Origin of the sequence: Halomonas maura, from assembly GCF_030409305.1 — a bacterium.
Taxonomy (GTDB): domain Bacteria; phylum Pseudomonadota; class Gammaproteobacteria; order Pseudomonadales; family Halomonadaceae; genus Halomonas; species Halomonas maura.
Map to the genome: position 1 here is coordinate 1 of NZ_JAUFPQ010000013.1, position 113,023 is coordinate 113,023.

The 113,023-nt window shown below is 67.9% G+C and carries 107 protein-coding genes and 1 pseudogene (1 of these 108 cut by a window edge); 58 read left to right on the top strand and 50 right to left on the bottom strand.

Going from position 1 to position 113,023, the window contains the following annotated elements:
- Positions 1-113 precede the first annotated feature (113 nt).
- The 4 genes from QWY76_RS06875 to QWY76_RS06890 all read right to left on the bottom strand — a co-directional run bounded on the left by QWY76_RS06875 (position 114) and on the right by QWY76_RS06890 (position 4,784).
- Entirely contained in the window at positions 114-1,787 is a 1,674-nt protein-coding gene (locus QWY76_RS06875) for a hypothetical protein (RefSeq protein ID WP_290310372.1), read from the bottom strand.
- A 152-nt stretch (positions 1,788-1,939) separates the two neighbouring features.
- On the bottom strand, positions 1,940-2,596 hold the full coding sequence (locus tag QWY76_RS06880; protein WP_290310373.1) for a LutC/YkgG family protein: 657 nt from the start codon (positions 2,594-2,596) through the stop codon (positions 1,940-1,942).
- The gene (locus tag QWY76_RS06885; RefSeq protein WP_290310374.1) at positions 2,593-4,032 is read right to left on the bottom strand and encodes a LutB/LldF family L-lactate oxidation iron-sulfur protein; all 1,440 of its coding nucleotides are present in this window, start codon (positions 4,030-4,032) and stop codon (positions 2,593-2,595) included. The genes QWY76_RS06880 and QWY76_RS06885 overlap by 4 nt, the downstream gene beginning before the upstream one ends.
- Positions 4,029-4,784, bottom strand: coding sequence for a (Fe-S)-binding protein (locus QWY76_RS06890; RefSeq protein ID WP_290310375.1), 756 nt, complete (start codon positions 4,782-4,784; stop codon positions 4,029-4,031). The genes QWY76_RS06885 and QWY76_RS06890 overlap by 4 nt, the downstream gene beginning before the upstream one ends.
- A gap of 318 nt (positions 4,785-5,102) precedes the next feature.
- Between QWY76_RS06890 and QWY76_RS06895 the strand changes: the two genes are divergently transcribed.
- The 3 genes from QWY76_RS06895 to QWY76_RS06905 are packed head-to-tail and all read left to right on the top strand — an operon-like array spanning position 5,103 to position 9,178.
- Positions 5,103-5,876, top strand: a complete 774-nt coding sequence (locus QWY76_RS06895) for a GntR family transcriptional regulator (RefSeq protein WP_290310376.1) — start codon at positions 5,103-5,105, stop codon at positions 5,874-5,876.
- Positions 5,877-5,880: 4 nt separating this feature from the next.
- Positions 5,881-7,803: a sensor histidine kinase gene (locus QWY76_RS06900; RefSeq protein ID WP_290310377.1), complete on the top strand. Its 1,923-nt coding sequence runs from the start codon at positions 5,881-5,883 to the stop codon at positions 7,801-7,803.
- Complete coding sequence (locus tag QWY76_RS06905; protein WP_290310378.1) at positions 7,796-9,178, top strand: sigma-54-dependent transcriptional regulator; 1,383 nt, start codon at positions 7,796-7,798, stop codon at positions 9,176-9,178. Before QWY76_RS06900 ends, QWY76_RS06905 begins: the two co-directional genes overlap by 8 nt.
- On the opposite strand, the gene QWY76_RS06910 is transcribed toward QWY76_RS06905, so the two are convergent.
- The 3 genes from QWY76_RS06910 to QWY76_RS06920 all read right to left on the bottom strand — a co-directional run bounded on the left by QWY76_RS06910 (position 9,154) and on the right by QWY76_RS06920 (position 11,806).
- Positions 9,154-9,825, bottom strand: coding sequence for a metal-dependent hydrolase (locus QWY76_RS06910; protein WP_290310379.1), 672 nt, complete (start codon positions 9,823-9,825; stop codon positions 9,154-9,156). The two genes, QWY76_RS06905 and QWY76_RS06910, sit on opposite strands and share 25 nt — an antisense overlap.
- A 76-nt stretch (positions 9,826-9,901) precedes the next feature.
- Positions 9,902-10,450 (bottom strand): gamma carbonic anhydrase family protein, encoded by a 549-nt coding sequence (locus QWY76_RS06915; RefSeq protein ID WP_290310380.1) that lies wholly within the window; start codon positions 10,448-10,450, stop codon positions 9,902-9,904.
- A gap of 15 nt (positions 10,451-10,465) precedes the next feature.
- On the bottom strand, positions 10,466-11,806 hold the full coding sequence (locus QWY76_RS06920; protein WP_290310381.1) for a sodium-dependent transporter: 1,341 nt from the start codon (positions 11,804-11,806) through the stop codon (positions 10,466-10,468).
- A 106-nt stretch (positions 11,807-11,912) separates the two neighbouring features.
- Between QWY76_RS06920 and prlC the strand changes: the two genes are divergently transcribed.
- The 5 genes from prlC to QWY76_RS06945 all read left to right on the top strand — a co-directional run bounded on the left by prlC (position 11,913) and on the right by QWY76_RS06945 (position 19,616).
- Positions 11,913-13,961: an oligopeptidase A gene (gene prlC / locus QWY76_RS06925; RefSeq protein ID WP_290310382.1), complete on the top strand. Its 2,049-nt coding sequence runs from the start codon at positions 11,913-11,915 to the stop codon at positions 13,959-13,961.
- 224 nt (positions 13,962-14,185) lie between these two features.
- A complete protein-coding gene (locus tag QWY76_RS06930) occupies positions 14,186-14,428 on the top strand; it encodes a YheV family putative zinc ribbon protein (protein ID WP_290310383.1) in 243 nt (80 codons plus the stop codon).
- Entirely contained in the window at positions 14,425-16,140 is a 1,716-nt protein-coding gene (locus QWY76_RS06935; RefSeq protein ID WP_290310384.1) for a Na/Pi cotransporter family protein, read from the top strand. The genes QWY76_RS06930 and QWY76_RS06935 overlap by 4 nt, the downstream gene beginning before the upstream one ends.
- A 231-nt stretch (positions 16,141-16,371) precedes the next feature.
- Positions 16,372-17,349 (top strand): TAXI family TRAP transporter solute-binding subunit, encoded by a 978-nt coding sequence (locus QWY76_RS06940; RefSeq protein ID WP_290310385.1) that lies wholly within the window; start codon positions 16,372-16,374, stop codon positions 17,347-17,349.
- An 80-nt stretch (positions 17,350-17,429) separates the two neighbouring features.
- Positions 17,430-19,616: a TRAP transporter permease gene (locus QWY76_RS06945; RefSeq protein ID WP_290310386.1), complete on the top strand. Its 2,187-nt coding sequence runs from the start codon at positions 17,430-17,432 to the stop codon at positions 19,614-19,616.
- A gap of 396 nt (positions 19,617-20,012) precedes the next feature.
- Here QWY76_RS06945 and metF read toward each other — a convergent pair whose 3' ends face one another.
- Complete coding sequence (metF, locus tag QWY76_RS06950; RefSeq protein WP_290310387.1) at positions 20,013-20,855, bottom strand: methylenetetrahydrofolate reductase [NAD(P)H]; 843 nt, start codon at positions 20,853-20,855, stop codon at positions 20,013-20,015.
- A gap of 279 nt (positions 20,856-21,134) precedes the next feature.
- On the opposite strand from metF, the gene QWY76_RS06955 reads away from it, so the two are divergent.
- Entirely contained in the window at positions 21,135-22,070 is a 936-nt protein-coding gene (locus tag QWY76_RS06955) for an AEC family transporter (RefSeq protein WP_290310388.1), read from the top strand.
- Positions 22,071-22,074: 4 nt separating this feature from the next.
- Here the strand turns inward: QWY76_RS06955 and QWY76_RS06960 are convergent, their stop codons facing one another.
- Positions 22,075-23,316 carry a cation:proton antiporter gene (locus QWY76_RS06960; protein ID WP_290310389.1) on the bottom strand — a complete coding sequence of 414 codons (1,242 nt, stop codon included), beginning with the start codon at positions 23,314-23,316 and terminating at the stop codon, positions 22,075-22,077.
- Between the two features lie 112 nt (positions 23,317-23,428).
- A complete protein-coding gene (locus QWY76_RS06965) occupies positions 23,429-24,091 on the bottom strand; it encodes a glutathione S-transferase family protein (RefSeq protein ID WP_290310390.1) in 663 nt (220 codons plus the stop codon).
- Between the two features lie 234 nt (positions 24,092-24,325).
- On the opposite strand from QWY76_RS06965, the gene QWY76_RS06970 reads away from it, so the two are divergent.
- Both QWY76_RS06970 and QWY76_RS06975 read left to right on the top strand, forming a co-directional pair.
- Entirely contained in the window at positions 24,326-24,697 is a 372-nt protein-coding gene (locus tag QWY76_RS06970) for a DUF6152 family protein (protein WP_290310391.1), read from the top strand.
- Positions 24,698-24,718: 21 nt separating this feature from the next.
- Positions 24,719-25,183, top strand: coding sequence for a hypothetical protein (locus QWY76_RS06975; protein ID WP_290310392.1), 465 nt, complete (start codon positions 24,719-24,721; stop codon positions 25,181-25,183).
- A gap of 19 nt (positions 25,184-25,202) precedes the next feature.
- On the opposite strand, the gene QWY76_RS06980 is transcribed toward QWY76_RS06975, so the two are convergent.
- The 5 genes from QWY76_RS06980 to metK all read right to left on the bottom strand — a co-directional run bounded on the left by QWY76_RS06980 (position 25,203) and on the right by metK (position 31,823).
- A complete protein-coding gene (locus QWY76_RS06980) occupies positions 25,203-26,030 on the bottom strand; it encodes a UDP-2,3-diacylglucosamine diphosphatase (protein WP_290310393.1) in 828 nt (275 codons plus the stop codon).
- 84 nt (positions 26,031-26,114) lie between these two features.
- On the bottom strand, positions 26,115-27,290 hold the full coding sequence (locus QWY76_RS06985; RefSeq protein ID WP_290310394.1) for a GGDEF domain-containing protein: 1,176 nt from the start codon (positions 27,288-27,290) through the stop codon (positions 26,115-26,117).
- A 48-nt stretch (positions 27,291-27,338) separates the two neighbouring features.
- A complete protein-coding gene (gene ahcY, locus QWY76_RS06990; RefSeq protein WP_290310395.1) occupies positions 27,339-28,748 on the bottom strand; it encodes an adenosylhomocysteinase in 1,410 nt (469 codons plus the stop codon).
- 71 nt (positions 28,749-28,819) lie between these two features.
- Positions 28,820-30,502 (bottom strand): NAD-dependent DNA ligase LigB, encoded by a 1,683-nt coding sequence (gene ligB, locus QWY76_RS06995; protein ID WP_290310396.1) that lies wholly within the window; start codon positions 30,500-30,502, stop codon positions 28,820-28,822.
- A gap of 100 nt (positions 30,503-30,602) precedes the next feature.
- On the bottom strand, positions 30,603-31,823 hold the full coding sequence (metK, locus tag QWY76_RS07000; protein ID WP_290310397.1) for a methionine adenosyltransferase: 1,221 nt from the start codon (positions 31,821-31,823) through the stop codon (positions 30,603-30,605).
- Positions 31,824-32,361: 538 nt separating this feature from the next.
- Between metK and tkt the strand changes: the two genes are divergently transcribed.
- Positions 32,362-34,365: a transketolase gene (gene tkt / locus QWY76_RS07005; RefSeq protein ID WP_290310398.1), complete on the top strand. Its 2,004-nt coding sequence runs from the start codon at positions 32,362-32,364 to the stop codon at positions 34,363-34,365.
- A 295-nt stretch (positions 34,366-34,660) separates the two neighbouring features.
- Here the strand turns inward: tkt and QWY76_RS07010 are convergent, their stop codons facing one another.
- The 3 genes from QWY76_RS07010 to QWY76_RS07020 all read right to left on the bottom strand — a co-directional run bounded on the left by QWY76_RS07010 (position 34,661) and on the right by QWY76_RS07020 (position 36,860).
- Entirely contained in the window at positions 34,661-35,713 is a 1,053-nt protein-coding gene (locus QWY76_RS07010) for a class I fructose-bisphosphate aldolase (protein WP_290310399.1), read from the bottom strand.
- A 255-nt stretch (positions 35,714-35,968) separates the two neighbouring features.
- Positions 35,969-36,361: an Hsp20/alpha crystallin family protein gene (locus QWY76_RS07015; RefSeq protein WP_290310400.1), complete on the bottom strand. Its 393-nt coding sequence runs from the start codon at positions 36,359-36,361 to the stop codon at positions 35,969-35,971.
- A gap of 37 nt (positions 36,362-36,398) precedes the next feature.
- A complete protein-coding gene (locus QWY76_RS07020) occupies positions 36,399-36,860 on the bottom strand; it encodes an Hsp20/alpha crystallin family protein (protein ID WP_290310401.1) in 462 nt (153 codons plus the stop codon).
- A gap of 183 nt (positions 36,861-37,043) precedes the next feature.
- On the opposite strand from QWY76_RS07020, the gene QWY76_RS07025 reads away from it, so the two are divergent.
- The 4 genes from QWY76_RS07025 to QWY76_RS07040 all read left to right on the top strand — a co-directional run bounded on the left by QWY76_RS07025 (position 37,044) and on the right by QWY76_RS07040 (position 40,784).
- Positions 37,044-38,078, top strand: a complete 1,035-nt coding sequence (locus QWY76_RS07025) for a type I glyceraldehyde-3-phosphate dehydrogenase (RefSeq protein WP_290310402.1) — start codon at positions 37,044-37,046, stop codon at positions 38,076-38,078.
- Positions 38,079-38,115: 37 nt separating this feature from the next.
- Complete coding sequence (locus QWY76_RS07030) at positions 38,116-39,279, top strand: phosphoglycerate kinase (RefSeq protein ID WP_290310403.1); 1,164 nt, start codon at positions 38,116-38,118, stop codon at positions 39,277-39,279.
- Between the two features lie 78 nt (positions 39,280-39,357).
- Entirely contained in the window at positions 39,358-40,422 is a 1,065-nt protein-coding gene (gene fba / locus QWY76_RS07035; RefSeq protein WP_290310404.1) for a class II fructose-bisphosphate aldolase, read from the top strand.
- Between the two features lie 53 nt (positions 40,423-40,475).
- Entirely contained in the window at positions 40,476-40,784 is a 309-nt protein-coding gene (locus QWY76_RS07040; RefSeq protein ID WP_290310405.1) for a hypothetical protein, read from the top strand.
- 57 nt (positions 40,785-40,841) lie between these two features.
- Here the strand turns inward: QWY76_RS07040 and QWY76_RS07045 are convergent, their stop codons facing one another.
- Positions 40,842-41,654 carry a helix-turn-helix transcriptional regulator gene (locus tag QWY76_RS07045; RefSeq protein ID WP_290310406.1) on the bottom strand — a complete coding sequence of 271 codons (813 nt, stop codon included), beginning with the start codon at positions 41,652-41,654 and terminating at the stop codon, positions 40,842-40,844.
- Positions 41,655-41,824: 170 nt separating this feature from the next.
- On the opposite strand from QWY76_RS07045, the gene QWY76_RS07050 reads away from it, so the two are divergent.
- The 4 genes from QWY76_RS07050 (at position 41,825) to QWY76_RS07065 (ending at position 45,319) form a co-directional block, all read left to right on the top strand.
- On the top strand, positions 41,825-43,297 hold the full coding sequence (locus QWY76_RS07050) for an alanine/glycine:cation symporter family protein (RefSeq protein ID WP_290310407.1): 1,473 nt from the start codon (positions 41,825-41,827) through the stop codon (positions 43,295-43,297).
- A 105-nt stretch (positions 43,298-43,402) separates the two neighbouring features.
- On the top strand, positions 43,403-43,636 hold the full coding sequence (locus QWY76_RS07055) for a hypothetical protein (RefSeq protein WP_353960395.1): 234 nt from the start codon (positions 43,403-43,405) through the stop codon (positions 43,634-43,636).
- Between the two features lie 2 nt (positions 43,637-43,638).
- A complete protein-coding gene (locus QWY76_RS07060) occupies positions 43,639-44,646 on the top strand; it encodes an asparaginase (RefSeq protein WP_290310408.1) in 1,008 nt (335 codons plus the stop codon).
- A gap of 124 nt (positions 44,647-44,770) precedes the next feature.
- Positions 44,771-45,319, top strand: coding sequence for a COG4315 family predicted lipoprotein (locus QWY76_RS07065; protein WP_290310410.1), 549 nt, complete (start codon positions 44,771-44,773; stop codon positions 45,317-45,319).
- On the opposite strand, the gene QWY76_RS07070 is transcribed toward QWY76_RS07065, so the two are convergent.
- On the bottom strand, positions 45,316-45,603 hold the full coding sequence (locus QWY76_RS07070; protein ID WP_290310412.1) for a DUF4235 domain-containing protein: 288 nt from the start codon (positions 45,601-45,603) through the stop codon (positions 45,316-45,318). The genes QWY76_RS07065 and QWY76_RS07070 overlap by 4 nt on opposite strands.
- 193 nt (positions 45,604-45,796) lie before the next feature.
- Between QWY76_RS07070 and QWY76_RS07075 the strand changes: the two genes are divergently transcribed.
- The 7 genes from QWY76_RS07075 to QWY76_RS07105 all read left to right on the top strand — a co-directional run bounded on the left by QWY76_RS07075 (position 45,797) and on the right by QWY76_RS07105 (position 52,352).
- Complete coding sequence (locus tag QWY76_RS07075; protein ID WP_290310413.1) at positions 45,797-46,828, top strand: sodium:calcium antiporter; 1,032 nt, start codon at positions 45,797-45,799, stop codon at positions 46,826-46,828.
- A 143-nt stretch (positions 46,829-46,971) separates the two neighbouring features.
- Positions 46,972-47,658: an HAD-IA family hydrolase gene (locus QWY76_RS07080; RefSeq protein WP_290310784.1), complete on the top strand. Its 687-nt coding sequence runs from the start codon at positions 46,972-46,974 to the stop codon at positions 47,656-47,658.
- Between the two features lie 198 nt (positions 47,659-47,856).
- Positions 47,857-48,879: a LacI family DNA-binding transcriptional regulator gene (locus QWY76_RS07085; protein ID WP_290310414.1), complete on the top strand. Its 1,023-nt coding sequence runs from the start codon at positions 47,857-47,859 to the stop codon at positions 48,877-48,879.
- Positions 48,880-49,129: 250 nt separating this feature from the next.
- Complete coding sequence (locus QWY76_RS07090) at positions 49,130-50,113, top strand: sugar kinase (RefSeq protein ID WP_290310415.1); 984 nt, start codon at positions 49,130-49,132, stop codon at positions 50,111-50,113.
- A 9-nt stretch (positions 50,114-50,122) separates the two neighbouring features.
- On the top strand, positions 50,123-51,109 hold the full coding sequence (locus QWY76_RS07095) for a 2-hydroxyacid dehydrogenase (protein ID WP_290310416.1): 987 nt from the start codon (positions 50,123-50,125) through the stop codon (positions 51,107-51,109).
- A gap of 81 nt (positions 51,110-51,190) precedes the next feature.
- A complete protein-coding gene (locus QWY76_RS07100; RefSeq protein ID WP_290310417.1) occupies positions 51,191-51,874 on the top strand; it encodes an HAD-IA family hydrolase in 684 nt (227 codons plus the stop codon).
- Between the two features lie 103 nt (positions 51,875-51,977).
- Positions 51,978-52,352 carry a translation initiation factor Sui1 gene (locus QWY76_RS07105; protein ID WP_290310418.1) on the top strand — a complete coding sequence of 125 codons (375 nt, stop codon included), beginning with the start codon at positions 51,978-51,980 and terminating at the stop codon, positions 52,350-52,352.
- A 72-nt stretch (positions 52,353-52,424) separates the two neighbouring features.
- Here the strand turns inward: QWY76_RS07105 and QWY76_RS07110 are convergent, their stop codons facing one another.
- Positions 52,425-53,597, bottom strand: coding sequence for an MFS transporter (locus QWY76_RS07110; RefSeq protein WP_290310419.1), 1,173 nt, complete (start codon positions 53,595-53,597; stop codon positions 52,425-52,427).
- A gap of 120 nt (positions 53,598-53,717) precedes the next feature.
- On the opposite strand from QWY76_RS07110, the gene QWY76_RS07115 reads away from it, so the two are divergent.
- Positions 53,718-54,566, top strand: a complete 849-nt coding sequence (locus QWY76_RS07115; protein WP_290310420.1) for a helix-turn-helix transcriptional regulator — start codon at positions 53,718-53,720, stop codon at positions 54,564-54,566.
- A gap of 18 nt (positions 54,567-54,584) precedes the next feature.
- On the opposite strand, the gene QWY76_RS07120 is transcribed toward QWY76_RS07115, so the two are convergent.
- On the bottom strand, positions 54,585-55,439 hold the full coding sequence (locus QWY76_RS07120) for an NAD-dependent protein deacetylase (protein ID WP_290310421.1): 855 nt from the start codon (positions 55,437-55,439) through the stop codon (positions 54,585-54,587).
- A 174-nt stretch (positions 55,440-55,613) separates the two neighbouring features.
- On the opposite strand from QWY76_RS07120, the gene QWY76_RS07125 reads away from it, so the two are divergent.
- Complete coding sequence (locus tag QWY76_RS07125) at positions 55,614-56,504, top strand: nuclease-related domain-containing protein (RefSeq protein ID WP_290310422.1); 891 nt, start codon at positions 55,614-55,616, stop codon at positions 56,502-56,504.
- A 2-nt stretch (positions 56,505-56,506) separates the two neighbouring features.
- Here QWY76_RS07125 and QWY76_RS07130 read toward each other — a convergent pair whose 3' ends face one another.
- A complete protein-coding gene (locus QWY76_RS07130; protein ID WP_290310423.1) occupies positions 56,507-57,367 on the bottom strand; it encodes a ribonuclease T2 family protein in 861 nt (286 codons plus the stop codon).
- Here QWY76_RS07130 and QWY76_RS07135 point away from each other — a divergent pair.
- Positions 57,357-58,166: an ATP-grasp domain-containing protein gene (locus tag QWY76_RS07135; protein ID WP_290310424.1), complete on the top strand. Its 810-nt coding sequence runs from the start codon at positions 57,357-57,359 to the stop codon at positions 58,164-58,166. The genes QWY76_RS07130 and QWY76_RS07135 overlap by 11 nt on opposite strands.
- Positions 58,167-58,173: 7 nt before the next feature.
- On the opposite strand, the gene QWY76_RS07140 is transcribed toward QWY76_RS07135, so the two are convergent.
- From QWY76_RS07140 to QWY76_RS07165, 6 genes are all read right to left on the bottom strand, one after another.
- The gene (locus QWY76_RS07140; RefSeq protein ID WP_290310425.1) at positions 58,174-59,511 is read right to left on the bottom strand and encodes a deoxyguanosinetriphosphate triphosphohydrolase; all 1,338 of its coding nucleotides are present in this window, start codon (positions 59,509-59,511) and stop codon (positions 58,174-58,176) included.
- A gap of 79 nt (positions 59,512-59,590) precedes the next feature.
- Entirely contained in the window at positions 59,591-61,087 is a 1,497-nt protein-coding gene (locus tag QWY76_RS07145) for a tripartite tricarboxylate transporter permease (RefSeq protein WP_290310426.1), read from the bottom strand.
- Positions 61,088-61,094: 7 nt separating this feature from the next.
- Positions 61,095-61,559 carry a tripartite tricarboxylate transporter TctB family protein gene (locus QWY76_RS07150; protein ID WP_290310427.1) on the bottom strand — a complete coding sequence of 155 codons (465 nt, stop codon included), beginning with the start codon at positions 61,557-61,559 and terminating at the stop codon, positions 61,095-61,097.
- The gene (locus QWY76_RS07155; RefSeq protein ID WP_290310428.1) at positions 61,556-62,551 is read right to left on the bottom strand and encodes a Bug family tripartite tricarboxylate transporter substrate binding protein; all 996 of its coding nucleotides are present in this window, start codon (positions 62,549-62,551) and stop codon (positions 61,556-61,558) included. Before QWY76_RS07155 ends, QWY76_RS07150 begins: the two co-directional genes overlap by 4 nt.
- A gap of 52 nt (positions 62,552-62,603) precedes the next feature.
- On the bottom strand, positions 62,604-63,806 hold the full coding sequence (locus QWY76_RS07160) for a CaiB/BaiF CoA transferase family protein (protein WP_290310429.1): 1,203 nt from the start codon (positions 63,804-63,806) through the stop codon (positions 62,604-62,606).
- 2 nt (positions 63,807-63,808) lie between these two features.
- Positions 63,809-64,768, bottom strand: coding sequence for a hydroxymethylglutaryl-CoA lyase (locus tag QWY76_RS07165; RefSeq protein ID WP_290310430.1), 960 nt, complete (start codon positions 64,766-64,768; stop codon positions 63,809-63,811).
- Positions 64,769-65,065: 297 nt separating this feature from the next.
- Here QWY76_RS07165 and QWY76_RS07170 point away from each other — a divergent pair, with 297 nt between their 5' ends.
- Together QWY76_RS07170 and QWY76_RS07175 are read left to right on the top strand one after the other, a co-directional pair.
- A complete protein-coding gene (locus tag QWY76_RS07170) occupies positions 65,066-65,317 on the top strand; it encodes a hypothetical protein (protein WP_290310431.1) in 252 nt (83 codons plus the stop codon).
- Positions 65,318-65,319: 2 nt separating this feature from the next.
- A complete protein-coding gene (locus QWY76_RS07175) occupies positions 65,320-67,137 on the top strand; it encodes an aminopeptidase P family protein (RefSeq protein WP_290310432.1) in 1,818 nt (605 codons plus the stop codon).
- A 344-nt stretch (positions 67,138-67,481) separates the two neighbouring features.
- Here QWY76_RS07175 and QWY76_RS07180 read toward each other — a convergent pair whose 3' ends face one another.
- The 5 genes and pseudogenes from QWY76_RS07180 to QWY76_RS07200 all read right to left on the bottom strand — a co-directional run bounded on the left by QWY76_RS07180 (position 67,482) and on the right by QWY76_RS07200 (position 71,372).
- Positions 67,482-67,649 (bottom strand): helix-turn-helix domain-containing protein, encoded by a 168-nt coding sequence (locus tag QWY76_RS07180; protein WP_290310434.1) that lies wholly within the window; start codon positions 67,647-67,649, stop codon positions 67,482-67,484.
- Between the two features lie 15 nt (positions 67,650-67,664).
- Positions 67,665-67,829, bottom strand: a pseudogene (locus QWY76_RS07185) (helix-turn-helix domain-containing protein); the annotation flags it as partial.
- Positions 67,830-67,929: 100 nt separating this feature from the next.
- Positions 67,930-69,336 carry a nitrogen regulation protein NR(I) gene (gene ntrC, locus QWY76_RS07190; protein ID WP_290310435.1) on the bottom strand — a complete coding sequence of 469 codons (1,407 nt, stop codon included), beginning with the start codon at positions 69,334-69,336 and terminating at the stop codon, positions 67,930-67,932.
- Entirely contained in the window at positions 69,329-70,375 is a 1,047-nt protein-coding gene (gene glnL / locus QWY76_RS07195; RefSeq protein WP_290310436.1) for a nitrogen regulation protein NR(II), read from the bottom strand. Before glnL ends, ntrC begins: the two co-directional genes overlap by 8 nt.
- Positions 70,376-70,787: 412 nt before the next feature.
- On the bottom strand, positions 70,788-71,372 hold the full coding sequence (locus QWY76_RS07200) for a DUF4124 domain-containing protein (protein ID WP_290310437.1): 585 nt from the start codon (positions 71,370-71,372) through the stop codon (positions 70,788-70,790).
- A gap of 179 nt (positions 71,373-71,551) precedes the next feature.
- Between QWY76_RS07200 and QWY76_RS07205 the strand changes: the two genes are divergently transcribed.
- Positions 71,552-72,265 (top strand): ZIP family metal transporter, encoded by a 714-nt coding sequence (locus tag QWY76_RS07205; protein WP_290310438.1) that lies wholly within the window; start codon positions 71,552-71,554, stop codon positions 72,263-72,265.
- Between the two features lie 70 nt (positions 72,266-72,335).
- Here the strand turns inward: QWY76_RS07205 and glnA are convergent, their stop codons facing one another.
- Complete coding sequence (gene glnA / locus QWY76_RS07210) at positions 72,336-73,742, bottom strand: glutamate--ammonia ligase (protein ID WP_290310439.1); 1,407 nt, start codon at positions 73,740-73,742, stop codon at positions 72,336-72,338.
- 526 nt (positions 73,743-74,268) lie between these two features.
- On the opposite strand from glnA, the gene typA reads away from it, so the two are divergent.
- From typA to QWY76_RS07245, 7 genes are all read left to right on the top strand, one after another.
- Positions 74,269-76,095: a translational GTPase TypA gene (typA, locus tag QWY76_RS07215; protein WP_290310440.1), complete on the top strand. Its 1,827-nt coding sequence runs from the start codon at positions 74,269-74,271 to the stop codon at positions 76,093-76,095.
- 116 nt (positions 76,096-76,211) lie between these two features.
- Positions 76,212-76,532 carry a hypothetical protein gene (locus QWY76_RS07220; protein WP_290310442.1) on the top strand — a complete coding sequence of 107 codons (321 nt, stop codon included), beginning with the start codon at positions 76,212-76,214 and terminating at the stop codon, positions 76,530-76,532.
- A gap of 162 nt (positions 76,533-76,694) precedes the next feature.
- On the top strand, positions 76,695-78,137 hold the full coding sequence (locus tag QWY76_RS07225; RefSeq protein WP_290310443.1) for a sodium-dependent transporter: 1,443 nt from the start codon (positions 76,695-76,697) through the stop codon (positions 78,135-78,137).
- Between the two features lie 48 nt (positions 78,138-78,185).
- Complete coding sequence (locus QWY76_RS07230) at positions 78,186-78,956, top strand: ABC transporter ATP-binding protein (RefSeq protein WP_290310444.1); 771 nt, start codon at positions 78,186-78,188, stop codon at positions 78,954-78,956.
- A gap of 72 nt (positions 78,957-79,028) precedes the next feature.
- Complete coding sequence (locus QWY76_RS07235; protein ID WP_290310445.1) at positions 79,029-79,733, top strand: ABC transporter ATP-binding protein; 705 nt, start codon at positions 79,029-79,031, stop codon at positions 79,731-79,733.
- Positions 79,734-79,765: 32 nt separating this feature from the next.
- A complete protein-coding gene (locus QWY76_RS07240) occupies positions 79,766-80,770 on the top strand; it encodes a branched-chain amino acid ABC transporter permease (RefSeq protein WP_290310446.1) in 1,005 nt (334 codons plus the stop codon).
- Complete coding sequence (locus QWY76_RS07245; protein ID WP_290310447.1) at positions 80,770-82,071, top strand: branched-chain amino acid ABC transporter permease; 1,302 nt, start codon at positions 80,770-80,772, stop codon at positions 82,069-82,071. Before QWY76_RS07240 ends, QWY76_RS07245 begins: the two co-directional genes overlap by 1 nt.
- Positions 82,072-82,223: 152 nt before the next feature.
- Here QWY76_RS07245 and QWY76_RS07250 read toward each other — a convergent pair whose 3' ends face one another.
- Positions 82,224-83,435, bottom strand: coding sequence for an ABC transporter substrate-binding protein (locus QWY76_RS07250; RefSeq protein ID WP_435388967.1), 1,212 nt, complete (start codon positions 83,433-83,435; stop codon positions 82,224-82,226).
- 226 nt (positions 83,436-83,661) lie between these two features.
- Between QWY76_RS07250 and QWY76_RS07255 the strand changes: the two genes are divergently transcribed.
- From QWY76_RS07255 to QWY76_RS07265, 3 genes are all read left to right on the top strand, one after another.
- Positions 83,662-84,402 carry a dienelactone hydrolase family protein gene (locus QWY76_RS07255; protein ID WP_290310448.1) on the top strand — a complete coding sequence of 247 codons (741 nt, stop codon included), beginning with the start codon at positions 83,662-83,664 and terminating at the stop codon, positions 84,400-84,402.
- 133 nt (positions 84,403-84,535) lie between these two features.
- The gene (locus QWY76_RS07260; RefSeq protein WP_290310449.1) at positions 84,536-85,792 is read left to right on the top strand and encodes a dicarboxylate/amino acid:cation symporter; all 1,257 of its coding nucleotides are present in this window, start codon (positions 84,536-84,538) and stop codon (positions 85,790-85,792) included.
- 79 nt (positions 85,793-85,871) lie between these two features.
- Positions 85,872-86,927 (top strand): C45 family autoproteolytic acyltransferase/hydrolase, encoded by a 1,056-nt coding sequence (locus tag QWY76_RS07265; protein WP_290310451.1) that lies wholly within the window; start codon positions 85,872-85,874, stop codon positions 86,925-86,927.
- Between the two features lie 180 nt (positions 86,928-87,107).
- On the opposite strand, the gene QWY76_RS07270 is transcribed toward QWY76_RS07265, so the two are convergent.
- Both QWY76_RS07270 and QWY76_RS07275 read right to left on the bottom strand, forming a co-directional pair.
- Entirely contained in the window at positions 87,108-87,383 is a 276-nt protein-coding gene (locus tag QWY76_RS07270; RefSeq protein ID WP_290310452.1) for a hypothetical protein, read from the bottom strand.
- Between the two features lie 100 nt (positions 87,384-87,483).
- Entirely contained in the window at positions 87,484-88,074 is a 591-nt protein-coding gene (locus QWY76_RS07275; protein ID WP_290310453.1) for a DUF4202 domain-containing protein, read from the bottom strand.
- A 147-nt stretch (positions 88,075-88,221) separates the two neighbouring features.
- Between QWY76_RS07275 and QWY76_RS07280 the strand changes: the two genes are divergently transcribed.
- Complete coding sequence (locus tag QWY76_RS07280) at positions 88,222-89,148, top strand: glycerophosphodiester phosphodiesterase (RefSeq protein ID WP_290310454.1); 927 nt, start codon at positions 88,222-88,224, stop codon at positions 89,146-89,148.
- 674 nt (positions 89,149-89,822) lie between these two features.
- Here QWY76_RS07280 and QWY76_RS07285 read toward each other — a convergent pair.
- The 11 genes from QWY76_RS07285 to QWY76_RS07335 form a co-directional block, all read right to left on the bottom strand.
- Positions 89,823-90,227 (bottom strand): hypothetical protein, encoded by a 405-nt coding sequence (locus tag QWY76_RS07285; protein WP_290310455.1) that lies wholly within the window; start codon positions 90,225-90,227, stop codon positions 89,823-89,825.
- 248 nt (positions 90,228-90,475) lie between these two features.
- Positions 90,476-90,835, bottom strand: coding sequence for a hypothetical protein (locus QWY76_RS07290; RefSeq protein WP_290310456.1), 360 nt, complete (start codon positions 90,833-90,835; stop codon positions 90,476-90,478).
- An 82-nt stretch (positions 90,836-90,917) separates the two neighbouring features.
- Positions 90,918-91,736: a hypothetical protein gene (locus QWY76_RS07295; RefSeq protein ID WP_290310457.1), complete on the bottom strand. Its 819-nt coding sequence runs from the start codon at positions 91,734-91,736 to the stop codon at positions 90,918-90,920.
- Between the two features lie 127 nt (positions 91,737-91,863).
- Complete coding sequence (locus QWY76_RS07300) at positions 91,864-92,598, bottom strand: HNH endonuclease (protein WP_290310458.1); 735 nt, start codon at positions 92,596-92,598, stop codon at positions 91,864-91,866.
- A gap of 84 nt (positions 92,599-92,682) precedes the next feature.
- A complete protein-coding gene (locus QWY76_RS07305) occupies positions 92,683-94,185 on the bottom strand; it encodes a P-loop ATPase, Sll1717 family (RefSeq protein WP_290310459.1) in 1,503 nt (500 codons plus the stop codon).
- 101 nt (positions 94,186-94,286) lie between these two features.
- Entirely contained in the window at positions 94,287-94,880 is a 594-nt protein-coding gene (locus QWY76_RS07310; RefSeq protein WP_290310460.1) for a hypothetical protein, read from the bottom strand.
- A 94-nt stretch (positions 94,881-94,974) separates the two neighbouring features.
- Complete coding sequence (locus QWY76_RS07315; RefSeq protein ID WP_290310461.1) at positions 94,975-96,078, bottom strand: PIN domain-containing protein; 1,104 nt, start codon at positions 96,076-96,078, stop codon at positions 94,975-94,977.
- Positions 96,079-97,616: 1,538 nt separating this feature from the next.
- Positions 97,617-97,841, bottom strand: coding sequence for a type II toxin-antitoxin system Phd/YefM family antitoxin (locus QWY76_RS07320; RefSeq protein ID WP_290310462.1), 225 nt, complete (start codon positions 97,839-97,841; stop codon positions 97,617-97,619).
- Positions 97,842-97,977: 136 nt separating this feature from the next.
- Positions 97,978-98,937 (bottom strand): DUF4349 domain-containing protein, encoded by a 960-nt coding sequence (locus QWY76_RS07325; protein WP_290310463.1) that lies wholly within the window; start codon positions 98,935-98,937, stop codon positions 97,978-97,980.
- A gap of 124 nt (positions 98,938-99,061) precedes the next feature.
- Positions 99,062-99,589 carry a cytochrome b gene (locus tag QWY76_RS07330; protein WP_290310464.1) on the bottom strand — a complete coding sequence of 176 codons (528 nt, stop codon included), beginning with the start codon at positions 99,587-99,589 and terminating at the stop codon, positions 99,062-99,064.
- A 338-nt stretch (positions 99,590-99,927) separates the two neighbouring features.
- Positions 99,928-100,464, bottom strand: coding sequence for an outer membrane beta-barrel protein (locus QWY76_RS07335; protein WP_290310465.1), 537 nt, complete (start codon positions 100,462-100,464; stop codon positions 99,928-99,930).
- A 184-nt stretch (positions 100,465-100,648) separates the two neighbouring features.
- On the opposite strand from QWY76_RS07335, the gene QWY76_RS07340 reads away from it, so the two are divergent.
- The 12 genes from QWY76_RS07340 to QWY76_RS07395 all read left to right on the top strand — a co-directional run bounded on the left by QWY76_RS07340 (position 100,649) and on the right by QWY76_RS07395 (position 111,048).
- A complete protein-coding gene (locus QWY76_RS07340; protein WP_290310466.1) occupies positions 100,649-101,308 on the top strand; it encodes a hypothetical protein in 660 nt (219 codons plus the stop codon).
- An 83-nt stretch (positions 101,309-101,391) separates the two neighbouring features.
- The gene (locus tag QWY76_RS07345) at positions 101,392-101,541 is read left to right on the top strand and encodes a hypothetical protein (protein ID WP_290310467.1); all 150 of its coding nucleotides are present in this window, start codon (positions 101,392-101,394) and stop codon (positions 101,539-101,541) included.
- Positions 101,541-102,275, top strand: coding sequence for a metal ABC transporter ATP-binding protein (locus QWY76_RS07350; RefSeq protein ID WP_290310468.1), 735 nt, complete (start codon positions 101,541-101,543; stop codon positions 102,273-102,275). Before QWY76_RS07345 ends, QWY76_RS07350 begins: the two co-directional genes overlap by 1 nt.
- A complete protein-coding gene (locus tag QWY76_RS07355; RefSeq protein ID WP_290310469.1) occupies positions 102,259-103,149 on the top strand; it encodes a metal ABC transporter permease in 891 nt (296 codons plus the stop codon). Before QWY76_RS07350 ends, QWY76_RS07355 begins: the two co-directional genes overlap by 17 nt.
- An 18-nt stretch (positions 103,150-103,167) precedes the next feature.
- Positions 103,168-104,253, top strand: a complete 1,086-nt coding sequence (locus QWY76_RS07360; RefSeq protein WP_290310470.1) for a metal ABC transporter solute-binding protein, Zn/Mn family — start codon at positions 103,168-103,170, stop codon at positions 104,251-104,253.
- A gap of 106 nt (positions 104,254-104,359) precedes the next feature.
- Positions 104,360-104,668: a nucleotidyltransferase domain-containing protein gene (locus QWY76_RS07365; RefSeq protein WP_290310471.1), complete on the top strand. Its 309-nt coding sequence runs from the start codon at positions 104,360-104,362 to the stop codon at positions 104,666-104,668.
- A complete protein-coding gene (locus QWY76_RS07370) occupies positions 104,665-105,192 on the top strand; it encodes a hypothetical protein (protein WP_290310472.1) in 528 nt (175 codons plus the stop codon). The genes QWY76_RS07365 and QWY76_RS07370 overlap by 4 nt, the downstream gene beginning before the upstream one ends.
- Positions 105,193-105,242: 50 nt before the next feature.
- A complete protein-coding gene (locus tag QWY76_RS07375; RefSeq protein ID WP_290310474.1) occupies positions 105,243-105,908 on the top strand; it encodes an ABC transporter ATP-binding protein in 666 nt (221 codons plus the stop codon).
- Positions 105,905-108,403 carry an FtsX-like permease family protein gene (locus QWY76_RS07380; protein ID WP_290310475.1) on the top strand — a complete coding sequence of 833 codons (2,499 nt, stop codon included), beginning with the start codon at positions 105,905-105,907 and terminating at the stop codon, positions 108,401-108,403. Before QWY76_RS07375 ends, QWY76_RS07380 begins: the two co-directional genes overlap by 4 nt.
- Positions 108,400-109,566, top strand: a complete 1,167-nt coding sequence (locus QWY76_RS07385) for a lipocalin-like domain-containing protein (RefSeq protein WP_290310477.1) — start codon at positions 108,400-108,402, stop codon at positions 109,564-109,566. Before QWY76_RS07380 ends, QWY76_RS07385 begins: the two co-directional genes overlap by 4 nt.
- A gap of 17 nt (positions 109,567-109,583) precedes the next feature.
- Positions 109,584-110,486: a LysR family transcriptional regulator gene (locus QWY76_RS07390; RefSeq protein ID WP_290310478.1), complete on the top strand. Its 903-nt coding sequence runs from the start codon at positions 109,584-109,586 to the stop codon at positions 110,484-110,486.
- A gap of 139 nt (positions 110,487-110,625) precedes the next feature.
- Entirely contained in the window at positions 110,626-111,048 is a 423-nt protein-coding gene (locus QWY76_RS07395; protein WP_290310479.1) for a DoxX family protein, read from the top strand.
- 303 nt (positions 111,049-111,351) lie between these two features.
- On the opposite strand, the gene gloA is transcribed toward QWY76_RS07395, so the two are convergent.
- The gene (gloA, locus tag QWY76_RS07400) at positions 111,352-111,885 is read right to left on the bottom strand and encodes a lactoylglutathione lyase (RefSeq protein WP_290310480.1); all 534 of its coding nucleotides are present in this window, start codon (positions 111,883-111,885) and stop codon (positions 111,352-111,354) included.
- Positions 111,886-112,137: 252 nt separating this feature from the next.
- On the opposite strand from gloA, the gene QWY76_RS07405 reads away from it, so the two are divergent.
- Positions 112,138-112,482 (top strand): hypothetical protein, encoded by a 345-nt coding sequence (locus QWY76_RS07405; protein WP_290310481.1) that lies wholly within the window; start codon positions 112,138-112,140, stop codon positions 112,480-112,482.
- A 63-nt stretch (positions 112,483-112,545) separates the two neighbouring features.
- Positions 112,546-113,023, top strand: the 5' portion of a protein-coding gene (locus QWY76_RS07410) for a C40 family peptidase (RefSeq protein WP_290310482.1). It continues 11 nt past the right edge of the window; only the first 478 of its 489 coding nucleotides appear in the window; its start codon is at positions 112,546-112,548; its stop codon lies off the right edge, out of view.

Consider the following 113,023-nt stretch of genomic DNA (forward strand, 5'->3'; position numbering starts at 1 on the left):
CAACGTTGCCCGTCGCCGGCAGCGGATGCGTACTTTACGGATTATCCCGGACCCACGCAAGCCCTGCGGGGAAAAAGTTTCAGGGGCGCCGCCTGGCGACGCCCCTGCCGACATCAGCCGCCGATCTCGAGGCGCACCATGCCGGTCCCGCTGCTGAAGCTGTCCACCTCGACGCGGTAGGTGCCGGGCTCGAGGCGCTGCGAGATCCGCGAACCGAGCCCCAGGTCGCCGGCATCGTCGTTCTGGGCATCGACGCCAGGGCCCGACAGCCGCAGCATCGTATCCACCGCCGCCGAGGTGGCCTCGACCACCACGGAGCGCGCCTCGCCGATCACCAGCTCATAGGTCAGGCTGTCGCCGCCGAGGTTGCCGTAGACGGTCTCGCCGGGACGCACCTCGCCGCCGTCGCTGGTGCGCCCCTCGAAGGCCTCGCCCTCGGCGCGCAGGCGATAGATGCCGCTGCCGCTGTAGCTCTGTGCCTCGAGGACGTATTGGCCAGGCTGGAGGATGGTGGTGATCAGGGCGTTGCGCTCGCCGCCGCCGTCGTCGTCGCTCAGGTCCAGGCCATTGCCGTGCAGGCGCAGCACCGGATCGAAGTCCCGGGAGTCCAGCGCCAGACGCGCCTCGACCGGCTCGTCGATCGCCAGGCGATAGCGATTCTCGCCGAGGCCGGTCAACTGGCCGCGCAGGCTCTCGCCGAGGGCCAGCGCGCCCTCATTGCGGAACTCGCCGTCGAAGTCCCGACGGGTCAGCTCGAGGGCATAGTCGCCTCCCCCATCGCCATAGCGGTCGACCTCCACCCGATAGTCACCGGCCATCAGCACGGTATCGAGACGCGAGTCGGTACCGTTGCCATCGTCGTCATTGGCGATGTCGGCGCCCTCGCCGATCACCCGCAGCACGGTATCGAAAGCCTGCGAGCGCAGCGACAGACCGATCTCGGAGGGGCGGTCGAGGTGCAGGCTGTAGGCATTCGGTGCCGCCCCCTCGAGTGTGCCGCTGACGCGGTCACCGTCACGCAGCGGCCCACCGTTGCGCCAGCCATCGTCCAGGTCGCGCCGCTCGGCCAGCAGGCGATAGGCCTCGCCGGTGGCGAGGACACGGCCGGGACAGCTCGCCTCTCCCCCGACGGCGGGGGCATGCTCGGGACGCAGGCGCACGCGATAGTCGCCGGCCTCCAGATAGGCCTCGAGGCGCAACTCGCCGGCCGCACAGGCATGGGCCGACTGCGATACGCCGTTGCCCTCCAGCTGCAGGCCGAGATCCTCGACGCCGCTCAGCGAGAGGGTAAGCAACGCCGGCCCGTCGAGGCGGATGGGGTACTCGGCCCCGCCCTCCTCCAGGCGCCCGGTCAGCGCACGCCCCGGCACCAGCTCGTCCCGGATGCCGATCGGCTCGGCGGTGAGCCGATAGGGGCCGAAGGCGCCATGACCATGACCATTGACCACCACCAGCGTACAAGCGTCGTCCGCCGGCGCGGCCAGCAGGGTCAGCGGCCCGGCCTCGGCACCGCCCCGGGCGCTCCCCAGCCACCGGCCCTGGGCGTCGAAGGCGGACAGCTCGGCGGCGAAGGACGCCTCGAGCGCATAGGACTGCCCCTCGCCAGCGGGCGAGCCGGCGCACAGCCAGTGCGCCGAGTAGCGGGTGCCGTTGTTGAGGTTGACGGGGCTCGCCGTGGTGAGCTCGCCCTGGATGTCGCTGCCGAGCGTCGTCTCGGGGGCACTGACGAAGCGCTCCTCGCCGTCGCCGCACCCTGCCAGCAGCGCCAGCCCGACAACGCCGGCCATCACGCGCCCCGGACGAACGGCCCGCCGGCGCGACTTTCCTGACTCCTGGATATGCACGTCATGTCTCCCTACATGTGGTTGCGAGACCCCGGCATTCCTGCGCCGGGGCCAACCGCACTATAGCGAAAACCTTGACGGCTGACCCTTGGCGCCTAGGCGTGGCGCACCAGCACCACCAGCTCGCGAGGGCCATGCACCCCGTAGGCCAGGGTCTGCTCGATGTCGGCGGTCTTGCTGGGACCGGACACCAGCAGGGCGTTGGCGGGCATCCCCGCGACCCAGTCGTGGCCGGCCATCACGTCGTGGAGGGTGTCCTCGAGGGCCTCGGCATCCAGCACGGCGATATGGATTGGCGGCACCAGGCTCAGCAGGCGCGGCTCGTCCGGGGTGGGCCAGAGCCACAGGCTGCCGGTCTCGGCGATGCCCCCTCCGGTCGAGGTCAGGCCGGCATCCACGCTCTCGAACAGCTCGCGCTGCCAGCTCTCGATGTCCCGGTCGACCGCGACCAGCTCGATGTCGCCCCCGGCGAGGGCCTCGCGGGCGGCCGCCGCCACCGGGTGCTCGCGCCCCAGCGCCAGCCGCCGCACACCCTTGTCGCGCAGCACGCCGGCAAGGCTCTCGGTCCAGCCGTCCCGGGACGTGTGGATCACCTCGCCATGCACGGAGGTGATCCAGCGCTCGAAGCGCTCGAGGCGCTCCTGTGCCGTCCAGCCACGGCCGGTCATCACGGTGAAGTCGCTCTCGGGAGCCTCGAGGGGACCATCGGCCCGCTCGCGCAGTCGCTTCAGGATGGCGTCGCGCGCACTCATGCGTCTTGCTCCTCTGCCGCCCGGCGGGCACGGCGCTGCTTGAGCAAGCCGTGCAGGGTGGTCTTCGCCGGCTTCGGCGCGGTGCGATAGTCGGTCCAGGGCCCAAGATGGGTCGGCGTCAGGCCACGCAGCCGGCCGGCCATGGCGGTGCCGCTGCGCCAGAGGCCGGGGTGAGTGGCCAGCCACTGCCAGCCCTTCCAGGCCGCCAGCTCCTTGCGCGAGCGCTTGGCGCCGGCACCGCGCACGTTGCCGCGCCCCTCGCCGACCGCCTCGCGGCGCAACCGCACCAGCAGGTCGGGGATCGGGATCTTCACCGGACAGACCTCGCCACAGGCCCCGCACAGGCTCGAGGCGGTGGGCAGGTCCTTGGTCGACTCCAGGCCCTCGAGGTGGGGCATCAGGATGCTGCCGATGGGCCCCGGATAGGTGGTGCCGTAGCTGTGCCCGCCGACCCGGGTGTACACCGGGCAATGGTTCATGCAGGCCCCGCAGCGGATGCAGCGCAGGGTGTCGAGCAGCTGGTCGTCCTGATAGATGCCGGAGCGACCGTTGTCGACCAGCACCAGGTGCACTTCCTCCGGGCCGTCGTGCTCGCCGGCGCGGCGCGGCCCGCTGATCATGTTGAAGTAGGTGGTCACGTGCTGGCCGGTGGCCGAGCGGGTGAGCAGCGAGTAGAGGGGCGCCACGTCGCGCAGGTGCTCGACGACCTTCTCGATGCCGGTCACGGCGATGTGCACCGGCGGCACCGTGGTGGTCATGCGGCCGTTGCCTTCGTTCTCCACCAGGCACAGGGTGCCGGTCTCGGCCACCGCGAAATTGACGCCGGACACCCCCACGTCGGCGGCCATGAAGCGCTCGCGCAGCTGCAGGCGGGCCGCCGCGGTCATGGTGTCGACGTCCCGGGTACGCGCGATGCCGGTCTTGTCGTGCATGATGCCGGCGATCTCGTCGGTGTTGAGGTGGATGGCCGGCATGATGATGTGCGACGGCGTCTGCTCGTTGAGCTGCACCAGGTACTCGCCGAGATCGGATTCCAGCGCGCTGATGCCGGCCGCCTCCAGGTGGGCGTTGAGATGCATCTCCTCGGAGACCATCGACTTGCCCTTGATCACCGACCTGGCCTCGCGGGCCTCGCACAGCTCGCGGATGAGGCGGCAGGCCTGCTCGCCGTCCTCCGCCCAGTGCACGCGGATGCCGTTGGCCTGGCAGTTGGCCTCGAGCCGCTCCAGCAGGTCGGGCAGCCTGGCCAGGGCGCGCAGGCGGATATTGGCCCCCAGTTCGCGCAGCGTCTCCAGGTCCCAGTCGGCGAAGCTGTCCCGGCGCTTGCTCATCAGCCCGTCCATGGCCTGGCGGAAGTTGGCCCGGATCTGCGGGTTCTCCAGGGCCTCATGGGCCTGGCGATGGAAGGCATCGGGAGTGAAGGTCTGTACGCTCATGAGGTCCTCCGCCACAGGTAGCTGGCGATATGCTCGCCGCGCACGGCACTCTGCCGGTACTCGAGACGCCCGGCGATGTTCATCAGGCAGCCGCAGTCGGAGCTGACGAAGTGCTCGGCGCCGGCCGCCTCGATGGCCCGGCTCTTGTCCTCGACCATGGCCGCCGACACCTCGGGGTGACGGACGGCGAAGGTGCCGCCGAAGCCGCAGCACTCGGCCGCCCGGGCCTGCTCCACCAGCTCCACGCCCTCGAGCCGCCCCAGCAGGGCCGGGCCGGTCTCGGCCAGCCCCATCTCGCGCCGGGCGCTGCAGGAGGTATGCATGGCCACCTTCTCCGGCGCCCCGCCGTCAGCGAGGCGCAGGTGACAGACATGCACCAGGAACTCGGTCAGCTCGAACACCCGGCCGGCGATCTCGCTGGCCTGCGCTTCCCGCTCGGTGCCGGCGAAGAGGTCGGGGTAGTGGACCCGCATCATGCCGCCGCAGGAGCCGGAGGGCACGATGATCGGCCAGGGCTCGGGGAACAGATCCAGCTGAGCCGCGGCGACGGCCCGGGCCTCGTTCTGGTAGCCCGAGGTGTAGGCCGGCTGGCCGCAGCAGGTCTGGTCCTCGGGGAAGATCACCTCGATGCCTTCCCGCTCCAGCAGGCGAATGGCGTCGAGGCCGGCCTCGGGGAAGAAGAGGTCGACCAGGCAGGTGCCATAGAAGTACACCCTGTCGGGCCTGGCGGGGTAGAGCTTGACGGGCGTCATGGTCAGGGTCCTCGGCGCCGACCGCGGGACGGGGCGCTGTCATGATGAGCCTGGATCGCTGCATATTGGTAAAACCAATTTACAGCGCAATGTCACCGCACAGTATGGCCCGGTGCCATGGCTGTCAAATTCCGGGCGCCGATATCCGCGTCGAAACGGCTAGACTTTGGTCTATGACCCTGCTTCCATGGCGGCAAGCTGCTGAAATCGGGGATAATCCCGGGGCGCCTCAGGGTGACGATTGCAGCGAGATATTGGTAATACCAATTCATCGGCGCTATCATGGACATCATGACCCCGCGCCCAGGAAGCATCACCATGTCCGATCAGACCCTCCGCCAGCCGCGCTTGGCCGATGTCATCACCGAGCGCCTCGAGGCCCTGATTCTCGAGGGTAGCCTAAAGCCCGGCCAGCGGCTGCCGCCGGAACGCGAGCTCGCCGAGCGCTTCGGCGTGTCGCGCCCGTCGCTGCGCGAGGCGATCCAGAAGCTCGCCGCCCGCGGCCTGCTGTCCAGCCGCCAGGGGGGCGGCACCTTCATCACCGAGGACCTGCACAGCGGCTACAGCGATCCGCTGCTGGAGATGCTGTCCCGTCACGGCGAGTTCCACCTGGACCTGCTGGAGTTCCGTGACGCCATGGAAGGCCTGTCCGCCTACTATGCCGCCCTGCGCGCCACCCCCACCGACAAGGCGGTGCTGATCGAGCGCTTCGAGGAGCTGGAGGCTCGCTTCAACGAGCAGGACCCGCCCCGGGAAGCCAAGGCCGATGCCGCCTTCCACCTGGCCATCGCCGAGGCCGCCCACAACGTCATGCTGCTGCACACCATCCGCGGCATCTTCCACCTGCTGGAGAAGAGCATCGTCGACAACCTCGAGCACCTGTTCGGCAAGCCCGATGCCCGCAAGAACCTGATGAGCCAGCACCGCGCGCTGCTCGACGCCATCCTCCAGGGCCATGCCGAGGAGGCCCGCAGCCGGGCCCACGAGCACCTGGTCTATGTGGAGGAGGGGCTGCTCGAGGCGGCACGCGCCGAGACGCGCGCCCAGCGCTCCCTGCGTCGCGCCCAGGCGATGCCCACGGCGAGTCACTGACCCCATGCCTCACGCCGGGCCTGCCTCGACGCGTCGTCGCCTGATCCGCCTGCTGCTGTGGGGGCTGGGCCTCGCCGGGCTCGCCCTGTGCATGTGGCAGACCGCCCAGGTGGCCCGGGAACAGGCCCTGCAGAGCCTGCGTCAGGATGCCGAGAACGAGCTGCGCCTGTCGGCAGCCGGGCTGACCGGCCACCTCTCGCGGCATGACTACCTCCCCGAATTGCTGGCCAGCCGGGAGGCGGTCAAGCGCTTCCTGGCATCACCGGACACCCAGAACCCGTTGCCGCTGAACCGCCTGCTCGACCGCTTCCGAGCCACCGCCGATGTCTCGGACATCTACCTGCTCGACCGCCACGCCAATACCCTGGCCGCCAGCAACTGGTACCGTCCCGACACCTTCATCGGCCAGAACTACCGCTACCGGCGCTACTACCAGGAGGCCATCGCCGGCCGCAGCGGTCGCTTCTTCGGCCTGGGGGTGCAGTCCGGGGAGCGCGGCTACTACTTCTCGGCCCCGGTATGGCTGGACGAGACGGCGCCGGACGCCCGCCCCGACGGGGTGATGGTGCTCAAGGTGCTGCTCACTGCCGTGGAGGACAGCTGGGCCGAGCAGGACGCCGAACTGCTGGTCACCGACCGGGACGGCGTGATCTTCCTGGCCAGCCAGCCGGCGCTGCGGCTGACCGCCATGGCGCCGCTCGGCGAGGCGCAGCGCGTGGCCCTGCGGGCCTCGCGGCGCTATGGCGATGAGCCGCTCCCCCCCTCCGGCCTGCGCGAGATCGAGCACCGCGACGAGCGCACCCGCCTGGTCAGCTTCGCCCAAGGGCCCCTGGCGGGACAGCCCTATCTCAGCCTGACCCGCCCCATGCCGGCCTTCGACTGGCACATGCACATCCTCAAGCCCCTCACCCCGGTGATCAACGCCCAGTGGGTCTCGGCGCTGCTGGCCGGCGGCCTCTACGGCCTGGTGGCCCTGGGGGGCGGCATCGGCTGGCAGCGCCTGCGCCTGCGCCGGGAGCGCGAACGCTTCGCCGAGCGCGAACGCCAGACCCTGGCGCGGGCCCGCGACGAGCTGGAGCGCAACGTGGCCAACCGTACCCGCGACCTGGTGGCCACCAACCGTCGCCTGTCCGACGAGATCGAGGAGCGCCGCCGCGCCGAGCAGAGCCTGCGGGAGACCCGCGACGAGCTCGTCCAGGCCGCCAAGCTGGCGGTGCTGGGCCAGCTCGCCGCCGGCATCAACCACGAACTCAACCAGCCCCTGGCGGCGATCCGCGCCTACGCCGAGAACGCCCGCGCCTTCATCGCCCGCAGCCGGGCCGAGGCCGCCGATGCCAACCTCGGCCAGATCGTCGAACTCACCGCGCGCATGGCCGAGATCAGCGCCCAGCTGCGGCAGTTCTCGCGCAAGAGCGGCGACACCCTCACCGCGGTCTCGGTGCAGTCGTGCTTCGACTACGCCCTGCGCCTGTTCCAGGCGCGCCTCCACGAGGGTGAGATCACCATCGAGCGCCGCTGGCCCGAGGCGACGGCCTGGGTGCGCGCCGACCCGGTGCGCCTCGAGCAGGTGCTGGTCAACCTGATCGGCAATGCCCTCCAGGCCCTGGCCGAGGCGCCCTCCCCGCGCCTGACGCTGGCCATCGAGACCACCCCGGAGCGGGTGTGCATCGAGGTGGCGGACAACGGCCCGGGCATCCCCGAGGACCATCTCGCCAGGATCTTCGAACCCTTCTTCACCACCAAGTCCACCGGCAGTGGCCTGGGGCTGGGGCTGTCGATCTCCGGGCGCATCATCGACGACCTCGGCGGTCGCCTCGAGGCCCGCAACGCGGCTGGCGGCGGCGCCCGCTTCACCATTACCCTGCCCCGGGACGGCGGCCCGGACGGCGAGCGGGCACGAACCAAGGAGCAATCACACCATGCATGAGTCCCCGGCCCCTCCGGTGATGATCATCGACGACGAGGCCCACCTGCGCATCACCGCCGGCCAGACCCTGGAGCTTGGCGGCTACGCGCCCCGGGCCTTCGAGAGCGCCGAGGCCGCCCTGGCGGCCCTGACGCCGGACTTTCCCGGCGTGGTGGTCAGCGACATCCGCATGCCCGGCATGGACGGCATGGCGCTGCTGCGCGAGGTGCGCAGCCGCGACCCGGACCTGCCGGTGGTGCTGATCACCGGCCATGGCGACATCTCCACCGCCGTGGAGGCCATGCGCGAGGGCGCCTGGGACTTCCTGGAGAAGCCCTTCGCCGGGGAGCGGCTGGTCGAGGTGGTGCGCCGCGGCACCGAGAAACGCCGGCTGAGCCTCGAGAATCGCACCCTCAAGGCCGAGCTGGAGGCCCAGCAGGCGGCCCCGGGGCCCCGCCTGGTGGGGCGCACCCCGGCGATCCAGAAGCTGGCCTCCATGGTCCAGCGCATCAGCCAGGTCGAGACCGACGTGCTGCTGTTCGGCGAGACCGGTGCCGGCAAGGATCTGGTCGCCCGTGCTATCCACGAACGCAGCTCACGGGGCGGCCGTCCCTTCGTCGCCATCAACTGCGGTGCGGTGCCGGAGAGCACCATCGAGTCGGAGCTCTTCGGCCACGAGAAGGGCGCCTTCACCGGCGCCGTGGAGCGGCGCATCGGCAAGTTCGAGCATGCCGAGGGCGGCACGGTGTTCCTCGACGAGGTCGAGTCGATGCCGCTGGCCCTGCAGGTCAAGCTGCTGCGGGTGCTCCAGGAACGCACCATCGAGCGACTGGGCTCGAACCAGCCGGTGTCGCTGGATATCCGGGTGATCGCCGCCACCAAGGTGGACCTCAAGGCCGCCGCGGAGGCCGGGGACTTCCGCGAGGATCTCTACTACCGGCTCAACGTGGTGACCCTGCCGATCCCGCCGCTGCGCGAGCGCCGCGAGGACATCCCGCTGCTGTTCCAGCACTTCGCGGTGCTGGCCGCCAATCGCAGCGGCCTGGAGGCGCCGCCCCTGGACGCCGCCGGCACCTCGGCGCTGATGGCCCACGACTGGCCGGGCAATGTGCGCGAGCTACGCAACCTGGCGGAGCGCTACGTGCTGCTCGGGGTGACCTGCGACTACCGGCTGGAGACCCTGCTGGCCGGCGTGGAGAGCGACAGCGGCGAGCTGCCGCTGCCCCAACAGGTGGAGCTGTTCGAGAAGGGGCTGATCAGCCAGGCCCTGGCCCGCCACCAGGGACGGGTCAGCGAGGTCTGCGAGGGCCTGGGGCTGCCCCGCAAGACCCTCTACGACAAGCTCAGGAAGCACGGCCTCAAGGCCGAGGACTACCGCCACAGCGCCGAGCCCTGAGCCAGCAGTTCGCCCAGCGAACCCCAGGGGGGCAGCCAGGGCGTGAGGGCGAGGGCCATCAGCAGCATGACGCCGGAGTTCAGCGGCTCACGGTAGGCGAACAGCTTGAAGGCGCTGCCGAAGGAGCGCTTGATCCGCGCCCCGGTAAGATCGACGCTGTACAGCTCGTCGAGCAGCAGGTGGATGCAGCAGCCCAGCACCAGCGCCAGCCCCTGGGCCCAGGCCAGCCCGGCCTCCAGCTCCAGCAGGCGGTAGCTGCCCGCGCTGGTGGCCAGCCCGCACAGGCCCGCGGCCAGCAGCGAGTGCCAGATGCCGCGATGCACGGAGAAGTGCTTGAAGATCGGGCTCAGCACATAGCGCACCCCGATGTAGAGGCCGCCACAGGCCAGCAGCAGCGCACCCAGGTTCAGCCAGGGACTCAGCAGCAGCGCCCCGGCCACCACGACCAGCACGGCCATCACGCTGAAGATCAGCCGCACGGCATGGGAGTGGTCGGAATCGATGTCCGGCAGGACGCCGCCGAAGGCGACCAGCACCGCCACAGGCAGGGCCTGCTCGGGGGTCCACAGCTCGGCCTGCCAGCCGGCCAGGGCCAACAGCACGCCGCCTCCTGCAGCGGCACTGATATGGGTACGGAAATCGGCCATCCCGGGCGCCTCCAAAGGCTGGATAAACGTCCATATTATCGCCCCGGATGACGTGACAGAACAATCGCTTGGCGGCTCAACCCCGGGCCGCGAGGTACTCGTCCTTCAACTTTACATAATTGCCGGCCGTATAGGGGAAGAAGGCGCGCTCCTTGTCCTTGATCGGCCGCAGCGCCTTGGCCGGGTTGCCGGCATAGACGTGCCCGCCGGCCAGCTGCTTGCCCGGCGTCACCACCGCCCCCGCGGCGATGATCACCTCGTCCTCGACCACGGCACCGTCCATGACGATGGCCCCCATGCCCACCAGGATGCGGCTGCCCAGGGTGGCCCCGTGCAGGATCGCCTTGTGGCCGATGGTCACGTCGTCGCCGATGGTCAGCGGGAAACCGTCGGGATTGAAGTCGCTGGCATGGGTGATGTGCAGCACGCTGCCGTCCTGGACGCTGACCCGTGCGCCGATGCGGATGCGGTGCATATCGCCGCGGATCACCGCCATCGGCCACACCGAGCTGTCGTCACCGAGCATCACGTCGCCCAGCACCACGCAGGCGGGATCGATATAGACCCGCTCGCCCAGCTGCGGCGTCACCCCCTTCCAGGGCCGGATGGCCGTCGAATCGCTCATCTTGCACCTCGCTTGTCAGATCAGTCCCGAGGCCAATACTACCAGCGTCAGCGGGATCGACACCCAGCGCACCAGGAACCGCCACAGGCGAAAGCCGTTGGGCCCGGCATCCAGGGCGCGCAGGGCGACAGGCTCGGGCAGCACCCAGGCGGCGAAGATCGCGATCAGCAGCCCCCCCACCGGCAGGAAGATCTCCGGCGGGATGGTGCTGACCAGGCCGAAGACATTCATCCCGAACAGCACCCGCAGCTCGGACAGCGTCGAGAAGGACAGCACCGACAGCAGGCCCAGCAGCCAGACGGCGATGCCCACCAGCGCCGAGGCCTGGCCACGACCGAGGCCCCAGCCCTGGAGGGTGGCGACCATCGGCTCGGCGAGGTTGATCGAGGAGGTCCAGGTGGCCAGCAGCAGCAGCAGGAAGAACAGCGACAGCCACAGGGCCCCGAAGGGCAGGTCGGCGAAGGCCACCGGCAGGGTCACGAACATCAGCCCGGGCCCCTCGGCGGGGTCCATGCCCTGGGCGAAGACCACCGAGAAGATGGCGATGCCGGCCAGCAGCGCCACGGTGACGTCGAGTACCGCGACGCCGGCGGCCGCCCGGGGCAGGCTCTGGTGGTCCGGCATGTAGGCGCCGTAGGCCATCAGCGCGCAGGCGCCCACCGCCAGGGTGAAGAAGGCATGCCCCATGGCGGCGATCAGCACCGGCGGCGTGACCGCCGAGAGATCCGGCGTGAACAGCCAGGCGAGCGCCTGGCCGAAGCCGCTGGTGGTGGCGGCGTGGCCGGCCAGCACCAGCAGCAGCAGGTAGAGCAGCGGCATCAGCAGGTTGTTGAGCCGCTCCAGCCCCTTGGCCACGCCCGCGGCCACCACCATCATGGTCATGGCCAGGAAGAGGGTATGGTTGAAGGTCATGCGCCCGGGGTCGGCGAGGAAGGCATCGAAGCCGGCGCCGATCTCCGCGGCGCCCTTGCCGACGAAATCGCCGTTGACCGCGGCGACCAGGAACTCGATGGACCAGCCCGAGACCACCGAATAGAAGGAGAGGATGCAGAACACCGTGAAGGCCCCGAACAGCCCCAGCCAGCGCCAGTGAGGGCTGCGGCCGGCCTGGGTGGCCAGGTGGCCGAGCGACTGCATGGGGCTGCGCCGCCCGGCGCGACCGATCAGGATCTCGGCCATCATCACCGGCAGGCCCAGCAGCACCACGAAGGCCACGTAGAGGAGCAGGAAGGCCGCACCACCATATTCGCCGGTGATGTAGGGGAACCGCCAGATGTTGCCCAGCCCCACCGCGGCCCCGGTCACGGCCAGGATGAAGGCGCGTCGGCTGCTCCAGCGCTCCAGGGTCTCGTTCATCGCTCTGCTCCGGGCGGTCGTTGCAAAGGGCGCAAGCCTAGCACATTGAAACCCGCCCGAGCCGCCCGCATCTAAGGCATGTTTCCCATCACGTTCCGAGGTGCGCATGTCCGCCAATCCACTGCTCGACTCCCACTCGCTGCCCCCCTTCGCCGAGATCAGACCCGAGCAGGTAGTGCCGGCCATCGAGACCCTGCTGGCCGAGAACCGTCGCGCCATCGAGGACCTGGTGGCCCGCGCCGAACGCGAGGCGCCCTCCTGGGAGAGCCTGGCGGCGCCCCTGGAGGCCCTCAACGACCGCCTGTCGAGGGCCTGGTCGCCGGTCTCGCACCTCAACGGCACCATGAACAACGAGGCGCTGCGGGGCGCCTACGAGAAAAGCCTCGGGCTGCTCTCCGACTACAGTACCTGGCTCGGCCAGCACGAGGGCCTGTTCCGCGCCTGGCAGGCGCTGAAGGACGGCCCGGCCTGGGCCGAACTCGACGAGGGACAGCGCCGCACCGTGGACAATGCCCTGCGAGACTTCCGCCTCGCCGGGGTCGACCTGCCGCCCGCCCAGAAGCAGCGCTACGGCGAGATCAAGGCCCGCCTGTCGAGCCTCGCCAACAGCTTCTCCAACCAGCTGCTGGACGCCACCCAGGCCTGGCAGCTGCATCTCGACGACGCCAGCCGCCTGGCCGGCCTGCCCGAGAGCGCCCTGGCGACCCTCAAGGCCAACGCCGAGGCCAAGGGCCGCGAGGGCTACCGCATCACCCTCGACTTCCCCAGCTTCTTCCCGGTGATGACCCACGCCGACGACCGCGAGCTGCGTCGCGAGGTCTACACCGCCTTCGTCACCCGGGCCTCCGACCAGGGCCCCAATGCCGGGGAGTTCGACAACGCCCCGATCATGGAAGAGACCCTGGCGCTGCGCCGGGAGCTCGCCGAGCTGCTCGGCTTCGCCACCTACGCCGACTACTCGCTGGCCACCAAGATGGCCGAGTCGCCCACCCAGGTGACCACCTTCCTCGAGGACCTGGCCGAGCGCGCCGTGCCCCAGGCCCGGGAGGAGTATGCCGAGCTCGCGGCCTTCGCCCGCGACCAGCTGGGCATGGCCGAGCTCGCGCCCTGGGACGTGGGCTACGCCAGCGAGAAGCTGCGCGAGGCCCGCTACGCGATCTCCGACGAGCAGCTGCGCCCCTACTTTCCCGCCCCGCGGGTGGTCGACGGCCTGTTCCGGGTCGTCGAGCGACTCTACGGGGTGACCGTCGAGGAGGACACCACCGCGCCGCGCTACCATCCCGACGTGCGCTACTTCCGCATCATGGAGGACGGCGCGCCCATCGCCGGCTTCTACCTGGACCTCTATGCCCGGGAAGGCAAGCGCGGCGGCGCCTGGATGGACGAGTGCCGGGTCCGCCGCCTGGAGGCCGGCGAGCTGCAGCTGCCGGTGGCCTACCTGACCTGCAACTTCACCCGACCGGTGGGCGACAAGCCCGCCCTGCTGACCCATGACGAGGTCACCACCCTGTTCCACGAGTTCGGCCACGGCCTGCACCACATGCTGACCCGCCAGACCGTCGCCGACATCTCCGGCATCAACGGCGTGGCCTGGGATGCCGTCGAGCTGCCCAGCCAGTTCATGGAGAACTTCTGCTGGGAGCGCGAGGGCCTGGACCTGATCGCCGGCCACGTCGACACCGGCGCACCGTTGCCCGAGGCGCTGTTCGAGAAGCTGCTGGCGGCCAAGAACTTCCAGTCGGCCATGGGCATGGTGCGCCAGCTGGAGTTCTCGCTGTTCGACTTCCGCCTGCACCTGGAGGCCGCCGCCCCGTCCGCCGCCGACATCCAGGCCCTGCTCGACGAGGTGCGCGACAGCGTCTCGGTGGTGCCGCGGGCCGACTTCAACCGCTTCCAGAACGGCTTCGGGCACATCTTCGCCGGCGGCTACGCGGCGGGTTACTACAGTTACAAGTGGGCCGAGGTGCTCTCCGCGGATGCCTGGAGCGCCTTCGAGGAGGCCGGCATCTTCGATCCCGAGACCGGGCGTCGCTTCCGCACCGAGATCCTCGAGCGGGGCGGCTCCCGGGACGCCGCCGAGCTGTTCCGCGCCTTCCGCGGGCGCGAGCCCAGCGTCGAGCCGTTGCTGCGCCATAGCGGCATCCGCGCGGCCTGAGCTCGCCTCGCGCGGCCTGCCGCCGGGCCCGTCCCGGCGGCAGGCGATTGGCCCCGGGTACCAGCGGGCCCCACGGCCCGGCAGGAGCCCAGCATGGCCATCCAGCAACGCGTTAGCGCCGGCGCCAGCGGTCCCCGCGGGACCGCAGAGATGAGACGGCATCGCCTCCGCGCCGCCTGACATGCCCCTACGCCGCCCCGGCGGCCCTCTTTCCAGGAGCCCCTATGGCCATCCAGAAACGCTTTATCGCCGGCGCCATCTGTCCCCGCTGCGCCGAGATGGACCGCATCCGCGCCTGGGAGCAGCACGGTATCCGCTACCGGGACTGCGTCAGCTGTGACTTCTTCGAGCAGCTGCCCATCGAGGACGAGGCGCTGCCCGAGCTCGAGACCCGGGTCAACCGCGAGCGCGAGGAGCCGCACCGCGACGACCTGCAGACCGTGAAGATCCTCGACCCCAAGGGATGATCGCGGCGCCCGGTCCCCTGGTGCCCTCCCGGCGCCTGCTCGAGCTGCTGGGCCTGGCGGCGGGGACGGCGCTGCTGGTGGCGCGGCTCGACCTGGCCACCCTGGCCGCCGGCCTGGGCCTGTTCCTGTGGGGCATGACCCACCTGGAGGAGGCCATCAAGCGCCTCTCCGGCGGCACCCTGGATCGCTGGCTGCACGCCGCCACCCGCCGCCCGCTGCGGGCCATCGGCGTCGGCGCCCTGACCACCGCCCTGGTGCAGTCCAGCTCGCTGGTCACCCTGCTGGCCATGTCCTTCGTGGGCGCCGGCCTGGTGGCCCTGCCCGGGGCCATCGCGCTGATCTTCGGCGCCAACCTGGGCACCACCACCGGCGCCTGGCTGATCGCCGGGCTGGGGCTGAAGGTCGACCTGGCCCACTACGCCATGCCGCTGCTGGCGATCGGGCTGATCGGCAGCCGGTTGCTGCAGGGCAGCCGGGCCGGCCTCGCCGGCCTGCTGCTGGGCGTCGGGCTGCTGTTTCTCGGCATCGACTTCATGAAGCTCGGCTTCGAGACCTGGCAGGACGGCCTCTCGCTGGACGGCCTGGCCGGGGAGCGCGTCTGGCACTGGCCGCTGTTCGTGCTGTTCGGCGTGGCCGCCACGGTGGTCATGCAGTCCAGCCATGCCACCCTGCTGATCATCCTCGCCGCCCTGGCCTCGGGCCAGCTGCCCTACCTGCCGGCCCTGGCCATCGCCATCGGCGCCAACATCGGCACCACCGTGACCGCGCTGATCGGCGCCCTGGGCGCCGGCAGCGCGGGCCGCCGCCTCGCCGGCGCCCACCTGATCTTCAACCTGGTCACCGCCTGCGTGGCGCTGGCCCTGCTGCTGCCGCTGGCCCATCTCGTGGATCTCCTGGGCGGGTGGATCGGCCTGGCCGAGGGCGCCTGGCCCCTAAAGCTGGCGCTCTTCCATACCCTCTTCAACGGCCTCGGCATCCTGCTGATGCTGCCGATGATCCCGCGCCTGGCCGGCCTGCTCGAGCGCCTGATCCCCGACCCGGGGCGCCAGGACCCGGCCGAGGCCCGCTACCTGGACGCCACCGCCCTGGAGCATGCGGATACCGCGGTCGCCGCCATGGAGCAGGAGGCCCGGCGTCTCGAGCGCCGGGCCTACCACCTGCTGTGTGCGGCCATCCTCATGCCCAGCGCCGAGGTGATCGGCCATCCGCCGGACCGGGCGGTGGCCCGCGCGTCGATCGACACCGACGCCTGGCCCTCGGTGAACGCACGCTACCACGCGCGCATCAAGCCGCTGCTCGCGGAGTTCCTCGCCTTCCATGCGCGCATCGACGCGCCGCTGACCGAGGCCCAGGCGGCCCGGCTCGAGGCCCTCTACCAACGCAGCCTGCGCCTGGTCGAGGCGGTACGCTTCGGTGAGGTCCTGCAGCGCAGCCTGCTGCGCCATGCCGACCCGGCGAGCCCGCTGCGCGAGGCCCATGACGACCTGCGCATGGCGGTGGCGGAGGGGCTCAACCGGTTGGCCAACGCCCCCGACACCCCGCAGATCGGCGCCGCCCTGGAGGAGACGCGACGCCACTGGCAACACGAGCTGGCCGACCGCCTGCGCCACCAGCGGCTCGACGCCTGGCTGGCCTCCTCGCTGATGAACGACCTCCACCAGGCCAGCCGTCTGCTGGAGGCGTTGATCCCACCGAACTACGCTTCTCCCTGAGAATTGTGCGGATAACCGCACATCCCATGTGGCGATTTGTGCGGTTTCCCGCCACGAACCGGGCAACCGCATTGCGACCTTGGTCTAATCCACAAGCTGTAACCCTCTGGCGATAAACAATTTTTCCAACAATGGAACGGCCCTTGCTGATAGTCAGGGTGTCGAACGACAGCCGCCCCGCTTCCGCCTGGGCCGGCCAAGCACAACCATAACCCGAACGGGAGAAACGCCATGACCACGACCACACGGATCCTCACCGGCACCCTCGCCGGCGCCATGCTGATCGCCGGCAGCGCCCAGGCCGATCGCAGCGATTGGCCGCAGAGCTTCACCGTGGGCACCGCCAGCCAGGGCGGCACCTACTTCGTCTACGGCTCCGGCTGGGCCAACCTGATCGCCGACGAGCTGGGTGTCTCCGGCGGCGGCGAGGTCACCGGCGGCCCCAACCAGAACCTGGCCCTGGTGCACACCGGCGACCTGGCCCTGGGCCTGACCACCATGGGCCCGGCCGCCGAGGCACTGGCCGGCGAGAGCCCCCTGGCACCCGGCGTGAAGCTGGACAACGTCTGCGCGCTCTTCCCGATGTACGAGACGCCCTTCTCCATCGCCACGCTCGCCAACAGCGGCATCGAGTCGATCTCCGACATCCCCGACGGCGCCACCATCGGCTTCGGCCCGGCGGCGTCCACCTCCGACACCTACTTCCCGGCCATCCTCGAGGAGCTGGGCGTGAACTTCGAGCGCCGCAACGGCGGCTGGAACGACCTGGGTGGCCAGTTGCAGGACGGCCTGATCGACGTCATCGCCTTCGCCGCCGGCATCCCGATCCCGGCGGTCAGCCAGCTCGAGGTGCAGACCGACGTCAACATCATCGAGTTCACCGAGGAGGAGCAGCAGCAAGTCATCGACGCCTTCCCGGTGTCACCGTTCCAGATCCCGGCCAGCACCTACCAGACCCTCGAGGAGGATGCCCGCGCCGTCTCCATGTGGAACTTCACCATCGCCGGCTGTGACCTGCCGGAGGATTTCGTCTACGAAATCACCAAGCTGAGCATGGAGAACAACGACCGGATGCGCGACATCCATCGCAGCGCCCAGTTCAGCGTGCCGGAGAACATCGAGTACAACACCGTGCTGCCGTTCCACCCGGGTGCGGTGCGCTGGTACGAGGAAAACGGCTACGAGATCCCCGCCGACCAGAAGCTCTGAGCCGTTGACCACCCGCGATCCCGCGTCCCCGACGCGGGATCGCCCCCCGCACGTTCGTCCCTCACCCAAGGGTGATCCCCATGTCCCAGAATCACGATCCCCGTCCCGACGCACACGACGACGAGGAGATCCGCCCCGTCGTCGCCGAGGGCGTCGATGACGACGCCGTGGAATCCAACCGGCGCGTCTACAGCGGCTGGCAATGGCTGCTGTTCGGCACCCTGGCCATCGTCTATTCCAGCTTTCACCTGGTGTCGCTCAACCTCTATCCGATGGAAACCTGGTCGTTCCGCATCGTGCACATCTGCGGCGCGCTGATCCTCGGCTACGGGTTCTACGCCGGCACCCGCTTCGCCGACGACCGGCACAAGCCCTCGCCGGCCTGGCTGGCGTGGCTGAGCTACGCCCTGTTGATCCCGGCGGGCTATGCCCTGCTCCAGGTCTTCCTGATGCAGCAGGCCATGAGCGGCGGCGCCATGCGCATCGAGCCGCACATCGAGGCCTTCCACTACGGCTACCCGCTGATGCTGGCCACCGCGGCAGCCATCCTGCTGTCCTGGAGCTACCGCCAGTACCGCCACCGCCTGTCCCCGGCGGACCTGGTGCTGATGGTCTGCGCCCTGGCCAGCGCCGGCTACCTGCTGGTGATGTTCAACAGCCCGCTGCGCGCCTCCACCGGGACCCCCTTCGCGCCGATGGGCATCTCCTACGCGGCCATCGCCGGCGCGGCCCTGATCCTCGAGCTGACGCGTCGCGTCGCCGGCCTGGCGCTGGTGATCATCTCCGCCATCTTCCTGATCTATGTGTTCGCCGGCCCCTACCTGCCGGGCTTCCTCGGCTATCCGGGGCTGTCGGTGGGCCGCTTCTTCAGCCAGGTCTACACCGATGCCGGGGTGCTCGGCCCGACCACCGCGGTGTCCTCGACCTACATCATCCTGTTCATCATCTTCGCCGCCTTCCTGCAGGCCTCGAAGGTCGGCGACTACTTCGTCAACTTCGCCTTCGCCGCCGCCGGCCGCGCCCGCGGCGGCCCGGCCAAGGTCTCGATCTTCGCCTCCGGGCTGATGGGCATGATCAACGGCACCAGCGCCGGCAACGTGGTCTCCACCGGCTCGTTGACCATCCCGCTGATGAAGAAGGTCGGCTACCCGGCGCGCAGCGCCGGCGCGATCGAGGCCGCCGCCTCCACCGGCGGGCAGATCATGCCGCCGATCATGGGCGCCGGGGCCTTCATCATGGCCGAGGTCACCGGCATCCCCTATACCGAGATCGCCGTGGCGGCACTGATCCCCGCCATCCTCTACTTCCTGTCGATCTACTGCATGGTCGACTTCGAGGCCGCGCGCAAGGGCATGCGCGGCATGCGCAAGGAAGAGATCCCGCTGTTCTCGAAGCTGGTCAAGCAGGTCTACCTGTTCGCGCCGATCATCATCCTGATCGTCGCCCTGTTCATGGGTTACTCGGTGATCCGTGCCGGCACCCTGGCCACCGCCTCGGCGGCCGTGGTGAGCTGGATCTCCCCGCACAAGATGGGCATCCGCGCCATCCTCCGCGCCCTGCAGCTCGCCGGCAGCATGTCGATCCAGATCATCGCCGTGTGTGCCTGCGCCGGCCTGATCGTCGGCGTGATTGCCCTGACCGGCGTGGGCGCGCGCTTCTCCTCGCTGCTGCTCGGCCTGGCCGGCGTCAGCCAGCTGCTGGCGCTGTTCTTCGCCATGTGCATCTCGATCCTGCTGGGCATGGGCATGCCGACCACGGCCGCCTATGCGGTGGCCGCCTCGGTGGTGGCGCCGGGCCTGATCGCGATCGGCATCCAGCCGCTGGTGGCACACTTCTTCGTGTTCTACTTCGCGGTGGTCTCGGCGATCACCCCACCGGTGGCGCTGGCCTCCTATGCCGCGGCGGGCATCTCCGGGGACAACGCCATGGGCACCTCGGTGGCCTCGTTCAAGATCGGCCTGGCCGCCTTCATCGTGCCCTTCATGTTCTTCTACAGCCCGGCGATGCTGATGGAGGGCTCCTGGCTGCAGATCCTGCGGGTCGGCGTGACCGCCACCCTGGGCATCGTGCTGCTGGCGGCCACCGTCCAGGCCTGGTTCTTCGGCCCGGTGAAGCTCTGGCAGCGCCTGGTGATGCTGATCGGCGCGCTGTGCATGATCTACGGCGGCATCTACAGCGACGTGGCCGGCCTGGCCATCGGCACGGCGCTGTTCCTGTACCAGCGCGGCCGCAACGGCGGTGGCGCCCAGCCGGTGACCTCCGGCTGACACCTCACCGTCACGCACCACGCAAAGGGCCCCGCCGGATGGCGGGGCCCTTCGTTTATCTGGCGGGAAAATCGGGAATACGCGAGTTCAGGCGGAGAGGTTGTCGAGCACCCTGGGGGTCGGCTCGGCCTGGTTCAGGCCGACATGGAAAGGGAAATGCAGCCGGGCTGTGCGCCCGGCCAGGCTCGATTCAGCCGGAGATATTATCCAGCACCCTGGGGGTCGGCTCGGCCTGGTTCAGGCCGACATGGAAAGGGAAATGTAACCGGGCTGTGCGCCCGGCCAGGCTCGATTCAGCCGGAGATATTATCCAGCACCCTGGGGGTCGGCTCGGCCTGGTTCAGGCCGACATGGAAAGGGAAATGCAACCGGGCTGTGCGCCCGGCCAGGCTCGATTCAGCCGGAGATATTATCCAGCACCCTGAGGGTCGGCTCGGCCTGGTTCAGCGTATAGAAATGCAGGCCCGGCGCGCCGCCGTCGAGCAGGCGCTGGCAGAGCCGCGAGATGACTTCCTCGCCGAAGGCGGCGATGGCCTCGCCGTCGTCGCCGTAGGCCTCGAGCTGCTTGCGGATCCAGCGCGGGATCTCGGCGCCGCAGGCATCGGAGAAGCGCGCCAGCTTGGTGTAGTTGGTGATCGGCATGATGCCGGGCACGATCGGCGCCTCGACGCCCAGGGCGCGGGCCCGCTCGACGAAGTGGAAGTAGGCGTCGGCGGTGAAGAAGTACTGGGTGATGGCGAGGTTGGCCCCGGCCTTCATCTTGCGGGCGAAGTTTTCCACGTCGCGGTCGAGGCTGGGGGCCTGGGGATGGGATTCCGGATAGGCCGCCACGGCGATCTCGAAGTGGTCGCCGGTCTCCTCGCGGATGAACTCGACGAGCTCGTTGGCATAGCGCAGCTCGCCGATGCCGCCCATCCCGGAGGGCAGGTCGCCGCGCAGGGCCACCAGGCTGTCGATGCCCTGCTCGCGGTACTGGGCCAGCAGGTCACGCAGCACCGCCTTCTCGCTGCCGATGCATGACAGGTGCGGCGCGGTGGTGATGCCTGACTCGCGCACGGCCTGCACGGTGTTGAGGGTGCGATGCTGGGTGGAGCCGCCGGCGCCGTAGGTGACGGAGAAGAAGCGCGGTTGGCGAGGGGCCAGGGCATCGCGGGTGCGCATCAGCTTGTCCCGCCCGGCGTCGGTGTTGGGCGGGAAGAATTCGAAACTGATGCCCAGCGGATGCTCGTGTGCACTCATCGATCCGGTCCTCGTGGTTCGCGTCGCTTCGGACACGCGGTGTCAGGATGCGCAGCCGCCCGGCGCCGGCCGGGCGATGCGAGAAGTTGGCGCCATTGTGACGATTCGCGGGCAGGGCGACCAATGAAAGTTTCGTCACTCTGCATCGATTTCCTTCATATAAGAACCGCGGGCTGTATAACCAGACGTGCTAAAGCACCGCCGGGCCGCCCCGGCGGACTGACAGCCCGGGGGGGAGCCAGGCAAGATAGGGACCCTGTCTCCACATGGACGTGATGCATGAGCCTCGATCCCTCCACCCTGATGGGTCCGCTGTGGACGCTGCTGGCCTTCGTCGGCCTGGGCTGGCTGGCCGCCCGCCACCTGGCGGTGGACCCCCGCCCCATCGCCACCCTGCTGATCTACCTGATCGCGCCGCTGACCTTCTTCCGCGGCCTGACCCAGGGCGGCCCCACGCCGGCCTACCTGCTGATCACCGGGGCCCTGTTCGTCGCGGCCAGCCTGGTCGCCCTGCTGGTCAGCCGCCTGGCCCGCCGCGCCCTGCCCGGCGAGGAGAGCGCCGTGCTGGCCTTCTCGGCGGGTACCGGCAACACCGGCTACTTCGGCCTGCCGGTGGCGCTGGTGCTGCTGCCGCCCTCGGGGGTGACCCTCTACCTGTTCGCGGTGCTGGGGGTGACCCTCTACGAGTTCACCCTGGGCTTCTACCTGAGCGCCCGGGGACGCTTCTCGGTGCGCCAGAGCCTCGCCAAGATCCTGCGCCTGCCGATGATCTACGCCTTCCTGGCGGCGCTGCTGGTCGAGGGCGCCGGGCTCTCGGTGCCGGCGGCGGTCATGGAGGGCCTCGCGGTCTTCCCGGCCACCTATACCCTGCTCGGCATGATGATCATCGGCATGACGCTGGGCCGGGTGAGCGTACGGGAATTCGATCTGCGCTTTATCGGCGCCTGCGTGGCGGTGCGCTACGGGCTCTGGCCGCTGCTGGCACTGGGGGTCGTGCTGGGGCTGCAGGCCACCCTGGGGCTCTCGCCGGAGCTCGCCATGGCGCTCTTGCTGATCGGCGTGGTGCCGATGGCCGCCAACGTGGTGGTGGTGGCCATGGAGCTCGGCATCGCCCCCGAGAAGGGCGCGCTGGCGGTACTGCTCACCACCCTGGCGGCGCCGCTGCTGATCCCGCTCTACCTGACGGGCCTCGCCGGCCTGGCGGGCCTGGGCTGAATCGCTAGCGGGCCTCGCGCGCCACCAGCCGGGCCACCAGCCGGCCGATGGTCAGGCCCTGGACGAGGATCGAGAACAGCACGATCAGGTAGGTGATGGTCAGCAGCACATCCCGCGCCTCGCCACTGGGGATGGCCAGCGCCAGGGCCACCGAGATGCCCCCGCGCAGGCCACCCCAGGTGAGGATCCGCGCCGAGCCCCGGCGAAAGCCCAGCGTCTCGCGCAGCAGCACCACCGGCAGCCCGATGGTCACCAGGCGCACGCCGAGCAGCACCGGGATCAGCCCGGCGGCCACCCACAGCTGCCACCCGGCGAACGGGATCAGCAGCACCTCGAGGCCGAGCAGCACGAACAGCAGGGTGTTGAGCAACTCGTCGATCAGCTCCCAGAAGGCATCGAGCTGCGCCCGGGTGGTCTCCGACATGGCGCTCTGGCGGGCCTTGTTGCCGACCAGCAGGCCGGCGACCACCATGGCGATGGGACCGGACACGTGCAGCTGCAGGGCCAGCGCATAGCCGCCCAGCACCAGGGCCAGGGAGACCAGCACCTCGATGCGGTACTCGTCGATGCTGCGCATCAGCGCATAGCCCACCGCCCCCACCGCCAGGCCCAGGGCGATGCCGCCGCCGGCCTCCTGCAGGAACAGCGTCCCGGCATGGCCCAGGGTGAGCGCCTCGCTGCCCGCGGCGGCGCCCAGCAGCAGGGTGAAGACCACCACGGCCACCCCGTCGTTGAACAGCGACTCGCCGACGATGCGCAGCTCCAGGTCCACCGGCGCCCCGGCCTTGCGCAGGATACCCAGCACGGCGATGGGATCGGTGGGCGAGATCAGGGCGCCGAACACCAGGCAGTACAGCCAGGACAGCTCGACCCCGGCGAGGCGCAGCAGGCCGTAGGTCGCCGCGCCGATGGCCAGCGTCGAGATCACCACCCCCAGGGTGGCCAGGAAGCCGATCGACCAGCGGTAACGCCGCAGTCGGTCCAGGTCGATGTGCAGGGCGCCGGCGAACAGCAGCAGCGACAGCAGGCCCTCCATGACCAGCTCGTTGAAGTCGAAGCGCGCCACCCAGTCGGCGGCTCGGTCCTCGAGCCCCGGCAGGCCCAGCCAGGCCAGCCCCTGCAGCCCCCAGGACAGCACCAGGGCGATGGCCATCACCCCGATGGTGGTGGGCAGGCGGATGAAGCGCTGATTGAGCCAGGCCAGCAGCGCGGTGAGGGAGACGATGATCGCGACCAGATTCAGCATGGGCCATCCTTGTGCCAGGCATCGGGGCCACCGCGGCGAGGCCGGCAGGGGGCGGTGTTCCCACTGTAGGCCACGCCCGGGGTGCCCGCCGAGAGCGCAGGCGACCCGACGACTAGGAGGCGCGGCCCAGGTCCGGCGCCACCAGCACCCGGGCGGCCGCGGGGCGCGCCCGCAGCCGCTGCGTGTAGGCCACCAGCCGCGGGGTCTCGGCGAGGAAGGCCTCGGCGGCGGGCAGGCCCAGCAGGTAGTCGAGCATCGGCGCGGCGATGGCGTCGGCGATGCTGAAGGCCTCGCCCACCAGGTAGTCGCCGTGGGCCAGTTGCCCCTCGAGCAGACCCAGCAGGCGCGCCACTTCCGGCTGGGCCGCGGCGACCGCCTCCTGGCGCACGGCGCCCCCCTCGCCCCTGGGAAAGACGAACTCCAGCAGGTAGCGACGTACCAGGGCCTGGTCCACGTAGAGGGCGAGGAGCCCGGTCCACTGGTCGACCTGGGCCCGCGCCCAGGGATCCTCGGGTTGCAGCAGGGGCCCCTCGAAGGCGGCGTCGAGGTAGCGGCAGATGCTCGGCGTCTCGATCAGGCGCCGCTCACCGTGGAGCAGGATTGGCAACTTGCCGAAGGGGTGCAGGGCATAGTGCTCGGGGGAGTGCAGGCCGAGGGGCCGGCCGTCGACCTCGGCGCCCAGGGTGTAGGGAATGCCCTTCTCCTCGCAGCACAGCTGGACACTGCGCACGAAGGAGCTGAACTGGGGGCCGACGATATGCACGGAAGCGGTCATGTGAAGAAACCTTTCGCGGAGGGAGAATGGCAGGCGAGGCCGCCACACCCTATGTTCTAGAACCTCTGGCGAGGTCCTGCCATGCCGGCGCGCCTGGAAGCGGCGCCGACGGAAGCGCATCGCATGGCGGCAGGCGGCAACACCGAGCGATGGCCGGCGGCAGCCGGGCCGCAGGCAGGCTATGGTTAACCTGTCCGCCCGCCGGCACATTCCCCCCGAACGGAGGATCCCGCCATGCTGCGACGCCCCACCAGTCTCGGCCTGCTCCTGGCCCTGCTGATCTCCCTCTCGCTTCCCGCCCAGGCTCATCATGGCTGGGCCTGGGCAGAGGACGAGCCCATCACGCTGAGCGGCACCATCACCGCGGTTCGCCTGGGCAACCCGCATGGCGACCTGACCCTGGACGTGGACGGCACCGCCTGGACGGTGGAAGTCGGCCAGCCCTGGCGCAACCGCCGCGCCGGCCTCGAGCCCGGGGACCTGGCCGAGGGCATCGAGATCCGGGTGCTGGGCGCGCCCTCGCGCGACGCCGACGAGAAGCGGCTCAAGGCCGTGCAGGTGTGGATCGACGGCGAGGCCTTCCCTCTCTACCCGGACCGCCTGTGAGGCGCTGCCCCTCGACGCTGAATGGATAGTCTGGTCACCCTGCTCTCGGAGACGCCACTGGCCGAGTGGATGCGACTGTCGCGCTGGGGTTATGCCGGCATCAACACCCTGCATGTGCTGGGCATCGCCCTGCTGGTCGGCGCGATCCTGCCGCTGGACCTGCGCCTGATGGGCCGGCGTCCCGAGCTGCCGCTGGTCGATGCGGCCCGGCTACTGCAGCCGGTGGCCGTCCTGGGCCTCGTCCTGGCGCTGGCCACCGGCGCCCTGCTGTTCCTCGCCGCGCCCGGCGACTATCTGGCGATGCCACTGTTCCTGGCCAAGCTGACCCTGATCGCCGTGGCCGTCGGCAATGCCCTGTGGCTGAATCTGGGCCCGGGACTGGCCCGCGCCACGCGCCACCGGCGCTGGCTGGCCGGTGGCGCCTCGCTGCTGCTGTGGCTGGCGGTGCTGATCTGCGGCCGGCTGCTGGCCTTCGTCGCAGAATGAGGCCGCCGGGCGCGGGGCGTCAGGAGGCGCGACCGGCGGCGGCGATGGGCAAGACCGCCCCCTCGGAAACGGACGACGCCGCCATGACGGGCTCCCGCTCGATGACCTCGCCGCGCCAGTCGATCAGCTGCAGCCGACCGTCGGGCGTCTCCAGCAGGGCCGTGCAGTGCTCCACCCAGTCGCCGTCGTTGCAGTAGAGCACGCCGTCCCGGGCACGGAACCCGGCCTTGTGGATGTGCCCGCCGACGTAGCCGTCGAGCCCCTCCCGGGCCGCCTGGTGCAAGGCCGCCTGCTCGAACTGGGCGACATAGCGCTGGGCCGCGCCGACGCGGCGCTTGAGCGCGCTGGCCAGCGACCAGTAGGGCAGGCCCAGCAGGCCGCGGGTACGGTTGCACCAGCGGTTGAGCGCCAGCACGAACTGGTGCATGCCGTCGCCCAGGGTCAGCAGCCAGGGGGCGATGCGTACATGGGTATCGAATTCGTCGCCATGGCTGACCAGCAGGCGACGGCCATCGGCGGTGGTATGGATCATGCGCCGCTCGATACAGACCCGATGGACGCGCAGCCCACACAGCCGCCGCAGGGCGGCGTCGTGATTGCCGGGGATGTAGATGATCTCGCAGCCCCCCCGGGCCAGGCGCAGCAGCCGGGCGGCCAGGCGCTGCTGGGCCGGCGGCAGCACCGCCCGCTTGCGCATGGCGATCAGGTCGACGATGTCGCCGACCAGGTAGAGGCGCTCGGGACGCACGCGGCGCAGCAGGCTCGCCAGCAGTTCGGCCTGGCAATCCCGGGTGCCCAGGTGGACATCGGAAACGAAGAGGGTACGGGCGGTGGGCGGGGTCGGCATGAGCGGTCTCCTCGGCAGGCCCGACCAGCCTGGCGCACCGCGGTGACGCCGACGTGGCGGTCGTGTGTCACTGGCGTGACAGGGCTAATCGTCCCGGCGCCGGGCGCGTTGGAGCGCCTCGTCGGAGGCGCGAGTCTGTCGCCGGCTGTGCCGCTTGCAGCTGTACATGGCGCTGTCGGCCCGCTGGATGAGCATATCCATGTCCGCCACGCCTTCCTGCCAGGGCCGGTAGGTGGCCGCGCCGACGCTGACCGTGGCCACCAGCTCCGGGTCGCTCTCGAGCCGCGCCGACTCCAGCGCCGCCGAGAGGCGACGCGCCCGCTCGCCGGCCTCGTCCGCATCCGCGTCGGGCATGATCATCAGGAACTCGTCGCCGCCCAGGCGGCAGGCCAGCTCGCCGTTGCGCAGCTGACCGGCGATGGCCCGGGCCACGTGGCAGATCAGCCGGTCGCCGCTGGCATGCCCGCGGCTGTCGTTGACGGCCTTGAGACGGTCGATGTCCACCAGCAGCACGGACAGCGGCCAGCGCCTGCGGTAGCAGCCGTCGAGGTTCTCGCGCAGGAAGGTCATCCCCCAGCGGCGGTTGGCCAGCCCGGTCATGGCATCGAAGTTGGCCAGGTAGGTCAGCTCCTGCTGCTGGGCCGCCAGCTCCTCGTTGGCGGCGGTCAGCTCGGCGTTGCGTTCCCGCAGCGCATGGCTCAGGGCGGCGGTGCGATGGAAGATGCCATAGCGCACATGGGAGAGCAGCGGCGAGATCAGCCAGCCGATCAGCAGGAAGACGCCGCCCAGGCGCAGCAGCTCGGCCAGGGTGAAGGGGCTCCACAGCACGAAGCACAGGCCATAGGCCAGCAGCATCACGCCGTTGTGCACCAGCATGCAGCGCGGGCGCCACACGGACACCACCGGCAGCAGGATGAACATGGCCACGGCCAGGCTCTGGTTCCAGAAGAAGAACGTGAAGGGCTCCGAGACCTGGGCGGCCCCCCAGGCCAGGAACAGCGCGGCGCCGAGGGCCGCCACCAGCAGCACCCGCTCGCTGTGCATGGGCCGGCGATGCTGCCAGGCCAGGCACATCGCCAACAATCCCACCACCAGCAGCCGGCCGACCCACAGGACCGGCCAGCGCTCGGGGACCATCCAGTAGTCGAAGGGCAGGTAGCAGAGCAGGCCGATGATCCCGCAGGCCATCACGGCGGCATTCAGGCGCGCCTGCTGCTCGCACTCCTCCGCCGAGGGCCTTGCCTGCCGGTCTGTCGGCACGAATTCCTCCCGGGGCGGGCGCTGGCCCGCCCCTGAGGCCGGCTGGGGTCAGTAGCGATAGCCATCGGGCTTGTAGGGCCCCTCCACCGGCACGCCGGTATACTCGGATTGAGCCTCGCTCATGCGGGTGATGACCCCGCCGAAGCCCTCGACCATGTAGCGGGCCACCTCCTCGTCCAGGTGCCTGGGCAGCACGCTGACCCCCAGGGACTCGCGTCGCTCGGCCGCGGAGCGCTCGGCGAAGCGGCCCGCGTAGAGATGGATCTGCGCCAGCACCTGGTTGGCGAAGGAGCCGTCCATGACCCGCGAGGGGTGGCCGGTGGCATTGCCGAGGTTCACCAGCCGGCCCTCGGAGAGCAGGATCAGGTAGTCGCGGCTGTCGGGGTCGTAGTCCCCCGGCTCGCTGTCCCGGTAGACCTTGTGCACCTGGGGCTTCACCTCCTCCCAGTGCCACTGGCGGCGCATGTGGGCGGTGTCGATCTCGCTGTCGAAGTGGCCGATGTTGCAGACCACGGCCCCCTTCTTGAGCGACTCGAGCATGGCGGCGTCGCAGGCATCGATGTTGCCGGTGGCGGTGACCACCAGGTCGATCCGCGAGAGCAGCTCACGGTCGATGCTCTCCGCGCCGGCATTGAGGCCGTCGCGGTAGGGCGAGACCACCTCGAAGCCGTCCATGCAGGCCTGCATGGCACAGATCGGGTCGATCTCGGCGATCCGCACGATCATGCCCTCCTGGCGCAGCGAGGCCGCCGAGCCCTTGCCCACGTCGCCGTAGCCCATCAGCAGCGCCTGCTTGCCGGCCAGCAGGTGATCGACGCCGCGCTTGATGGCGTCGTTCAGCGAGTGGCGGCAACCGTACTTGTTATCGTTCTTGGACTTGGTCACCGCGTCGTTGACGTTGATCGCCGGCACCCGCAGGGAACCCTCCCGCCACATCTCCAGCAGGCGGTGCACGCCGGTGGTGGTCTCCTCGCTGATGCCGTGGACGGCGTCGAGCAGCTCCGGACGCTTGTCGTGCAGCAGCGCCGTGAGGTCGCCGCCGTCGTCGAGCACCAGGTTCGGCACCCAGCCCTCCGGCCCTTCCACCGTCTGGCCGATGCACCACCAGAACTCCTCCTCGCTCTCGCCCTTCCAGGCGAAGACCGGGATGCCGGCCGCGGCGATGGCCGCGGCGGCATGATCCTGGGTGGAGAAGATGTTGCACGAGGACCAGCGTACCGAGGCGCCGAGATCGATCAGCGTCTCGATCAACACCGCGGTCTGGATGGTCATGTGGATGCAGCCGGCGATCCGCGCCCCGGCGAGGGGCTGGGCGGCATGGTACTTCTCGCGGATCGCCATCAGGGCCGGCATCTCGGTCTCGGCGATGCGGATCTCGCGACGGCCCCAGTCGGCCAGGGCGATATCGGCGACCTTGTAGTCCGTGGCGGTCGGCGCGGACACGACAGGCTGGTTCATGCGTCACCTCTTTCCCGGGGAAAAACGTGACCTTCACTATAGGAGGCGGCGGGAACAGCGGACAACCAACGCTAGAAGCCGTCGATCCCCGCCGCCGCCAGGCGCCGCGCCAGGCGCGTGACCTCGGGATCAGCGAAGAAGCCATGGAGGGCCTCCGCCCGGACGGGCCCCACGCCGGCCAGGGCCCGCCATTCGTCCTCGCTGCGCCCCGCCAACGCCGTCCATTCCGCCGACTCCCCCGCATCCCAGCCGGGCGGCGCGCCCAGCGCCTCGAGCCAGGCGGCGAAGGACCGCCGGCGTGCCGCGGTGAAGACCGCCGACAGCCGCGCCGACCGCAGCTCGCCGATGCCTTCCGCGCGGCGCAGCGCGTCGGGGGACAACGCCAGCCAGTCGAGCAAGCCTCCCACCAGCCCGGCCTCGACCAGGGCACGCCAGGTGCCGGCCCCCAGCCCCGGTAGGTCGAGGGCCTCGGGACCGGCCAGCCATGCCAGGCGCGCGAGGAACTGCTGCTCGCAGCCCGGCGTCGGGTGCCAGCAGCTCAGGTCGTGGTAGGCGGCAGGATCCGGTGGCGACACGGCGGGGCGTTCGGCGGCCCGCCAGGCCACGCCGTCGAGGCGCGGGATGGTGGCACCGGCCAGGGCGATGACCACTCGGTCGCCGGGGCGGATATCGAGTCGCGCCCAGCGTTCCAGCGAGCCGGCTGAGACCCGGCGGATGGTGCGGCCGTCGAGATCGACCGGCCGCAGCTGCAGCAGCGGCGTGATGCGCCCGGTGCGGCCGATGCGGAAGTCCACGCCGCGCACCGCCGCCAGCGCCTCCCGGGACGGATACTTCCAGGCGGCCGCCCAGTCCGGCGGCTCAGGCCGCCAGTCACGACCCGGCGGGCGGCGGCCCCGCTTGAGCACCACCCCATCGGTGGCGAAGGGCAGCGGACCGCGGTACCAGGCCTCGCGCCAGCGGTCGGCCGTGGCCGGGCCCTCGACCGGCCGGGTCCAGCGAGCGGTGTCGGCAAAGCCCAGGGTGGCGAGTCCCGCCAGGCGGTCCGGCATGCTCGCCGGCCCGTCGGGCCAGCCCCACACGAAGAGCCCGACCTCGCCGGCCAGGCTCGCGTCGAGGCGCTCCCGCGCCAGCCAGCCTGCCACCGTGCTGCGCGCCCCGACGCCACCGCGCTCGGCCTGCACATGGCCGTCCAGGCGCCGGTACAGCTCGCCCTGCAGCACCACCCTGGCCGGCGCCCCGGCCGGCAGCCGTCCGGGCACCGCGGGAAGGCGCCGGGCGCGAGCCGTCCAGTCCTGGCCCGACCGGCCGTCGCCGCGGCTGATGGCGCGAGTGAGCCGGCCCCGCTCGTAGACCAGGGTCACCGCCACGCCATCCACCTTGGGCTGGATCCAGGCCGGCCCGTGGCGGGCCAGCCAGGCGCGCACCGCGTCACGGTCCGCGAGCTTGGCCAGCCCCGTCTGCGCCACCGGATGCGCCTGCTCGCCGGCCGGGCCGGTCGTGGCGGGTGGGGAGGCGGGAGCCTGGGCGGGGAAGCAGTGCCGCCAGGTGTCGAGACGCTCGACGGCCTGGTCATAGACGGCGTCGCTCACCGGCGAGCGGCCGTCGCGGCGATAGGCCGTGTTCCAGGCCTCGAGGCGGGCATGCAGGGCGTCGAGCTCGCCCCCGGCGCGAGCCGACGACCAGTCCGGGCAGTCGTCGGCCGACGCGGGGGCCGCGAGCAGCCAGACGCACACCAGGAGCAGCAGGCGGGCCATGGCGAGGCCTCTCGAGAGGGACTTGCCTCGACCCTAGACGAGGGCCCCGCACGGCGCTGCCGGCGGGGCCCTCAATCGACGTGCGAGATCACCGACAGGTTCAGAGGCCGGCGGCGTCGCGCAGCGCCTGGGCGCGGTCGGTCTGCTCCCAGGGGAAGGCGGTGAAGGTCTCGGTGTGCTGCTCGCCCTGGGTGTCGGTCCAGGTATAGCTGGTCTCGAAGGGCTCGCGACCGAAATGGCCATAGGCCGCGGTCAGCCGATACATGGGATGCAGCAGGTCGAGCATGCGGGTGATGGCATTGGGCCGCAGGTCGAAGTGCTCGCGCACCAGCTCGACGATGCGTTCGTCGCTGATTCGGCCGGTGCCGAAGGTGTTCACCGACACCGAGGTCGGCTCGGCCACGCCGATGGCGTAGGAGACCTGGATCTCGCAGCGCTCGGCCAGGCCGGCGGCGACGATGTTCTTGGCCACGTAGCGACCGGCATAGGCGGCGCTGCGGTCGACCTTGGAGGGGTCCTTGCCGGAGAAGGCGCCGCCGCCGTGGCGGGCCATGCCACCATAGGTGTCGACGATGATCTTGCGCCCGGTCAGGCCGCAGTCGCCCACCGGGCCACCGATCACGAACTTGCCGGTGGGATTGATGTGGTACTGGGTCGTCTCGGAGAGCCACTCGGCGGGGATCACCTGCTCGATGATCTCGCGCTTGACCATCTTGCGCAGCTCGTCCTGATCGATATCCGGATCGTGCTGGGTCGACAGCACCACCGCGTCCACGCCGCAGGGCTTGCCGTGCTCGTCGTAGCGGAAGGTCAGCTGGCTCTTGGCGTCCGGGCGCAGCCAGGGCAGCAGGCCGTGCTTGCGCAGCTCGGCCTGGCGCTCCACCAGGCGGTGGGCATAGTGGACCGGCGCCGGCATGTAGGAGTCGGTCTCGTCGGTGGCGTAGCCGAACATCAGGCCCTGGTCGCCGGCCCCCTGGTCCTCGGGCTTGGTGCGGTCGACCCCCTGGGCGATATCGACGCTCTGCTTGCCGATCAGGTTGAGCACGCCGCAGGTCTCGCCGTCGAAGCCGACATCCGAGGAGGTATAGCCGATGTCCAGGATCACTCGGCGCACCAGGTCCTCCAGGTCGACCCAGGCCGAGGTGGTGATCTCGCCGGCGACGATGGCCACTCCGGTCTTGACCAGCGTCTCGCAGGCCACCCGGGCGTTCTTGTCGCGGGCGATGATGGCGTCGAGCACCGCATCGGAGATCTGGTCGGCGATCTTGTCCGGGTGTCCCTCGGACACGGACTCGGAGGTGAACAGGGAGTATTCGCTCATGGCGTCCTCGACCCTCTACATGGTGGGATGACGGCGTCTGGGCTCGAAGCCAGGATAACGGTGTGGCGCCGCCGCGGGACAGCGGCGCATCGCGCCGGAGGCCCGGGCGGACCGGCTGGGGGCGGATTCTACACCCTCGCCGCGGTGCTTCCTAGCAGCCTGCCGGGCTTGACCGAGCGTCGCGAGGATCACGGCTTTCGAGACAATTTTATCGATCGAACGAGGCGAATAGCGCGCTGTTTAACGAATCCGATCGAATGAAAGTGGCCGACAGCCCGGGATTCGCCGTCGCTCGGCGTACAGTCCGACGGGCGGCTACCGACGGCGCCACGCCGGACGGCGCGTCCCGCGCGGCTGCTGCCGGGATGCTCGACCACCGCACCGTTTGAAGGCCGGGCCCATCTCGGCGACAATAAGCGACCGACTTTGACCGCGCCGCCCGCGTCTCGCGGCGCATCCCAGCCAGAATCCACGTCCGGCCACCCCCTGGCCCGACCGTGTCATTGCTACTATTGCCGCAGGCGAGGAGCTGACCCCCATGCCGTCCCGTTTCGAACTGGCCAATGCCATTCGCGCCCTGTCCATGGATGCCGTCCAGAAGGCCAACTCCGGCCATCCCGGCGCCCCGATGGGCATGGCCGACATCGCCGAGGTACTGTGGAACGACTATCTGCAGCACAACCCGGCCGACCCGCACTGGCCCGACCGCGACCGCTTCGTGCTGTCCAACGGCCACGGCTCCATGCTGCTCTACTCGCTGCTGCATCTGTCCGGCTACGAACTCGGCCTGGAGGAGCTGCAGAACTTCCGCCAGCTCCATGCCAAGACCGCCGGCCACCCGGAATACGGCTACGCCCCGGGCATCGAGACCACCACCGGCCCGCTGGGCCAGGGCCTGGCCAACGCCGTGGGCATGGCCATCGCCGAGCGCACCCTGGCCGCCCAGTTCAACCGTGACGGCCATACCATCGTCGACCACTACACCTACTGCTTCCTCGGCGACGGCTGCCTGATGGAGGGCATCTCCCACGAGGTGTGCTCGCTGGCCGGCACCCAGGGCCTGGGCAAGCTGATCGCCTTCTACGACGACAACGGCATCTCCATCGACGGCGAGGTCGAGGGCTGGTTCACCGACGACACCGCCAAGCGCTTCGAGGCCTACGGCTGGCACGTGGTGCCCGCCGTCGACGGCCACAAGCCCGACGAGGTCAAGGCCGCCATCGAGCTGGCGCGCCACCACGACGACAGGCCCAGCCTGATCATCTGCAAGACCATCATCGGCTTCGGCGCGCCCAACAAGCAGGGCAAGGAAGAGTGCCACGGTGCGGCGCTGGGAGAGGACGAGGTCGCCGCGGCCCGCGCGCGGCTCGACTGGCCCCACGCGCCCTTCCATGTGCCCGAGGAGATCTACCGGGGCTGGGATGCCACCGAGGCCGGCCAGTCCCGCCAAGCCGCCTGGCAGGCGCGCTTCGAGCGCTACGCCGCGGCCCACCCGGAACTGGCCCGGGAGTTCAGCCGCCGCATCAAGGGCGAGCTGCCGACCGAGCTGAGCAGCGAGGCGCTGATCGAGCAGGCCCAGGACAAGGGCGAGGCCGTGGCCTCCCGCAAGGCCTCGCTGGGCTGCCTCAACGCCCTGGGTCCGCAGCTGCCCGAGCTGCTCGGCGGCAGCGCCGACCTGGCGCCGTCCAACCTGACCTTCTGGAAAGGCGCCCAGGCGATCTCCGCCCAGGAGCCGGGCGGCAACTACCTGCACTACGGCGTGCGCGAGTTCGGCATGGCGGCGATCATCAACGGCATCGCCCTGCATGGCGGCTTCGTGCCCTACGGCGCGACCTTCCTGATCTTCATGGAGTACATGCGCAACGCCGTGCGCATGGCCGCGCTGATGGGCGTGCGGGCGATCCACGTGTTCACCCACGACTCCATCGGCCTCGGCGAGGACGGCCCCACCCACCAGCCGGTGGAGCAGCTGACCACCCTGCGCTCCACGCCGAACCTCTCCACCTGGCGGCCCTGCGACGCCGTGGAGACCGCCGCGGCCTGGGACGCCGCCATCAAGCGCCAGTCCGGCCCGACCGCCCTGGTGCTGTCCCGCCAGGGGCTGCCCCACCAGGCCCGCGACAAGCAGCAGGTGGCCGAGATCCAGCGCGGCGGCTACGTGCTGAAGGACGGCGCGGACACCCCCGAGCTGATCATCATCGCCACCGGCTCCGAGGTCGCCCTGGCCATGGACGCCGCCGCCGAACTCGAGGCCCAGGGCCGGGCGGTGCGGGTGGTCTCCATGCCGTCCAGCGACGTCTTCGACGCCCAGGACGCCGAGTACCGCCAGCGGGTGCTGCCGGCGGAAGTCGGTAACCGCATCGCCATCGAGGCCGGCCACCGCGACTTCTGGTACAAGTACGTGGGCCTCGAGGGCCGCATCCTCGGCATGAGCACCTTCGGCGAATCCGCCCCGGCCGGCGACCTGTTCAAGTACTTCGGCTTCACCGTGGAGAACCTGCTGGCCGAGGCCGAGCAGCTGCTGGAGGATGCCGACGACTGATCGCGGCGTCACGGCACATGACAAAAGGGCACGGCGTCGGCCGTGCCCTTTTCGTTGGGGCCCGCAATGTCAGGCCCTATCTGATCTGAAAAGTATCGATCTATGTCGCGAGCGAAGAGAGGTTGGCCGACGCCGGAGCACAGCATCCGGAGTTGACTGGCTGGTCAATGAGGATTGCGACGGTTCGACGCCTCGACACCGCCGGCGGCCAAGAGGGCTAGGTTCGTTCCCTACGAACCAACGCACTTCCCACCTCCCTGTGGGTCGTCAAGCGCAGCAATAGAGCGACCTTTTCTCAGGCGAGGGTGATGGACTCGTCCAGATACACGTCCTGGATGGCGTTGAGCAGCTCGACGCCGTCGGCCATGGACTTCTGGAAGGCCTTGCGCCCGGAGATCAGCCCCATGCCGCCGGCGCGCTTGTTGATCACCGCGGTGCGCACCGCCTGGCCCAGGTCGCTGGCCCCGCCCGAGGCGCCGCCGGAGTTGATCAGCCCGGCGCGGCCCATGTAGCTGCTCGCCACCTGGTAGCGCGCCAGGTCGATGGGATGGGACGAGGTCAGCTCGTCGTAGACCCTGTCATGGGTGTGGCCGAAGCCGATGTCCCGGTAGCCGGCGTTGGTCTCGGCCATCTTCTGCTTGACGATGTCGGCCTTGAGGGTCGCCGCCAGGTGGATGGCCTGGCCGGTGAGGTCGGCGGCGGTGTGGTAGTCGCGGCCCTCGCGCTTGAACTCGGGGTTGCGCAGGTATGCCCAGAGCACCGTGACCATGCCCAGCTGGTGGGCGCGCTCGAAGGCCTCGCTGATCTCGGTGATCTGGCGGCGGCTCTCCGGCGAGCCGAAGTAGATGGTGGCCCCCACCGCCACGCAGCCCATCTCGAAGGCCTGCTCGACCTGGGCGAACAGCGTCTGGTCGTAGGCCGCCGGATAGGTCAGCGTCTCGTTGTGGTTGAGCTTGAGCAGCATGGGGATCTTGTGGGCATACTGCCGAGCCACCGAGGCCAGGCCGCCCAGGGTCGAGGCCACGGCGTTGCAGCCGCCCTCGATGGCCAGCTCGACGATGTTGGCCGGATCGAAGTAGATCGGATTGGGCGCGAAGGACGCCCCGGCGGAGTGCTCGATGCCCTGGTCCACCGGGAGGATGCTGAGGTAACCGGTGCCGCCCAGCCGGCCGTGGTCGAACAGGGCCTGCATGTTGCGCAGCACATGGGGCTGACGGTCGCTGTGGGCCATCACCCGGTCGATGTAGTCCGGGCCCGGCGCGTGGATCGACGCGGCCGGAATGCCCCGGCACTCGTGGGTCAGCAGGCTTTCCGTCTCGTTGCCGAGCAGCTGCGCTATATCGGTCATCGCTCCCTCTCTCCTTGATGGTTGACTGGCGGGTGATCGATGCTACCCCTCTAGCCTAGAGCAAGCGGCGGCCGCCGACAGCCCTTCGGCAGGGCAAAATCGCCGCGGGCTGGCCCGAGCCGAATCAGACTTGTCGTCGCGATCTCCCGCCACCGGGCCGGAACCGCGCGAGGGGCACACGGCGCGGTCCCGGCCCGGCAAAGGGCGATGCCCCCGAGAAACGCCCCCGGAGACGGGGGCGGGAAAGGTGCCGGCTCAGGCCGTCTTGATATCGATGCGCCGCCGGCGGTGGGTCTCCTTCTTGGGCAGCACCAGCCGCAGCACGCCGTTGTCGATGTGCGCCTGGATAGCGTCCACCTCGATCTCGTGGCTCAGGGTGAAGCGCCGCGCGAAGCGCTGGGCGCGCACCTCGGCGTAGAGGGGCGTGAGCCCCTCGGGCATCGCCAGGGCCACCTCGCCCTCGAGGGTCAGCACGTTGTCGTTGACCTCGAGGGTCAGGGTGTCGCGCTGCACGCCGGGCATGTCGGCGACCAGGTGCAGGGCATTGTCCTCCTCGAAGATGTCCACCGCGGGCAGCATCGCCTCACGGTGGCGCTCGCGCTGCTCGGCGACCTCGCGGGAGGCCGCTTGCTTGGCTACCTCTTTCATGACGACTCACCTCCTGTCAGGGATGCGACGCCGGGCGTCACGACGCCTGGATGTCGATGCGGCGCGGCTTGAGCTCCTCGCGCTTGGGCAGCACCACCTCGCAGATGCCGTCGTGGAAGCGCGCCTCGGCGCGGTCGGGGTCGAGGCCCTCCGGCAGGGCCAGGGAACGGCTGAACGCGCCCTGCGGTCGCTCGCGGCGAAAGTGGCTGCGCTGGCTCGATGCCTCATCCTCGGCCGGCGTCTCGCGGCGTTCGCCGCTGACGGTCAGCACATTGTCCTGCAGGCTGATGTCCAGCGCCTCGGGCGTCAGCCCGGGGGCGAACACATAGACCCGCACCGCGTCGTCGGTGCGTCCCACGTTGATCATCGGGAAGCTGCCCCGGGGCACCGAACGGATATCGGCGACGCCGGGCTCGGGCCACATCTCGTCGAACAAGCGCCGGAACCAGTCCGTGCCGGGCGCCCAATCGGTATCGAACCGCCTGAGATCTCCGAACATCTCGAACACCTCCTGATCACCTGCTGTGGATGATGTCGCGAGGGCGTGAACCACCGCCCTTCACTAGCAGAGATAGGTGCGCGCGGGCGGTTTTCAAGGGGCCGGGGCGGCCGCGACGACGGCCGCGAATTGCGGTAGAATCGGCGGTTTGTGTGCCACGCTTCAGGAGTCCCCGGCAACGTCATGGCCCTCCGCATCGCCATCAACGGTTACGGCCGCATCGGCCAGTGCGTGCTGCGTGCGCTCGTCGAGCGCGACGAGCCGGAACTCGAGGTGGTGGCCATCAACGAGCTGTCGGGACTGGACACCATCGCCTACCTGACCCGCTACGACACCACCCATGGCCGCTTCCCCGGCCACGTCGAGGTGGACGGCGAGCACCTGGTGATCGACGGTCGGGCCATCCGCGTGCTCAGCGAAGCCGATCCCGAGCGACTGCCCTGGGCCGCGCTCGGCATCGACCTGGTGCTGGAGTGCTCCGGCAGCTTCAAGGATCGCGCCACCGCCGAGCGCCACCTGGCCGCCGGCGCCGGCCGCCTGCTGTTCTCCCAGCCGGCCGAGAGCGACGTCGACGCCACCATCGTCACCGGCATCAACGACGCCGACCTGGCCCCGGGCTGCCGCATCGTCTCCGCGGCCTCCTGCACCACCAACTGCCTGGTGCCGGTGCTCACCGTGCTCGACGAGGTGCTGGGCATCGAGCATGGGGTGACCACCACCATCCATTCGGCGATGAACGACCAGCCGGTGATCGACTCCTATCACCAGACCGACCTGCGCCTGACCCGCTCCGCCATGCACTCCATCGTGCCGGTGGATACCGGCCTGGCGCGAGGCATCGACCGCCTGATGCCGCACCTCCACGGGCGCTTCGAGTGCCTGCACGTGCGGGTACCGACCATCAACGTCTCGGCCATGGACCTGTCGCTGTGCGTGCGTACCGAGACCTCGGCCGAGGCGGTCAATGCCCTGCTGCGCGAGGCCACCCGGAACCGGCTGGCCGGCCTGCTGGGCTTCACCGAGGAGCCCATGGCCTCGGTCGACTTCAACCACGATCCGCGCTCCGGTATCGTGGACGCCACCCAGACGCGGGTGGCCGGCGGCCGACTGATCAAGCTGATGTGCTGGTTCGACAACGAATGGGGCTTCGCCAACCGCATGCTCGATGTCGCCGACCGCATCGCCAGGCTGGGCCCGGTGCCCCCCGCCGACTCGTGACTTCCCTTCGGTTTTCCCAGACGAGGAACCTGCTTCCATGAACGTGCGCAAGATGACCGACCTCGACCTCCGCGGCAAGCGGGTGCTGATCCGCGAGGACCTCAACGTGCCCGTCAAGCACGGCCGGGTGACCAGCGACGCCCGCCTGCGGGCCTGTCTGCCGACCATCAACGCCGCCCTGGAGGCCGGCGCCGAGGTGCTGCTGATGAGCCACCTGGGTCGCCCCACCGAGGGAGAGCCGGCCGAGGAATTCTCGCTGGCCCCGGTGGCCGACCACCTGGGCGGCCTGCTCGAGCGCCGGGTGCGGCTGGTCAAGGACTACCTGGGCCAGGAGCTGGCCCTCGAGGACGGCGAGGTCGCCCTGCTCGAGAACGTGCGCTTCAACGCCGGCGAGAAGAAGGACGACGAGACCCTGGCCCGGCAGTACGCCGCGTTGTGCGACGTCTTCGTGATGGACGCCTTCGGCACCGCCCACCGCGCCCAGGCCTCCACCCACGGCGTGGCGCGCTTCGCCCCCGCCGCCTGTGCCGGTCCGCTGCTCGCCCGCGAGCTCGAGGCGCTGGAGAAGGCACTGGCCACGCCCAAGCGGCCGATGACCGCCATCGTCGGCGGCTCCAAGGTCTCCACCAAGCTCGAGGTGCTCACCGCGCTGTCCGAGAAGTGTGACCGGCTGATCGTCGGCGGCGGTATCGCCAACACCTTCATCGCCGCGGCGGGCTACAACGTCGGCAAGTCGCTGCACGAGGCCGACCTGATCGACCAGGCCAAGGCACTGATGGCCAAGGTCGAGATTCCGCTGCCCAGCGACGTGGTGGTGGCCACCGAGTTCTCCGAGAACGCCACCGCCGTGACCAAGCCCGTCGACCAGGTGCAGGATGACGAGATGATCCTCGACATCGGCCCCGAGACCGCCGGGCGCCTGGCCGAGCAGCTCAAGGCCGCCGGCACCATCCTGTGGAACGGCCCGGTGGGCGTGTTCGAGATCGACCAGTTCGGCAAGGGCACCGAGGCGCTGTCGCTGGCCATCGCCGAGAGCGACGGCTTCTCCATCGCCGGCGGCGGCGACACCCTGGCGGCCATCGACAAGTACGGCATCGCCGACCGGGTCTCCTACATCTCCACCGGTGGCGGCGCCTTCCTCGAGTACGTGGAAGGCAAGACCCTGCCGGCCGTGGCGGCCCTGGAAGCGGCGGCCCGCTAACCCCCCTTTTCCCTACCCAACGAGACAGGACGCGGCGGCGTACCCGCCGCGTCCCTCCACGCACGACAAGGTGACTTCATGGCACTGATCAGCATGCGCCAACTGCTGGACCACGCCGCCGAGCACGGCTACGGCGTCCCGGCCTTCAACGTCAACAACCTCGAGCAGATGCGCGCCATCATGGAAGCCGCCGACGAGACCGACTCCCCGGTGATCGTCCAGGCCTCCGCCGGGGCCCGCAAGTATGCCGGCGCGCCCTTCCTGCGCCACCTGATCCTGGCCGCCGTCGAGGAGTTCCCGCACATCCCGGTGGTCATGCACCAGGACCACGGCACCAGCCCCGCGGTGTGCCAGCGCTCCATCCAGCTGGGCTTCTCCTCGGTGATGATGGACGGCTCGCTCATGGCAGACGGCAAGACCCCCGCCGATTATGACTACAACGTCGACGTCACCCGGCGCACCGTCGAGATGGCCCATGCCTGCGGCGTCTCCGTCGAGGGTGAGCTGGGCTGCCTGGGCAGCCTGGAGACCGGCATGGCCGGCGAGGAAGACGGCGTGGGCGCCGAGGGCAAGCTCGACCACGACCAGCTGCTGACCGACCCGGAAGAGGCCGCCGACTTCGTCAAGGCCACCGGCGTGGACGCCCTGGCCATCGCCATCGGCACCAGCCACGGCGCCTACAAGTTCACCCAGCCGCCCACCGGCGACACCCTCTCCATCCAGCGCATCAAGGAGATCCACGAGCGCATCCCGGAGACCCACCTGGTGATGCACGGCTCCTCCTCGGTGCCCCAGGAGTGGCTGGAGATCATCAACGAGTTCGGCGGCGCCATCCCCGAGACCTACGGCGTGCCGGTCGAGGAGATCGTCGAGGGCATCAGGCACGGCGTGCGCAAGGTCAACATCGACACCGACCTGCGCCTGGCCTCCACCGGCGCGGTGCGTCGCTTCCTGGCCCAGAACCCGGCCGAGTTCGACCCGCGCAAGTTCCTCAAGGTCAGCACCGCGGCCATGAAGGAGGTCTGCAAGGCCCGCTACGAGGCCTTCGGCACCGCCGGCCAGGCCAGCAAGATCAAGCCGCTCAACCTCGAGGAGATGTTCCTGCGCTACGAGCGCGGCGAACTGGACCCGCGCGTCAAGTAAGCGCCCCGCCGCCCACCGGCCGCCATGCCGGTGGGCGTCATGCGAGCCCCGCCATGCACAACCTCTGGATCCCCGTCGTCGCCATCCTCGCCGCCGCCGGCCTGATCGTCGGCGCCCAGGTGGTCTCCGAGACCCGGCGCGACGCGCAGGTCGCCGCGCGCATCGCCGAGCGCCTCGACACCACCGAACGCGTCGACCTCTCGCACCTCATCGAGGTCAACAAGGGCTACGGCCTGTGCGGCGACTACGCGTTGCCCGATGGCCCCGCCGCCCGCTTCTACTACCACACCGTCACCGAGCGCCTGGCGCTGGATGACGCCGCGCCCCTCTACCGCGACAACTGCGCCCGCGTCGCTCGCTGAGACGCCGCCTCGGAGCGGGCAGCCACCCCGTCGCTTCCCGCCACCGAACGGCGCGCCTCAGAAACGGGCCCGGAAGTGCCACTCGTCGGCACCGACGTCGTTGCGGATCGCCGCGACGATCCCGGGGTCGAGGGCCGGGTCGTCCCGGGCATACAGGCCACAGCGGGCCAGCGCCCGACGCGGGCTGACCGGCTCGCTCAGCCGCTCGTAGACCACCCGCACGCAGCAAGGCATGCGCTCGCTGCTGTCGGCCACGCCCAGCTTGAGGCCGGTGAGCCGCGACACGTGGCTCTTGAAGCTGGGAAACAGGATGGTCTGGGTGATCTCGTGGCCGTTGAGCGACTCGTGGTCGATCAGGAACAGGCGGTCGGTGAGCAACAGCGCCATCCCGCGGTAGCGGTTGTGGCAGGGCCGGTTGTCGGAGGGCGAGCGCATGCGCTCGGTGCGCTGGTAGAGCACGCGATCGCCATGGCGCTCGAGACACACCAGGGTGCACAGCACGCTGCCGGGCCGGGACATCGACAGGTAGTACTCGTAGTAGCAGCCGAGGTAGCGCGCCATGCCGGGCGTGCCCTGGGCGAGCAGGCCGTCGGGAATCCCCGCTGAGGGCGAGTCGGCGGCCGGCGCCTCGCCGCCCCGGGGCTTCAGTCGCACCAGCGGCTGGAAGTCCGCATGGGGCAGCAGGATCTCGTGGACCTCGACCCCGAAGAAGTCGCAGATCCGGCGCATGGTGTGGTCGGCGGGCTTGTAGCGCCCACTGAGATAGCGGTTGAACTGCGCCCGGTTGATATCGAGCCGGCGACACACCTCGGCGATGGAGCGGTAGTAGCTGCACAGCAGCCGCAGGTTGGCCGCGAAGTCGTCATGCATGTCGGATCCTCTGCCCCGCGCCTGGACTGGCGCAGTCTGGCGCACTTGGTGCGCTGGATAGTGCGCCAGGCTGCAACAGGGCGTCAAATTCCATCCCGCTCGCGGAGTGCTTAAATCGGGCCCACGACTCGTAAGTGCCATCCACAACAACACAAGAGTGGAGACAATTGATGTTGGATTTCCTCAACGACCTGCTGTGGGGCAAGGTCCTGCTCGTGCTGCTGATCGCGGTCGGGGTCGGTTTCACCCTGGCCTCGCGCTTCGTGCAGTTTCGCTACTTCGGCCGCATGTTCCGCATCCTCGGCGCCAGCCAGGCCTTCCGGCGCGACAAGCACGGCCATCTGAGCTCCTTCCAGGCGCTGGTGCTGTCGGTGGCCGGCCGGGTCGGCGGCGGCAACATCGCCGGCGTGGCCGTGGCCATCACCCTCGGCGGCCCGGGCGCCGTGTTCTGGATGTGGGTGGTCGGCCTGATGGGCATGGCCACCAGCTTCCTCGAGTGCACCCTGGCCCAGACCTACAAGGAAGCCGAGGCGGACGGCACCTACCGCGGCGGGCCGGCCTACTACATCGCCCGCGGGCTCGGCCGTCGCTGGCGCTGGCTGGCCGGCCTCTACTCGGTGCTGCTGCTGGCGACCTTCGGCTTCGCCTTCACCGCCCTGCAGTCCTACGCCGTGGCGACCTCCTTCGGCGATGCCTTCGGCGTGCCGGTGCTCTACAGCGGCCTCGCCCTGGCCCTGCTGGTGGGCCTGATCATCTTCGGCGGCATCAAGCGCATCGCGCGCATCTCCGAGGTGCTGGTGCCCTTCATGGCCGGCGGCTATATCCTCATCGCGCTGCTCGTGCTGATCCTCAACATCACCGAGATCCCCGCGGTGGTCTCGCTGATCGTCAAGAGCGCCTTCGGCCTCGAACCGGCCATCGGCGGCGGCATCGGCGCGGCGATCCTGATGGGCGTCAAGCGCGGCCTGTTCTCCAACGAGGCGGGCCTCGGCAGCGCGCCGAACGTGGCGGCGGTGGCCTATGTGCCGCACCCGGCCAACCAGGGCATCGTCCAGGCCTTCTCGGTGTTCATCGACACCGTGATCATCTGCTCGGCCACCGCCTTCATGATCCTGCTCAGCGGCGTCTACGACCCGGCCTCGACCAATGAGGTCGCGGGCATCGCCCTGACCCAGGCCTCGCTGGCCGACCACGTCGGCGAATGGGGCCGTACCTTCGTCAGCCTGGCGCTGCTGCTGTTCGCCTTCAGCACCATCCTCTACAACTACTACCTGGGCGAGAACAGCCTCAACTTCTTCAGCCGCGACAACCATACCCTGTTCAATGCCTTCCGGGTGGCCATCGTGCTGCTGGTCTGCTGGGGCGCGACCACCGACCTGGGCACCGTCTTCGGCTTCGCCGACGTGACCATGGGCCTGCTGGCGGTGGCCAACCTGATCGCGCTGATCCTGCTGTTCAAGCCGGGCCTGCGCATCCTCAAGGACTTCGACGCCCAGCAGCGTGACGGCATCAAGCAGCCGATCTTCGATGCCAGCCAGCACCCCGACCTCGACCTGGATCCCAAGGCCTGGGAGATCGAGCCGGAAGACCTGGCGCGCATGCATGAGGTGCTCGGCAACGCGCCGGCCAGCGCCAAGGACTGATGCCCCGCGGCACCCGCCTGCCGGCCCCCCGGCAGGCCAGCGGCCCCGCCCGGGCGGGGCCGTCTTGCATCCCCCTTTGACTGCGTTGGTTGAGTGAGCGACCTCATGACGACACGTACGGAACACGACCTGCTCGGTGACATCACGCTTCCCGGCGAGGCCCGGTACGGCAGCCAGACCCAACGGGCCGTGGACAACTTCACGATCACCGGCGTGCCGATCCGCCATTTCCCGGAGCCGGTCCGCGCGCTGGCGATGGTCGACTCGGCCTGCACCCTGCCGCAGACCCGCTGCATCGAGGGCATCCAGGCCATCCTGCCCCCCCGCCAGGAGGCCTGAGCATGCCACGCCTGCTGATCCTTCACACCGGCGGCACCATCGGCATGCTGCCCTCTCCCCGCGGCTACGTGCCGGGAACCGACTTCGCCGAGCGCCTGGCCCGGCAGCTGGCCGGCCAGGCCCTGCCCGACTACCGGCTGGTCGAGCTGGCTCCGCTGATCGACAGCGCCGACCTCGCCCCGGCGGACTGGAACCGTATCGTCGCCGCCCTGGCCGAACGCTGGCACGACTACGCTGGCGTCGTGATCCTGCATGGCACCGACACCCTGGCCCATACCGCCTCGGCACTGTCGTTCATGCTCGGCGCCCTGGACAAGCCGGTGGTGCTCACCGGCGCCCAGATCCCGCTGGGCGAGCCGCGCAGCGACGCCCCCACCAACCTGGCCACCGCCCTGCAGGTGGCCGCCGACCCGTCTGGCCCGCCGGAGGTCTGCATCGCCTTCCATGACCGGCTGCTGCGCGGCAACCGGGCCCGCAAGGTACGCAGCCAGGGACTGGATGCCTTCGACTCGCCCGATGCCCCCTGGCTCGGCGAGGCCGGCATCGACCTGGCCCTGCATGTCCCGCGGGCGCTGCCCCCCGGCACGCCGGATTTCACGCCGCTGACCTTCGCCGACGGCGCGGTGGCCATGCTGCCGGTGCATCCCGGCCTGTCGCCGGCGCTGCTGGACGCGGTGCTGGCGGCGCCGGCGCTCCGGGGCCTGGTGTTGGCCACCTATGGCGTCGGCAACCCGCCCGGCCTGGCGGGCGCGCTCGTCGAGCGGCTCGGCCGGGCCCGCCAGGCCGGGGTGGTCGTCGTCAACGTCACCCAGTGCCACCAGGGGCGGGTGCACCAGGGCGCCTACGCCAGCGGGGCGGCGCTCAATGATGCCGGGGTGGTCGCCGGCCAGGACCTCACGCCGGAGGCGGCGATCACCAAGCTGCAGGTGCTGATCGCCCGTGGCCTGGCCGGCGAGGCCCTCGCCTCGGCGATGGCGACGCCGCGGTGCGGCGAGATGACGGCGGCCTGACACCGCCCGGCACATCGCGGCGCTCGGGCAGACGACACCGCAGGACTTGTCCTAGAGTGGGAGTGACGTCTTCAATCGGGAGAGCGAGATGAAGGGGCGAATACCAGGCACGGCATCGGTCTTGATGTTGGCCACACTGCTGCTGGCGGCGCCCGTCACCCTGCAGGCGGCCTCGCAGACGGCGACGGATGACGCGGTGGCGGGCCAGGAGGCCGACGAGGCCACCAAGGACCTGGACAGCGTGCCCGAGCCGGTCGAGCAGGCGCGCCTCGAGACGCGGCAGCAGGACGACTACGGTCCCTACCTCACCGACCGCGAGGGCATGAGCCTGTACCTGTTCGCGATGGAGGAGCCGGGGGGTGGCAGCCACTGCGCGCAGTCCTGCGCCATCGCCTGGCCGCCCTATGCCACCCGCCAGGCGCCCCAGGCCGGCGAGGGGGTCGATGCCGACAAGCTCGCCACCCTCGAGCGCGAGGACGGCACCCGCCAGGTGACCTACGCCGGCTGGCCGCTCTACTACTTCAGCGGCGACAAGGAGGCCGGCGACGCCCTCGGCCAGGGCGTGCACCACCTCGGGGCGGCCTGGTACCTGGTGTCGCCCGACGGCGAGCGGATCGAGCGGGGCCAGCGCCAGTCGTCCCCCGACTCGCCGGAAGGGAGCCCCGGCGACTAGTCGCCCAGGTGGTCCAGGGCGCGCCGAGGACGGCGGCGCTCGCCGCGGCGGCGCGCCTCATCGCCCAGGCGGTGGCCGACCACCCTGGCCACCCCGACCAGGGCGCCGCTCGCCATGCCCCAGATCAGGGCCTCCCGCCACCGGGTATCGCGGCGTCCCGGGTTCTCCGGCGGGGCGGCCCCGGCCGTCTTGCGGTAGGCCTCCCGGGCGGTGTGCCGGGTCAACAGCCCGGCGCCGATGACGGCCGTATAGCCGACCACCGACCAGAGCATTTTCCGTTTCATGGCTTGACGGCCTCCGGTTGTACGCTGTGGACTGGCGGATCAGTGCCGCCCCTCCCTGAATATCATGGCAGGGCGCCGCCATCATCGCCCAGCGCCCCTCAGCAGGAGCCGACATGCCCGATATCCCCAGCGCCCGGCCGGCACGTGCGGGGCGACTCGCGCCCCGCCCCTTCCGCTCGACGGGGGCTTGCCCTTGCTGACGGACCTCGCCCTCGGCACCGCCGCCGCGCTGTTTGTCGGTTGCACCCTGGTGATCGGCGTGGCGGGCACCCGGCTGGCCCATATCGTCGACGACCTGGCCGACCGCACCGGGCTCGGCGAGGCCATCGCCGGCGCCGTGCTGCTGGGCATGGCCACCTCGCTGTCGGGGCTGGTGCTGTCGGTGTCCGCGGCGCTGGCCGACCGCCCGACCCTGGCCATGAGCAATGCCCTGGGCGGCATCGCCGTGCAGACCCTGTTCCTGACCATCGCCGACCTGGTCCATCGGCGGGCCAACCTGGAACATGCCGCCGCCTCCGTCGGCAACCTGATGCAGGGAGGGCTGCTGCTGTGCCTGCTGTCGCTGGTGCTGGTGGGTCGCTTCGCTCCCGAGTGGACCCTGTGGCAGGTTCATCCGGTGACCCCGCTACTGTTGCTGATCTACCTGTTCGGGCTGCGCCTCGCGGATCGCACCAAGGAAAGGCCCATGTGGCGCCCGGCCCAGACCCGCGAGACACAGCCCGACATCCCCGACGAGCAGGCCATGAACCGCTCGGCCCCGGGCCTGTGGCTGAGCTTCCTGGGCCTGGCCATGGCGCTGGGGGCGAGCGGCTGGCTGCTCGAGCGCGCCGCCTCGGTGATCGCCGCCGAGACCGGCCTCGGCCAGTCGGTGGTGGGCGCGCTGATGACCGCGGTGGTGACCTCGCTGCCGGAGCTGGTCACCTCGGTGGCGGCGGTGCGACGGGGCGCCCTGACCCTGGCCGTGGCCGGCATCATCGGTGGCAACGCCTTCGACACCCTCTTCGTGGCCGCCTCGGACGTCGCCTATCGGGGCGGGTCGATCTATCACGCCATCCCCGACCCGGTGGCGCTGTGGGTCGCGCTGTCGCTGCTGATGACCGCCATCCTGATGGTCGGGATGATCCACCGCGAGCGCCTGGGGCCGGGCCGCATCGGCTTCGAGAGCCTGGCCATCGCCGGCTGCTACCTGGCCGGCGTGCTGTCCCTGCTGTTCACTTCCGGCTGAATCCGTCGCCCACAGGAGACGGGGCTTGCAACTTTGAAAACAGTGTTCACAAAATAGGGAAACTGGGCTTTAATGAATGATGAGCGCTGCCGATATGACACAATAGCGTGCATAACTTCCTGACATACCTGCGAGGTCTGATGATGGCACGCCCTCTCTGCCTGCTCTTCGATTGCGACGGCACCCTGGTCGACAGTGAACCCCTGCTGGCCGACGAGATGGAGACGAGCCTCACCGCCGTGGGCCTGCCCTTCCAGGCCAGCGATTACATCGGAGAGTTCCGCGGCGCCCGCTTCCGCCATATCGTCGCCGAGCTGGAACGCCGCCACGGCACGGTGGATCCCCTGCGGCTCGAGGTCCTGGAGCGCGACATGCGCGCCAACCTCAACCGGCGCCTGGCGACCGACCTCAAGCCCATCACCGGCGCCACCGAGGCCCTGGCCAGCCTCACCGGCCACCCCATGGGCGTGGTCTCCAACGGCCCGGTGAACAAGATCCGCACCTCCCTGATGGCGACCCGGCTGGAAGCCGTCTTCGGCGACCACCTGTTCAGCGCCTACGAGGCCCAGTGCTGGAAACCCGACCCCCGCCTGTTCCGCCATGCCGCCGCGATGATGGGCTATGCCCCCGAGGACTGCGTGGCCATCGACGACGCCCTCGTCGGGGTCAAGGCCGCCCTGGCCGCCGGCATGACGGTGATCCACCTCAACCGCTTCCCCGACGCCGAGGAAACCCCCGAAGGCGCCCTGACCATCACCAGCATGTTCCAGCTGCCCAGGGTGATCGGCCAACTGGAGAGCACTCGCCACCTGGCGGCTTCCCAGGCCTGATGGCCACCGCTTCTGGCCCACTACCGACGATCCGGCTCTCAGGCGCCAAGGCGCCGTCGGGGAGCGCCCGAGCCATGTCGGCGCCCGCGAGTCGGGGCCCGCTGAGCCCCCCCCGACCTTTGTCTAGCCCCGACGGCTTGCCGACCGACACTCTCCGCGCCTACGATGGTAACGTTCCCATTTCAGACCGCACCGCCGATGCCCGAGAACGCCCAACGCGCCACCCTCCTGGAAGTCGCCCGTGACGCTGGCGTCTCCAAGACCAGCGTCTCCCGCTATTTCGGCGGCGAACGGGAACGCCTGTCGCGAGACATGCAGCGACGCATCGCGGCCAGCGCCACGCGCCTGGGCTATCGCCCGAACCAGATGGCCCGAGGGCTCAAGGGCGGCCGCTCGCGCCTGATCGGCATGCTGGTGGCGGACATCCGCAACCCCTTCTCGATTGCGGTGATGCACGGGATGGAACAGGCCTGTCGGGAGCAGGGCCTCTCGCTGATGGTCTGCAACACCGACAATGATCCGGCCCTGGAACGCGAGCACCTGGCCCTGCTCGCCGGTTACCAGGTGGAGGGGCTGGTCATCAACGCCGCCGGCCGGCCCAGCCGGGAGCTCGAGGCCCTGGCCGCCCAGGGCACTCCGCTGGTGCTGCTCGACCGCGCGCTGGGCGACGTCGATGCCGACGTGGTAGGGCTCGACAACGCCCGCGCCATCGATACCGCCCTCGACCACCTGCAGACCCAGGGCTATGGCGAACTGCTCTACGTCAGCGAACCGCCGGCCGAGGCCAGCTCGCGCCAGGCCCGCCTGGCGCGCTTCCGCGAGCAGCTCGCCGCCCGCGGCCTGGGCGGCGAAGCGTGCTGCCTGGCGCTCGATGACAATGCCCCGGCGCTCAGGCGCGCCATCGCCGAATTCCTGGACGCCCCGGCAGGAGCTCCCCGGGCGCTGCTGTGCGCCAACGGCAACGTCACCCTGGCGGTGACCCGGGCGCTGCAGGCCCTCGACGTCACCCTGGGCGAGACCGGCCTGATGGGCATCGACGAGCTCGACTGGTGCAACCTGGTCGCCCCCGGTATCACCACCCTCGCCCAGCCCACCGAGGACATCGGCCGGACGGCGGTGGACAGCCTGCTGCAGCGCCGGAGGGAGCGCGAACGGCCGGCGCCGCCGCGGCACATTCACTACCCGGCCGAGCTCATCGCCCGCGGCTCGACCCGTCGCTGATTCCTCACCCCTCAAGGAGCTACCGTGACCGATGCCTCGCCCAGCCCCTCTCGCCCTGCGATGGTAACGTTCCCAGACAACCTGCCACCGACGCCCGGCGCGCGCTGATGGGGCGATTCCCGTCCGGGGCACCGCGGGCCATCGCGTCCCCGCTGCTGGCCCCCGACCCGGCCGCCTTCCCCCGCGAGCAGCTCAAGCGACCGCGCACGCGCTACCCCTCACACACGCTGAACCGAACGGAGACGCCACCATGCCTGCCTCCACGCCCTCTCCCGAGATCCTCGCCTTCGGCGAGGCCATGACCCTGTTTGTCGCCGAGGCCTCCGGCGACCTGGCCGCTGCCGAGCGCTTCCAGCGCCGCATCGCCGGCGCCGACACCAACGTGGCCATCGGCCTGGCCCGCCTGGGCTTTTGCGTCGGCTGGCTGAGCCGGGTCGGCGACGACGGCTTCGGCCGCTACCTCCGCGTTGCCCTTGAGGCCGAGGGCCTGGACTGTCGCCACCTGGTCAGCGATCCGTCCGCCTCCACCGGCCTGGTGTTCAAGGAGCGCGCCGAGGGCGGGGCCGACCCCCACGTCGAGTACTTCCGCCGCGGCAGCGCCGCCAGCCGCCTGTCGCCGGACGACGCCGCCACGGTGGACTTCGCCGCGGCGCGTCACCTGCACGCCACCGGCATCCCGCCGGCGGTCTCGGCGAGCTGCCGCGAGCTGTCCTGGCACATGCTCGACCAGGCCCGCCGCGCCGGCGCCAGCATCTCCTTCGACCCCAACCTGCGCCCCGGCCTGTGGGCCAGCGAGGCCGAGATGTGCGACACCCTCAACGCCATGGCCGGTTGCGCCGACTGGGTGCTGCCGGGGCTCGCCGAGGGGCGCCGCCTGACCGGCCTGGAGACGCCCCATGACATCGCCGGCTTCTACCTCGACCACGGCGCCAAGGCGGTGATCATCAAGCTGGGACCGGAGGGCAGCTACTACCGCGGCGGCCTCGACGGCCAGCCAACGAGCTTCACCGTGCCCGGCATCGCGGTGCGCGAGGTCGTCGACACCGTGGGTGCCGGCGACGGCTTCGCGGTCGGCGTGGTCAGCGCCCTGCTCGACGGCCGCTCGCCGCGCGAGGCGCTCCACCGCGGCAACCTGATCGGCGCCCTGGCCGTGCAGGTGCTCGGCGACATGGAGGGCCTGCCCAGCCGTGCGCGCCTCGACGAGCTCGAAGCCGCTCTCCCCGCACCGGATTGAGGAGCTCCCATGACCAAGCGCATCGTCGTCTATCGTCGCCTCCACGACGATCAGCTCGCGCAGCTGCAGCGCGATTTCCATGTCGACGTCTTCGAGCATCTCGAGGATCTCGACGACCCGGCCTTTCGCGCCGCCCTGCGCGAGGCCCATGGCCTGGTCGGTGCCAGCCGGCGCATCACCCCCGAACTGCTCGACGCGGCGCCCCGCCTGGAGGCCATCGCCAGCGTCTCGGTGGGCGTCGACCACTATCCGGTGGACGAGCTGACCCGGCGTGGCATCCTGCTGTGCAACACCCCGGACGTGCTCACCGAGACCACCGCCGACACCGCTTTCCTGCTGATCATGAGCGCCGCGCGCCGCGCCGTGGAACTCGCCGACTTCGTCACGCGAGGGGACTGGCGCGCGAGCATCGGCGAGGCGCAGTTCGGCAGCGACGTCCACGGCAAGACGCTGGGCATGGTCGGCATGGGCCGCATCGGCGCCGCCATCGCGCGGCGCGGCGCGCTGGGCTTCGGCATGCACGTGCGCTACTCGAACGCCTCGCCCAAGCCGGCGCTCGATGAGGAGCTGGGGGCGCGGCGCTGCACGCTCGATGCACTGCTCGGCGAGGCCGACTTCGTCTGCGTCACGGTGCCGCTCAGTGCCCAGACCGAGCGGCTGATCGGCGCGCGCGAGTTCGGCCTGATGCGCCCCTCGAGCATCTTCGTCAACGTCTCCCGGGGCAGGGTGGTCGACGAGGCCGCGCTGATCGAGGCCCTGGAGCAGGGCCGGATCCACGCCGCCGGCCTCGACGTCTTCGCGCAGGAGCCGCTGCCGGCGGACTCGCCGCTGCCGCACATGGCCAATGTCGTGGCCCTGCCGCATATCGGCTCGGCGACGCACGAGACTCGCACCGCCATGGCCCAGCGCGCGGTGGACAACATCCACTTGGCACTCCGCGGCGAGCGGCCGATCAGCCTGGTCAACGAGCAGGCATGGGCCGAGCGCCGTGCATGACCCTGGTCATTATCGATCCCTGATAGAGTGGACGCCGGCACGTCGCTCGACCGCCCACGCCCCTGCCCACGCGAGGTCCGCATGACATCTTCCCTCTGCCTGCTCTTCGACTCCGACGGCACCCTGGTCGACAGCGAGATCCTGCTCGCCCAGGTGATGGCGGAGACGCTGCCGCGCTATGGCCTGCCGTTCACCGCCCGCCAGTACATGGAGGAGTTCCGCGGCGTGCGCTTCCTGGCCATCGTCCGTCGGCTGGAGACGCGCCACGGCGCCCTCGACGAGGCCCGCGGCCAGGCCATGGAAGATGCCATGCGCGCGCGCATGGAGGAACGCATGCGCGAGGAGCTCGAGGCGATCGACGGCATGCCGGCGGCCCTCGAGGCCCTGGCCGCCTACCCCCGGGCGGTGGTCTCCAACGGCCCCGAGCGCAAGATCCGCTGCGCCATGGACAGCACCGGCCTGGCCCACCACTTCGGCGAGCGGCTGTTCAGCGCCTACACCCTGGGCGTGTGGAAGCCCGACCCGGCGCTCTATCTCAAGGCCGCCGAGGCGATGGGCTATCCGCCCGAGCGCTGCGTGGTGATCGACGACGCCGCCGTGGGCGTGGCCGCCGGCCTCGCCGCCGGCATGCAGGTGGTGCACCTCAACCACTTCCCCGACGAGGAGACCACCCCCGAGGGCGCCATCGCCATCCGCCACGCCGGCGAACTGCCGGCGGTGATCGCCGACCTGGCCGCGTCCCTGGCGACCGCCGACGCGACCTGAAGCGCTCGCCATCGGCTTGCGTTTTCCAACAGGGTGCGGGGATGCTGAACGATGAACAGCCACGGTATCATTACCGCCATATACATCATGCCCAGGAGGCCCCATGGCAACCCTGCAGGACCAGCTGCGCGGCCTGGTCTATTCCACCGAGCACGGCGAACTCTGCCCCGAGTGTCGTCAACCGCTCGCCGACTGCCGCTGCGCCGAGGCCGCCGAGGAGGATCGCCTGGCGAGCCTCGACGGCATCGTGCGGCTGCGCCGCGAGACCAAGGGGCGCAAGGGCAAGGGCGTGACCCTGGTCGAGGGCGTGCCGCTCAAGGCCGACGAGCTCAAGGCCCTGGCCAAGGCGCTCAAGAAGCGCTGCGGCACCGGCGGCGCCCTCAAGGAGGGCGTGATCGAGATTCAGGGCGACCAGCGCGAGGTGCTCAAGGCCGAACTCGAGCAGCGAGGCTTCAAGGTCAAGCTGGCCGGCGGCTGATCACCTCACGACGTGACGCATCGGCCCGGGCTCCGATCCTGCGGCACGATGCGCCACGCTCTCGTCAACGTGCTACTTGTGACTTAGAGTGCGCATGCCCAGCGGCAAGTTATCGATCTGTAACATCGCGCCAATCAGTGCCACACTCCCCGCCCCTACGGCCAGCCAAGGCGCCGCTAGCCCACCCGAGAGCGCAACTCCGCCTATCAAGGCACCGATCGCACTCCCCAGATAGAGCGCCGATTCGTTCAAAGCAACGGCTAAATTGCCGTCACCGCGATGACGACGGGCCTTCATCAACTCGTCGTTCTGCGGGACCTGCAATGCCCACCCGACCGCGCCCCACAGGGCGATGGGCAAGAGACCACTCCATGGTGACCAGGCCATCACGACAGGCAGCGCCAACAGGCTCGCTCCCAGCAGCAACATGATACCGAGCGTCAATCTCGGCCCCGAGCAGCGGTCGACCAGCACACCGATTAGAAGGCTCCCTACCATACCTCCGACGCCCCAGACCCACAGGAATGGCGTCAGCGTCGTTACGTCATAGCTATCCAGTAGCGGAGCGAAGAATGTATATAGCCCTAGGCTGGCAATGGCGGCGAACAGCGAGACCAGCAGCAGCCTAAGGACACGCATATCGCTCAACATTTGCAGTCGTTCACTGAGGGGAGATGGCGTGGCAGACGGCAGGTCGGGCAGGCGCCAGACGAGGCCCAGTAACGCGACCAGTCCAATTACGGCAATCAGCCAGAAGGCAACCTGCCACCCCCACTGCTGAGCGAGTATCAACCCGACCGGCACTCCCAGTACGGTGCCACTTGCCATGCCGCCCATGATGAGAGAAATGGACTTACCACGACGCTTTTCCGTCGAGACTTCAACTGCAGCGGCGATCCCAACCGCCAGAAAGGTTCCAGCCGCAAACCCGGCCAGCACGCGCAGCCCCATCAGCAGGTACATGCTCCCAGCAAGAGCGCTGGCCGCGTTGGCAACGACGAAAAGCCCCAGAGCCGCCAGCAGTCCAGCACGCTGACAGTCGGAAGGCAACATTGCGACCAGAAGAGGGGAGCCGATCCCATAAGCGAGGGTGAAAGCCGTGACGAGCTGGGCGGCCAGCGAGACAGACACGGAAAGCTCAGTCTCGATCAAGGGAATGAGCCCAGCGGTGATGTATGAAGCCATGCCGAGCGCGAAGGCCCCTACGGCGAGTAACCAAGGGGTGGCTTGAGAGTGGGGATGCATCAAATGACTCCTTTTTGACCGGTACATATCGAGGTCCGCGTATGGCGAACGCCATGCAGCTTGCACAGGGCAAAAAGGGGTTACAATTTATTCATTTATGCTATTACACGGAGGCATAGCATGGGAGAAAGCCGAACGCTGAAGCGCACTCGCAACGATCTCGAGGCTTTTCTTCGCACACGCCGCGAACGGCTCAAGCCACAGGACGTCGGTTTGCCGCCCGGTCGACGCCGTCGCACGCCAGGTCTACGACGCGAGGAGGTCGCGGCGCTGGCAGGTGTTGGAGTGACCTGGTACACCTGGCTGGAACAGGGACGTGACATCGGAGTATCGGCAGAATTCCTCGACAACCTGTCGCGAACGCTCAGGCTTGACGCAGCCGAGCGGCGGCATCTTTTCCTACTGACGCAAGACCGCCCGCCTGTCGAACCCGGCCAAACATGGTGCGAAGTGCCCGCCATGGTCAGGCGCCTGTTGGACGACTTGTCGGAACGCCCCTGCTACGTGCTGAATCTGCGCTGGGATGTACTGGCCTGGAACACCGTCGCAGATCGTATCTTCCACTTCTCGCGCCTGCCGGAGAGTGAAAGGAATCTACTCTGGATGCTGTTCACCGATTTAGAGCTTCGCGAGACCATTGATGATTGGGAGCATCAGGCGCCGGCGATCCTTTCGAGCTTTCGTCGAGACTATGCAAGGGCCGACGACGACCCCACCTTCGCCTCACTGGTCAAGCACCTCGACCAGGTATCGACAGATTTCCACCGCTGGTGGCAACGACACGACGTGAACGCACCCTGCCAGGGACGCCGCAGGCTCAACATCCCCGGCGTGGGTGGCGTCGAGTTCGACCACATCATGCTGATCGCCGATGACGTACGGCATCTGCGAGTGGTGTATTACGCGGCTCTCGAAAACCAGGACACCTCCCGACATTTCAGCGCGTGGTGTGATCATGCGAACAAATAATGCGAGTTCGTTAACGGTTCAAGCTGGCCAGCGGCTAGGGCCCTCCTCCAGCCTCTCGACCAGCGCCGCCAGTCCCGCCTCGGCGCTGGCGGCCACCTTGAGCGTATAGAGGTCGTCGGCGCGGGTGCGGCCCAGGTTGAGGCAGGCCAGCGGCTTGCCGGCCCGGGCGGCCTCGCGGGCGAAGCGGAAGCCGGAATAGACCATCAGCGACGAGCCCACCACCAGCAGGCCCTCGGCCTCCTCCAGCAGGGCGAAGGCCTCGGCCACCCTGGCCCTGGGCACGCTGTCGCCGAAGAACACCACGTCGGGCTTCCAGATGCCGTCGCCGCAGCGCGTGCAGGCCGGCACCCGGAAGGCGGCGAAATCGGCCTCGAGGTCGGCATCGCCATCCGGCCCCGCCCGGGCGCCGGTATCGAGCCAGCCGGGATTGCGCTCGGCCAGCTCGGCGTGCAGGGCATGGCGCATGCGACTCGCCCCGCAGCCCATGCAACGTACCCGATCGGCGCGGCCGTGCAGGTCGATCACCCGCCGTGAGCCGGCCCGTCGGTGCAGGCCGTCGACGTTCTGGGTGATCACCCCGGCCACGCGTCCCGCCGCCTCGAGCCGGACCAGGGCCCGGTGGGCGGCATTGGGCTCGGCCTGCTGCAGGGTCCGGAAGCCGATCAGCGCCCGCGCCCAGTAGCGCTGTCGGGCGGCGTGGCTGGCCATGAACACCTGGTGCCGCATGGGCGGCGAGCGCTTCCAGTCGCCGTGGTCGTCGCGATAGTCGGGGATGCCGCTGGCGGTACTGATGCCCGCCCCGCTGAGCACGGCGAGCCGCGGGGTATGCGCCACGAAGTCCGCCAGCCGGGCCAGGCCGGAATCCTCGCTCACCGGATCGGTCTCATATCGCCTCACTCCTCGCACTCCGCACTCCGCACTCCGCACTCCGCACTCCGCACTCCGCACTCCGCACTCCGCACTCCGCACTCCGCACGAACCGAGCATGGCCCTCGGGGGGCAAGGTTGTCTAGAATGGGTCGGATACCCCACGGGCAAGGATACCCGATGGCCTGGCTGGAATACCTGCTCCCCCTGATCTTCCTGTTTCCCCTGGCGGCATGCGCGGTGATCGTGGTGGCGCTGCGCAATCTCCACGACGCCCGCGTGAGCTCCCCCTTCGACGCCCATCCGCTGCGCGAACCCGGGCAATCGCTGCGCGACCGCCTCGACCGGGCCTTCGCCGGGCTGTTCCTGAATGGCGCCCTGGGGCCCATCGTCACCCTGGCGCCGCTGGTCTACGGCATGGGCCGCATGCTGTTCGCCAGCGAGCAGAACTGGCTCGAGTGGGCCTTCCATGGGGCACTGTCCACGGCGCTGGTGCTGGTGTTCTGCTTCCGGCTGATCCGCGACTTCCAGCGCATCCGGCGCCTCAAGCTGGGGCTGGCCTGCGAGCTGGCGGTGGGCCAGGAGCTCGAGCGGATGATCCGCCCCGAGTCCCACCCCTACGTGGTCTTCCATGACATGCCCGGCGGCGACGACACTCTGGACCATGTGGCGGTGACGCCCCACGGCGTCTTCGTCATCGAGACCCGCGCCCGCACGCCGGCCGTGACGCCGTCCGGCGAGGAGGACAACCGGGTCACCGTGGAGCGCGAACGGCTGCGCTTCCCCGGCTGGGCCGAGCGACGCCCGCTGCGCGAGACCCGCCGCGCCGTGCGCTGGCTGAGCGTCTGGCTGGAGAGGGAGGTGGGCCGGGCGGTGCCGGTGCAGGGGATCCTGGCGCTGCCGGGCTGGCGGATCGAGGAGGCCGATGCCGCGGGGGACCTGCTGGTGGTCAGCGGCGAGGCCCTGGCGGACCGGCTGGCCGGTGTCCGGCTCGGCGAGCGCGACGCTGCCACCCATGATGCGGTGATCGGCGCCCTGCACCGCCACGCGGCCCGCGGCCTCCCGGCCTAGCCTCAGTCGAAGGCCGCGACCCGCACCCGCGCCGCGCAGCGGCCCCGATCCTGCCGCACCAGGCTCCCGGCCTCGGGAAAGCGCGCCAGGGCCTCGGCATCGATGCCGATGCGCACCTCGGTCAATATCCGGCTGCCACGCCCCCGGCACACCAGGCGCAACGCCCGGCCCGTGCCCTCGCCGAAGGCGGCCTCGAAGGCGCCGATCAGCTCGTTGCGCCTCACCTCACCGCCCCGATGCAGGCCGACGAAGTCGGCGAAGGCACTGGCATTGATCGCCGCCACCATGGCCAGCGCCGTGGCGAAGAGGTCTTCGGCGGCGATGCCCAGGCAGGCGGCATGCTTGGCGTACTGGTAGCGGTCGAGACAGCCGGCGCGGCCGGGCATCGCCCGGTCGAGCGCGTGCTCCTGGGGCTCGGGCAGCGCCAGCGGCGGATGGGCCCGGCAGAAGCCGCCCTCCGGCCGCGGCCGCTCGAGGAAGCAGCCCTCCCGCCACCAGCGCCGCCGCGCCACGCCTTGCGCACGCAGGCGCGCCGGCAGCGAGGGCCAGAGCCCATGCAGCACGAAGCCGTCCTCCGCGCCCCGGCGCAGCGACGGCTCGCGACACTCCCGAGGCGGCCGCGAGCGAGTGGCGCAGAAGCCGGGGTGCCAGGTCAGGGCCAGGGTGTAGTGATCGACGCCCTCGGCCGCGAGGGCCGGCACCTCGGCCCGGGCCAGGCCGCCGATCGCGGCGAGCCCACCCAGCAGCAGCGCCAGCAGGATGCCGCGCCCCCGGGGCGACGATAACGCTTGCCAGGGGCGGGAAGGCGGACAATAATCCGCGCGCTTCTCTGGAGATGGCCTGTTCACAACCATGAAACTCATCACGTTCGACGTTTTTCGCACCCTCGGCATCCCGGGAGTGCGCTATATCAAGCCCGAGCGCATGTACGATCATCTCGAGGAGATCCGCCAGGCCGACTGGCTGCTGTTCCCCGCGTACTGGCAGGTCAACAGCCTGGTCTACGGGCTCGGCAAGCGGATCTTCCCGAGCCTCGCCAGCTACCACCTGGGCCACAACAAGGTCGAGCAGACCCGTGCCTTCCTGGCGCTGTGCCCGGAACACGTGCCGCCCACCGAGATCCTCGGCACCTCCCGGGCCTCCCTCGATCGTGTCGAGGCCCGCTTCGGCTATCCCTTCATCGCCAAGCGCATCAAGAGCGCCATGGGCGAGGGCGTGAGCCTGATCGCCTCCCGGGACGCGCTGCTCGAGCACGTGACGGCGGAGACGGTGCTCTATGCCCAGCAGCGGCTGCCCATCGACCGCGACCTGCGCATCGTGCTGGTCGGCGGTGAGGTGATCGCCGCCTACTGGCGCATCACGCCCCTCGACGGCTACCGGGCCAACGTCAGCCAGGGCGGCCGGGTCTGCCACGCGGCCATTCCCGAGGCGGCCATCGCGCTGGCCCGGCGGCTGGCCCGGGCGCTCGACATCGACCATGCCGGCTTCGATATCGCCATGCTCGACGGCCACCCCTACGTCTTCGAGTTCAACCGGCTGTTCGGCAACCAGGGCATCCGCGACAGCAGCCGGCGCATCGGCGCCGCCATCCAGCGCGCGCTGGGCCTCGGCGACGACGACCGCGATCCCGACGGGGAGCCGCCCCTGCAGCTCACCGCCTGACGCCGCGCTAGTCGGCCTTGAGCCGCCCGCCCATCTCCTGGGCCAGGTCCACCGCATAGTGGTCGGTCATGCCGCCGATGAAGTCGAGCATGCGCCGGTAGCTGTCGTAGAGCGACCAGGAGGGCCGCGGGGTGTTCTCGCCGATCAGCGCCAGCACCCGCTGGTGCTTGAAGGTCGAGGCGCCGGAGTGGTGCAGTTCATGGGCGGCGCCGATGAAGGCCTCGAGCAGGATCCCCAGGGTGGTGTAGGCGCCGATCTCCAGCTTGGCCTTGCGCTCGTTGCGGAAGATGCGCTCGCGGGCCAGCTGCTTGGCGGCCTTCACCCCCCAGTCCAGGTCCGGGTGGCAGAGCTCCAGCAGGTCGTTGTCGAGGCGCCCGCCGAGCAGCTCGCCCTCGTGCTGCACGAACACCTGGCTGACGTCGGTGACCGCACGCTCCATGGCCGCCCCGCGCAGGGCGGCGACCCGCCGGCGCTGGGAGACGCCCTGCTGCTGCATGATCGGGTAGTCCGGCGGTTCGCCGCCGGCGATCTGGATCAGCACCTCGGCCACCTCGTCGAAGCCCAGGATGCCCATCTCCAGGCCATCCTCCAGGTCCAGCAGGGCATAGCAGATGTCGTCGGCGGCCTCCACCAGCCAGGCCAGGGGGTGGCGGCACCAGCGGCTGTCGCCCTGGGGCAGCAGGCCCAGGCGACCCGCCACCTCGGCCAGCAGCGGCGCCTCGCTCTGGTAGCAGCCGAACTTGCCGGCACTGCCGCCGTGCTCCACCGTCCAGGGGTACTTGAGCAGGGTACCGAGCGTCGCGGCGGTCAGGCGCATGCCGCCGCGAAACTGGTTGTACTCGATCTGGGTGACGATGCGAAAGCCCTGGGCATTGCCCTCGTAGGTGCGCAGGTCGGCCCGCTCGGCGTCGGAGAGGCCGTCGAGCAGGCCGCTGCCGTCGCCCTCGGCCCGGGTAAACCAGTCGCGGATGGCGTACTCGCCGGCATGGCCGAAGGGCGGATTGCCGATATCGTGCCCCAGGCAGGCGGCCTGGACGATCACGCCGAGATCCGCCGGGGTGATCCAGGCCGGCAGCCGCTGACGCAGCTCCTCGCCGACGCTCATGCCCAGCGAGCGGCCCACGCAGCCCACCTCCAGGGAGTGGGTCAAGCGGGTGTGGATATGGTCGTTGTCGGTGAGGGGATGCACCTGGGTCTTGCGGCCCAGGCGGCGAAAGGAACCGGCGAAGACGATGCGGTCGTGGTCCTTGTGGAAGGGGCTGCGGCCGATCTCGTCGCGGGGCGTGCCGCGCCGGTCGTGGAGCCGGGCCGGGTCGAGCAGCCGCTCCCAGGTCATCTGCGTCATGGGCGTTCCTCCTTGAGGCCTCTATTCTGGCACCGAGAGGCAAGACGCCCAAGCCGCTGGAGCGGCTTCCCGGTTTCCGTCAGGCCAGCCGACGCTTGACCAGCAGCGCGTAGATTAGCCCGGCGCATAGCAGGGTCGCGGCAAAGACATAGATGCTGATCGAGATCCCGCTGCTCCAGAGGATGCTCCAGTCGCCCCCGGTGATCGACATCGCCCGTCTCAGGTTGAACTCCATCTGCCCGCCCAGCAGCAGCCCGAGCACCACCGGCACGGTCGGAATCTCGAGCTTTCGCAACACGTAACCGAGCACGCCGAAGGCCAGCATCATGTAGAGATCGAAGGGGCTGTTGTTGAGTGAGTAGATCCCCACGAAGGCCACCAGCACCACCATCGGCATCAGGAACCAGGACGGCGCCTGCAGCACCTTGGCGAACAGCCCCACCAGCGGGATGTTCAGCACCAGCAGCATGACGTTACCGATGAACAGCGCCGCCACCAGCCCCCAGACCATGTCCGGCTGCTGCTCGAACAGCAGCGGCCCGGGCGTGATATTCATCGACAGCAGCAATGCCAGCAGGATCGCGGTCGTGCCGCTGCCCGGAATGCCCAGCGACAGCATGGGGATCAGCGCTCCGCCGGCGGCGGCATTGTTGCCCGCCTCCGGCGCCGCTACGCCGCGAGGATCTCCACGACCGAAGTCGCCCTCATCGCCCCAGCGACGCTTCTCCAGCGAATAGGAGAGGAAGCTGCCGAGTGAAGCACCCGCTCCGGGCAGCACTCCGGCGATGAAGCCGATCACGGAGCCGCGGCCGATGGTCGAGGCACAGTTCCTCGAGCGCCACATCCCCGGCACGGCAGAGCCGAGCCGCATCGGCGCGGTGATCTGCCGCTGATCACGCTCGAGAAACAGCAGACACTCGGAAACCGCGAAGAGCCCGATCAACGCCACGAGATAATCGATGCCGTCATAAAGCTCGTACCAGCCGAAGGTGTAGCGCGCCACGCTGCTGACGGGATCGATCCCCACCGTGCCCAGCAGTAATCCCAGGCAGGCGGCGATAAAACTCTTGGTGAAGCTGCCGGACGTCACCCCCCCGATGGTGGCAAAGGCCAGCATGAACAGGGCGAAGTACTCCGCGGGCCCGAAACGAATGGCCACCTTTACCAGCAGCGGCGCGAAGAGGGTCAGGCCGATGGTGGCGATGGTCGCTCCGGCGAAGGAGGCCACGGCGGAAAGCCCCAGCGCCTCGCCGCCTCGCCCGGCACGCGCCATCGGGTAGCCGTCGAGGGTCGTCATCATCGCCGGCTCGTCACCGGGAATGTTGAGCACGATGGAGCTGATCCGGCCGCCGTACATGCAGCCGTAATAGACGCTGACCAGCAGGATCAGCGCCGCGGTGGGCGCCAGCCCGAAATTGAACGCCAGCGGAATCATCAAGGCCACGCCGTTGACCGGGCCGAGTCCCGGCAGGGCGCCGACCAGGGTACCGACGGTGCAGCCGATCAGTGCCAGCAGAAGATGCTGAGGCTGCAGGGCGACCGCAAACCCGTGTGCAAGGAAGTCGAGGATTTCCATGGCGTCGCTAACCGCTCCCGCCGGGCATGTCGGGCAAAGGGATGCCCAGGGCGAACTCGAACAGGGCAAAGAGCGCCAGGCCCAGCAGCACACCGTACGGCAGTGCCTGACGCCACTGGGCGCCGAACAGGCGCATCAGCAGCACGGTGGCCACGAGCGTCGACGGAACGAAGCCCAGCGGCTCGAGCACCACCGCATAGCAGCCCAGCAGAAGCAACAGGCCGAGCTGACGACAAAGCGCCACCTTCTGCGGCCAGCGCTGATTGATACCGGGGCGCGCGATCAGGTACAGCGACAGGACGCCCAGCGGCAGGCTGACGAGCCGGGGGAAGACCCCCGGCCCCACCGGCTGCATGAAACCGGTGACGAAGGTATGAGAATGCCACCATGCCCCCAGCGCCAATATCGCCAACACCGCCCCGGCGATCCGGTCACCGAGGGCGGCATGACTGACCTGCGGAGCATCGCTCACTGCATGACACCGATTTCGCGGGAAATGGCCTCGACGTCATCGATCGACTCACGCACGAAATCGTTGAACGACTCCCCGCCCCGCCACAGCGGCACCAGGCCGTTCTGCGCCGCGACCTCTTCCCATTCGTCGCTGTCGTAGAGGGTCTCGAGGGTATCGACCATGGCGGCGTAATCCTCATCCGATACCTCACCACCGGTATAGAAGCCTCGCCAGTTGTAGCCGGTCACCTCATAACCCTGCGAGACGGCCGTCGGCAGTTCGTCGAAGGGCTCGGGCAACGGCTCTTGGGAGAGCACCGCCAGCGCTCGCACATCGCCGGATTCGATGAAGCCGGCGATCTCGCCCAGGTCGGTGGATACCGCATCCACATGGCCCCCCATCATCTGGGTCACGGCCGGGCCACCGCCATCGAACTGCACCCAGCGCAGCGACGAGATACCATCGCTCGACAGCCCCGCGGCCTTGGCCAGCATCAACGCGCGAATATGGTCCCATCCACCGGCACCGCTGGAGCCGGACATCACCACCGAGGTGGGGTCGGCGACGATCGCCTCGAGCAGCTGGTCAAGCGTCTCGTAGGGGCTGTCGGCATCGACCAGGATGACGCCCACATCGGTACCGAGCATCGCCAGCCAGCGCATGGTGTCGGCATCCCCCGGATAACGTCCCTGGGCAATCTGGGTCATCCCCACCGTACTGGTCGCCACGATCAGATCGCCGTCATCGGCCCGCTTGCCGGCCACGTTGGAAAACGCCACGGCGCCCACGCCGCCCGGCATGTTGGTCACCTGGACGTTGCCATCGACCAGATCCAGTTCCCGAAGCAGCTTGCCTACCGAGCGACAGGTGAAGTCCCAGCCGCCGCCGGGATCGGCCGGGGCGATGCACTCGGCGATGGCGAGTGCCTGACCGGGCAGACCGGCGGTCAGACCCAGCCCCAGCAACGTGGACGCCATCAGGCGGCGTGGTGTCATGGAAGTGATCGGCATGTCGTGGCTCCTCGTCCTTGTTGTTGTCACTCTCCCCGTGGGGGAGACATGCTCAGATGACGCCCTTCTCCCGCAACGCGCCGTAGTCGGCGTCCGCCAGGCCCAGCTCGGCGAGGATTTCCTCGGTATGCTCTCCCAGCTCGGGCACCGGATGATGTATCGCTGCCGGAGCCTCGGACATCTTCACCGGGAAGCCGGTGGTCGGCACCTTGCCATAGCCCCCCTGGTCGAGCTCGAGCATCATCTGCTGCTCGCGAACCTGAGGATCCTCGAAGGTCTCCTGCAGGTCTTGAACCCGGCCACAGGGCACGCCGGCCTCATTGAAATGGTCGAACCACTCCGCCACGCTTCGCCGTTCGATCTCCCGGTTGAGGATCTCGCGCAGCGCCTCGCGGTTATCCATGCGACGACGGTTGTCGCCAAAGCGCTCGTCTTTCAGCAGCTCCAGCATGTCCAGGGCACCGAGAAAGCGCTCGACCATGATGTCGTTGCTCGGCGCGATGGCGACCTCACCGTCGCTGGCCTGGAACAGGCCATAGGGATAGAGCATGGGATGATCGTTGCCGGTACGCTTGGGCACCTCGCCGGTGGCGAAGTATTCCGCTGCCAGGTACCCCATCATGCTGATCAGGCCGTTGGTCAGCGCGGTCTCGACGATATCGCCCTGGCCGGTACGCTCGCGGCGTACCAGCGCCGCGCTGATGCCGAAGGCCAGGTTCTGGCTGGCGACCATGTCGCTGATCGGCGGCGCGGCCCGCATGGGCTCGCCACTCTCGCGGCCGTTCACGCCCATGAAACCGCTCATCGCCTGGGCGATGAAGTCGTAGGCGGGCCGGTCACGGTACGGACCGCTGGAACCGAAGCCATTGATACGTCCCACCACCAGGTGCGGGAAACGCTCACGCAGTACCTCGTCGCTGAAGCCCATCCTGGCCATCACGCCCGGACGAAAGTTCTCCACCAGAACATCGGCACCTTCCAGAAGCCGGCCCAGGATCGCCTTGCCCTCCTCCTGACGAAGATCGAGAGTCAGGGAGCGCTTGTTGCGATTGAACTGGGCGAAGTACCAACTGAAGCCATTCACCATGTTGCCCTGGGAACGCACGATATCGCCGCGTCCCGGAGGCTCGACCTTGATCACCTCGGCGCCGTGATCGCCCAGTATCTGGGTGCAGAAGGGGCCGGAGATCACTCGGGTCAGGTCGATGACACGGATGCCCTGCAGGGAACCCGAAGAAGACGCCATATCGAGCATGCTCATCCTCGTGCGGTGGGTACGGCGGAACAGTCGCTGAGCGCAAGACGTGGTCCGGCCTTGGAAACCTGTCCCGGCAGGTCGCGCCCCATCAACCGCGTGGCGATCTGCGCGGCACCGATCATGCCCGCGAGATCGATCCCCGTGTCGATGCTCATCTCGTCGAGCAGGTAGACGAGGTCCTCACTGGCGATGTTGCCCGAGGCACCGGGCGCGAAGGGGCAGCCGCCGAGGCCGCCAATGGAGCTCTCGTAGCGATCCACGCCGAGGGCAAGCCCCTGCATGACATTGGCCAGCCCGATGCCGCGGGTGTTGTGGAAATGCAGGGTAGGGACGATCGGCGGGGCCACCTCGCGCAGGTGCCGAATGCGCTCGGAGACCAGCGGCGGCGTGGCCATGCCGGTGGTATCACCGAGCGAGAGGTGTCGCACGCCAAGCTCGGAGAAGTGCCGGGCAATCCGTCCCACGGATGCCACCTCGATGTCGCCTTCGAAGGGGCAACCGAAGCTGGTGGCAACCGCTCCTCGCAGCTCGACCCCACTGCCTTCCAGCACTCTCGCCGCGTCCTCGAACCCCGCCAGGGAGTCCTCCACCGAGCGGTTCACGTTCTTGGCATTGTGGGTTTCCGAAGCGGAGACGAACATCACGACGGCATCGATGCCCGCTTCCAAAGCCCGTTCGGCACCGCGGTGATTGGGCACCAGGGCAGAAAGATGCACGCCGTCAAGCCCGCGCAGCGCGGTCACCAGATCGACGGCATCGGCCAGCGCCGGCACGGCCTTGGGACTGACGAAGGAAGTAATCTCGAAGGCGTTGACGCCCGCGGCCACCAGGGCATGGATCAGCTCGAGCTTTTCCGCGGTGGACAGGATGACGGATTCATTCTGGAGGCCATCACGAGGTCCTACCTCGGTGACATGCACTCGCGAGGGCTGACGCTCGACGTGATGGGTGGCAGGCATGGCAGCGGACTTCCTTCCAGATGCGGCACTCAAACGGCGCGTCAAATCACTATAGGCAGCGCTTCAAACGGCTCAAATTAGCCTTTTGTTGATAAAAGTCATTCTCCTTCCCCGAAAACCACTTACCCCCGCCCCTTCGAAGACGCCTCCTGCCGCTTCCGTCGTATTTCGCCGCCTAACAAAACACCATAGAATCGCCCATCTGAGCCGCACCAGACAGAAAAAGGACTAGATGAAACAACATATAATCAGCCGTAAACGCCAACTAATGCGTCGTGGCGCACCCAAGGCCAGCTGATGGGCCTGTGGTTCACCGGCTCGGCGCTCGGCAACCTGGTCGCGGGCCTGATCGGCGGCCACGTCAATCCCGAGGAGGTCCAGCAGCTGCCTGAGCTGTTCGGCCGCTCCGCCATCGCCCTGGTGATCTTCGCCGTGGTGCTGCTGTTGCTCGTACCGGTGTTCAAGCGCATGCTCGGACACCATCGCCTCATCGCCCCCTCGGCCGCCCATCGCGCGGGCGCCGACGCCACCTATCAGCAAGGAGCCTGAGCATGACCTCTTCCAGTGCCGACACCGCGCGCCAACGCCTCGCCGCCCTGCGCGACACCATGCGCGAGCACGCCATCGACGCCTGGTGGCTGCCCTCCTCGGATCCGCATAACTCCGAGTACCTGCCGGCGCACTGGGCCGGTCGGGCCTGGCTATCGGGCTTCGACGGCTCGGTAGGCACCCTGGTGGTCACCCGGGACGCCGCCGGCCTGTGGGTCGACAGCCGCTACTGGGTGCAGGCCGAGGAACAGCTGGCCGGCAGCGGCATCGCGCTGATGAAGCTCCAGCCCGGCCAGGCCGACGCGCCGATGCGCTGGCTCGCCGAGCGGCTCGACGAGGGCGCCACCCTGGGCTTCGATGCCGACGTGGTGTCGCTGGCCAGCGCGCGCCGGCTGGAGGCCCACCTGGCCCCGGCGGGCATCCGCCTGCGCGGCGATCTGGACCTGCTCGAGGCCATCTGGCCGGCGCGCCCGGCGCTGCCCGAGGCGCCGCTCTACGCCCATCCGGCGGCCTACCTGGACGAGTCCCGCGCGGAGCGCCTGGCCCGGGTGCGCGCGGCCATGGCCGAACACGGCGCCGACTGGCACCCGATCTCGACCCTGGACGACATCGCCTGGCTGACCCAACTGCGCGGCGCCGACGTCGACTTCAACCCGGTGTTCCTCGCCCACCTGCTGGTGGGCCACGAGACGGCCACCCTGTTCGTCGCCCCGGGCAAGCTCGGCGACGGGCTCGCCGCGGCGCTGGCCGCCGACGGCATCGCGGTGGCCGACTACGCCGACTGGGCGACCCACCTGGGCCAGCTGCCGGTTGATGCCCGGGTACTGCTCGACCCGGCCAGGCTGACCCTGGGCAGCCGCCAGGCGCTGCCCGAGGGCGTGACCCTGGTCGAGGCCTTCCAGCCCAGCACCCTGGCCAAGGGCCGCAAGAGCGAGGCCGACCTGGCCCAGGTGCGCGAGGTCATGGAGGAGGACGGCGCCGCCCTGTGCGAGTTCTTCGCCTGGCTCGAGGCCGCGCTCGAACGCGGCGAGACGGTCAGCGAGCTGACCGTGGACGAGACGCTCACCGCCGCCCGTGCCCGCCGCCCCGGCTTCGTCAGCCGCAGCTTCGGCACCATCGCCGCCTACAACGCCAACGGCGCCCTGCCCCACTACCACGCCACCCCCGAGGCCCACGCGACCATCGCGGGCGATGGCCTGCTGCTGATCGACTCCGGCGGCCAGTATCACGGCGGCACCACCGACATCACCCGGGTGGTGCCGGTGGGCACCATCACCGACGCCCATCGCGAGGACTACACCCGGGTGCTCAAGGGCACCATCGCCCTGTCCCGGGCGCACTTCCCGCGCGGCATTCCCTCGCCGCAGCTGGACGCCATCGCCCGGGCGCCGCTGTGGGCCAGCGGCCGCGACTACGGCCACGGCACCGGCCACGGCGTCGGCTACTTCCTCAACGTCCACGAGGGGCCCCAGGTGATCGCCTGGTACGCCCCGCCGGCGCCGCATACCGCCATGCAGCCGGGGATGATCACCTCCATCGAGCCCGGCGTGTATCGCCCCGGCCGGTGGGGCATCCGCATCGAGAACCTGGCCGCCAACCGTCCCGCCGGTGAGAGCGAGTTCGGCGACTTCCTGCGCTTCGAGACGCTGACCCTGTGCCCCATCGACACCCGGCCCATCGACGTCGCCCTGCTCGACCCCGCCGAGGCGGACTGGCTCGACGCCTACCACGCCGAGGTGCGCGCACGCCTCGCCCCCAAGCTCGAAGGGGACGCCCTGGCCTGGCTCGAGGCCCGCACCGCACCGCTCGAGCGCGGCTGATCGGGTACCGCTCACGTATTGAGCAACACCCGAAACGAAGAGGGGCGCCGGCATGGCCGGCGCCCCTCGTCACTTTCTCGACTCTGCCGCTGGGCTGAGCCTGTCGGATTCGCTCGCGGGCTCGCTGATCTGCCCTGCATGGCCGAAGGGGAGAAACGCCGCTGCGCCGCTGAAGACGGAAGACCGGTGCTTCACACCTGGAAGATGGCAGGAAGCCAGGGGATGGCCTCTCTTCCCCCTTCCCCCTTCCGTCAGTCCTCCGCCATCTCCGGCAGCAGCGTCTTGCGCTTACCTGCCCTTTGAGGAGAGCGGGTATTGCGACCCCAGCCCAGCAGTTCGGCGGCTCAGTCCTCCGCCATCTCCGGCAGCAGCGTCTTGAGCTTGCCGGCCCTTTGAGGAGAGCGGGTATTGCGCCCCCAGCCCAGCAGTTCGGCGGCCTCGCCCTTGCGCCCGCCGGTGTGCTTGAGCGCCGTCTCGATCAGGATCTTCTCGCCGAGTCTCGACAGCGGCACCGCCTCCCCAGAGTTTCACTCCTCCGCCATCTCCGGCAGCAGCGTCTTGAGCTTACGGGTCAGCGTGTTGCGACCCCAGCCCAGCAGTTCGGCGGCCTCGCCCTTGCGCCCGCCGGTGTGCTTGAGCGCCGTCTCGATCAGGATCTTCTCGCCGAGTCTCGACAGCGGCACCGCCTCCTCAGGGTTTCACTCCTCCGCCATCTCCGGCAGCAGCGTCTTGAGCTTGCCGGCCCTTAAAGAGAGCGCGTATTGCGCCCCCCCAGCCCAGCAGCTCGGCGGCTCAATCCTCCGCCATCTCCGGCAGCAGCGTCTTGAGCTTGCGGGTGAGGGTGTTGCGACCCCAGCCCAGCAGTTCGGCGGCCTCGCCCTTGCGCCCGCCGGTGTGCTTGAGCGCCGTCTCGATCAGGATCTTCTCGAAATCCGGCACCGCCTCCTCCAGCAGGTGGGTATGGCCGGCGGCCAGGGCGCGGTCCGCCCAGTCGCGGAAGGCCAGCCGCCAGTCGCCGGAGCTCCCGCCATGGTCGCCGTCGCGCAGCTCCGGCGGCAGGTCCTCGACCAGCACCTCGCGCCCCGAGGCCATCACCGTCAGCCAGCGGCAGGTGTTCTCCAGCTGGCGCACGTTGCCCGGCCAGGTCAGTCGGGTCAGGTGCGCCTCCGCCTCCTCGGTCAGCACCTTGACGTCGGTGGAGAGCTCCTTGGCGGCCTCGGCCAGGAAGTGCCGGGCCAGCCGCGGGATGTCCTCGCGTCGGTCCGCCAGCCGCGGCAGGTGGATGCGGATCACGTTGAGGCGGTGGAAGAGGTCCTCACGGAAGCGCCCCTCGTCCACCAGGCCCTCCAGGTTCTGGTGGGTGGCGGCGATGATGCGCACGTCCACCCTCACCGAGGTGTGGCCGCCGACCCGGTAGAACTCGCCGTCGGCCAGCACCCGCAGCAGGCGGGTCTGGGTCTCGGCGGGCATGTCGCCGATCTCGTCGAGGAACAGGGTGCCGCCATCGGCCTGCTCGAAGCGCCCCTGGCGCTGGGCGGTAGCCCCGGTGAAGGCGCCCTTCTCGTGGCCGAACAGCTCGGACTCGATCAGGTCGCGGGGGATCGCCGCCATGTTCAGGGCGATGAACGGCTTGCCGGCCCGCGGGCTGTGCTGGTGCAGCGCCTGGGCCACGCGCTCCTTGCCGGTGCCCGACTCGCCGTTGATCAGCACCGTGATATGCGACTGGGAGAGCCGACCGATCGCGCGAAACACCTCCTGCATCGCCGGCGCCTCGCCGATGATCTCGGTGTCGAGCCCCTCGGGGGCCGTGACCGGGCGCTTGCGCTCGCGGGCATGGGCCACGGCCCGGCGCACCAGGGCCAGCGCCTCGTCCACGTCGAAGGGCTTGGGCAGGTACTCGAAGGCCCCGCCCTGGTAAGACGCCACCGCGCTGTCGAGGTCGGAGTGGGCGGTCATGACGATCACCGGCAGGTCCGGATGGGCAGCGCGCACCCGGGCCATCAGGTCCAGGCCGTCGATGCCCGGCATGCGGATATCGGTGACCAGGACATCGGGCGGGGCCTCGAGCAGCCGCGGCAGTACCTGGTCGGCCCGTTCCACGCACTCGACGGCCAGGTCGGGCTGGGCCAGGGCGCGTTCGAGAACCCAGCGGATGGCACGATCGTCGTCGACGACCATGACGCGAGCGGCTTCAGTCATGGCACTTCTCCAGCGGTATCAGCAGTCGGAATTCGGTATGGCCCGGCGCAGAGTCGCACTCGATCAGGCCCTGGTGCTGGTGCAGGATCGACTGGGCGATGGACAGCCCCAGGCCACTGCCCTCGGCGCGCCCCGAGACCATGGGATAGAACAGCGTCTCGCGCAGGGCGTCGGGGATGCCCGGCCCGTTGTCGATGATCGACACCTCGCAGACCAGCCGATGGCGCTCCGCGCCCAGGGTGAACTGGCGGCGGGCCCGGGTCTTCAGCACCAGGGTGGGCGCGTCAATGCCCGATTCGGTCATGGCCTCGACGGCGTTGCGCGCCACGTTGAGCATGGCCTGGATCATCTGCGACTCGTCGCCCATCAGGTCCGGAAGGCTGGGATCGTAGTCGCGGCTGATGGTGACCTCGGGATGCTCCACGGCCAGCAGGGCCCGCACCCGCTCCAGCACCCTGTGGATGTTCAACGGCTCGTGGCGATTGAGGCGATTGGGGCCCAGCATCGAGTCGACCAGGTCGCGCAGCCGGTCGACCTCCTCGATGATGATGCGGGTGAACTCGGCGTGCTGCGGGCTCTCCAGGTCGCGTTCCAGCAGCTGGGCCGCGCCCCGGATGCCGCCGAGGGGGTTCTTCACCTCGTGGGCCAGCCCCCGGGACAGCACCTTGATGGTCTCCTGGCGGGTCTGCAGCGCCTCCTCCCGAGAGATGCGCAGCAGCCGGTCGCGGGGCTCCATCTCCAGCAGCAGCTCATCCGGCGAGAGGGGGGTAACGGTATAGTCCACGGTCAGCGGCTCACCGGTGGGCAGGATCAGGCGCGCCTCGCGCTGGGTGAAGGGATGGAACTCGTCGCGCGCCTTGGTGAGCACCTCGCCGATGTCCTCCTCACCCACCACCAGGCCGGGCAGGGGCTGGCCCACCACCCGCGAACGGCTCAGCGCGAGCAGGGCCTCCGCCGCGGGATTCATCCAGCGCAGGCACAGCTCCCCGTCCAGCAGCAGGACGGCGGTGGTGAGATGTTCCATCAGGCGTTGATACATGGTGCGTTCCCGGCAAGCGTCGGTCGTGGACTGGCCATATAGCGGTGCAAGAAGTGCGCCACTTCGGAGAAGCGCGACATGCCGGCGCCACAGGGTGGACCGGCGCGGGCGCCTTGCACCACTTTAGTGCACCAAACGGGTGCACGCACGTCGGGAAGACGAATCAGGGGGCATCGGGATGATGATGGCGCAGGCGGGAGCGATGCTCGTGCTCATGGCGATCACGGGCGTCCTCGTCGCGCAGGCCATCGCCGTCGCGCAGCCGCTCGGCGTGCTCGAAGGCGCGACCCTCCTTGACCCGGTCGGCATGGTCGAAGGCATTGAAGCCCCCGTCATCGCGTCTCGGCGGCGGATGACAGGGCCTGAAGGTGCCGTCCGGACACAGCGGTCGATGTGGCCGGCGAAGGGGCAGCTAACCGCCCGGGTTGTTGGGATTCTGGGGCAGGTTGACGCTGGCCCGCTGGACGTAGAGCGTCAATGGCGCGGTGCGGTGGCGCACGGCGCCGCTGGCATCGAGCAACTCGGCCTGCAGCTGGTGCTCGCCGCGGTTGAGGTTGGAGAGCAGGAAGGTATCGGTGTGCATGGCCGACTGGCTGACCCGGCCATCGAGCAGCAACCGCACCCGATGGTCATCGCGCAGCTCGGGCTGGATGCCCAGGCGCACCTGGATATTGCCGGCCGCCCCGGTGGGCAGGGTCGCCTGGTTATCCGGTGCCAGGATCGAGAACATGTCATAGGGCATGAAGGGCTGCCCCGGTGCGGTGCCCGCGGCGCTCGGCGTCTCGTCGTCCTGCACCACCGGCGACAGGCTCGGCGCGCGGACCTCTCGGGCGGGCACCACGGTCAACGGGTCCAGCTCCACCGCCTCGCCGCCGCGCTCCGGGTCGTCGGTGAAGACCACGTTGCCCTGGGCGTCGGTGGTGCGATAGATGGTCTCGGCGCCGGCCGTCAGGCTCACCGACAGGCCCAGCACCAGCATCACGAGTGCCTTGTTCATGCGTCTCTCCTGGATGGCAGTGGGGCGCTCCCTTCCCTCCCTGAGGCAGCAGGGCGATCCCCTAAGACAAGCCTAGCCCAGAAGTGGCGGCACACGGAACGCCGGTGCTGCCCGCCGGGTGGCCGGCGCGCGATGGCGCTGTAGGATGGGAACCCGGCGAGTTCCCGAGGAGAAGACGCATGGATGCATGGCAGGCGGTAGTGGCCCTGACCCTGATGGCGGGCATGGCCATGCCCCTGGGCGGCTGGATCGCCCTGGAGGAACGCATCGGCCCGCGCTGGCTGGAGACGGAACTGCGCCACGGCATCATCGCCTTCGGTGGCGGCGCGCTGCTCTCGGCGGTGGCCCTGGTGCTGGTGCCCAACGGCGTCGACGACCTGGCCGTCGGCCCGGCCCTGGCCTGGTTCCTCGCCGGTGGCCTGGCCTTCATGGGGCTGGACATCCTGCTCCACCTGAGCGGCGCCTCGGCCAGCCAGCTCGCCGCCATGCTCGCCGACTTCCTCCCCGAGGCCCTGGCCCTGGGCGCGGCCTTCGCCTACGGCGGCAGCGGCGGCGCGCTGCTCGCCCTGCTGATGGCCCTGCAGAACCTGCCCGAGGGCTTCAACGCCTACCGCGAGCTCCGCGACAGCACCCACTACTCGACCCGGCGCCTGCTCGGCCTGTTCTTCGCCATGGCCTGGCTGGGCCCGCTGGCCGGGCTCGGCGGCTTCCTGTGGCTGGCCCCCTACCCCTCGGCGGTGGCGGCGATCATGCTGTTCGCCGCCGGCGGCATCCTCTATTCGGTGTTCCAGGACCTCGCCCCCCAGGCCCGGCTCGAGCGCCACTGGGGGCCCCCGCTGGGCGCGGTGATGGGCTTCGCGCTGGGCGTCGCCGGGCATATGCTGCTGCCGTGAGACAAAAAAAGAGGCACGCCCCATGGGCGTGCCTCTGTGTGCCGGGTGCGGCGCCTGGGCGCCGCCACCATCAGCAGCTGTAGTACATGTCGAATTCGACCGGATGGGTGGTCATGCGAATGCGCTCGACGTCCTCGGAGAGCAGTTCGATGTAGGCATCGATCATCTCGTCGGTGAAGACGCCACCCTCGGTGAGGAAGCCACGGTCGGCATCCAGCGACTCCAGGGCCTGATCCAGGCTGTTGGCCACGGTGGGAATGGACTTGCCCTCTTCCGGCGGCAGGTCATAGAGGTTCTTGTCCATGGCGTCGCCGGGATGGATCTTGTTCTTGATGCCGTCGATGCCGGCCATCAGCATCGCCGCGAAGCACAGGTAGGGGTTGGCGGTCGGGTCCGGGAAGCGGGCCTCGACACGCTTGCCCTTGGGGCTCGCGGTGTAGGGGATGCGGATCGACGCGGAACGGTTGCGGGCCGAGTAGGCCAGCATCACCGGCGCCTCGAAGCCCGGCACCAGGCGCTTGTAGGAGTTGGTGGAGGCGTTGGTGAAGGCGTTCAGGGCCCGGGCGTGCTTGATGATGCCGCCGATGTAGTAGAGCGCCATCTCGGAGAGTCCCGCGTACTCGTCGCCGGCGAACTGGTTCTGGCCGTCCTTCCAGAACGACTGGTGGACGTGCATGCCGGAGCCGTTGTCGCCGACCAGCGGCTTGGGCATGAAGGTGGCGGTCTTGCCGTAGGCATGGGCCACGTTGTGGATGACGTACTTCATCTCCTGAACTTCGTCGGCCTTCTTCACCAGGGTATTGAACTTCACGCCGATCTCGTTCTGGCCGGCGTTGGCGACCTCGTGGTGGTGCACCTCGACGCTCTGGCCGATGGCCTCGAGGGTGTTGCACATGGCGCCACGGATATCGTGGAAGCTATCCACCGGGGGCACCGGGAAGTAGCCGCCCTTGACCCGCGGACGGTGCGCCAGGTTACCGCCCTCGACCTGACGGTCGGTGGCCCAGGCACCCTCCTCGGAGCTGATCTTGTACATCGAGCCTTCGATGTCGGACTTCCAGTGCACCTCATCGAAGATGAAGAACTCCGGCTCCGGGCCGAAGAAGGCGGTGTCACCCAGGCCAGTGGACTGCAGGTAGGCCTCGGCGCGCTTGGCGATGGAGCGCGGGTCGCGCTCGTAGCCCTGCATGGTGGCCGGCTCGATGATGTCGCAGCGCAGCACCAGGGTGGCGTCCTCGGTGAAGGGGTCGAGGAAGCCGCTGCCGTCCTCCGGACGCAGGATCATGTCGGACTCGTTGATGCCCTTCCAGCCGGAGATGGAGGAACCATCGAACATCTGACCGTTCTCGAAGAACTCCTCGTCCACGTCGCGGGCCGGAATGGTGACGTGCTGTTCCTTGCCTTTGGTATCGGTGAAGCGCAGGTCGATCCACTTCACATCATGCTCTTCGATCAGGGCGAGCGTCTTCTCGGACATGAGGTCCTCCACTAGATGTAGATGGCTTGGTTTCGGGTAATCCGCTTGTTCTGTGCCGCCGGTCGCCGGCAAGCCGGCCAGTCCAGACGATGTTGTAGCATGCCATGGGCTCACTGCCCACGACGCCATGCACAAGCATGGCACTGCCCACTGGCAAGCAGAAAGCGTGCCAGCCTTTTGGTGCACCGGCCTTGCCCCCCGATAACCCACTGACTGAAAAGTAAAAAAAAATGGGGCGCGGGCTTGCCAAACGCCGAGCCGCCTGCAATGCCCTACCATGAAGCGCAGCGGGGCCAAAAAAATGCCCTCTTGTGGGGCATGAGGGGAAACAATGCACCACAATGATGCGCGGCGACGGCGACTCGCCTTGCCTCGCCGCCTGCGCCGGGGAACCGTCGGCGCCCCTGCAGGTCATTGAATCCATGGGCTCGCCAAACTTGTTGGCCGGATTCCCGCCGACAAGGCTGGTAGCGGTCATCGCCCTGCCCCTATAATGCTGCCCCACTTTTCCCAGCAGGATCCCGTCGTGATCGAGAATCTTCGCAACATCGCCATCATCGCTCACGTCGACCACGGCAAGACCACCCTGGTCGACAAACTCCTCCAGCAGTCCGGTACCCTGGACCGCAAGGCGGAGGGCCAGGAGCGCATCATGGACTCCAACGACCAGGAGAAGGAACGCGGCATCACCATCCTGGCCAAGAACACGGCGATCCGCTGGCAGAGCCCGGACGAGCAGCACTATCACATCAACATCGTCGACACCCCCGGACACGCCGACTTCGGCGGCGAGGTCGAGCGCGTCATGTCCATGGTCGACTCCGTGCTGCTGATGGTCGATGCGGTGGACGGCCCCATGCCGCAGACCCGCTTCGTCACCCAGAAGGCCTTCGACCAGGGCCTCAAGCCGATCGTGGTGGTCAACAAGATCGACCGCCCCGGCGCCCGCCCCGACTGGGTCATCGACCAGATCTTCGACCTGTTCGACAACCTCGGCGCCAGCGACGAGCAGCTCGACTTCCCGATCATCTACTGCTCGGCGCTCAACGGCGTCGCCGGCCCCGAGCCCGACGCGCTGGCCGACGACATGACCCCGATGTTCCAGGCCATCGTCGACATCGTCGAGCCGCCCAAGGTCGAGCTCGACGGCCCGCTGCAGATGCAGATCTCGGCGCTGGACTACAACAGCTATGTCGGCGTCATCGGCCTGGGCCGCATCACCCGTGGCGCCATCCAGCCCAACCAGCAGGTCATGGTGGTCACCAAGGAAGGCAAGGAGCGCCGCGGCAAGATCGGCCAGGTGATGACCCACATGGGCCTCGAGCGGGTGCAGACCGAGCAGGCCACCGCCGGCGACATCGTCTGCATCACCGGCATCGACGCCCTGGCCATCTCCGACACCCTGTGCGACCCGGCCGCCGTCGAGGCGCTGCCGCCGCTGTCCGTCGACGAGCCCACCGTGTCCATGACCTTCCAGGTCAACGACTCGCCCTTCGCCGGCAAGGACGGCAAGTTCGTCACCAGCCGCAACATCAAGGATCGCCTCGAGCAGGAGCTGATCCACAACGTGGCGCTGCGCGTCGAGCAGGGCGAGACCCCGGAGAAGTTCATCGTCTCCGGCCGCGGCGAGCTGCACCTCTCGGTGCTGATCGAGACCATGCGTCGCGAGGGCTTCGAGCTGGCCGTGGGCCGCCCCGAGGTGATCATCCGCGAGATCGATGGCGTCAGGCAGGAACCCTACGAAGAGGTCATCATCGACTGCGAGGAGGCGCACCAGGGCGCCATCATGGAGGAGCTCGGCTACCGCAAGGGCGAGCTGTCCAACATGAACCCCGACGGCAAGGGCCGCGTGCGCCTGGACTTCATCATCCCCGCGCGCGGGCTGATCGGCTTCCGTGGCCAGTTCCTGACCCTGACCTCGGGGACCGGCATCCTCACCAGCCGCTTCGACCACTACGGCCCGCTCAAGCCCGACGCCTCCATCGAGCGGCGCAATGGCGTGCTGGTCTCCATGGTGCCCGGCAAGGCGCTGGCCTATGCGCTGTTCGCCCTGCAGGATCGCGGCAAGCTGATCGTCGAGCACGGCACCGAGGTCTACGAGGGCATGCTGGTGGGCATCAACAACCGTGCCGAGGACATGGTGGTCAACCCCACCAAGGCCAAGAAGCTCGACAACATGCGCGCCTCCGGCAACGACGAGAACCTGGTGCTGACCCCGCCGGTGCGCTTCACCCTGGAGCAGGCCATCGAGTTCCTGGATGACGACGAGCTGGTGGAGATCACCCCCAACCATATCCGCCTGCGCAAGAAGTACCTCAGCGAGAACGAGCGCAAGCGCGCCAAGAAGAAGTAAGCCCGCTGCGCCGTACCCTCAAGAGCCCGCCACCCGGCGGGCTCTTGCGTTATGGCCGCCGCCCGCCGCCGGGGACTATGCTGAAGCTTCAGTCTTTTTTCATGGAGGTGGCCCCGATGCACAAGCATGTCGAGTGGGACGATCCCGGCAGCGCCAGCGTGCTGCGCTACTACGCCGACCATCCGCAGGATTACCCGGAGCCCCACGTGGGCAGCATCATCAGCGCGCGGTTGCGCGGTTTCACCGTACGGGTGCGGGTCGATGCCCGGGTCGAGGACACCAGCATCGGCGAGGTGATGGCGCTGATCGCCGCGGACAACGGTCGACGCAAGCAGAGCGTCGGCGACCTGCAGCTCGGCGACATCGTCCGACTGCCCGATGACTACCGGGCCATGGAGCCCCGCCACCCGGAGGCGGACGACGACGAGCGAGACTGATGGGCCGCGGGGATACCATCCACCCCCGCCAACGGCTCCTAAACGCAAGTCGACTGGTCAAGCGGTCGTTCGATAGCGCAAAGTGATGGTCAGGCGAGCCGGCGACACCGGCGCAGAGACCATCGCCGGCCCACCAGGCCGACACGCAATCGCGGGCACCCGATGAGCACGCACAACGTCTGGACGCACAAGGGCACCTTCCTGCTGGCCGCAGTCGGCTCGGCGGTGGGGCTCGGCAACCTGTGGCGCTTCCCCTACCTGACCGGCGAGAACGGCGGCGGCGCCTTCATCCTGATCTACGCCCTGACCATCTTCGCGGTCGGCATCCCGATCCTGATCGCCGAGATCATGCTCGGCCGCAACAGCCGGCGCAGCCCGATCATGGGCATGCGTTTCCTGACCCGCACCCACAAGACCTCCCGGGGCTGGGAGACGATCGGCTGGCTGGGCGCGGCCTCGGCCTTCATCATCCTCAGCTTCTACTCGGTGATCGCCGGCTGGGCGCTGCACTACACCGGACTGATGCTCACCGGCAGCCTCGACGGGGCCGACGCCGAGACCGTCGCCGCGAGCTTCGACGCCCTGCTGGCCTCCCCGCCGCTGCTGACCCTCTACCACTCGCTGTTCATCGGCGCCTCGGCGCTGATCGTCGGCCTGGGCATCCACCGCGGCATCGAGAACGGCCTGCGCGTGCTGATGCCGGCGCTGTTCGTGATCCTGATGGTGGTGCTGGTCTATTCCGCGGCCATCGGCGACCTGGCCGCGGCGGCGACCTTCCTGTTCACCTTCAACGTGGCCGACTTGAGCCTGGAAGGCTGGCTGCAGGCCATGGGCCAGTCGTTCTTCACCCTCAGCCTGGGGATGGGCGCGATCATGGCCTACGGCGCCTACATGTCCAGCGACGCCTCGCTGACCCGCACCGCCTTCGCCATCGCCGTGGTCGATACCGCCGTGGCGATGATCGCCGGCCTGGCGATCTTCGCCCTGGTCTTCGGCGCCGGCCTCGACCCCGGCGAGGGGCCCGGGCTGATGTTCGTCACCCTGCCGCTGGCCTTCGCCGAGATGCCCGCCGGCGCCCTGCTGGGCGGGATCTTCTTCATCCTGGTGCTGGGTGCCGCCATCAGCTCCTCGATCTCGCTGATCGAGCCGGTGGCCGCCTTCCTGGTGGAGCGCTTCGACCTCGAGCGTCCCCAGGCCGTGTCGGCCATGGTCATCGCCAGCTGGGCGCTGGGCCTGCTCACGGTGTTCAGCTTCAACCTGATGGCCGAGGAGACCCTCTTCCACACGCTGTTCGGGCGCAGCGCCTTCGGTCTGCTCGAGCTGCTCACCAACATCTTCATGCCGCTGGGCGGCATGCTGATCGCGCTGTTCGCCGGCTGGGCGCTGACCCATGGCGAGGTGATGAAGGAGATGCGCACCAACGAGACCTGGTTCCGCGTCTGGCGCTTCCTGGTGCGCTTCATCGCCCCGGCGGCGGTGGCCTTCGTCTTCCTGCGCACCATTCCCCAGGTGGAGGGCTACCTGCTGCCCGCCATCGGTGCCGTGGTGATCGTCGGTGCCTTCGCCGCCGGCCGCACCTTCCTGGCCGAGCGCCAGGGGTCATGAAACGCCACGCGCCGGCCACAACAACAAACGACTCAGTACGGGTGTGACATGTCAGCCATCATCGACGTACGACACGTCAACAAGGCCTTCGGCGGCCTGAAGGTCATCAACGACTGCTCCCTGCAGGTGGCGGAGGGCTCGATCACCGGCCTGATCGGCCCCAACGGCGCCGGCAAGACGACGCTGTTCAACATCATCGCCGGGGCCCTGCCGCTGGACAGTGGCCGGGTGTTCCTCGACGGCGAGGACATCACCAACCACCCCGCCGACGAGCTGTTCCACAAGGGCCTGCTGCGCACCTTCCAGATCGCCCACGAGTTCTCGAACATGACGGCGCTGGAGAACCTGATGATGGTGCCGCCCCGCCAGGCCGGCGAGCACCTCTTCGCCACCTGGTTCAAGCCGACCCTGGTGCGCGTCGAGGAGGCCGAGGTGCGCCGCCGGGCGCTGGAGGTCATCGACTTCGTCGGCCTGCACCATGTGCGCAACGAACTCGCCGGCAACCTCTCCGGCGGCCAGAAGAAGCTCCTCGAGCTCGGCCGCACCATGATGACCGACGCCCGGGTGGTGCTGCTCGACGAGATCGCCGCCGGGGTCAACCGCACCCTGCTCGGCGACCTGATCGGCAACATCGAGCGCCTCAACCGCGAGCTGGGCTACACCTTCCTGGTCATCGAGCACGACATGGACATGGTCGCGCGGCTCTGCGACCCGGTGATCGTGATGGCCCAGGGCAGCGTGATGGTCGAGGGCACCATCGAGGAGATTCGCAACAATCCCGCGGTCATCGAGGCCTACTTCGGCTCTACCCCCGCCTGAGGGCGCCGGTCGCCACGGGATCCACCACAACGCCGGGCGGCGCGGACCGTCCGCCAACACAGAGGCCCTCCTATGCCACTACTCGATGCACGGGACGTGCATGGCGGCTACGGCGGCATGAACATCCTCAACGGGGTGGACATGGCCATCGAGGCCAACGAGATCGGCGTCATCGTCGGCCCCAACGGGGCCGGCAAGTCGACCATGCTCAAGGCCATCTTCGGCCTGCTCCACGTCAGCCAGGGCGAGATCCTGCTGCGCGGCGAACCGATCCAGAACCGGCCGACCAACAAGCTGGTGCAGCAGGGCATGGGCTTCGTGCCCCAGGAGTACAACGTCTTCCCGAGCCTGACGGTGCAGGAGAACCTCGAGATGGGCGCCTTCCTCAAGCCCGACAACGTCAAGCGCATGCTGGCCCGGATCTTCGAGTTCTTCCCGCCGCTCCTCGAGAAGCGCCACCAGCCCGCCGGGGAGCTCTCCGGTGGCCAGCGCCAGATGGTGGCCATGGGCCGGGCGCTGATGGCCGAGCCGGACCTGCTGCTGCTCGACGAGCCCACCGCCGGGCTCTCGCCGCTGTACATGAACGAGATCTTCGAGCGGGTGAAGGAGATCAACGCCGCCGGCGTGGGCATCCTGATGGTCGAGCAGAACGCCAAGCAGGCCCTGGCCATCGCCGACAAGGGCTTCGTGCTGGCCGCCGGCCAGAACCGCTTCACCGACAGCGGCGCGGCCCTGCTGGCCGACCCCGAGGTCGCCAGGAGCTTCCTGGGCGGCTGAGCCGCGCAACGGTACACCTACGGAGAGGTCCCGTGAACGAATTCGTCTTCTTCATCAACAACGTGGTGATCGCCGGCAGCGTGACCGGGTCGATCTACGCCATCGGCGCGGTGGGCGTGACGCTGATCTTCAGCATCATGCGCTTCGCCCACTTCGCCCATGGCGACATGATGACCTTCGGCGCCTTCATGGTGCTGCTGCTGACCACCCTGTTCCCCCAGGCCGGCGCGGCCCTCGGGGTGCCCACGCCGCTGATCATGCTGCCGCTGGCCATGGTCCTCACCGCCGCCCTGGCGGTGGGCCTCGACCGGGCCTTCTACAAGCCGCTGCGCGCTCATGGCGTCAAGCCCATCGTCTTCGTCATCGCGTCGCTGGGCGTGACCCTGATGCTGCAGGGCCTGATCCGACTGTTCGCCGGTACCGGCGGCCAGAGCCTCTACGTCGACGACCGCAAGGAGATCTTTCGCCTCGCCGTGCCCCTCGAGGGCGTGCGCGTGCCGGTGGTGGTCACCGAGCCCCAGCTCTACCTGTTCGTGCTGACCATCGTCGCCGTGGTGGGCCTGCACCTCTTCCTGTCGCGCTCGCGGCTGGGCAAGGCCATGCGCGCCATGTCCGACAACCCCGACCTGGCCCAGGCCTCGGGCATCAACACCAACACCATCGTTGCGGTGACCTGGGTGATCGCCGGCGGGCTCGCCGCCATCGCCGGCACCCTGCTGTCGCTGGATGTCACCTTCAAGCCCGACCTGAGCTTCTTCCTGCTGCTGCCGATCTTCGCCGCGGCCATCGTCGGCGGCGTCGGCCACCCCTACGGCGCCATCGCCGGCGGCTTCGTGGTCGGCTTCGCCGAGACCCTGGCGGTGTTCAACTGGAGCGTGCTGCTCAGGCCCTTCCGCGACAGCCTGCCCGAATGGCTGTCGCTGCCCGGCAACCTGGCCTTCGTCGGCACCGAATACAAGATCGTGGTGCCCTTCTTCATCCTCGTCGTCATCCTGGTGTGGCGCCCCACCGGCATCTTCAAGGGCAAGGTGATCTGATGGACAAGACAACAACCGATAGCGTCGCCGCGCCGCGCCGCTTCCCGCTGCGCGAAGTCATCCTCTTCCTGGTGCTGCTGGCCGCCGTGCTCGGGGTCTACGCCTTGATGGGGGCCGCCTACAGCACCCGCATGCTGGTGGAGGCCGGCTGCTACGCCATCCTGGCCCTGGGGCTGACCATCCAGTGGGGCTACGCCGGCCAGTTCAACGCCGGCGTGATGGGCTTCGTGGCCCTGGGCGGCTTCTGCGCCATGAGCTTCAGCGTGCCGGTCAACGAGGCCTTCTGGGACAGCGAGCTGCCCGGCGAGCTGGGCCGGGTGCTGCTGTACAGCGTCGGTGCCGTGCTCCTGGTGGTCGGCGCCTCCCGGCTCGACCGCCTGGGCGTGCCGAAGAGGTTGCGCACCCTGATCGCCGTGCTGCTGGCGGTGGTGCTCTACCTGGTGGTGATCAGCGCCTTCCGCGAGGTGACCGACCAGATCGAGTCCCGGGCCGGCTTCGTAGGCGGCCTGGGCCTGCCGTCCTGGGTAGGCTGGATCGTCGGCGGCGCCCTGGCCGGGGGCGTCGGCTACTTCATCGGCCGCGTCTGCCTGGGCCTGCGCAGCGACTACCTGGCCATCGCCACCCTGGGCATCGCCGAGATCATCAAGGCCTTCCTCAAGAACTCCGACTGGCTGACCCGCGGCACCGCCACCGTCTCGCCGTTGCCCTGGCCGGTCCCGGGGCCCATCGAGCTGGGCTTCACCCTGGCCCGGGCGCTGTACTTCTCGGTGACGGCGGTGCTGATCGCGGTGATCTTCTTCCTGCTGCATCGCGCCTACCATGCCCCCTGGGGCCGCATGATCCGCGCCATCCGCGACAACGAGGTCGCCGCCGCGGCGATGGGCAAGACCATCAACCGCCGGCGGCTGGAGATCTTCGTGCTGGGCTGCATCCTGATGGGCATCGGCGGCGCCGTGCTGGCGAACTTCAACGGCCTCTTCGATCCCCAGGGCTACCTGCCGCTCAACCACACCTTCCTGGTGCTGGTGATGGTCATCCTCGGCGGCCCCGGCAACAACCTGGGCACCCTCTTCGGCGCCGTGGCGGTCTACATCATCTGGCTGATGTCCGAGCCCCTGGCGCTGTTCCTGATGGAGCTGGCGGTGTCCTTCGGCGAGAACGCCTTCGGCTGGGACGCCCCCACCAACCTGGACAGCCGCGCCCTCCAGGCCCGGGTGTTCGTGATCGGCCTGCTGATCACCCTGGTGCTGCGCTTCGCGCCCAAGGGCCTGCTGCCCGAGAAGGCCAAGCAGATCGCCTGAGACGCCCGCGGGGGTGAAGGGTGAAGGGTGAGGAGCATTGCCCCACGCCGGACCCCTTGCCCCTTACCCCTTACCCCTTACTCCTTACTCCTTAACAACAAGGCCCCGGCATCGCTGCCGGGGCCTTCATTGCGCCTGATCGAGAAAGGCGATCAGTCGTCGGGGTCGACGTAGCCCTGGATGGCGAAGGTGCCTTCCTCGACCTTCATCTCCTGCACCACGCCCGGCACGTCGCCGTTGTCGTCGAACTCGTGCCTGCCGGAGGCGCCCTCGTAGTTGATCTCGGTACCGGCGGCGATCAGCTCCTTGGCCTTCTCCCATTCGCCGGGCAGGATCACCTCGCCCGGGGCGGAGGCGACGCTGCGCAGTGCCTCGTTGAGGCCCTCGCGCTCGGCGCTGCCGTTCTGCTCGATGGCCAGCCCCAGCAGGAAGGCCGCGTCGTAGGCCTGGGCGGCGAACACCGCACTCGGGTCGATGCCGGCGGCCTGGGCGGCCTGGTTGAAGATCTCGGTGCCGGGCAGCTCCGGGCTACCCGGCCGGGTGGCGATCATGCCCTCGAGCACATCGGCGCCGATGGCCTCGATCAGGCTGTCGCCGACCATGCCGTCACCGCCCACGTACTGGGTGAACATGCCGCTCTCGTAGGCCTGGCGCAGCACGGTCTGGCCGGAGGTGTCGGCATAGGCCAGCACCACCAGGGTCTGGGCGCCGGTGGCGGAGAGGGTGCCCAGCTCGGCGCGATAGTCGGCACGGTTGTCCTCGTGGGCCAGGTTCTCCAGCACCGTGCCACCGCCCTCCTCGAAGGCCGAGGCGAAGGCATCGGCCAGGCCGCGCCCGTAGTCGTTGTTGACGTAGGTGACCGCCACCTCCTCGATGCCCTGCTCCAGCAGCAGCTTGGCCAGCATCTGGCCCTGGAAGGCGTCCGAGGGCACGGTGCGGAACACCAGGTCGTTGTCGTCGAGCTCGGAGACCGCCGGCGCCGTGGAGGCCGGCGAGACCATGGTCACGCCGCCGGGGATGGCGGCATTGTTGGCCGAGGCGATGGTCGCGCCGGTGCACAGGGCGCCGACGATGGCGGTGACCCGCTCGGTGTTGACCATGCGGTCGGCCGCGTTGGAGGCCGCCGAGGCATCGGAACAGGTGGTGTCGCCGGTGGGCATGACGATCTCTTCGCCCTCCAGCACCCCGCCCTGCTCGTTGATCTGCTGCACCGCCAGCTGGGCGCCGTCGAATATCGGCGGGGTCAGGCTCTCGATGCCGCCGGTGAAGCCCCCCAGGAAGCCGACCTTGACCTCGGCCTGGGCCATGCCGGACAGGGCCAGGGTGGTCGCCGCTACCGCTGTCGCTAGAACGTGTTTCTTCATGATTGTTGGTCTCGCTCTGGTTACACGGATTCACACACCCTTCAATCTGGAAGGGCGGGGCGCAAAACACAAGCCGGACCTGCCAACGCTCCAGGCCCCCGGCGCTCGGCAACCCGCTGATTGGCAAGGCATCTCCCGGATGCTTAAGCGTTCGAACGGGCGCTTCAACGCTGTCGCGCCGCCCCGGCCTATACTGAGGACCGCGCCCATCCATCGCCGAGGCCCCATGATGCGACCGCTGACCTTCCTCACCCTGGCCGCCCTGGCCAGCACCGCCCAGGCCGATGGCCGGGACATCGACTACCGCCTGGGCGACGCGGCCTTCACCGGCTATTTCGCCCCGGCCGCCGACGAGGCCCGCGGCACGGTGCTGATCGTCCACGACTGGGACGGCCTCACCGACTACGAGCGCGAGCGCGCCGAGATGCTCGCCGCGCAGGGCTATGACGCCTTCGCCCTCGACCTCTACGGCAAGGGCAATCGCCCGCTGGAGACGGCGGCCCGCAAGGCCGAGACGGCCCGGCTCTATGACGACCGCGCACGCATGCGCGAGCTGACCCTGGCCGGCCTGGCCGAGGCCCGCGACCAGGGCGCGGCCAGGCCGACCGTGGTGATGGGCTACTGCTTCGGCGGCGCCGTGGTGCTGGAGCTGGCGCGCAGCGGCGCGGCCGAGGACGTGCGTGGCTACGCCACCTTCCACGGCGGCCTGGCCACCCCGGAAGGCCAGCAGTATGGCTCGGACACCCCGCCGATCCTGATCGCCCACGGCGGCGCGGACACCTCGGTGCCCCTGGAAGACGTGACGGCGCTGGCCCGCGAACTCGAGGCCGCCGGGGTCGACTACGAGATCGAGATCTACTCCGGGGCGCCCCACGCCTTCACCGTCTTCGACGAGGAGCGCTACCAGGCCCGGGCGGACGAGAAGTCCTGGGCGGCCTTCCGGGCCCTGCTCGACGAGGCGTTGTGAACCATCCCCGGCCGACAGTCACTTTCGGCATACCCTAGACCCATCCGTAATGATCGAGGACGTCACGAGATGCGTCCCCTAGAGTCGACGCCCCCGACTCCATTACCCTCATAAATCCAAGGGGTTCCATCTCGTGCAATCCAACGCTTCCTACACTTCCACCAACCGCTGGCGGCGCATTCCGCTGTGGCAGAAGATCCTCGCCGGCCTGGTGCTCGGCGTGCTGGCCGGGGCCCTGCTGGGCGAGGACGCCAGCGTCTTCAAGCCCATCGGCGATATCTTCATCAACGCCATCAAGATGCTGATCGTGCCGCTGGTGTTCTCCACCCTGGTGGTGGGCATCACCGCCATGCGCGATCCCCAAAAGATGGGCCGCATCGGCGCGCGGACCATCGCCCTCTACCTGGTGACCACGGCCTTCGCCATCGCCATCGGCCTGCTCGCCTCCTGGGTGTTCCAGCCCGGCGTCGGCCTGGAGATGAGCTTCGAGTCCGGGGTCGAGGCCAAGCAGGCCCCCAGCCTGGTGGAGATCCTGGTCGGCCTGGTGCCCCAGAACCCCATCGACGCCCTGGCCAGCGGCAATATCCTGCAGATCATCGTCTTCGCCATTGGCCTGGGCATCTCGCTGACCCTGATCGGCGACAAGGGCGAGCCCGTGGTGCGCGTCTTCGAGAGCTTCGCCGAGGCGATGGTCAAGCTGACCAACCTGGTCATGGCCCTCGCGCCCTTCGGCGTCTTCGGCCTGATCGCTCATGTGGCCGGCAGCTACGGCCTCGAGGTGCTGCTGCCGCTGGCCAAGGTGATCGGCGTGGCCTACCTGGCCAGCGTGCTGCACGTGCTGCTGGTCTACTCGGGCCTGCTGGCCCTGCTCGGCCGGCTGAACCCGGTGCGCTACCTGCAGGGCATCCTCGACGCTCTGGTGGTGGCCTACTCCTCGGCCTCGTCATCCGGCACCCTGCCGGTCTCGCTGCGCTGCGCCAAGGACAACCTCGGGGTCTCCGAGGGCGTGGCCGGCTTCGTGCTGCCGGTGGGCGCCACCATCAACATGGACGGCACCGCCATCTACCAGGGCGTGGTCGCGGTGTTCATCGCCCAGCTGCTGGGCGTCGACCTGAGCCTGATGGATTACGGCATGATCATCGTCACCGGCACCCTGGCCTCGATCGGCACCGCCGGCGTGCCTGGCGCGGGCCTGGTAATGCTGTCCATCGTCATGGCGCAGATCGGCCTGCCGCTGGAGGCCATCGCGGTGATCGCCGGCATCGATCGCATCCTCGACATGGCCCGTACCAGCGTCAACGTGGCCGGCGACCTGATGGTCACCACCCTGGTCGGCAAGAGCGAAGGCGAGCTCGACGAGGCCATCTACAACGCCCCGGGCAAGAGTTGATGGCATGCCGCGCCGGGCGACCGGCGCGGCGCCGGCTATGCTAGAGTGATCCCATGATGCACTGCAGCGTGAGGTCACCATGCAGCTCAGCGTGCTTTCCGGCAGCCGCGGCGAGATCGGCGAGGCCCATGGCCACCACCACGCCGCCCTGATCACCCACAGCCTCGAGGTCTACGACCGGCTGTTCCACGACTTCGTCGGCATCGGCTGGGCCGAGGCGCGCATCGCCGCCGAGGCCTTCCTGCCGATGATCGAGCGCGGCTTCCCGGCGATCCTCGACGAGATGGACGGCATCGCCCGGGGCGCCGGGCTCGACTTCGCCGACATCCTCACCCTCAACTGCCGCAGCGAGATCTCGCTGACCCAGGCCAGCGGCGGCTGCAGCGCCTTCTCGCTGCAGCGCGACGGCACCCAGTGGCTGGCCCAGAACTGGGACTGGCGCACCGACCAGCTGCACAACGTGGTGGCCCTCGAGCTGCATCCCGAAAACGCCCCGGCCCTGGTCAGCATCGGCGAGGCCGGCATGGTGGCCAAGATCGGCATGAACGACCGCGGCCTCGGGGTCTGCCTCAATGCCATTCGCTCGCACACCTGCGGCGAGGGGCTGCCGATCCACGTGGCCCTGCGCAAGATCCTCGAGAGCCCCGACCTGGAGCAGGCGGTGCGCGTCGCCACCCACGACCGGGTCTGTTCCCCCGCCCACTTCCTGCTGGCCAGCCGCGACGGCCAGGCCGCCGGCTTCGAGGTGCATCCCGGCCTGCCGGGGCGCCTGCCCTCCCATGCCGGCGCCGTGACCCATACCAACCACCTGGTCGCCGAGACCGCCACCTGCCAGGTGGAGGACTTTCCCCGCCCCGACTCCCGCCCGCGCCTCGCCCGCCTCGACCGGCTGCTCCACGAGCGCTTGCCGCCCGGCGTGACGATCGACGAGCCGGCGCTGTTCGCCATCCTCGCCGACCACGACAATGCGCCCATGTCCATCTGCCGTCACTTCAACCCGCAGCAGCCCCCGGAAGAGCGCATGGAGACGCTGTTCGCGGTGGTCATGAACCTCAACGAGGGTCGCCTGACCCTGCGCCACGGCAAGCCCTGCGAGAGCAGCGACTCACTCAGGGTCCACCTCAACGCCATTTAGATATCCAGGCAGTGCCTGAAAAGTCGGCGAGCGAAGGTTAGGGCTAGGCCCGCTCCCGGCGGGCCAACGCATTTCCCACCTCCCTGTGGGTCACAAGGCAAGAATCGGCAAGAACGCGGAGTTTACAGATAGTAAATGAGCAGTTTGCGCCGATTTTTAACGCCGTATAACCGAGCGCAGTCACTTTTCGGGCATTGCCTTGCGCCGCCAGGCGCCCAGCCGCGGCACCGCATCCAGCTCACCCTTGAGGTACTGCTCGGTGGTCACCAGGAAGAGCCGCCGGAAGAGCTCATGGATGGCCTCCTCGCGGCGCAGCGCCACGAGTTCCGGGTCCTCGTGCCCGGCGGGGTCGGCCCTGGGATATTCCCAGGCCATGCGCACCGAGCCGGAGCTGATGTCGCAGATCTCGAGGGTGGGGTTCGCGCCGCGAAACGCCGTCTTGATGTGGTAGGCCATGCCGTCCTCCCGATCGACTCAATAAATGGCAACGATTATCATTTGCAATAGTCGTCGGCCATCGCGGCCCTGTCAAGGCGATGGGCAGGCGGGCCTGGCCTCAGCCCGCCAGCGCCTCCTCCACCAGCGCGCGCGCCTCGGCCGTCATCGGCAGCTCCAGGGCCAGCCCATGGGCCTGGGGCGACATCTTCTTCCAGGTCATCTGCACGATGCGAATCAGGTGATCGTGGTCGATCTGCTTGGAGAAGTCGGCGAAGTAGTTCTCCAGGAACACCAGGCAGGCGCAGTCCTCCACCGCCTGGGTGCCGGCCTCGCGACCCAGCCCCTGCTTGCGGATCATCCGCGCCACCTGCTCGGCCGCCTCCTCCGGGTAGCCGGCCTCGCGCATCAGCCCCGCGGTGGTCTCGCCGGCCCGCTTGCCCTGGTCGCGCCGCCAGGTGAGATAGCCCACCCGGCCCTCGGGATAGTCCCCGCGCGGCACCTGCCAGCGCTGCAGGTGCTGGCCGCGCACCGCCAGGCGCACCAGTTCGTCGGGGGAGGCCTCCAACTGCTCCAGCCAGGCGCTCATGCGCCCGGCATGCCACAGCTCCATGGGCAGCGACTCGCCGTCCACCGTCACCCGGCGGGGATCCTCCGCGTGCAGGGCATCCAGGGCGGCGAGGGTCTGGTCGTAGGGGGACGTCGACGTCATGGGGACTCCTTCTCGTCACTATCGTCGTGATGCCTCCATGAAAGCACGTCTCGGGCGAGATGGCAGCCGACCGCCTTCGAACAGTCGTTTGCATGCGCAGAGCAGGATCGCTAGGTTATTGCTCGGACATTCAATGAAAGGACGCTTATGAACTTCGCTCCCCGCCTCCCGCTCGCCGCCTCCCTGGCCCTGGGGCTCGCCGCCCCGATCGTGGCCCAGGCCGACGCCCTGGAACGGCAACTCGCCGAGCTTCAGGACTTCCAGGTCATCGCGCATCGAGGGGCCAGCGGCCACGCCCCGGAGCACACCTGGCCGGCCTACGAGCAGGCCCGCGCCATGGGGGCCGACTACCTCGAGCTGGACCTGCACATGAGCGCCGACGGCGAACTGGTGGTGATCCACGACGACACCCTGGGGCGCACCACCGATGGCAAGGGCAAGGTACAGGACTTCGGCCACGCCGAACTCAAGGCCCTGGACGCCGGCAGCTGGTTCAATGCGGCTCACCCCGAGAGGGCCGACGACGCCTACGCCGACGCCGAGCTGCTGACCCTGGACGAGGTGATCGACCGTTACGGCGACGACGTCCGCTACTACATCGAGACCAAGTCGCCCGAACGCTACCCCGAGCTGCAGCGCGCCCTGGTCGAGACCCTCGAGGAACAAGGCCTGGTCGACGCCGGCGCGGTGATCATCCAGTCGTTCAGCCAGGACAGCCTGCGGCAGATCCACGAACTCAACGCCGACATTCCGCTCGTTCAGCTGGTGTGGTACTCCCCCGCCGAGGACGGCGACGGCCTGGTCGAATGGACCGGCGTCACCCCCGCGCCCGCCGAGATCGGCGACGCCGACCTCCAGGCGATCGCCGACTACGCCGTGGGCATCGGCCCCAACGTCACCTACGAGGGCGAGGACGTCATCGACGCCGGCTTCGTCGAGCAGGCCCACGCCAACGGCCTGCTGGTGCACCCCTACACCATCAACGACCAGGCTGAGATGCGCCGGCTGATCGACTGGGGCGTGGACGGGATGTTCACCAACTTCCCGGATCGGCTGAGCGAGGTCGTCGAGTAAGCCTTACCCGCTCTCGCGAGACGACGCCGGAATGAGGCAGCCCGAGACGACCGTCTCGGGCTGGCTCGAGAGTCGCGACCATCCACAGCGAGATTGTCGAGCGGCTCATGCACGCGTTCCGGCGACGCCGGGCGTCCCATGAGAAATGGAACACAGACTCGGCGGCACTTCTGCTTCCGACCATCCGCAGACAGTGGACATTACCCGCACCCACCTAGCCACCGGCGAAGCCGCGAGGCCATGCGAGGGCTGTGGCATTGCCCCAGTGTGGCCGCCTTACTCCCGCAACGCGCATTGCCGAGGTCAGGCCGTTCAGGATCGAGGCCGATGGCGACGTCGGCGGTATCGCACCCTCGACAGTCGCAAGGCGCCCTTGCGAAGGCTACGCCACGCACCGCGAAACAGCCTGGCAAACAGATCGGCCCGCAATCGGGCATTGCGCTGCTCCACTGCCCGAATTTTCGGATCTGGATTATGGAAGGCCATCGTCTCCTCCGCTGTCGAAAGCACACTGGATGCATAGCATGATAGAGGCACTGCGCAAGCTTTTCATGGTTGCCTGAAAGTCAGGAACCGGACAGAAGCTGCCTTTTGGTGAGTACTAACGCCGCCATAAACGGCGTGAGACGCAGTTGCACGTCCGGCGACCATAGGGAGCGTATTTGATGGCCTTGTTAGGTGCGCTCATGCTCACCTACCTCTTGTTGCAACTTTTTGAGACTTAAGCGAGCAATTTCATCTTGGAGCGGCTGAATTTCAGTGTGCCATTTCTTGAAGCCATACCAAATCATTAAAAGCCCTAAACCAATAATTACCCCCAAACATACCAAGAAAAAGGTTTTATTATTTTTAGCTATCTCTAATTTTCTATCCAGAATCAGGAAACGAGTTTCATCTGATACTGACCGTACTGGATCGACCTTTAGAGTCTCATACTCAACTGCGATCTCGAAAACTAAATTATTCGTGGACTGATTTACATATAGAGTTGATCCAATGCCAAATATTATTAAGAGCAGGCCGAAGAAAGCGTAAAACTTAAAGATATTGTCTGTTGGCAAAGGGATGCGACTTTCCATTGAAAGACTACTCCAGTTCATCATTTTAGCACCTAACGCCCGCAGCACCGGAAAAATTGCAGCGCAGCGGAAATTTTTTCCGAGTGCCTTCGCTTGTTAGCACTACTTGCACACACTATGATCACTACGCACTCTTAGTGATTTGCATTTCGGGCACTTCAGGCCCAGCTTTATTTTTCTGCTAAAACGATGCCCACAACTTTTACATATGAAAAAGTAAGGAGGTCCAGGGATAAATCCTGCCATGGCTATTTCCTTTTTAGCACTAACTTTCCATTAGACTGGTCAGCTATTCTGTAGCTTCGTAGCGAGTTCAAAACTCCTACACCGCCCGCAGCCACAGCTATTGATACAGCTGAAATAGCTGTAGGCAAACCTAAAACAGCAACGGCACCACCACCTATAATTCCACTTGCCGGTGCCCCAGTACCACCCGTTGCAATCAATACGGTTACAGCAACACCAATGGCAGCAATAGCTATTGCCCAAGCAACTTTACCAGTTGCTTTTATCTTCAATACTGTATTTTTTAAGTCACCTTCTATCTCAATTGTGTCTTGGTCATTTTTTAAAACTTCGCCTAAGTCAGCTTCGTTACTAATTGCCATGTATATCTCCTTGTGGTGCTAACGCCGCGCTCTGCGGCAAATTTGGAGCGCAGCGGAAAATTTGTCCGACAGCAGAGCCTTGTTAGCGGCGCTGGCGCAACTCGATGTATTCCACATCGGAAATCTCTCGATCTTCATATTCAAAGCGATCATTTACAACTATTTTAGGAATCATGCTTTCGACCCTATGTTTGGGGCCAACGAGCGCCGAATTTGGTATAAAAATGTGCTTGATTAAAGGGCGCTCTTCCCATTCCTTTTTTATGTACGTCTCGCCTGGAACACAGAAATACCATGGCTGTGTTCCAAAAGCAGAAAATTGAGTGCTTACGATATCTTGAACCAAGTGAATAGCCTGCAATGCCAATTCTCGATCATTGTGATCAGTTTCAGGGTTAAAATGAATAGCGTGATTACGCTTGTCATTGAGATCCCTGAATTTTTTGGCAGCTTCTGGCAATAATTCACCCCAAGATTCCAGTGCATTTATCGCTACGGGCCAATAATCAAATGATTGTTTACGATATAGTTTTTTATATTCTGGCGATGCTTTGTGATAGTCTCGAAGCAGCAATACCATATGGTTAAGAATTCTTTCTCCTAGAGCACAGCCCCCTGTTAGAGCCGGATAATAACCACCCACCACAAATGAATTCCTGATCTGATCTAAAAACTTATTATGAAAAGCTGCCACGGAAAACGGTTTAAATTTCAAATCCTGAAAGTTCTTAACTTTCTCCTCGATACTCCAACTTCCAAACTGTTCTGCAAGCCCCTTGATAGTCTTTTCTCTGTTTTGTATGTGCAATTCTTTTACTTTCTCATCCCATTGATCTTGCACAGGCTCTAAGCTGTGAGCCCTTGAATCAAAATCAAATGAGAAAATTCTATATCGTTTCATATCAAAGCTACCGGACCGCTAACACCTTTGTCAGTTGCGTTTTGGTTGTAGTGGATATTTGTGCGACGATGGCCGAAGGCCATGCACAAATAGGAGCGTAGACCAAAACGTCAACTGGACAAACTTGTTAGACGCTGCAATGACCAAAATGTAATTCTCTATGACAATTTGGACATATAGCAATAGCATTATTAACAGTATCTTCACCACCGCTCGATAGCCGAATCTTATGATGAACTTCTAAGTATGGTGTATTGTCCTTTGCTCGTAGAAACGGCGCAGGTTTTTCACAGCGCTCGCAGACTCCCGCAGCACGACTCAAAACTTCTGCTACAACGTCTGGGTTTCTTCGGTACACCGTGGTTTGAACGGTTACACTCTCAGGGAGTTTGTTCGCCACATTTAATCTTACTTTACGTTTCTCCGCACCATCGCGAAGAGATATACCGACTTCTTCAGAGAACTCCGATAGATGATCTTCAATTGTTTGCTCGATAGCGCCTTGAGCCCAATAGTGCTCGACAATATCTCTTATAGACTTTTGCTTTGATTTACCGATACCTTCGTAGTAGTTCAGATGCTTATTAACTGAACTAAGTGCTAGGCTTAAATATTTTACCCCATAATCCTTTGATATGGACGCCAAAAAAAATTCTGTGGCTGGAAGATTCAGCGTTCTTTGATACTCCAAACCTTTCATCATTTGCAAAAAGTTACGAACATAATCTGTAGCGGAGCTTTTATTCATTGATCCGTTCGCCACCAGATCATTGATAGCATCAGACAAAGCCATATGACCATCAAAAACGGCTTTTCCTTTTGAGTATGCCTCTTCGATCTGGGTCGATGTTATTTTTGCCACGAGTTCTCCCTTCGTCTAACGCTTGGCTTTGCGGCGCACCGGAGCGCAGCGCAGGCGCGTCCGACAACAGCCACTTGTTAAGACCTATTTTCGCCAACCTTGCTCTTTGATTAGACCGAGAAGGTAAGTTCTGAATACAGGATGCACTTCCCATTTTGCGGCTTGGAGGTCATTCCATCGGGACATCTGTGTAAGGTGAGGGTCATCAAGAAATGTAACGTGCCTATAGCCCAACGGTTGTCGACTATCTGGAATTCTCGCATTTAGAAAGCCCGATTCATGCAGTAGCGATAGAAGTTTGACGGCATCCTCATCACTATCTGGCTTAAGCGCTCTCGATCCTATTTGAATTGCGAACCTTGAGGGCATTTTATTTAGGTGTTCTCTCAAACCTTCAAAATCCGATTCAAAATCAATGTTAATAAAAGAGCGGATGACGTCGAGAAACTGAGGGCAATCAAACCCCATTTCTATTGCCAAATCTTCCGAGCGCTCTTTCGAGTAGTGCTCCATTCCCTTTTCAGCATCGGCATCACCAATTTGATCAGAGCCTCGATCTTTAGCACTCTTCGCTAGGTGATTAACAAGTTGAATCATGTCTCTCGGGCGCTCTCGTGATGATTTCAAGAGAAACTGGTCCCAAGAGCGTCTTTGTGTGCTTGTTGGTAGGCGCATCCATGGATCTTCGAAAAAATGCGTTATCGGTTGACTGCCTACATAACTCGAATCTTCGGCTGCAAGCGATATTCTCTTGTTAAATATCGAGTTAATTAAATTTTCAGGAGCCCTTAAAAACATCACAAGAGGTCGAAAGTGATCAATTTGATCCCTCTGGCCTTTCTCATTTCTCAACAATCGCATCCAAACTTCCATTCGCAGAGTAACGATGCATTTGATGTTCGGACTTTTGGAAGTTAACTTCCTAATTGCGAGAAGCAGGCCCCATATTCTATTCAAATGTTGAGGATCGTCAGGTGGCGCAATTTGATCGGTATCGTCGAACAATATTACGAAAACTGACTTCTCATCTAACAAATGGTTCTGTATTGAAGATAGCAATCTTTCTTGGGAAAGTGTTTGTTTAGAAAGATCAGCAGCAAGTGCACTCGCATCGACTTGAGTTACTGGCTTCGAAAGCCGGCTCAAGACATTGACCAGCTTCCCCATCCAGTCGGGCTCTCGAACTCCTTTTGCAACAGATTCTTTGTAAATTCGAGCCGCATCTCCCTTGAGATAACCTGATAGGTTTTCTCCAATAGAACATGCAACTGCGTCCAGAAAGCACTCGTACATCTCTCGCTTGATAGAGGAAACATCATTTAATCCGTTCAAACGAGACGTATCTAGATCATCCGGCCGCAAAAAAAGTGTAGGCACTCTCTTTCGTTTAGCCGCTGCAACAATCCATTCTAGAATTGCAGACTTACCCACACCTTTGTTGCCAACGAGAAGCCTCGGGCTGCCGCTCGGCGCGGCCAAAACGTCCGGAAACTGCTCAGGAGTTATGAAAATTTTGCTCAATATCTGCCGATCACCTTCGGTGGTGCCAGTAGGGAAATATTTTTGCAAAACATCCATTCTCGACATTCATGTACTCCTTGTGGTTTTAACGCTCGCAGCACAGGCCGGAAAACCGCGCAGCGGTTTGGAGGTCCAGGCCACGAAGTGGCCGATTGTGGCTGCGCTTGTTATGTTTTTATACCTAGCTCTACCGCCGCTGTTTCATGCAGAACCTGTAGAACAAAGATTGTTTGTTGAATGTTTACAGATTCCACACTCTTTTCATAGATGTAGCGCCAGTTAACAAAAGCATGATTTAGACTTTTTAGGTGGTTTTTAAACAAAACCCCTTTCTCTACCTCGTATTGGCTTTCAAAACTTTTACTGTTTTTGTTAATTCGGTCTTTAACCTTGTTTGGCAAGGATTTAAATAAAGCAGTTAAAACATGAGATTCAGTTACTTCACCATGAATTTCTTGAAGACACTTAAGATACATTTCAGCACTGAAGGCCGCATTAACAACAAAAGGGCAAATTCCTTGCGGATTTCTGGGTAAAGACTTTAAATCTTTTTCATATATATGTGCAGATGCATTTGCAAACGACTGAGCTTGCCCATAGATACTTTCTGATTTGGGTATATCACGCCAAAGGCCTTTTGACTTAAGAAGTTCTTGAGCGAGTCTTGCGGCCTCTACTTGGTCATCGACATCTTTAACATAGCCTACAGGCTTATTGTCACACATCACGGTTCTCATACCTTCCGGTGGCTTGATATCCATTTTTAATCCGCTCTATCCTGAAACATAACGCCCGCATTTGCGGCTGGTTTGGAGCGCAGCGGAAAACCAGTCCGACAACATGCGCTTGTTACGTTTATTCATCAAAGAGTTCATGCTCTTGGGTATCGATTATTTCCCCATCATCAGGGTCTAACTCTACGTAAGAATCTTCGATATAAACTTCGTTTAATACTGTATTTACCGCTAAGCCATCTTCGAAATCTATCCAAGCATAAGCTTTACAAGTAACTGTATCTCGAACCTTCCTGCTCGTTTGAGCCGTAAAAAGATATTTTTTATCTTCAGAGTCCCAGATAGAACGGTCATAATCAGTCAAGCTATGCCACGCTTCGACAGTAAACTTAACTGTTAATGAGAACTCCGCATACTCTCTATCTGCTTTAATGATGTTCGTGTCAACTATTTCTAGATCAAATGCATCGACATCAGTAACCTCATCATCAATATCGTAGCCTGATGTTGAGTATTCAATGTCATTAATACTTTCTTCAAGCTTTCTTGTGATCTCATCTAAACATTCACCGAACCTTTCGATAGAGAATTTAGCAAGGTCTTTGAGCTCTTCTTCGTTATTAAGGACTAAGCTAATAAACCCATCGAGATCTGAAACGGCTTCGAGCCAACCTCCCGAGGTATTACAAAAGCTCTCCATGTCCCCATCTTTGCTCAAGATATAAACGCGCGTACTTTTTTGCTTTGCCCACTCTAGTAGGGAAATAAGCATTAATGCATCTGGAAATTCGTCTTTTTTCTTATCACTAAACGGAGGTGTTTTCTGGAAATAGTGCTCGGTAACTACGGATGGTTTGGCTAGGTCAATATCCACCCACTCATAAACTGCTTCATCTTTAAATTCTGAATACTTTCCCAAAAGGAGACTTTCAGTATCATTTTTAGTCAATTCATCAAAAATTCCATGATGCTTCAGTTCTGGAAGATTCCTAAGAATCTTGATGGTTTTCTTAAACTCTTTGACATGCTTTGCAGCTTCATGGGCTTTTTCAGTAAGGTGCGAGATTATCTCGCCATCAATTACAGGGCTAATTAATAAATAGAGTTTGTGCTCATTGCATAAATCCTTGAACCTGCCGAGTGCGTGCTGATGAAACTGATAGTTCTTGCTCTCATACATTGAGGTATCAACAAACACATATCTTGTTTCTAACTCTTCTGGCACTCATGCCTCCTTGGAAACGTAACAGGTATTAGGCCGCGTGCTCGATATTTCACTTGAACGCGCATGCGCGTTCAACAATGTTATGCTGCGCGCTCGACCAGAGCTCATCCTATTGAAATTCCTAGGCATTAAGTATAGCTCGGCAGCATAACACCAATCATCGTGCATGCTGCATATCCCCAATGAACGTGTTCGCTGCCTTTTCCGGCATGTCGGTTTTGGGTCGAAGCGGCCGAATCTCTCGTACTACGAGTGCTCAGGTGACATTTTTCATCACCCTACATTGAGGATAGGATAAGCACTCCCAAAACTGCATTTCAGCACTTTCGCCTCGTTTGGGAGTGCTCATGATCATGCTGATTCCACACTTCGCGTTATTACATACTTGTTATCACAGTCCGACTATTCCTGCCGCCGAAGAGGAATAACATAGCTTGTAGGGTATTCCCGATGCTTATCCGTAATCGCATCAGTGATACCAAAATCAATGAATACAGCGCTAGCTACGATTTTTGCACCGACAGTGCTAGGTATTGACCCGAATGCCTGTCGACCATCCGACGACCTACAATTATACCTCAACGGATCGTCTGACCTGCGTATGGAATAGGTGGATGGGATCGTCGCCTCCCAAGCACCACGCTTGTTCTGCAACTGGCATTGGCCGTTTGATCCATCACTAAACGATAGTGCAACGGGTGTCATGGCATCGTTCGTGATCGTTGCACAGCCCATGGTGCCGATTGCGAACAATACCGGAATTATCATTTTCATTTTTTTCCCCAGTGCGATCAATAGTAAATCCCTTGCTTAAGTAGCGCTTAGTTTGACTCGACCTTTCTCTAGGCTCCTCTTCCGGCGTTACAGTGGTTGGAAAGCATGCACGAATACTTGAACGTGCTTGCCATATGATCTTGCCCAGCCATGCGTGGGTCGAAATCTCCGATCTCGGGGCACGCTACCGCCAGGAGCTACCAGCATGGCGCCGCCTCCTCTATCGTTGCGACACGCAGGCGTCGCCATGTAGCGACGCGCAAGCCTCGCATAGAAACATCTCGTAACATTAGGCTACCAAGGATTGCTTAGTGCTGCGTAATCGGAGACTGAGAAAAAAGTCGTAGGAGTGTGATGCCCAGGGTCGGCCGGTCTCAGCTGTTCGTGGGATAAACGGCCTTCCGGCCCCTGTTCAGGGCTTGAAAGGCTCTTCGCCGTCGATGCGCTGGCGCATCCAGAAGTCTCGTAGTAGATCAGTCGCCGGGCGCGTTACGGGGTGTCCACTGCTGCGCGTCGGACGTGGCCCATCCCTTGGATTCCGGGGGCCGAAAGGGAGAGCCGGCGATGGTCCAGGCATCTTCGCAAGCCGGCTGGATTCGCGTGCTGGGCAAGTGAAGGGGTCGAAGGCGGCGATGACCGTCTCGGTGGTTACCAACGAGGGGGTGGGCGGCCGCTACGGCGCGGCCCAACAGGCGGAAGTCGACACCGAGGAGTTCCCCGGCTGAGCCCGTCTCGTGGAGCCGTTGCCACCGGCCACCCCGGGCTCACGCATCCTGCTCTCGCTCCAGGTCGATATAGAGGTTGTCCAGGTGGTCGGCACTGGGCTTCGGCTCGCCCGTCAGGCGGTGGTAATCCTCCAGCGACATCAGCACCGCGTGGCGTCCATTCTTGCGCGTGATGACGATCGGCCGATGACGCTCGCAGACCGCATCGCAAAGGCGCTTGAGCTTGTCGCGTGCCTTGGCGAGGGTAGTGAACTCGAGGTCCATGACGCCTCTCCCCGTGGCTGTTGGGGGTCAGTCTAGTCGACTCCGCCACCCCACTCGCCCGGGGCCGGCGCACCGGGCCTCCGGGCGCCGCGGTGGTGCTCGCCGGGCATCCGGATCAGCTTCCGGGATCCGACATCTAGCCTTCTTCCGTCGGCCTACGCCTTGCCCGCCGCCGCTCTCTCATCCGCCCCAACCCGCGCCGCAGCGGGCGCCATAGCCGGCTGAGCAGCCACAGCACGGGCAGGCCGATCACCAGCCAGGGGGTGAGGAACACCACCACCAGGATGACCTGGCCCAGCGATTCGAAGAACAGCGAGACGCTGCGATCCAGCGCCCGCCACAGCGGCGCGAGCACGCCGTGCTGGTGGGGCTCGACCCAGCGCTGCTGCTGGAAGCGGGCGGTGATGGCCACGCTTTCGGTCACCCGGGCCAGGTGGCGCTGCCGGCCCTGCATGGACTCGATCTCGCCCTGCACCCGGGCCAGTTCCCGCTCCACCTGCAGCAGGTCCTGGATGCGCCGCTCGCTGAAGCCGCGCCCCTCCTCGGCCAGCTCGGTGAGCCGCTCACGCAGCACGACCTGCTGGGCGAGTCGGGCCTCGAGATCGATGATCTGCTGGGTGCGGTCCTGGCGGGTGATCTCCACGCCGCTGAGCGCCGGCGACGCATTGATCAGCCGCAGCGGCTCGGCATCCTCCAGGCGGGTGCGGTCGATGCGCATGCCGAGCTCCCCGCCCGCCAGGCCGTGGCGCGGCGTGTCGAGCCGGCCGTGCGTCACCCAGCAGGAGTCGACGGCGACACAGGCCGCCTGGGTCTCGCGATAGGTGGCGACCAGGCGCGCGGCGTCATCGAACTGCAGGGTGTAGGCGCGTCGCTCCTCGACCCGCGCCTCCGCGTTCTCCGCCGGGCGCCCGGCCTCCATGCGGGGGGCCCGGCCGACCAGGGCCCCGCTCGGGACGTCACTCGCCTCCCGGGACGGTGCGGGCCCCGTCGGCGGTCGCGGCCCGGGGCCCTGATCATCGCAGCCCGCCAGCCCCGGGAGCAGGCAGGCGATCAGGGCGAGGGGCAGGAGGCGGGGGCGGAGAGACGGGGCGGGCATCGGCGGGGTCGTCCTTGACGCGGGGAACGCTTCCAGCGTAGCACTCGCCTCGGCGGGAGCCCGTGTCGAGCCCGTCGAGGCGTGCCACTCCTCCGTCCAGGCCGACGCCGTCCCGCCGGCGAGATCAGCGTGCCGTCATCCGCCCCCGCACGTCCTGGCCGCCCATGCGGCGGTGCCACAGGACCATGCCGACGTGGCCGGCAATCAACGCCAACAGCGCCCACGCCAGCTCGCCATGCAGCAGGCCGCCCAGGGCGGTCATCCACTCCACTTCTTCCCCCTCGAAGCCCGGCATCAGCGGCACGCCGAAGGGCGCGAAGGCACGGCCGGAGCCGTATTGGCGCAGCAGCGCCAGCACCGGCACCCCGACCATCAAGGCATACAGCGCCAGGTGGCCGAGGGTCGCCGCGCGGTTCAGTGCCGAGGGACGCTGGGGTCGGTCGATCACGGCCCACAGGACCCGCACTACCACCAGCAGCATCAGCAGGGCCCCCAGCGGCATATGGGCTCCCCACACGGCCACCTCGAGGGCGGTGTCCGGAAACGCGAAGTGGACGCCGGCGGTCACGAACTGGAAGGCGAACAGGGCCGCCATGCCCCAGTGCAGCAGGCGGCTGATCCGGCCGTAGTGGGCGATGGGCGAGGCAGTCATGGTGGAGTCTCCCGATGCTAGAAGTGGGGAGCCCTCAGGGTACACATCGATTAGGCGGCTAACAGGATGTCCGCGTGCAAGGATCGTGCAACACGCCTCGCCGGTGGGTCGACGAGGGCGGCAACGGGATCTGGCTGGCCGGGCGCGGCCTTCGGGTCGCCTCGCCGGGCGCGTCTCGGAGCGGCCCGCTGAGGGCCGCTCGACGGGCCGAGGCGAAGGGGGTGGCCCGCAGCGCCTGCGCGCCGCGAGGGGCAGTGCGACGGGCAGCGGGGCAGGAGGCACCCCGGGGCCGGGGCGATGGTGGCGTGCCTCGCCCGCATGCCCCGGGAAGCCTGGCCTCAGAAGGTATACACCGCCCCGGCGGTGACCATGTCGAGGTTGCCGATCTCGTCGGTGTCGAGGCGCTCGTACTCCAGCCGACCGGTCAGCCCGAACAGCCCGAAGCTGGCCCCCACGCCATAGACGGGGTCGGTGCCGGAGCGGTCGCTGCCGGGGCCGCGCTGCTCGGCGTCCCAGTCGGCCATGCCGGCCTTGGCGTAGACGCCCATGGGGCCGAAACTCATCCCGGCCACGCCCTGGGCCTGGAGGCTCTCCACCTCGCGGGTCGCCGAGCGGCCGTTGACCTCGCCGTCCAGCTCGCCGCCGTTCACGTAGGCCAGCTCCACGCCCAGGTCGAGGAAGGGCAGCCAGCCGAAGTTGTAGCCGCCCATCAGCTTGCTGAGACCGGCCTCGTCGTCGAAGTCGCCGTCGCCGTGCATCTGCCCGACGCCGCCGCCGAGATAGAGGCCGGTGTCGCCGCCGGCCTGGGTGGTGCCGGCGGCCATGGCCAGGCCGCCGGCCAGCCCGGCGGCGATCAGGACCTTGAGGGGAATCATGCGAGACATCCTGGCGTTCCTCCCTGCGAGAAAATTGGGCGCTCAGTGTAGCGTGCCTCCAGCCGGGCCTACAGGCCCGCTGCCGCATGCCTAAGTCCACTTGTCTGGCCCCACGGCCAGCGGGGCGCCACCCCGCCACCGGCATGCTAGGATGCAGGGCGCCGCTTGCCCTGGAGACGCCGTCATGCCCCTGCCCGCCCTGCGCCATCTCGCCCTGTTGCTGCTCTGCCTGCCCACCCTGGCCCTGGCCCAGTCGCCGTCGACCGAATGGCAGGCCTACGAGGATGCCCTGTCCCGCGGCGCCCAACAGGCCGAACTGTGGCAGCTCGGCTGGACCGGCATCTATGCCGGCAGCCTGGCGTGGAACGCCTGGCAGGCCAGCGAGGCGAGCGACGACGCGGACCGCTTCGATGCCCGGGTGGGGGTGGTGAAGTCGACGCTCGCCCTGGGCGGCCTGTTCCTCGATCCCCAGCCGCACCCCGCGGCCCATCGGCGCCTGCAGCAGGGCGACGGCGACCTCGAGGGCGCCCGCCGCCTGCTGCGGGAGGTGGCCGAGGAGGAGCGCCGGCGGCGCAGCTGGCAGGCACGGCTGTCCTCGCTGGCGGTGAACGGCGTCGCCGGGCTGGTGATCGGCGTCGGCGACGACCGCCCCGAGGATGGCGCGATCAACTTCGCCACCGGCATGCTGGTCGGCGAGCTGCAGCTGCGCACCCAGCCGGGGCAGGCCATGGCGGCGGTGAACCGCTTCCAGCCCACCCGGCTGACGCTCGGCGAGCTGCGGCTGGAGGGCGAGTATGCCTGGCTGGTCAGCCCCGAGCGCCTGGGCGTCGTGCTGCGCTACTGAACCCGACGCCTAGGGTCGCGACAGTGGTCAGCGCCGATATTGTTATGTTATAACCTTCTCCGCATTTTCGGAGACCTTTCACCATGGCGCACCGCACTCACCGGCACCGCCCCGAGGGGCCGTGCCACTTCTCGTTGATGTCGCTGTCGGCGACCCGCCGGCTGCTGCTCGCGCTGGCCCCGCTGGTCGTGCTGTGGCTGGCGGTCGTCTGGGCCGCGGGGTGGGCAGGCTGATGGCCCGGCTGCAGCTTCACGACCTGCAACTGGCCCGGGGCGGCCAGACGGTCCTCGAGCACCTCGACGGCCGCTTCCAGGACGGCGCGGTCACCGCCCTGATCGGCGCCAACGGCGCCGGCAAGAGCACCCTGATCGCGGCGATCATGGGCATGCTGGCCCCGGTGGCCGGCCGCGTCGAATGCCGCGTGCCCCGCGAGCGCTGCGCCTGGCTGCCCCAGCAGCTGGCCCTCGACCTGACCTTCCCGATGAGCGTGGAGGAGCTGATCATGACCGGCACCTGGCCGAGCCATGGCGCCCTCAAGGGCTACTGCGCGGCCCACTACCGCAAGGGGCGGGACATCATGGCGCGGCTCGGCATCTCGCACCTGGCCCACCGCCAGCTCGGCGAGCTCTCCGGCGGCCAGCGCCAGCGCGCCCTGCTCGGCCGCACCCTGATGCAGGAGGCCGAGCTGCTGCTGCTCGACGAGCCCTTCGCCAACGTCGACGGCGAGACCGTCGAGGTGCTGATGGACGTGCTGCGCGACATGGCCCGCGGCGGCGCCACCATCCTGGTGGTGCTCCACGACATGGAACAGCTGGCGCGCCTGGCCGACGACGTGCTGCTGCTGGCCGGCGGCCACGGCCGCTGGGTCAGCCCCGAGGCGCTGCTCGACCACCACGCCGGCCAACTGCCCCGCGCCCCGCGCCTGCCCTTCGACTTTTCCGAGGCCTCCCATGCTGGCACTGCTTGACGCCTGGCTGTTCGCCCCCTTCGAGTACGGCTTCATGCGCCGCGCCGTGGTCGCCGGCCTGGCCCTGTCGCTGGCCGCCCCGCCGCTGGGCGTGTTCCTGATGCTGCGCGGCATGAGCCTGATCGGCGACGCCATGGCCCACGCCATCCTCCCCGGGGTGGCGCTGGGCTTCCTGTTTGCCGGCTTCTCGCTGCCGATCATGAGCCTCGGCGGCATCCTCTCGGGGCTGCTGGTGGCGGTGCTGGCCGGCAGCGTCTCGCAGATGACCGGCCACCGCGAGGACTCGGCGATGGCCAGCTTCTTCCTGATCTCGCTGGCCGCCGGGGTGATGCTGGTGTCGCTGGGCGGCAGCAGCGTCGACCTCACCCATGTGCTGTTCGGCTCGATCCTCGCCGTGGACACCACCGCCCTGGTGCTGATCGCCGGCATCGCCAGCCTGATCGTCATCGCCCTGGCGGGGATCTTCCGTGCCCTGGTGGTGGAGTGCCTGGACCCGCTGTTCCTGCGCGGCCAGGGGGTGCGCGGCGGCGTGGTGCACGGCGTCTTCCTCGGCCTGGTGGTGCTCAACCTGACCGCCGGCTTCCAGACCCTGGGCACCCTGATGGCGGTGGGCCTGATGATGCTGCCGGCCACCACCGCGCGCTTCTGGAGCCAGCGCCTCGAGGGCCTGATCGCCATCGCCATCGGCATCGCCCTGGTGGCCAGCACCGGCGGCCTGCTGCTGTCGTATCACCTCAGCCTGCCCTCGGGGCCGTCCATCATCCTGCTGGCCGGCGTGGCCTACGTGCTCTCCGCGCTGTTCGGCCGCCAGCACAGCCTCGCCGCCCGCTGGCGCCGCACCGCCCGGCCCCTGGACACCGCCTCTTCCCCCTGACGCCACGGAGACTCCACGATGTCATCGACCCGGCTCTCGCCCAGGGCAGCCGCCCTGCTCGCCGGCGCCTCGGCGCTGCTCGCCCTGTCCGCCAACGCCCCCGCCGCGGAGCGGGTCCAGGTCCTGGCCAGCTTCAGCATCCTCGCCGACATGGTCGAGCGGGTGGGCGGCGAGCATGTCGAGGTCACCGCCCTGGTGGGCCCCGACAGCGATGCCCACGTCTTCACCCCGCGCCCCACCGATGCCCGGGCCCTCGCCGAGGCCGACCTGGTGGTGTTCAACGGGCTGCAGTTCGAGGGCTGGATGGAACGGCTGACCGGGGCCAGCGACTACGCGGGGCCGACGGTGGTGGCCACCGACGGCATCGAGGCCGCCCTGGCGGCCGACGAGGACGCCCACGGCCATGACGACGGGGCTCACGACGCTCACGACACCGCCGACGAGGCCAATCAAGACGAGCACCACGACCATGACCACGGCGGCCGCGACCCCCATGCCTGGCAGGACCTGGGCCTCGGCCCGCTCTACGTCACCAACATCCGCGACGGGCTGATCAGTGCCGACCCGGATCACGCGGACGTCTACCGGGAGCGTGCCGCGCGCTACCTGGAGGAGATCGCCGCCATGGACGCCGAGATCCAGGCGCTGGTCGAGGCGCTGCCCGAGGACACCAGCGTGATCACCGGCCACGACTCCTTCGGCCACTTCGCCCGGGCCTACGGGGTGAGCTTCCTGTCGCCGGTGGGCCTGTCCAGCGAGGCCGAGCCCAGTGCCGCCAACATGGCGCGGCTGATCGACGTGATCCGCGAGCGCAACGTCCAGGCGCTGTTCCACGAGAACATGACCAGCCCGGCGATGATCGACCAGCTCGCCGAGGAGACCGACCTGCCGGTCGCCGGCACCCTCTATGCCGATGCCCTGGCCGCCGAGGGCGAGGCCAGCAGCTGGCTGGGCATGATGCGCCACAACGCCCGGCTGCTCCACGACGCCCTGGCCGATGCGGACGACGCCGGGGGCGAGCACGGTCATGGGGACGAGGCCGCCCACGAGCCGGCCGCTCACGAAGAGGCCTCCCACGACGAGGCGCATGACCACGACCACTGACGGCAGCGTGACAGCGTGACAACGGCGCCACCTTCGGGTGGCGTTATCCGTCGGTTCCGGGGCGATGCTAGACTCCTCATGAGTCTTTTACGCCCGATACATCATCATGCGCCTTAGCCACCAGCAGAGTGACCTCATCCTTGCCATCGCAAGCCAGCTCGTCGGTCGCGACGCGGAGGTCCGCCTGTTCGGCTCGCGCCTCGATGATGCGCGCCGAGGCGGTGACCTGGATCTGCTGCTGGTCTCCTCGACGCCGATCTCGCTGCTGGCGCGCGCCGAACTGAAACAGGCACTCGAGGAAGAACTGCAGCTGCCTGTGGATATCCTGACTTATACACAGGGAGATGAGCCGACCCCCTTCCAGGCCATCGCCCTGCATCAGGCCCGACCCATCCGGAACGAGGATGCCGCATGAGCCACGACATTCTCGACGAGCAGCAACGCCACCTGGCTCAGCTCCTGGAGGCCATTCAGCGTTGCGCCTGGTTCCTTCACGAGTCCCAGGCAAAGCTCTCCTGGCCGATCGAGGCCGAGTGGCTTGCGGCCCGCAAGAAGGATGTCGACCTGTTCGAGACACTGGCCGCCATCAATGAGCAATTCGCCAAGCTGCAGGACTCGCTTGCATCCGCCATGCGGCATAGCGCTCTGCTCGCGGGAGAACCCACCGACAGCTTCCTCAAGATTCTCGCCTTCTTCGAGAAGCAGGGCATCATCGACTCCACGTCCGACTGGCAACGCTGCCGAGCGATTCGCAACATGGCCGCGCATGAATACGCGACCAACTACGCGGAAATCGCGGAGCATTTCAATCTGCTACACGACCTCTCCGATGTGCTTTTGCAGGCTTCTCGGCGCCTGGTCACCTTGAGTACCGAACAGCTGGGGATTTCGCCCGCCAGCCAGGATTTCTCGGACGAGTTCGAACGTATCTTCGCCTGATTCGGCGGCAGTGCCACCAGCATCGGCTGTTTAACGCCAGGGAGGCCGCCATGCTCGAGTTTCGCCGGGTGCACAAGGCCTACGCCACGCCCCAGGGCCCGTTGCGGGTGCTGGCGGGCGTCGACCTGCGCCTGGCGGCGGGCGAGAGCCTGGCGCTGATGGGCGAGTCGGGCAGCGGCAAGTCGACCCTGCTGCACCTGGCCGCGGGCCTCGACCTGCCCGATCGCGGCGAGGTGCGCCTCGACGGCCGGGCGATCTCGTCGCTGGCCGAGCCGCAGCGGGCACGCCTGCGCCGGGAACGCCTGGGCCTGGTGTTCCAGCAGTTCCACCTGGTGCCGAGCCTCGACGTGCTCGACAACCTGCGCCTGCAGGCGCGCCTGGCCGGCCGCGAGTCGCCCGGCTGGACCGCGCGGCTGGTCGCGCGGCTGGGCCTCGCCGGGCGCGAGCGCCACTATCCCGAACAGCTCTCCGGCGGCCAGCAGCAGCGCCTGGCCATCGGCCGCGCCCTGGCGCCGCGCCCCGCCCTGCTGCTCGCCGACGAGCCCACCGGCAACCTGGACGAGACCACCGCCGGCGAGGTGCTGGCGCTGCTGCTGGAACTGGTGCGCGAGGCCGGCAGCGCCCTGCTGGTGGCGACCCACAGCCCCAGGGTCGCCGCCCCCCTGGATCGCCGCCTGCGGCTCTCCCACGGCCGCCTCGGGGAAGCGCCGCCATGAGCCCGCTCGGCGTGGCCCTGGCCACCCTGCTCTCCCACTACCGGCGCCACCCCGGCCAGCTGGCCATGCTGCTGCTCGGCCTGTGGGTGGCCGGCGCCCTGTGGAGCGGGGTGCAGGCCATCAACGCCTCGGCCCGGGACAGCTACGCCCGCGCCGAGGCGCTGTTCGACGCCGACTTCGACCGCCTGATCCCGGGCGACGGCCGGCCGCTCGACCGGCGGGACTTCGTGACCCTGCGCCGCGCCGGCCTGCCCGTCTCGCCGATCCTGGAGGGCGAGGTGGAGACGACGAGCGGCGAGCGCCTGACGCTGATCGGCATCGACCCGCTCACCCTGCCCGGCGACAGCGCCCTCGCCTCGCCGGGTGCCGAGGGCGGGCTCGCGGCCTTCCTCGTCCCGCCCTGGCGGACGCGCCTGGCCCCGGAGACCCTGGCCGCCCTGGGCCTGGCCCGCCGCGCGGCCCCCGGGGCCACCCCCGCCCTGGCCGGGGGGCAACGCCTGCCGCCGCTGGCGCCGACTCCGGCGCTGCCGCCGGCCACCCTGGTGATGGACATCGCCGCCGCGGCCGAGCTGCTGGAGCGCGGCGAGGGACTCTCGCGACTGGTGGTGCCCGCCGACGCCCTGACCACGGCCCCGCCGGGCTATCGCCTGGTTCGGGCCGAGCAGCGCCTGGCCCCGGGCGAGCTGACGGCGAGCTTCCACCTCAGCCTCACCGCCATGGCCCTGCTGGCACTGATCGTCGGGCTGTTCATCGTCCAGGCCGCGCTGGGCCTGGCCCTCGAGCAGCGCCTGGGCCTGCTGCGCACCCTGCGGGCGCTGGGCGTGCCGGGCCGCAGCCTGGTCGGGCTGCTGGCCGGGGAACTCGTGCTGCTGGGCCTCGCCGGGGCGCTGGCCGGCATCGTCAGCGGGGTCGGCCTGGCCGGCGCCCTGCTGCCCGACGTGGCGGCCACCCTGTCGAGCCTGTATGGCGCCGAGGTCGGCAATAGCCTGCGCCTGCCCTGGCACTACTGGCTCGGCGGGCTCGGCGTCGTCCTCGGCGGGCTGCTGCTGGCCGGCAGCGGCGTGCTGTGGCGCGCCGCCCGCCTGCCGGTGCTGGGGCTCGGCCAGGCCCAGGCCTGGCGGACGGGCTTCCAGCGCCAGCTTCGCTGGCAGACGCTGGCCGGGGCCGCCAGCGCCCTCACCGCCCTGGGCCTGTGGGCCTGGCTGGCCGCGCGACCGCCCGGCGAGGGCCTCGTCGTCGCCTTCGGCCTGGTGGGCGCGCTGCTGCTGGCCGGCGCCCTCTGGCTGCCGCCGCTGCTGGCCGCCGCCCTCGCCGGGCTGGGCCGGCGGATGCGTCACCGACCGCTGGTCCAGTGGGCGCTGGCCGACCTGCAGCTGCAGCTGCCGCGCCTGGCCCTGGCCATGATGGCCCTGCTGATCGCGCTGTCCGCCAACCTGGGGGTCGGCAGCATGGTCGGCGGCTTTCGCCTGACCTTCCTCGACTGGCTCGACCAGCGCCTGGTCGCCGACCTCTACCTGCGCCCCCCGCCGGCGCGCTTCGACGAGATCGATGCCTGGCTGGCCGAGCGCCCCGAGGTGGCCGAGCGGCTGGCCACCGCCGGCGGCGAGACGAGCCTGCTGGCGATCGGCGACGCCGAGACGCCCCGCCAGCCGGTCGCGCTGTTCGGCATCACCCCCGGCGACGCCGTGCGGCCCGGCTGGCCGCTCCAGGCCACCCTGGCCGGGCGCGAGGCGGCCTGGCGAGAGCTGGCCGGGGGCGCGGCCTTCGTCAACGAGCAGCTGGCCATCGCCCGGGGCATCGCCCCCGGGGACCGCCTCAGCCTGGCCGCGCCGGGCGGGGTCGAGCGGCTCCGCGTGGTCGCCGTCTATCCGGACTACGGCAACCCCCGGGGCGAGGTGCTGCTCGCCACGCCCCAGCTGCGCCGCCGCTTCCAGGCCCCTCCTGGCTCCCTGGGCATCGTGCTGGCCGACGGCGCGGCGGCCACGCCCCTGGCGTCCGCCCTGCGCACCCGCTTCGCTCTCGACGCGGCGGCGCTGCGCGACCAGCGCCAGGTCAAGCGGCTCGCCACCGGCATCTTCGAGCGCACCTTCGCCATCACCCGGGCCCTGAACGCCCTGACCCTGGGCGTGGCGGCCCTGGCGCTGCTGGCGACCCTGCTGGCCCAGGCCCGGGAGCGGCGCCGGCGGCTGGCCCCGCTGTGGGCGCTGGGCGTGCCCCGCGGCCGGCTGGTGCGGGTGCAGCTCGCCCAGCTCGGCGCGGCGGCCCTGGCCACGGGGCTGCTCGCCCTGCCGCTGGGCCTGGCCGTCAGCGCCTGCCTGGTCGACACCATCAACGTGGCCGCCTTCGGCTGGCGACTGCCGCTGCACGTCTTCCCCGGCGAGATGCTGCTGACCCTGGCGACCGCCCTGGGAGCCGCCCTGCTGGCGGCGGCCCTGCCGTCGCTGGCGCTGTGGCGCACGCCGCCTCGGGCGCTGCTCGCCGAGGAGGCACCATGAGGCGGTGGAGGCGACTGACAGCAGTGCTGGTGGCAGGGTGGCTGGCGACGGGGCTGCTGCTGGTCGGCTGCGAGCGGGAGCCCGCCGGGGAGCCCCGCGCCGGCTTCGCCGGGCTGGGCGCCGACGCCGGCGGCTTCACGCCGGTCACGCCCGAGACGAGCCTGCGCTTCCCCGAGGATCACGGCCCCCACCCCGGCAGCCGCCTTGAGTGGTGGTACCTCACCGCCAACCTGCGGGATGCCGAGGGGGCGCCGCTGGGCATCCAGTGGACCCTGTTCCGCCGGGCCCTGCGTCCGCCGACCGCGCCCGCCGCCGGGACCTGGGCCGCCGACCAGCTGTGGATGGCCCATATGGCGGTCTCCCGCGGCGCCGACCACCGGGTCGCCGAGCGCTTCGCCCGGGGCGCCGGCCCGGGGGACGCCGCCGAGGCGCGCCAGGCCGGGGTCACCACTGCCCCCTTCCGCGCCTGGCTCGACGACTGGCGCCTGGAGAGCCGGGGCGAGGCGGGCACCGGCGATGCCCTGGACCGCCTGGTGGTGAGCGCCGAGGCCGGCCGCGGCGAGGCCGCCTTCGGCTATCGGCTGACCCTCGATGCCGAGGGCCCGCTGGTGCGACACGGCGAGGGCGGCTTCAGCCAGAAGTCCGCCGATGGCCAGGGCTCTATGTATGTCAGCCAGCCCTTCTACCGGGTCGCCGGCGAGGTCATCCTCGACGGCGAGCGCCTGCCGGTCAGCGGCCGCGCCTGGCTCGACCGCGAATGGAGCAGCCAGCTGCTCGGGCCCGGGCAGACGGGCTGGGACTGGTTCTCGCTGCACCTGGCCGACGGCCACAAGCTGATGGCCTTCCGCCTCCGAGGGGGCGGCGAGGCGGGCGGTGACTACCTCTCCGGCACCTGGATCACCGCGGACGGCGAGACCCAGGCGCTGGACGGCGAGGCCCTGTCGCTGACGCCGCTGGCCACCCGGAGCGTCGCCGGCCGCGAGCTGCCCGTCCGCTGGCGGCTGACCCTGCCGGCGCAGGGACTCGACCTGGAGGTCAGCGCGCGGCACCCCGACCGCTGGATGGCCACCTCGGTCCCCTACTGGGAAGGCGCGGTCACGGCGCGCGACCGCCACGACGGGGCGGTGCGGGGCGAGGGCTACCTCGAGATGACCGGCTACTGAACACGAGGAATGCCATCATGAACCTGCTGGACGCCATGACCGCCTTCGTGCGGGTCGCCGAGCTCGGCAGCTACACCCGGGCCGCCGAGGCGCTGGACCTGTCGCGGACGCGGATCTCGCGACAGGTGATCGAACTCGAGGAGCACCTGGGCGTGCGCCTGCTGCAGCGCACCACCCGCCGGCTCCACCTCACCGAGGCCGGGGAACGCTACCTGGCTCGCGCCCAGGGCATCCTGCAGAGCCTGGAGGAGGCCGAGGCGGAGGTCGACAGCGGCGCCACCGAGATGCGCGGCCGGCTGCGCCTCAATGGCCCGATGAGCTTCGGCACCCGCCACCTCGCCCCGCTGGTGGCCCGCTTCATGGTCGAAAACCCCGCTCTGGAGGTGCGCCTCGACCTCAACGACCGCCGGGTGGACCTGCTGGAGGAGGGCTACGACCTGGCGATCCGCATCGGCAGCCTGCCCGACTCCAGCCTGGTGGCCCGCCGCCTGACCCGCTGCCGGCTGCTGCTGTGCGCCTCCCCCGGGTACCTCGCCGAGCACGGCACGCCGCACCGCCTGGCGGACCTGGCGCGCCACCGGTGCCTGCGCTACCGCACCGGCGGCGGCGGCGGGGACTGGCAGTTCGACGGGCGCGGCCTGGCCGTGCGCGGTCCCCTGGAGAGCAACAACGGCGATGTGCTGACCCACGCCGCCGAGGCCGGGCTCGGCATCGCCCAGCAGCCCAGCTTCCTGGTCACCGAGAGCATCGCCAGCGGTCGTCTGGTGCCCGTCCTCACCGAGCAGGCGCCGGTCACCCTGGACGTCCACGGCCTCTACCCCGCGCGCCGCCACCTGCCGGCCAAGGTCGAGCGCTTCCTGGTGCGACTGGCCGAGGCCTGGGGCGACCCGCCCTGCTGGGAGCGGGAGATGGGGCTGTGAAGGAAGGGCCTTTGCCGTCACTCGCGTTTGTAGCGAAAAGCGCAACAGTCATTTGCGAATGCCGCCGATTATCTCCGATCTTGTTTCGCCTAGAGTGATCCCATCACAACGCCAGACATCCCCGACGGAGATCATGACCATGACCACCCAAGCCATCCAGCCGGCCCCGCTCGACCGCCTCCAGCCCCAGGCCATCACCCTGCTGCGCCTCTCGCTGGGGGCCATGACCCTGGCCCATGGCCTGCTCAAGCTGTTCGTCTTCACCGTGCCCGGTACCGTCGGCTACTTCGAGTCCCTGGGGCTGCCGGGCGTCTTCGCCTACCTGACCATCCTGGCGGAAGTGGGCGGCGGCCTGGCCCTGCTGCTCGGCGTCTACACCCGCTGGATCAGCCTGGCCCTGATCCCGACGCTGCTCGGCGCCGCCTGGGTGCATGCCGGCAACGGCTGGGTGTTCTCGAGCGAAGGCGGCGGCTGGGAGTTCCCGGTGTTCTGGGCCATCGCCCTGCTGGTGCAGGCCGGCCTCGGCGGCGGACGGCTGATCCTGCATCCCCGCCTCGCCTGAGCCCCGGTTCGGCCGCCTCAACACGCCGCCCGCACGGGCGGCGTCACCGCTGCCCCGGAGCCCCCGACCATGTTACCCGGCCTGTTCATCGCCCACGGCTCGCCGATGCTGGCGCTGACCCGCCCCACGGCCCACGCCGTCCTGCGCGAGCTGGGCGAGACCCGCACGGGGTGCTGGCCATGGACAGCTATGCCTTGCATTGAACCCGCCGCGCCGACGCGCCGACGCGACGAGGCCGCCCCGAAGGGCGGCCTCGTCGCATCACGGATCGGTCGAGCCGGGGAGTCTCGGGCGTCGGGGACCTCAGTCCCCCTTGCCCACCATGCGGGCGGCCTCGATCACCTCGATCCAGTAGCCGTCGACGTCCTTGACGAAGACCACGTCCTTCATCTTGCCCTGGTCGGGTCGCTTGATGAACGTGACCTCGTTGGCATCGAACCAGGCCACGGCGGCCTCCAGGTTCGGCACCGAGAAGCAGATATGACCGAAGCCCTGGGGCTCGGCGTTGCCGTCGTGATAGGCGAAGTCGGCCTGGTCCTCGGTGCCCCAGTTGTGGGTCAGCTCCAGCAGGCCCCGCTGGCTGAAGGTCCAGACGGTGCGCTCGTCGGTATCCTCCGGCACCCGGTCCTCGTCGTCGAGCCGGGCCAGGAAGTACAGCGAGAACTGCATCTCCTCGAAGTCGAGGCGGCGCAGCACGCGCATGCCGAAGACCCGCGAGTAGAAGGCCAGTGCCGCCTGGGGGTCCTTCACCCTCAGCATGGTGTGATTGAGGCGGAAGCCGTCGCTATCACCGGTCGGCGTCTTCACGCCGGGATGCTGCTCACCCTTGAAACTCATGGGATCTCCTTGTCTGAGGACCTGAGACATTCTACAGGTATGGCGGTGATCGCCGAACTTTTCCACCCCGCTCGGCCGGGGCGCCGCCCCGTCATCTACAAGACCTGTACATGGATGACGGGCCCTGCAAGTGGGCGCGGCCCTGCCGCGCTCGCCGCTTGACGTGACCGACTCGCCCTCACGAAGGATTGGCGGGGCACCGCGGAGGATTCTACATTGGCTATACACGCCACGCCTTTCCAGGAGCTCTCCATGACCGCCATCGACATGTCCCTGGGCGATCACATCACCCTCAAGCAGCTGTCCCACGCCCTGTCCCATGGCCTGTCGCCGATCGTCGAAGTGGAGTCCATGGATGGCATCTATACCGTGCGTTTCCACCATGCCAACGGCATCTCCACGCTGTCCGACAAGGACGGGCGCACCTGCACCTTCCTCGGCACCGGCGAGATCCGCGATGTGCTGGGCGATCTGGGCCTGACCCATGGCGTGCTCACCTGGGCCGACCAGTGCGGGGACGAGATGATCGGCGTGCCGGGCCATGCCATGACCCCGGACGAGATGCTCGCCCACGGGACCCGCATCTCCTTCCGCTGATGGTCACGAGCCCGGCCCCGGCGCCCTCACCTGCGTAGCGGCAGGATGCACGGGAGACAGCGCATGCCGACCAACGTCCGCTGGCCCCGCCTCGGCTGCCATGCCGGCTGGCTGCTGATGCTGCTGGCCCTGGTCGGCTGCGCGGGCCACGACCTGGCGACCCGCGACGCGGCGCCGCTGAGCATGGACCGCGCCCTGATCCTGGCCGAGGCCCGCCAGACCCTGGGGACCCCCTACCGCTACGGCGGCACCTCGTCCCGCGGCCTCGACTGCTCGGGGCTGGTCCAGCGGGTCTATGCCCGCGCCGGCATCCGGGTGCCGCGCACCTCCCGTCGCCAGTACCAGCGCCTGCCGCGGATCGAACGGGCGAGACCCGGCGACCTGCTGTTCTTCGCCACCGCCGGGCGGGGCCAGGCCAGCCATGTGGGCATCTACCTGGGCGACGGCGAGATGCTCCATGCCCCCGGGCGCGGCCGGCGGGTGAGCATCACCTCGCTGTCACGGGACTACTGGCAGGAGCGCTTCCTGGGCGCCGCCGCCC

Coding starts and splice junctions, on each gene's coding strand:
- QWY76_RS07200 (WP_290310437.1), bottom strand. CDS start 71,372: ATGAACAAGGCACTCGTGATGCTGGTGCTGGGCCTGTCGGTGAGCCTG.
- QWY76_RS07265 (WP_290310451.1), top strand. CDS start 85,872: ATGCAGCTCAGCGTGCTTTCCGGCAGCCGCGGCGAGATCGGCGAGGCC.
- QWY76_RS07220 (WP_290310442.1), top strand. CDS start 76,212: ATGCACAAGCATGTCGAGTGGGACGATCCCGGCAGCGCCAGCGTGCTG.
- QWY76_RS07140 (WP_290310425.1), bottom strand. CDS start 59,511: ATGACGCAGATGACCTGGGAGCGGCTGCTCGACCCGGCCCGGCTCCAC.
- QWY76_RS07275 (WP_290310453.1), bottom strand. CDS start 88,074: ATGACGTCGACGTCCCCCTACGACCAGACCCTCGCCGCCCTGGATGCC.
- QWY76_RS07085 (WP_290310414.1), top strand. CDS start 47,857: ATGCCCGAGAACGCCCAACGCGCCACCCTCCTGGAAGTCGCCCGTGAC.
- QWY76_RS07270 (WP_290310452.1), bottom strand. CDS start 87,383: ATGGCCTACCACATCAAGACGGCGTTTCGCGGCGCGAACCCCACCCTC.
- QWY76_RS07285 (WP_290310455.1), bottom strand. CDS start 90,227: ATGGAAAGTCGCATCCCTTTGCCAACAGACAATATCTTTAAGTTTTAC.
- QWY76_RS06980 (WP_290310393.1), bottom strand. CDS start 26,030: ATGCCGACCCCGCCCACCGCCCGTACCCTCTTCGTTTCCGATGTCCAC.
- QWY76_RS07055 (WP_353960395.1), top strand. CDS start 43,403: ATGACGACACGTACGGAACACGACCTGCTCGGTGACATCACGCTTCCC.
- QWY76_RS07250 (WP_435388967.1), bottom strand. CDS start 83,435: ATGAAGAAACACGTTCTAGCGACAGCGGTAGCGGCGACCACCCTGGCC.
- QWY76_RS06880 (WP_290310373.1), bottom strand. CDS start 2,596: ATGAGTGCGCGCGACGCCATCCTGAAGCGACTGCGCGAGCGGGCCGAT.
- QWY76_RS07040 (WP_290310405.1), top strand. CDS start 40,476: ATGCACAACCTCTGGATCCCCGTCGTCGCCATCCTCGCCGCCGCCGGC.
- QWY76_RS06930 (WP_290310383.1), top strand. CDS start 14,186: ATGGCCATCCAGAAACGCTTTATCGCCGGCGCCATCTGTCCCCGCTGC.
- QWY76_RS07390 (WP_290310478.1), top strand. CDS start 109,584: ATGAACCTGCTGGACGCCATGACCGCCTTCGTGCGGGTCGCCGAGCTC.
- QWY76_RS07095 (WP_290310416.1), top strand. CDS start 50,123: ATGACCAAGCGCATCGTCGTCTATCGTCGCCTCCACGACGATCAGCTC.
- QWY76_RS07045 (WP_290310406.1), bottom strand. CDS start 41,654: ATGCATGACGACTTCGCGGCCAACCTGCGGCTGCTGTGCAGCTACTAC.
- QWY76_RS06905 (WP_290310378.1), top strand. CDS start 7,796: ATGCATGAGTCCCCGGCCCCTCCGGTGATGATCATCGACGACGAGGCC.
- QWY76_RS06945 (WP_290310386.1), top strand. CDS start 17,430: ATGTCCCAGAATCACGATCCCCGTCCCGACGCACACGACGACGAGGAG.
- QWY76_RS07010 (WP_290310399.1), bottom strand. CDS start 35,713: ATGACCGATATAGCGCAGCTGCTCGGCAACGAGACGGAAAGCCTGCTG.
- QWY76_RS06885 (WP_290310374.1), bottom strand. CDS start 4,032: ATGAGCGTACAGACCTTCACTCCCGATGCCTTCCATCGCCAGGCCCAT.
- QWY76_RS07105 (WP_290310418.1), top strand. CDS start 51,978: ATGGCAACCCTGCAGGACCAGCTGCGCGGCCTGGTCTATTCCACCGAG.
- metK (WP_290310397.1), bottom strand. CDS start 31,823: ATGAGCGAATACTCCCTGTTCACCTCCGAGTCCGTGTCCGAGGGACAC.
- prlC (WP_290310382.1), top strand. CDS start 11,913: ATGTCCGCCAATCCACTGCTCGACTCCCACTCGCTGCCCCCCTTCGCC.
- QWY76_RS07070 (WP_290310412.1), bottom strand. CDS start 45,603: ATGAAACGGAAAATGCTCTGGTCGGTGGTCGGCTATACGGCCGTCATC.
- QWY76_RS06900 (WP_290310377.1), top strand. CDS start 5,881: ATGCCTCACGCCGGGCCTGCCTCGACGCGTCGTCGCCTGATCCGCCTG.
- QWY76_RS06935 (WP_290310384.1), top strand. CDS start 14,425: ATGATCGCGGCGCCCGGTCCCCTGGTGCCCTCCCGGCGCCTGCTCGAG.
- QWY76_RS07225 (WP_290310443.1), top strand. CDS start 76,695: ATGAGCACGCACAACGTCTGGACGCACAAGGGCACCTTCCTGCTGGCC.
- QWY76_RS07320 (WP_290310462.1), bottom strand. CDS start 97,841: ATGGACCTCGAGTTCACTACCCTCGCCAAGGCACGCGACAAGCTCAAG.
- QWY76_RS07395 (WP_290310479.1), top strand. CDS start 110,626: ATGACCACCCAAGCCATCCAGCCGGCCCCGCTCGACCGCCTCCAGCCC.
- QWY76_RS07335 (WP_290310465.1), bottom strand. CDS start 100,464: ATGATTCCCCTCAAGGTCCTGATCGCCGCCGGGCTGGCCGGCGGCCTG.
- QWY76_RS06920 (WP_290310381.1), bottom strand. CDS start 11,806: ATGAACGAGACCCTGGAGCGCTGGAGCAGCCGACGCGCCTTCATCCTG.
- QWY76_RS07280 (WP_290310454.1), top strand. CDS start 88,222: ATGAACTTCGCTCCCCGCCTCCCGCTCGCCGCCTCCCTGGCCCTGGGG.
- QWY76_RS06970 (WP_290310391.1), top strand. CDS start 24,326: ATGCTGCGACGCCCCACCAGTCTCGGCCTGCTCCTGGCCCTGCTGATC.
- QWY76_RS06960 (WP_290310389.1), bottom strand. CDS start 23,316: ATGCTGAATCTGGTCGCGATCATCGTCTCCCTCACCGCGCTGCTGGCC.
- QWY76_RS06910 (WP_290310379.1), bottom strand. CDS start 9,825: ATGGCCGATTTCCGTACCCATATCAGTGCCGCTGCAGGAGGCGGCGTG.
- ntrC (WP_290310435.1), bottom strand. CDS start 69,336: ATGACTGAAGCCGCTCGCGTCATGGTCGTCGACGACGATCGTGCCATC.
- QWY76_RS07380 (WP_290310475.1), top strand. CDS start 105,905: ATGAGCCCGCTCGGCGTGGCCCTGGCCACCCTGCTCTCCCACTACCGG.
- QWY76_RS07290 (WP_290310456.1), bottom strand. CDS start 90,835: ATGGCAATTAGTAACGAAGCTGACTTAGGCGAAGTTTTAAAAAATGAC.
- QWY76_RS07305 (WP_290310459.1), bottom strand. CDS start 94,185: ATGTCGAGAATGGATGTTTTGCAAAAATATTTCCCTACTGGCACCACC.
- QWY76_RS07360 (WP_290310470.1), top strand. CDS start 103,168: ATGTCATCGACCCGGCTCTCGCCCAGGGCAGCCGCCCTGCTCGCCGGC.
- QWY76_RS07015 (WP_290310400.1), bottom strand. CDS start 36,361: ATGAAAGAGGTAGCCAAGCAAGCGGCCTCCCGCGAGGTCGCCGAGCAG.
- QWY76_RS07155 (WP_290310428.1), bottom strand. CDS start 62,551: ATGCCGATCACTTCCATGACACCACGCCGCCTGATGGCGTCCACGTTG.
- QWY76_RS07235 (WP_290310445.1), top strand. CDS start 79,029: ATGCCACTACTCGATGCACGGGACGTGCATGGCGGCTACGGCGGCATG.
- QWY76_RS07370 (WP_290310472.1), top strand. CDS start 104,665: ATGAGCCACGACATTCTCGACGAGCAGCAACGCCACCTGGCTCAGCTC.
- QWY76_RS07325 (WP_290310463.1), bottom strand. CDS start 98,937: ATGCCCGCCCCGTCTCTCCGCCCCCGCCTCCTGCCCCTCGCCCTGATC.
- QWY76_RS07385 (WP_290310477.1), top strand. CDS start 108,400: ATGAGGCGGTGGAGGCGACTGACAGCAGTGCTGGTGGCAGGGTGGCTG.
- QWY76_RS07115 (WP_290310420.1), top strand. CDS start 53,718: ATGGGAGAAAGCCGAACGCTGAAGCGCACTCGCAACGATCTCGAGGCT.
- metF (WP_290310387.1), bottom strand. CDS start 20,855: ATGAGTGCACACGAGCATCCGCTGGGCATCAGTTTCGAATTCTTCCCG.
- QWY76_RS07025 (WP_290310402.1), top strand. CDS start 37,044: ATGGCCCTCCGCATCGCCATCAACGGTTACGGCCGCATCGGCCAGTGC.
- QWY76_RS07090 (WP_290310415.1), top strand. CDS start 49,130: ATGCCTGCCTCCACGCCCTCTCCCGAGATCCTCGCCTTCGGCGAGGCC.
- QWY76_RS06890 (WP_290310375.1), bottom strand. CDS start 4,784: ATGACGCCCGTCAAGCTCTACCCCGCCAGGCCCGACAGGGTGTACTTC.
- QWY76_RS06895 (WP_290310376.1), top strand. CDS start 5,103: ATGTCCGATCAGACCCTCCGCCAGCCGCGCTTGGCCGATGTCATCACC.
- QWY76_RS07175 (WP_290310432.1), top strand. CDS start 65,320: ATGACCTCTTCCAGTGCCGACACCGCGCGCCAACGCCTCGCCGCCCTG.
- QWY76_RS06940 (WP_290310385.1), top strand. CDS start 16,372: ATGACCACGACCACACGGATCCTCACCGGCACCCTCGCCGGCGCCATG.
- QWY76_RS07295 (WP_290310457.1), bottom strand. CDS start 91,736: ATGAAACGATATAGAATTTTCTCATTTGATTTTGATTCAAGGGCTCAC.
- QWY76_RS07345 (WP_290310467.1), top strand. CDS start 101,392: ATGGCGCACCGCACTCACCGGCACCGCCCCGAGGGGCCGTGCCACTTC.
- QWY76_RS07080 (WP_290310784.1), top strand. CDS start 46,972: ATGGCACGCCCTCTCTGCCTGCTCTTCGATTGCGACGGCACCCTGGTC.
- QWY76_RS07350 (WP_290310468.1), top strand. CDS start 101,541: ATGGCCCGGCTGCAGCTTCACGACCTGCAACTGGCCCGGGGCGGCCAG.
- QWY76_RS07245 (WP_290310447.1), top strand. CDS start 80,770: ATGGACAAGACAACAACCGATAGCGTCGCCGCGCCGCGCCGCTTCCCG.
- QWY76_RS07020 (WP_290310401.1), bottom strand. CDS start 36,860: ATGTTCGGAGATCTCAGGCGGTTCGATACCGATTGGGCGCCCGGCACG.
- QWY76_RS07030 (WP_290310403.1), top strand. CDS start 38,116: ATGAACGTGCGCAAGATGACCGACCTCGACCTCCGCGGCAAGCGGGTG.
- QWY76_RS07145 (WP_290310426.1), bottom strand. CDS start 61,087: ATGGAAATCCTCGACTTCCTTGCACACGGGTTTGCGGTCGCCCTGCAG.
- QWY76_RS07170 (WP_290310431.1), top strand. CDS start 65,066: ATGGGCCTGTGGTTCACCGGCTCGGCGCTCGGCAACCTGGTCGCGGGC.
- QWY76_RS07110 (WP_290310419.1), bottom strand. CDS start 53,597: ATGCATCCCCACTCTCAAGCCACCCCTTGGTTACTCGCCGTAGGGGCC.
- QWY76_RS07255 (WP_290310448.1), top strand. CDS start 83,662: ATGATGCGACCGCTGACCTTCCTCACCCTGGCCGCCCTGGCCAGCACC.
- QWY76_RS07205 (WP_290310438.1), top strand. CDS start 71,552: ATGGATGCATGGCAGGCGGTAGTGGCCCTGACCCTGATGGCGGGCATG.
- QWY76_RS06875 (WP_290310372.1), bottom strand. CDS start 1,787: ATGGCCGGCGTTGTCGGGCTGGCGCTGCTGGCAGGGTGCGGCGACGGC.
- ligB (WP_290310396.1), bottom strand. CDS start 30,502: ATGGCCCGCCTGCTGCTCCTGGTGTGCGTCTGGCTGCTCGCGGCCCCC.
- QWY76_RS07125 (WP_290310422.1), top strand. CDS start 55,614: ATGGCCTGGCTGGAATACCTGCTCCCCCTGATCTTCCTGTTTCCCCTG.
- QWY76_RS07310 (WP_290310460.1), bottom strand. CDS start 94,880: ATGGATATCAAGCCACCGGAAGGTATGAGAACCGTGATGTGTGACAAT.
- QWY76_RS06915 (WP_290310380.1), bottom strand. CDS start 10,450: ATGAGCGATTCGACGGCCATCCGGCCCTGGAAGGGGGTGACGCCGCAG.
- QWY76_RS07130 (WP_290310423.1), bottom strand. CDS start 57,367: ATGAGTTTCATGGTTGTGAACAGGCCATCTCCAGAGAAGCGCGCGGAT.
- QWY76_RS07405 (WP_290310481.1), top strand. CDS start 112,138: ATGACCGCCATCGACATGTCCCTGGGCGATCACATCACCCTCAAGCAG.
- QWY76_RS07330 (WP_290310464.1), bottom strand. CDS start 99,589: ATGACTGCCTCGCCCATCGCCCACTACGGCCGGATCAGCCGCCTGCTG.
- glnL (WP_290310436.1), bottom strand. CDS start 70,375: ATGTATCAACGCCTGATGGAACATCTCACCACCGCCGTCCTGCTGCTG.
- QWY76_RS06955 (WP_290310388.1), top strand. CDS start 21,135: ATGAGCCTCGATCCCTCCACCCTGATGGGTCCGCTGTGGACGCTGCTG.
- fba (WP_290310404.1), top strand. CDS start 39,358: ATGGCACTGATCAGCATGCGCCAACTGCTGGACCACGCCGCCGAGCAC.
- QWY76_RS07100 (WP_290310417.1), top strand. CDS start 51,191: ATGACATCTTCCCTCTGCCTGCTCTTCGACTCCGACGGCACCCTGGTC.
- QWY76_RS07375 (WP_290310474.1), top strand. CDS start 105,243: ATGCTCGAGTTTCGCCGGGTGCACAAGGCCTACGCCACGCCCCAGGGC.
- QWY76_RS07065 (WP_290310410.1), top strand. CDS start 44,771: ATGTTGGCCACACTGCTGCTGGCGGCGCCCGTCACCCTGCAGGCGGCC.
- QWY76_RS07340 (WP_290310466.1), top strand. CDS start 100,649: ATGCCCCTGCCCGCCCTGCGCCATCTCGCCCTGTTGCTGCTCTGCCTG.
- QWY76_RS07060 (WP_290310408.1), top strand. CDS start 43,639: ATGCCACGCCTGCTGATCCTTCACACCGGCGGCACCATCGGCATGCTG.
- QWY76_RS06965 (WP_290310390.1), bottom strand. CDS start 24,091: ATGACCGCTTCCGTGCATATCGTCGGCCCCCAGTTCAGCTCCTTCGTG.
- QWY76_RS06975 (WP_290310392.1), top strand. CDS start 24,719: ATGGATAGTCTGGTCACCCTGCTCTCGGAGACGCCACTGGCCGAGTGG.
- QWY76_RS07165 (WP_290310430.1), bottom strand. CDS start 64,768: ATGCCTGCCACCCATCACGTCGAGCGTCAGCCCTCGCGAGTGCATGTC.
- QWY76_RS07230 (WP_290310444.1), top strand. CDS start 78,186: ATGTCAGCCATCATCGACGTACGACACGTCAACAAGGCCTTCGGCGGC.
- glnA (WP_290310439.1), bottom strand. CDS start 73,742: ATGTCCGAGAAGACGCTCGCCCTGATCGAAGAGCATGATGTGAAGTGG.
- QWY76_RS07050 (WP_290310407.1), top strand. CDS start 41,825: ATGTTGGATTTCCTCAACGACCTGCTGTGGGGCAAGGTCCTGCTCGTG.
- QWY76_RS07355 (WP_290310469.1), top strand. CDS start 102,259: ATGCTGGCACTGCTTGACGCCTGGCTGTTCGCCCCCTTCGAGTACGGC.
- ahcY (WP_290310395.1), bottom strand. CDS start 28,748: ATGAACCAGCCTGTCGTGTCCGCGCCGACCGCCACGGACTACAAGGTC.
- QWY76_RS07135 (WP_290310424.1), top strand. CDS start 57,357: ATGAAACTCATCACGTTCGACGTTTTTCGCACCCTCGGCATCCCGGGA.
- tkt (WP_290310398.1), top strand. CDS start 32,362: ATGCCGTCCCGTTTCGAACTGGCCAATGCCATTCGCGCCCTGTCCATG.
- QWY76_RS07160 (WP_290310429.1), bottom strand. CDS start 63,806: ATGCTCGATATGGCGTCTTCTTCGGGTTCCCTGCAGGGCATCCGTGTC.
- gloA (WP_290310480.1), bottom strand. CDS start 111,885: ATGAGTTTCAAGGGTGAGCAGCATCCCGGCGTGAAGACGCCGACCGGT.
- QWY76_RS07365 (WP_290310471.1), top strand. CDS start 104,360: ATGCGCCTTAGCCACCAGCAGAGTGACCTCATCCTTGCCATCGCAAGC.